The 95,782-nt window shown below is 62.7% G+C and carries 113 protein-coding genes and 2 pseudogenes (1 of these 115 running past the window's edge); 56 read left to right on the top strand and 59 right to left on the bottom strand.

Translation table 11 applies throughout. The features are described 5' to 3' along the window. Positions 1 to 684: 684 nt before the first annotated feature. The 3 genes and pseudogenes from NKI39_RS05460 to NKI39_RS05450 all read right to left on the bottom strand — a co-directional run bounded on the left by NKI39_RS05460 (position 685) and on the right by NKI39_RS05450 (position 3,829). Positions 685 to 1,230: a dihydrofolate reductase family protein gene (locus tag NKI39_RS05460; protein WP_352502134.1), complete on the bottom strand. Its 546-nt coding sequence runs from the start codon at positions 1,228 to 1,230 to the stop codon at positions 685 to 687. 281 nt (positions 1,231 to 1,511) lie between these two features. After that, positions 1,512 to 1,595: pseudogene (locus tag NKI39_RS05455) on the bottom strand (dihydrofolate reductase family protein); the annotation flags it as partial. A gap of 167 nt (positions 1,596 to 1,762) precedes the next feature. Then, positions 1,763 to 3,829, bottom strand: a complete 2,067-nt coding sequence (locus NKI39_RS05450; protein ID WP_352830915.1) for a N,N-dimethylformamidase beta subunit family domain-containing protein — start codon at positions 3,827 to 3,829, stop codon at positions 1,763 to 1,765. Between the two features lie 199 nt (positions 3,830 to 4,028). Here NKI39_RS05450 and NKI39_RS05445 point away from each other — a divergent pair, with 199 nt between their 5' ends. The 9 genes from NKI39_RS05445 to NKI39_RS05405 all read left to right on the top strand — a co-directional run bounded on the left by NKI39_RS05445 (position 4,029) and on the right by NKI39_RS05405 (position 12,869). Continuing rightward, positions 4,029 to 4,802 carry an SDR family NAD(P)-dependent oxidoreductase gene (locus NKI39_RS05445; protein ID WP_352473450.1) on the top strand — a complete coding sequence of 258 codons (774 nt, stop codon included), beginning with the start codon at positions 4,029 to 4,031 and terminating at the stop codon, positions 4,800 to 4,802. 80 nt (positions 4,803 to 4,882) lie between these two features. Then, positions 4,883 to 6,205 (top strand): histidinol dehydrogenase, encoded by a 1,323-nt coding sequence (gene hisD / locus NKI39_RS05440; protein WP_352502137.1) that lies wholly within the window; start codon positions 4,883 to 4,885, stop codon positions 6,203 to 6,205. A gap of 15 nt (positions 6,206 to 6,220) precedes the next feature. After that, positions 6,221 to 7,243 (top strand): zinc-dependent alcohol dehydrogenase, encoded by a 1,023-nt coding sequence (locus NKI39_RS05435; protein WP_352502217.1) that lies wholly within the window; start codon positions 6,221 to 6,223, stop codon positions 7,241 to 7,243. Between the two features lie 31 nt (positions 7,244 to 7,274). Further along, complete coding sequence (gene hutC, locus NKI39_RS05430; protein WP_352502138.1) at positions 7,275 to 8,006, top strand: histidine utilization transcriptional repressor HutC; 732 nt, start codon at positions 7,275 to 7,277, stop codon at positions 8,004 to 8,006. A 224-nt stretch (positions 8,007 to 8,230) separates the two neighbouring features. Next, entirely contained in the window at positions 8,231 to 9,232 is a 1,002-nt protein-coding gene (locus tag NKI39_RS05425; RefSeq protein WP_502893732.1) for an ABC transporter substrate-binding protein, read from the top strand. 97 nt (positions 9,233 to 9,329) lie between these two features. After that, positions 9,330 to 10,127, top strand: a complete 798-nt coding sequence (locus tag NKI39_RS05420) for an ABC transporter permease (RefSeq protein ID WP_352569437.1) — start codon at positions 9,330 to 9,332, stop codon at positions 10,125 to 10,127. A gap of 10 nt (positions 10,128 to 10,137) precedes the next feature. Next, entirely contained in the window at positions 10,138 to 10,920 is a 783-nt protein-coding gene (locus tag NKI39_RS05415) for an ABC transporter ATP-binding protein (protein WP_352451005.1), read from the top strand. Between the two features lie 204 nt (positions 10,921 to 11,124). Continuing rightward, the gene (locus NKI39_RS05410; protein WP_051406115.1) at positions 11,125 to 11,526 is read left to right on the top strand and encodes a YciI family protein; all 402 of its coding nucleotides are present in this window, start codon (positions 11,125 to 11,127) and stop codon (positions 11,524 to 11,526) included. 86 nt (positions 11,527 to 11,612) lie between these two features. After that, a complete protein-coding gene (locus NKI39_RS05405; RefSeq protein WP_352830913.1) occupies positions 11,613 to 12,869 on the top strand; it encodes an RNA polymerase sigma factor in 1,257 nt (418 codons plus the stop codon). An 87-nt stretch (positions 12,870 to 12,956) separates the two neighbouring features. Here the strand turns inward: NKI39_RS05405 and NKI39_RS05400 are convergent, their stop codons facing one another. The 4 genes from NKI39_RS05400 to NKI39_RS05385 form a co-directional block, all read right to left on the bottom strand. Next, the gene (locus tag NKI39_RS05400; protein WP_352502141.1) at positions 12,957 to 13,364 is read right to left on the bottom strand and encodes a PIN domain-containing protein; all 408 of its coding nucleotides are present in this window, start codon (positions 13,362 to 13,364) and stop codon (positions 12,957 to 12,959) included. Next, entirely contained in the window at positions 13,354 to 13,584 is a 231-nt protein-coding gene (locus tag NKI39_RS05395) for an AbrB/MazE/SpoVT family DNA-binding domain-containing protein (RefSeq protein WP_023676182.1), read from the bottom strand. Before NKI39_RS05395 ends, NKI39_RS05400 begins: the two co-directional genes overlap by 11 nt. Positions 13,585 to 13,691: 107 nt before the next feature. Continuing rightward, positions 13,692 to 14,120: a type II toxin-antitoxin system VapC family toxin gene (locus NKI39_RS05390; RefSeq protein ID WP_352830911.1), complete on the bottom strand. Its 429-nt coding sequence runs from the start codon at positions 14,118 to 14,120 to the stop codon at positions 13,692 to 13,694. Continuing rightward, positions 14,117 to 14,359 (bottom strand): type II toxin-antitoxin system Phd/YefM family antitoxin, encoded by a 243-nt coding sequence (locus tag NKI39_RS05385; protein ID WP_352502143.1) that lies wholly within the window; start codon positions 14,357 to 14,359, stop codon positions 14,117 to 14,119. Before NKI39_RS05385 ends, NKI39_RS05390 begins: the two co-directional genes overlap by 4 nt. Positions 14,360 to 14,553: 194 nt before the next feature. On the opposite strand from NKI39_RS05385, the gene NKI39_RS05380 reads away from it, so the two are divergent. From NKI39_RS05380 to NKI39_RS05355, 6 genes are all read left to right on the top strand, one after another. Further along, entirely contained in the window at positions 14,554 to 14,877 is a 324-nt protein-coding gene (locus NKI39_RS05380; RefSeq protein WP_023716560.1) for an ArsR/SmtB family transcription factor, read from the top strand. Next, a complete protein-coding gene (locus tag NKI39_RS05375; protein ID WP_352502144.1) occupies positions 14,874 to 15,284 on the top strand; it encodes an SRPBCC family protein in 411 nt (136 codons plus the stop codon). Before NKI39_RS05380 ends, NKI39_RS05375 begins: the two co-directional genes overlap by 4 nt. A 71-nt stretch (positions 15,285 to 15,355) precedes the next feature. Further along, positions 15,356 to 15,748 carry a VOC family protein gene (locus tag NKI39_RS05370; RefSeq protein WP_352502145.1) on the top strand — a complete coding sequence of 131 codons (393 nt, stop codon included), beginning with the start codon at positions 15,356 to 15,358 and terminating at the stop codon, positions 15,746 to 15,748. A gap of 87 nt (positions 15,749 to 15,835) precedes the next feature. Continuing rightward, complete coding sequence (locus NKI39_RS05365) at positions 15,836 to 16,066, top strand: hypothetical protein (RefSeq protein WP_352473441.1); 231 nt, start codon at positions 15,836 to 15,838, stop codon at positions 16,064 to 16,066. Positions 16,067 to 16,070: 4 nt separating this feature from the next. Continuing rightward, positions 16,071 to 16,541 carry a DUF1801 domain-containing protein gene (locus tag NKI39_RS05360; protein ID WP_352473439.1) on the top strand — a complete coding sequence of 157 codons (471 nt, stop codon included), beginning with the start codon at positions 16,071 to 16,073 and terminating at the stop codon, positions 16,539 to 16,541. Positions 16,542 to 16,632: 91 nt separating this feature from the next. After that, positions 16,633 to 17,031, top strand: coding sequence for a DUF1801 domain-containing protein (locus NKI39_RS05355; RefSeq protein ID WP_352502219.1), 399 nt, complete (start codon positions 16,633 to 16,635; stop codon positions 17,029 to 17,031). On the opposite strand, the gene NKI39_RS05350 is transcribed toward NKI39_RS05355, so the two are convergent. Beyond that, the gene (locus tag NKI39_RS05350) at positions 17,032 to 17,940 is read right to left on the bottom strand and encodes a dihydrodipicolinate synthase family protein (RefSeq protein WP_352473438.1); all 909 of its coding nucleotides are present in this window, start codon (positions 17,938 to 17,940) and stop codon (positions 17,032 to 17,034) included. It abuts the gene before it with no gap. A 265-nt stretch (positions 17,941 to 18,205) separates the two neighbouring features. On the opposite strand from NKI39_RS05350, the gene NKI39_RS05345 reads away from it, so the two are divergent. The 6 genes from NKI39_RS05345 to NKI39_RS05320 all read left to right on the top strand — a co-directional run bounded on the left by NKI39_RS05345 (position 18,206) and on the right by NKI39_RS05320 (position 23,938). Beyond that, positions 18,206 to 19,303, top strand: a complete 1,098-nt coding sequence (locus NKI39_RS05345; protein ID WP_352768230.1) for a Gfo/Idh/MocA family protein — start codon at positions 18,206 to 18,208, stop codon at positions 19,301 to 19,303. Between the two features lie 11 nt (positions 19,304 to 19,314). Beyond that, positions 19,315 to 19,974 (top strand): ThuA domain-containing protein, encoded by a 660-nt coding sequence (locus NKI39_RS05340; protein WP_352612058.1) that lies wholly within the window; start codon positions 19,315 to 19,317, stop codon positions 19,972 to 19,974. Between the two features lie 139 nt (positions 19,975 to 20,113). Continuing rightward, positions 20,114 to 21,313: a mannonate dehydratase gene (uxuA, locus tag NKI39_RS05335; RefSeq protein WP_352830908.1), complete on the top strand. Its 1,200-nt coding sequence runs from the start codon at positions 20,114 to 20,116 to the stop codon at positions 21,311 to 21,313. Further along, positions 21,310 to 22,224 (top strand): PfkB family carbohydrate kinase, encoded by a 915-nt coding sequence (locus tag NKI39_RS05330; RefSeq protein WP_352502151.1) that lies wholly within the window; start codon positions 21,310 to 21,312, stop codon positions 22,222 to 22,224. Before uxuA ends, NKI39_RS05330 begins: the two co-directional genes overlap by 4 nt. A gap of 99 nt (positions 22,225 to 22,323) precedes the next feature. Further along, a complete protein-coding gene (locus tag NKI39_RS05325; protein WP_352451506.1) occupies positions 22,324 to 23,106 on the top strand; it encodes an SDR family NAD(P)-dependent oxidoreductase in 783 nt (260 codons plus the stop codon). A 70-nt stretch (positions 23,107 to 23,176) separates the two neighbouring features. Beyond that, the gene (locus tag NKI39_RS05320) at positions 23,177 to 23,938 is read left to right on the top strand and encodes a GntR family transcriptional regulator (protein ID WP_352830906.1); all 762 of its coding nucleotides are present in this window, start codon (positions 23,177 to 23,179) and stop codon (positions 23,936 to 23,938) included. Here the strand turns inward: NKI39_RS05320 and NKI39_RS05315 are convergent. The 3 genes from NKI39_RS05315 to NKI39_RS05305 are packed head-to-tail and all read right to left on the bottom strand — an operon-like array spanning position 23,924 to position 24,470. Continuing rightward, complete coding sequence (locus NKI39_RS05315; protein ID WP_352502153.1) at positions 23,924 to 24,112, bottom strand: hypothetical protein; 189 nt, start codon at positions 24,110 to 24,112, stop codon at positions 23,924 to 23,926. The genes NKI39_RS05320 and NKI39_RS05315 overlap by 15 nt on opposite strands. Positions 24,113 to 24,120: 8 nt before the next feature. After that, a complete protein-coding gene (locus NKI39_RS05310) occupies positions 24,121 to 24,249 on the bottom strand; it encodes a hypothetical protein (RefSeq protein ID WP_280952094.1) in 129 nt (42 codons plus the stop codon). A 5-nt stretch (positions 24,250 to 24,254) separates the two neighbouring features. After that, on the bottom strand, positions 24,255 to 24,470 hold the full coding sequence (locus NKI39_RS05305) for a DUF2934 domain-containing protein (protein ID WP_352502154.1): 216 nt from the start codon (positions 24,468 to 24,470) through the stop codon (positions 24,255 to 24,257). Between NKI39_RS05305 and NKI39_RS05300 the strand changes: the two genes are divergently transcribed. The 9 genes from NKI39_RS05300 to NKI39_RS05260 all read left to right on the top strand — a co-directional run bounded on the left by NKI39_RS05300 (position 24,469) and on the right by NKI39_RS05260 (position 31,116). Continuing rightward, positions 24,469 to 25,089, top strand: a complete 621-nt coding sequence (locus tag NKI39_RS05300; protein ID WP_352502155.1) for a hypothetical protein — start codon at positions 24,469 to 24,471, stop codon at positions 25,087 to 25,089. The two genes, NKI39_RS05305 and NKI39_RS05300, sit on opposite strands and share 2 nt — an antisense overlap. Then, entirely contained in the window at positions 25,086 to 26,306 is a 1,221-nt protein-coding gene (locus NKI39_RS05295) for an NRAMP family divalent metal transporter (protein ID WP_352502156.1), read from the top strand. Before NKI39_RS05300 ends, NKI39_RS05295 begins: the two co-directional genes overlap by 4 nt. Next, complete coding sequence (locus NKI39_RS05290; protein WP_352502157.1) at positions 26,306 to 26,668, top strand: hypothetical protein; 363 nt, start codon at positions 26,306 to 26,308, stop codon at positions 26,666 to 26,668. Before NKI39_RS05295 ends, NKI39_RS05290 begins: the two co-directional genes overlap by 1 nt. Beyond that, the gene (locus NKI39_RS05285) at positions 26,668 to 27,006 is read left to right on the top strand and encodes a hypothetical protein (protein ID WP_352830903.1); all 339 of its coding nucleotides are present in this window, start codon (positions 26,668 to 26,670) and stop codon (positions 27,004 to 27,006) included. The genes NKI39_RS05290 and NKI39_RS05285 overlap by 1 nt, the downstream gene beginning before the upstream one ends. Positions 27,007 to 27,040: 34 nt before the next feature. Beyond that, positions 27,041 to 28,327: an SDR family oxidoreductase gene (locus NKI39_RS05280; RefSeq protein WP_352502159.1), complete on the top strand. Its 1,287-nt coding sequence runs from the start codon at positions 27,041 to 27,043 to the stop codon at positions 28,325 to 28,327. Next, on the top strand, positions 28,327 to 28,800 hold the full coding sequence (locus NKI39_RS05275) for a DUF2269 family protein (RefSeq protein ID WP_352473424.1): 474 nt from the start codon (positions 28,327 to 28,329) through the stop codon (positions 28,798 to 28,800). Before NKI39_RS05280 ends, NKI39_RS05275 begins: the two co-directional genes overlap by 1 nt. 269 nt (positions 28,801 to 29,069) lie before the next feature. After that, positions 29,070 to 29,798 carry a hypothetical protein gene (locus NKI39_RS05270; RefSeq protein WP_352830901.1) on the top strand — a complete coding sequence of 243 codons (729 nt, stop codon included), beginning with the start codon at positions 29,070 to 29,072 and terminating at the stop codon, positions 29,796 to 29,798. Further along, positions 29,795 to 30,190, top strand: coding sequence for a phage holin family protein (locus NKI39_RS05265; RefSeq protein WP_352502161.1), 396 nt, complete (start codon positions 29,795 to 29,797; stop codon positions 30,188 to 30,190). Before NKI39_RS05270 ends, NKI39_RS05265 begins: the two co-directional genes overlap by 4 nt. Then, positions 30,187 to 31,116 carry a hypothetical protein gene (locus NKI39_RS05260; protein ID WP_352502162.1) on the top strand — a complete coding sequence of 310 codons (930 nt, stop codon included), beginning with the start codon at positions 30,187 to 30,189 and terminating at the stop codon, positions 31,114 to 31,116. Before NKI39_RS05265 ends, NKI39_RS05260 begins: the two co-directional genes overlap by 4 nt. Positions 31,117 to 31,413: 297 nt before the next feature. Here NKI39_RS05260 and NKI39_RS05255 read toward each other — a convergent pair whose 3' ends face one another. From NKI39_RS05255 to NKI39_RS05205, 11 genes are all read right to left on the bottom strand, one after another. Next, complete coding sequence (locus tag NKI39_RS05255) at positions 31,414 to 31,935, bottom strand: ferritin-like domain-containing protein (RefSeq protein WP_352472854.1); 522 nt, start codon at positions 31,933 to 31,935, stop codon at positions 31,414 to 31,416. Positions 31,936 to 32,461: 526 nt separating this feature from the next. Next, positions 32,462 to 32,875 carry a c-type cytochrome gene (locus tag NKI39_RS05250; protein WP_352472855.1) on the bottom strand — a complete coding sequence of 138 codons (414 nt, stop codon included), beginning with the start codon at positions 32,873 to 32,875 and terminating at the stop codon, positions 32,462 to 32,464. Continuing rightward, positions 32,856 to 33,740, bottom strand: a complete 885-nt coding sequence (locus NKI39_RS05245) for a cytochrome c oxidase assembly protein (protein ID WP_352830899.1) — start codon at positions 33,738 to 33,740, stop codon at positions 32,856 to 32,858. The genes NKI39_RS05250 and NKI39_RS05245 overlap by 20 nt, the downstream gene beginning before the upstream one ends. Beyond that, positions 33,737 to 34,078, bottom strand: coding sequence for a hypothetical protein (locus NKI39_RS05240; RefSeq protein ID WP_352472927.1), 342 nt, complete (start codon positions 34,076 to 34,078; stop codon positions 33,737 to 33,739). The genes NKI39_RS05245 and NKI39_RS05240 overlap by 4 nt, the downstream gene beginning before the upstream one ends. A gap of 1 nt (position 34,079) precedes the next feature. Further along, positions 34,080 to 34,685, bottom strand: a complete 606-nt coding sequence (locus NKI39_RS05235) for a cytochrome c oxidase subunit 3 (RefSeq protein ID WP_352472857.1) — start codon at positions 34,683 to 34,685, stop codon at positions 34,080 to 34,082. Then, entirely contained in the window at positions 34,682 to 36,658 is a 1,977-nt protein-coding gene (gene ctaD, locus NKI39_RS05230) for a cytochrome c oxidase subunit I (RefSeq protein WP_352830897.1), read from the bottom strand. Before ctaD ends, NKI39_RS05235 begins: the two co-directional genes overlap by 4 nt. Then, positions 36,655 to 37,629, bottom strand: coding sequence for a cytochrome c oxidase subunit II (gene coxB, locus NKI39_RS05225; RefSeq protein WP_352830895.1), 975 nt, complete (start codon positions 37,627 to 37,629; stop codon positions 36,655 to 36,657). The genes ctaD and coxB overlap by 4 nt, the downstream gene beginning before the upstream one ends. A gap of 38 nt (positions 37,630 to 37,667) precedes the next feature. Beyond that, on the bottom strand, positions 37,668 to 38,201 hold the full coding sequence (locus NKI39_RS05220) for a c-type cytochrome (protein WP_352830893.1): 534 nt from the start codon (positions 38,199 to 38,201) through the stop codon (positions 37,668 to 37,670). A 1-nt stretch (position 38,202) separates the two neighbouring features. Continuing rightward, positions 38,203 to 39,066 carry a substrate-binding domain-containing protein gene (locus tag NKI39_RS05215; RefSeq protein WP_352502167.1) on the bottom strand — a complete coding sequence of 288 codons (864 nt, stop codon included), beginning with the start codon at positions 39,064 to 39,066 and terminating at the stop codon, positions 38,203 to 38,205. Continuing rightward, entirely contained in the window at positions 39,047 to 40,849 is a 1,803-nt protein-coding gene (locus NKI39_RS05210) for a methanol/ethanol family PQQ-dependent dehydrogenase (protein ID WP_352502168.1), read from the bottom strand. The genes NKI39_RS05215 and NKI39_RS05210 overlap by 20 nt, the downstream gene beginning before the upstream one ends. A gap of 59 nt (positions 40,850 to 40,908) precedes the next feature. Next, positions 40,909 to 41,574, bottom strand: a complete 666-nt coding sequence (locus tag NKI39_RS05205; RefSeq protein WP_352502169.1) for a GlcG/HbpS family heme-binding protein — start codon at positions 41,572 to 41,574, stop codon at positions 40,909 to 40,911. A 310-nt stretch (positions 41,575 to 41,884) separates the two neighbouring features. Here NKI39_RS05205 and NKI39_RS05200 point away from each other — a divergent pair, with 310 nt between their 5' ends. The 4 genes from NKI39_RS05200 to NKI39_RS05185 all read left to right on the top strand — a co-directional run bounded on the left by NKI39_RS05200 (position 41,885) and on the right by NKI39_RS05185 (position 44,211). Next, positions 41,885 to 42,715 carry an SIR2 family NAD-dependent protein deacylase gene (locus NKI39_RS05200; RefSeq protein ID WP_352472864.1) on the top strand — a complete coding sequence of 277 codons (831 nt, stop codon included), beginning with the start codon at positions 41,885 to 41,887 and terminating at the stop codon, positions 42,713 to 42,715. Between the two features lie 118 nt (positions 42,716 to 42,833). Further along, on the top strand, positions 42,834 to 42,992 hold the full coding sequence (locus NKI39_RS05195) for a hypothetical protein (RefSeq protein ID WP_352472865.1): 159 nt from the start codon (positions 42,834 to 42,836) through the stop codon (positions 42,990 to 42,992). Positions 42,993 to 42,996: 4 nt separating this feature from the next. Continuing rightward, positions 42,997 to 43,629: a LysE family translocator gene (locus NKI39_RS05190; protein WP_352830890.1), complete on the top strand. Its 633-nt coding sequence runs from the start codon at positions 42,997 to 42,999 to the stop codon at positions 43,627 to 43,629. A gap of 84 nt (positions 43,630 to 43,713) precedes the next feature. Continuing rightward, positions 43,714 to 44,211, top strand: a complete 498-nt coding sequence (locus NKI39_RS05185) for a hypothetical protein (RefSeq protein ID WP_352472867.1) — start codon at positions 43,714 to 43,716, stop codon at positions 44,209 to 44,211. A 41-nt stretch (positions 44,212 to 44,252) separates the two neighbouring features. On the opposite strand, the gene NKI39_RS05180 is transcribed toward NKI39_RS05185, so the two are convergent. The 3 genes from NKI39_RS05180 to NKI39_RS05170 all read right to left on the bottom strand — a co-directional run bounded on the left by NKI39_RS05180 (position 44,253) and on the right by NKI39_RS05170 (position 45,291). Beyond that, on the bottom strand, positions 44,253 to 44,552 hold the full coding sequence (locus NKI39_RS05180; protein WP_352502171.1) for a DUF982 domain-containing protein: 300 nt from the start codon (positions 44,550 to 44,552) through the stop codon (positions 44,253 to 44,255). Positions 44,553 to 44,621: 69 nt separating this feature from the next. Further along, a complete protein-coding gene (locus tag NKI39_RS05175) occupies positions 44,622 to 44,969 on the bottom strand; it encodes a DUF982 domain-containing protein (RefSeq protein ID WP_352502172.1) in 348 nt (115 codons plus the stop codon). 118 nt (positions 44,970 to 45,087) lie between these two features. Continuing rightward, positions 45,088 to 45,291: a hypothetical protein gene (locus NKI39_RS05170; RefSeq protein WP_292657608.1), complete on the bottom strand. Its 204-nt coding sequence runs from the start codon at positions 45,289 to 45,291 to the stop codon at positions 45,088 to 45,090. Positions 45,292 to 45,607: 316 nt separating this feature from the next. Here NKI39_RS05170 and NKI39_RS05165 point away from each other — a divergent pair, with 316 nt between their 5' ends. Both NKI39_RS05165 and NKI39_RS05160 read left to right on the top strand, forming a co-directional pair. After that, positions 45,608 to 46,171 carry a sigma-70 family RNA polymerase sigma factor gene (locus tag NKI39_RS05165; protein ID WP_352488584.1) on the top strand — a complete coding sequence of 188 codons (564 nt, stop codon included), beginning with the start codon at positions 45,608 to 45,610 and terminating at the stop codon, positions 46,169 to 46,171. A gap of 50 nt (positions 46,172 to 46,221) precedes the next feature. Continuing rightward, positions 46,222 to 46,350: a hypothetical protein gene (locus NKI39_RS05160; RefSeq protein ID WP_352502174.1), complete on the top strand. Its 129-nt coding sequence runs from the start codon at positions 46,222 to 46,224 to the stop codon at positions 46,348 to 46,350. A 188-nt stretch (positions 46,351 to 46,538) separates the two neighbouring features. Here NKI39_RS05160 and NKI39_RS05155 read toward each other — a convergent pair whose 3' ends face one another. The 10 genes and pseudogenes from NKI39_RS05155 to NKI39_RS05110 form a co-directional block, all read right to left on the bottom strand. Next, entirely contained in the window at positions 46,539 to 46,757 is a 219-nt protein-coding gene (locus NKI39_RS05155) for a hypothetical protein (RefSeq protein WP_352502220.1), read from the bottom strand. Positions 46,758 to 46,949: 192 nt separating this feature from the next. Beyond that, positions 46,950 to 47,684 (bottom strand): annotated as a pseudogene (locus tag NKI39_RS05150) (class I SAM-dependent methyltransferase); the annotation flags it as partial. A gap of 59 nt (positions 47,685 to 47,743) precedes the next feature. Then, positions 47,744 to 48,733 carry a GNAT family N-acetyltransferase gene (locus NKI39_RS05145; protein WP_352502175.1) on the bottom strand — a complete coding sequence of 330 codons (990 nt, stop codon included), beginning with the start codon at positions 48,731 to 48,733 and terminating at the stop codon, positions 47,744 to 47,746. Between the two features lie 7 nt (positions 48,734 to 48,740). Next, entirely contained in the window at positions 48,741 to 49,805 is a 1,065-nt protein-coding gene (locus NKI39_RS05140; RefSeq protein WP_352830888.1) for a glycosyltransferase, read from the bottom strand. Positions 49,806 to 49,825: 20 nt separating this feature from the next. After that, positions 49,826 to 50,758: a glycoside hydrolase 5 family protein gene (locus tag NKI39_RS05135; RefSeq protein WP_352502177.1), complete on the bottom strand. Its 933-nt coding sequence runs from the start codon at positions 50,756 to 50,758 to the stop codon at positions 49,826 to 49,828. Beyond that, positions 50,751 to 51,512, bottom strand: a complete 762-nt coding sequence (locus NKI39_RS05130) for a TIGR04290 family methyltransferase (protein WP_352502178.1) — start codon at positions 51,510 to 51,512, stop codon at positions 50,751 to 50,753. The genes NKI39_RS05135 and NKI39_RS05130 overlap by 8 nt, the downstream gene beginning before the upstream one ends. Before the next feature lie 2 nt (positions 51,513 to 51,514). Continuing rightward, complete coding sequence (locus tag NKI39_RS05125) at positions 51,515 to 52,315, bottom strand: nucleotidyltransferase family protein (RefSeq protein WP_352502179.1); 801 nt, start codon at positions 52,313 to 52,315, stop codon at positions 51,515 to 51,517. Further along, on the bottom strand, positions 52,315 to 53,418 hold the full coding sequence (locus tag NKI39_RS05120; RefSeq protein WP_352502180.1) for a CgeB family protein: 1,104 nt from the start codon (positions 53,416 to 53,418) through the stop codon (positions 52,315 to 52,317). The genes NKI39_RS05125 and NKI39_RS05120 overlap by 1 nt, the downstream gene beginning before the upstream one ends. A gap of 14 nt (positions 53,419 to 53,432) precedes the next feature. Beyond that, positions 53,433 to 54,029 carry a histidine phosphatase family protein gene (locus tag NKI39_RS05115; RefSeq protein WP_352472876.1) on the bottom strand — a complete coding sequence of 199 codons (597 nt, stop codon included), beginning with the start codon at positions 54,027 to 54,029 and terminating at the stop codon, positions 53,433 to 53,435. Beyond that, complete coding sequence (locus tag NKI39_RS05110; RefSeq protein WP_352488477.1) at positions 54,026 to 55,129, bottom strand: inositol-3-phosphate synthase; 1,104 nt, start codon at positions 55,127 to 55,129, stop codon at positions 54,026 to 54,028. Before NKI39_RS05110 ends, NKI39_RS05115 begins: the two co-directional genes overlap by 4 nt. Positions 55,130 to 55,368: 239 nt before the next feature. Between NKI39_RS05110 and NKI39_RS05105 the strand changes: the two genes are divergently transcribed. Then, the gene (locus tag NKI39_RS05105) at positions 55,369 to 57,114 is read left to right on the top strand and encodes a hypothetical protein (protein ID WP_352502181.1); all 1,746 of its coding nucleotides are present in this window, start codon (positions 55,369 to 55,371) and stop codon (positions 57,112 to 57,114) included. Here NKI39_RS05105 and NKI39_RS05100 read toward each other — a convergent pair. The 9 genes from NKI39_RS05100 to NKI39_RS05060 form a co-directional block, all read right to left on the bottom strand. After that, entirely contained in the window at positions 57,051 to 57,248 is a 198-nt protein-coding gene (locus NKI39_RS05100; protein WP_023676132.1) for a hypothetical protein, read from the bottom strand. The genes NKI39_RS05105 and NKI39_RS05100 overlap by 64 nt on opposite strands. Before the next feature lie 108 nt (positions 57,249 to 57,356). Further along, the gene (locus NKI39_RS05095) at positions 57,357 to 58,403 is read right to left on the bottom strand and encodes a UDP-glucuronic acid decarboxylase family protein (RefSeq protein ID WP_352472879.1); all 1,047 of its coding nucleotides are present in this window, start codon (positions 58,401 to 58,403) and stop codon (positions 57,357 to 57,359) included. 23 nt (positions 58,404 to 58,426) lie between these two features. Further along, positions 58,427 to 59,536: a CgeB family protein gene (locus NKI39_RS05090; protein WP_352502182.1), complete on the bottom strand. Its 1,110-nt coding sequence runs from the start codon at positions 59,534 to 59,536 to the stop codon at positions 58,427 to 58,429. Further along, a complete protein-coding gene (locus NKI39_RS05085; protein ID WP_352502183.1) occupies positions 59,533 to 60,627 on the bottom strand; it encodes a CgeB family protein in 1,095 nt (364 codons plus the stop codon). Before NKI39_RS05085 ends, NKI39_RS05090 begins: the two co-directional genes overlap by 4 nt. Then, on the bottom strand, positions 60,624 to 61,754 hold the full coding sequence (locus NKI39_RS05080) for a CgeB family protein (protein WP_352830885.1): 1,131 nt from the start codon (positions 61,752 to 61,754) through the stop codon (positions 60,624 to 60,626). The genes NKI39_RS05085 and NKI39_RS05080 overlap by 4 nt, the downstream gene beginning before the upstream one ends. Positions 61,755 to 61,756: 2 nt before the next feature. Further along, entirely contained in the window at positions 61,757 to 62,857 is a 1,101-nt protein-coding gene (locus NKI39_RS05075; protein ID WP_352502185.1) for a glycosyltransferase family 4 protein, read from the bottom strand. Beyond that, positions 62,842 to 64,134, bottom strand: coding sequence for a TIGR04295 family B12-binding domain-containing radical SAM protein (locus NKI39_RS05070; protein ID WP_352502186.1), 1,293 nt, complete (start codon positions 64,132 to 64,134; stop codon positions 62,842 to 62,844). Before NKI39_RS05070 ends, NKI39_RS05075 begins: the two co-directional genes overlap by 16 nt. Further along, entirely contained in the window at positions 64,131 to 65,210 is a 1,080-nt protein-coding gene (locus NKI39_RS05065) for an NAD-dependent epimerase/dehydratase family protein (RefSeq protein WP_352830882.1), read from the bottom strand. The genes NKI39_RS05070 and NKI39_RS05065 overlap by 4 nt, the downstream gene beginning before the upstream one ends. Continuing rightward, positions 65,207 to 66,313 (bottom strand): NAD-dependent epimerase/dehydratase family protein, encoded by a 1,107-nt coding sequence (locus tag NKI39_RS05060; protein ID WP_352502188.1) that lies wholly within the window; start codon positions 66,311 to 66,313, stop codon positions 65,207 to 65,209. Before NKI39_RS05060 ends, NKI39_RS05065 begins: the two co-directional genes overlap by 4 nt. A 272-nt stretch (positions 66,314 to 66,585) precedes the next feature. On the opposite strand from NKI39_RS05060, the gene NKI39_RS05055 reads away from it, so the two are divergent. Then, positions 66,586 to 66,855 (top strand): hypothetical protein, encoded by a 270-nt coding sequence (locus NKI39_RS05055; protein ID WP_352472886.1) that lies wholly within the window; start codon positions 66,586 to 66,588, stop codon positions 66,853 to 66,855. 24 nt (positions 66,856 to 66,879) lie between these two features. Here the strand turns inward: NKI39_RS05055 and NKI39_RS05050 are convergent, their stop codons facing one another. Together NKI39_RS05050 and NKI39_RS05045 are read right to left on the bottom strand one after the other, a co-directional pair. Then, complete coding sequence (locus tag NKI39_RS05050; RefSeq protein WP_352502189.1) at positions 66,880 to 67,476, bottom strand: response regulator; 597 nt, start codon at positions 67,474 to 67,476, stop codon at positions 66,880 to 66,882. A 1-nt stretch (position 67,477) separates the two neighbouring features. Continuing rightward, positions 67,478 to 67,675, bottom strand: a complete 198-nt coding sequence (locus tag NKI39_RS05045) for a hypothetical protein (RefSeq protein WP_352502190.1) — start codon at positions 67,673 to 67,675, stop codon at positions 67,478 to 67,480. Positions 67,676 to 67,832: 157 nt separating this feature from the next. Between NKI39_RS05045 and NKI39_RS05040 the strand changes: the two genes are divergently transcribed. Further along, complete coding sequence (locus tag NKI39_RS05040) at positions 67,833 to 70,937, top strand: CheR family methyltransferase (protein WP_352502191.1); 3,105 nt, start codon at positions 67,833 to 67,835, stop codon at positions 70,935 to 70,937. Between the two features lie 8 nt (positions 70,938 to 70,945). Next, on the top strand, positions 70,946 to 71,293 hold the full coding sequence (locus tag NKI39_RS05035) for a response regulator (RefSeq protein ID WP_352502221.1): 348 nt from the start codon (positions 70,946 to 70,948) through the stop codon (positions 71,291 to 71,293). Between the two features lie 66 nt (positions 71,294 to 71,359). Here the strand turns inward: NKI39_RS05035 and NKI39_RS05030 are convergent, their stop codons facing one another. Continuing rightward, positions 71,360 to 73,660 carry an FdhF/YdeP family oxidoreductase gene (locus NKI39_RS05030; RefSeq protein WP_352830880.1) on the bottom strand — a complete coding sequence of 767 codons (2,301 nt, stop codon included), beginning with the start codon at positions 73,658 to 73,660 and terminating at the stop codon, positions 71,360 to 71,362. Between the two features lie 42 nt (positions 73,661 to 73,702). Here NKI39_RS05030 and NKI39_RS05025 point away from each other — a divergent pair, with 42 nt between their 5' ends. The 5 genes from NKI39_RS05025 to NKI39_RS05005 all read left to right on the top strand — a co-directional run bounded on the left by NKI39_RS05025 (position 73,703) and on the right by NKI39_RS05005 (position 75,324). Further along, the gene (locus NKI39_RS05025; protein ID WP_352830878.1) at positions 73,703 to 74,026 is read left to right on the top strand and encodes a hypothetical protein; all 324 of its coding nucleotides are present in this window, start codon (positions 73,703 to 73,705) and stop codon (positions 74,024 to 74,026) included. Positions 74,027 to 74,052: 26 nt separating this feature from the next. Next, a complete protein-coding gene (locus tag NKI39_RS05020) occupies positions 74,053 to 74,490 on the top strand; it encodes a GFA family protein (protein ID WP_352830876.1) in 438 nt (145 codons plus the stop codon). A 148-nt stretch (positions 74,491 to 74,638) separates the two neighbouring features. Next, a complete protein-coding gene (locus NKI39_RS05015; protein WP_023716639.1) occupies positions 74,639 to 74,797 on the top strand; it encodes a hypothetical protein in 159 nt (52 codons plus the stop codon). A 125-nt stretch (positions 74,798 to 74,922) separates the two neighbouring features. Further along, the gene (locus NKI39_RS05010; RefSeq protein ID WP_352502193.1) at positions 74,923 to 75,102 is read left to right on the top strand and encodes a hypothetical protein; all 180 of its coding nucleotides are present in this window, start codon (positions 74,923 to 74,925) and stop codon (positions 75,100 to 75,102) included. Positions 75,103 to 75,105: 3 nt separating this feature from the next. Beyond that, on the top strand, positions 75,106 to 75,324 hold the full coding sequence (locus NKI39_RS05005; RefSeq protein WP_352502194.1) for a hypothetical protein: 219 nt from the start codon (positions 75,106 to 75,108) through the stop codon (positions 75,322 to 75,324). Between the two features lie 43 nt (positions 75,325 to 75,367). Here the strand turns inward: NKI39_RS05005 and NKI39_RS05000 are convergent, their stop codons facing one another. Next, positions 75,368 to 75,628 carry a hypothetical protein gene (locus NKI39_RS05000; protein ID WP_352502195.1) on the bottom strand — a complete coding sequence of 87 codons (261 nt, stop codon included), beginning with the start codon at positions 75,626 to 75,628 and terminating at the stop codon, positions 75,368 to 75,370. Positions 75,629 to 76,076: 448 nt separating this feature from the next. Between NKI39_RS05000 and NKI39_RS04995 the strand changes: the two genes are divergently transcribed. The 9 genes from NKI39_RS04995 to NKI39_RS04955 all read left to right on the top strand — a co-directional run bounded on the left by NKI39_RS04995 (position 76,077) and on the right by NKI39_RS04955 (position 83,905). Beyond that, positions 76,077 to 76,793, top strand: coding sequence for a GntR family transcriptional regulator (locus NKI39_RS04995; protein WP_352502196.1), 717 nt, complete (start codon positions 76,077 to 76,079; stop codon positions 76,791 to 76,793). Beyond that, positions 76,793 to 77,887 carry an LLM class flavin-dependent oxidoreductase gene (locus NKI39_RS04990; RefSeq protein WP_352502222.1) on the top strand — a complete coding sequence of 365 codons (1,095 nt, stop codon included), beginning with the start codon at positions 76,793 to 76,795 and terminating at the stop codon, positions 77,885 to 77,887. The genes NKI39_RS04995 and NKI39_RS04990 overlap by 1 nt, the downstream gene beginning before the upstream one ends. Beyond that, the gene (locus NKI39_RS04985; protein ID WP_352830873.1) at positions 77,887 to 78,432 is read left to right on the top strand and encodes a flavin reductase family protein; all 546 of its coding nucleotides are present in this window, start codon (positions 77,887 to 77,889) and stop codon (positions 78,430 to 78,432) included. The genes NKI39_RS04990 and NKI39_RS04985 overlap by 1 nt, the downstream gene beginning before the upstream one ends. A gap of 80 nt (positions 78,433 to 78,512) precedes the next feature. Further along, positions 78,513 to 79,490: a TRAP transporter substrate-binding protein DctP gene (gene dctP / locus NKI39_RS04980; protein ID WP_352472899.1), complete on the top strand. Its 978-nt coding sequence runs from the start codon at positions 78,513 to 78,515 to the stop codon at positions 79,488 to 79,490. 78 nt (positions 79,491 to 79,568) lie between these two features. After that, positions 79,569 to 80,081 carry a TRAP transporter small permease gene (locus NKI39_RS04975; protein ID WP_352502198.1) on the top strand — a complete coding sequence of 171 codons (513 nt, stop codon included), beginning with the start codon at positions 79,569 to 79,571 and terminating at the stop codon, positions 80,079 to 80,081. Between the two features lie 3 nt (positions 80,082 to 80,084). Continuing rightward, positions 80,085 to 81,395 carry a TRAP transporter large permease gene (locus NKI39_RS04970; protein ID WP_352502199.1) on the top strand — a complete coding sequence of 437 codons (1,311 nt, stop codon included), beginning with the start codon at positions 80,085 to 80,087 and terminating at the stop codon, positions 81,393 to 81,395. A 26-nt stretch (positions 81,396 to 81,421) separates the two neighbouring features. Further along, positions 81,422 to 82,135 (top strand): hypothetical protein, encoded by a 714-nt coding sequence (locus NKI39_RS04965; RefSeq protein WP_352502200.1) that lies wholly within the window; start codon positions 81,422 to 81,424, stop codon positions 82,133 to 82,135. A gap of 42 nt (positions 82,136 to 82,177) precedes the next feature. Next, positions 82,178 to 82,936, top strand: a complete 759-nt coding sequence (locus NKI39_RS04960; protein WP_352502201.1) for an HpcH/HpaI aldolase family protein — start codon at positions 82,178 to 82,180, stop codon at positions 82,934 to 82,936. 12 nt (positions 82,937 to 82,948) lie between these two features. Next, entirely contained in the window at positions 82,949 to 83,905 is a 957-nt protein-coding gene (locus tag NKI39_RS04955) for a C-terminal binding protein (RefSeq protein WP_352502202.1), read from the top strand. Between the two features lie 212 nt (positions 83,906 to 84,117). On the opposite strand, the gene NKI39_RS04950 is transcribed toward NKI39_RS04955, so the two are convergent. From NKI39_RS04950 to NKI39_RS04915, 8 genes are all read right to left on the bottom strand, one after another. Then, entirely contained in the window at positions 84,118 to 84,597 is a 480-nt protein-coding gene (locus tag NKI39_RS04950) for a MaoC/PaaZ C-terminal domain-containing protein (protein WP_352502203.1), read from the bottom strand. Between the two features lies 1 nt (position 84,598). After that, positions 84,599 to 85,675, bottom strand: a complete 1,077-nt coding sequence (locus NKI39_RS04945) for a Gfo/Idh/MocA family protein (protein ID WP_352830870.1) — start codon at positions 85,673 to 85,675, stop codon at positions 84,599 to 84,601. After that, complete coding sequence (locus NKI39_RS04940; RefSeq protein WP_352502205.1) at positions 85,668 to 85,997, bottom strand: L-rhamnose mutarotase; 330 nt, start codon at positions 85,995 to 85,997, stop codon at positions 85,668 to 85,670. The genes NKI39_RS04945 and NKI39_RS04940 overlap by 8 nt, the downstream gene beginning before the upstream one ends. 9 nt (positions 85,998 to 86,006) lie before the next feature. Beyond that, complete coding sequence (locus NKI39_RS04935; protein ID WP_352830868.1) at positions 86,007 to 87,119, bottom strand: mandelate racemase/muconate lactonizing enzyme family protein; 1,113 nt, start codon at positions 87,117 to 87,119, stop codon at positions 86,007 to 86,009. A gap of 4 nt (positions 87,120 to 87,123) precedes the next feature. Beyond that, positions 87,124 to 88,221, bottom strand: coding sequence for an ABC transporter ATP-binding protein (locus NKI39_RS04930; protein ID WP_352502207.1), 1,098 nt, complete (start codon positions 88,219 to 88,221; stop codon positions 87,124 to 87,126). 1 nt (position 88,222) lies between these two features. Beyond that, positions 88,223 to 89,089 (bottom strand): carbohydrate ABC transporter permease, encoded by an 867-nt coding sequence (locus NKI39_RS04925; RefSeq protein WP_352502208.1) that lies wholly within the window; start codon positions 89,087 to 89,089, stop codon positions 88,223 to 88,225. Positions 89,090 to 89,091: 2 nt separating this feature from the next. Next, complete coding sequence (locus NKI39_RS04920) at positions 89,092 to 89,988, bottom strand: carbohydrate ABC transporter permease (protein WP_352451568.1); 897 nt, start codon at positions 89,986 to 89,988, stop codon at positions 89,092 to 89,094. Between the two features lie 142 nt (positions 89,989 to 90,130). Next, positions 90,131 to 91,447, bottom strand: a complete 1,317-nt coding sequence (locus NKI39_RS04915) for a type 2 periplasmic-binding domain-containing protein (RefSeq protein WP_352502209.1) — start codon at positions 91,445 to 91,447, stop codon at positions 90,131 to 90,133. Between the two features lie 159 nt (positions 91,448 to 91,606). Between NKI39_RS04915 and NKI39_RS04910 the strand changes: the two genes are divergently transcribed. Together NKI39_RS04910 and NKI39_RS04905 are read left to right on the top strand one after the other, a co-directional pair. Further along, positions 91,607 to 92,395 carry an IclR family transcriptional regulator gene (locus NKI39_RS04910; RefSeq protein WP_352502210.1) on the top strand — a complete coding sequence of 263 codons (789 nt, stop codon included), beginning with the start codon at positions 91,607 to 91,609 and terminating at the stop codon, positions 92,393 to 92,395. A 67-nt stretch (positions 92,396 to 92,462) separates the two neighbouring features. Continuing rightward, positions 92,463 to 93,299, top strand: a complete 837-nt coding sequence (locus NKI39_RS04905) for an amidohydrolase family protein (protein ID WP_352502211.1) — start codon at positions 92,463 to 92,465, stop codon at positions 93,297 to 93,299. A 62-nt stretch (positions 93,300 to 93,361) separates the two neighbouring features. Here the strand turns inward: NKI39_RS04905 and NKI39_RS04900 are convergent, their stop codons facing one another. The 3 genes in view from NKI39_RS04900 to NKI39_RS04890 are tightly spaced (at most 5 nt apart) and all read right to left on the bottom strand, a layout consistent with a single transcriptional unit that may run on beyond the window. After that, positions 93,362 to 94,327 carry an ABC transporter permease gene (locus NKI39_RS04900; RefSeq protein ID WP_352830865.1) on the bottom strand — a complete coding sequence of 322 codons (966 nt, stop codon included), beginning with the start codon at positions 94,325 to 94,327 and terminating at the stop codon, positions 93,362 to 93,364. Positions 94,328 to 94,332: 5 nt separating this feature from the next. Then, positions 94,333 to 95,283, bottom strand: coding sequence for an ABC transporter permease (locus tag NKI39_RS04895; RefSeq protein ID WP_352502961.1), 951 nt, complete (start codon positions 95,281 to 95,283; stop codon positions 94,333 to 94,335). Then, positions 95,280 to 95,782: the 3' portion of an ATP-binding cassette domain-containing protein gene (locus NKI39_RS04890; RefSeq protein WP_352502962.1), read on the bottom strand. It continues 241 nt past the right edge of the window; the window shows 503 of its 744 coding nt (coding positions 242-744); its start codon lies beyond the right edge, outside the window; the stop codon is at positions 95,280 to 95,282. Before NKI39_RS04890 ends, NKI39_RS04895 begins: the two co-directional genes overlap by 4 nt.

The following is a 95,782-nucleotide window of genomic DNA, read 5'->3' as shown; positions in this document are numbered from 1 at the left end:
CCTGAGGGCCTTGGCCGCCTGAGCACCGTCATGTGTCCGCCGCTCCGCTAAACACGGGGGCTGCGCGGCGGACACGCCGACGTCAACGCAATGCCACGCCATTTTGCAGAACTTGACGCACACAACTCCCAAAAAGACCCACAGGCTTTCCACAGGTTATTCAACCTCCCCCGGCCCCCTCCGGGAAGAAGTTCAGCAAGTGGAGGGCGCGACATTGCACCTTGAACCGTGCTGTCGCGTCCTCGGAGCGGGTGGGTCTTGAGGTGTCCAGTTTATGCTGCCGGGAGTGTCCAGTTTGCACTGCCAGCGGTGTCCAGTTCACCTACAAACGGAGAGGGATGGCGCTTGGATGACGCTGCCGCGGCGGGTCGCGTTGTGGCGCGCTGTGCTATGAAAGTTAGTGACGGTACTTTCTTGGTTCGCTGTGAAACCCACCTGAGTTGCCCAAAGTGGGTCGGGAAAAGGCGATCGACTTCGATAGATGCCGAAACCGCACAAAAAATTTTCGTGCTATTTTCCATTTGAAATCAAGACTGTAACGTTTTGACGGCCCATGGGTCGGCTTCTTGCGCGGCAACGAATAAAAAACCTAGCTATATCAATGGCCAACTAGATTTGGAACAATCGAGTAGGAATGAGCTCAAATTCGGTCCGACGGACGTTAGGGTGTCGGGTGGGTTGTGATCAGGCGGGAACGTACGTCACTCTGATCGCGTCCTCGCCAACCCGGTCGCTGGCCACGAGACGCAGCGGCGGCCGCGGGCCGGCGAAGAATGGCTTGCCGCGACCAAGCACGATGGGACGGAAGTAGAGCCGGTACTCATCGACAAGGCCAAGCTCGGTCAGACTACCCGCAAGCTCCGGTCCGGCGACTTCGATCTCGCCCTCGTGTTCGGCTTTAAGCGCCCTAACGAACCCTTTGAGATCGTCGTCCACCAGCGTCGCGTTCGGCCCGACCGACTTCAGGGTGCGAGAGACGACCCATTTCGGCTGCGCCCGCCAGGCCGCCGCAAAGTCGCGCCCGACCTGGTCCTGTCCTGGCTGACCCTCGTCCCAATAGCGCATTACCTCGTACATGCGCCGGCCGTAGAGGCTGCCGGCGATCCCGCGCACATGGGCGTTGAAGTGGCGATGGAGCGCCTCGCCCGGCATCGGCAGCCCGGGCCCGCCCTCGGCGCCAGCGACATAGCCGTCGAGCGACTGCATCATTCCGAACACAAGCTTCGCCATGCACAGGCTCCTATCGATCGACGACGATCCGAAGGGATCGCATTCATTTATACCTCGCCCTTACTTCGTCGGTTCGTTGGCTGCACACATTCTCTGACCTGTTCACGTTGGCCGGTAAATCTGCGCCACCGCGGCCCCCGGAAAGGCTTTCGAGCTCACCAGCTTGAGAGACATCGGCGCGGCGAGTTCGGAGAACAGCGGCAGGCCTTTGCCCAGCGCCACGGGGCCACCATCAGGGCGAGCTGGTCGACCAGTCCTTGGGCGACGAGACTGCGGGCGAAGCTCACTCCGCCGTGGGCGATGATCGGCTTGCCCTCTTGGGCTTTCAACTTCGCGACTTCCTCCGCCAAGTCACCGCTCGCCACATAGGCCTCCGCCCAACTTTCACCACCGGGCTGCAATTTCGCCGGCTGGTTGCGGCTGAGGCAACTGCCGTCCGCCAGGTGGCGCGAGGCATGTGAGACGAAGCCGGTGCACGCCGACTGATTTGATTTCCCAAGACCGGATACGGGTCTTTCCGTAACGGCGCCAATCAGCTTATCGATTTTTCTCGGCCTGGTTCTCCTTTCGTCGCACCGAGGCGGGTAAGCAGATTGAGCGTGATCCTGCCGACATCGTTCATGGCGCCTGCGGCTGGCAGCGCGCCGCACCAGGCAACCGAGCTTGCGGAAAAGATCAAGCCGCCTGCTGCGAGCTTTCGCAGGGTCATTTCGGCGCAGCGGCGGGCGATGCGTTGCTTATCCCCGCCCTCATACCAGCGCGTCGGATCCTGGAAGAAGCTGTCGGGAAATCCCGTCGCCCGCGCGATCACGACGGTGTCAGCGGAAGTGCCGAGGGCTGGATACGTCGCATCCACTTCGTAGCCCGCGGCACCGCCCAGCACCATGCCGTCGGTGCCGAAGGTCGCATTTTCAACGCCTTCGAACAGCCATGCGCATCCTGCTTCATGGCTTTCCTCAGTGCGCGTGAAGGGGCGTGCGCCATCGAAACCCATCAATGAGATTGCACCGCCGATCAGCGAGAATTCGCCTCGGCCGCGGCAGCGGAGATAGCCGCCTGGTTCGTTGGTGATCGACAGCGCCTGTTCGGCGACAGGGCCGTCCCAGGTGCGGCCGGCCTCCAGCGGCGAGCGCCGCAACTCCATCAGGTCGTCCTTGAAAGCCACAGTGGCAGCAAAGCCGTTTCCGCCGAGATAGGCGATGCTGCCGCCTTCGGCTACAAACTGCCGCAGCGCCTGCTCCATCTCGATCGACATATATTCGGGATGACTGCCGGTGACGACGGCTTGATGTCGACGCAAACCGTCTATGCCGCATTCGTGCAAATCGTGATCGGTCATGACGTCAAACACGATTCCATTGTCGTGGCAGAATCGGAGGAAATGCAGATCGACCGGCAAATTGTGTGGGCAGCCGCAGAGCGGATAATCGTAATCGTCCCTGAGCGTCACTTTCGGCTTTTTGTAGGAGCAGATGGAAACACCGCTAAGGTCGGAATGGTAGTCGTAAAGGGATTTCAGATTGTTGGCGATCGCGAAGCGATGTCCCCGGTCGTCGCCTTTCCATTCATAAAGATGATCCGGGAGATATTCGTCCGCATAAGCGAGATAGGTGGCCGTCGGCACGACATACAACAGCGGCGACGAAACCTGTGAAGAGGTGACGAAGAACACCACGCGTTCGTAGCCACCCTCCCATTCGGCCTGGAACGCGTAGACGCCTGGGTGTGCGTTTTCGGGGATCGTCACGCGGTGCGAGACCGGCCACTCAAGCGGGCCGATGTCGTCGTCGTGGCAATGGATAGCGTCGTAGTGCGACGGCACCAAGCGAGGCTCGAAGCTCGATCCGTCCCAGCGTGCCGAAGTCACGCAGAAGGCTGGCTGATTGATCACGTCGAGGAGCAACGGATCTGCTCCGCCCGACGTCAGGATCGCCTGCGTTGGTAACAGCGTCGGGAAATCCCAGGCAACAGTCCCCTGTGGGGTGTCGAGCCGGATCGCAGCAAATTTCGCGTTGAGGGTAGGTTCGTGGTTGGTGGCGCTTGCGCCGAAATGGATGCCTTGCGCCTGGAGGTTCCGCGCCGGGCCGGCAAAACCTTCATGGAGTTCGTAAGGCGCGAGACGGTCATGGGACTTGATGCGCAGACGCGATTGATCCTGCCGCAGATCCAACTCGACGGTGAGCCACACACCAGTTGGCGCCTTCTTCTCGACAAGGGTTTCGCCGCCGATTTCCACGACAAATGCGCCGTCGCGGAGGCGCAGCCCGAGGGCGCCTGCTTCCAGGATCGTGCGCGCACCTTCGTTGCGCGTGAGGAACAGCTCGAAACGAATGCCGTGGACGGCTTGTACTTTGGCCAGTTCGCCGGCTCGCACGAACAGGAACGACCCCTGGTCGAAATGCCGATGCCGTGCTTCACCTATCGTTTCGATGGGCCAGGCGAGAAATTCCGGAGCCGGCTTGTCGAGCCGGCAAATTCGTGTGGCCTTTATCGGCCGATCGCATGACAGGCTGAGGTTGATCCGCTGGCCTGCTTTGGCACTCCAGGGGGTGGTATAGCCGACCACGCTCATCGCGTCGTGGTCTACTGCGCGCTTCATCTATCCCCTCCCGATGAACTCCAGATGGGCTGGGGCGAACCGCGTAGACCGGTCCGATGTCGGTCAATGCGCTGCCGCTCTGACAAGCAAAGTTCCGCATGGCGCACTACAGCCATGATGTACATGCTTGTATAGATAAGCTGCATTCGGATAGTCTCGACGCGATCGGTCCAAGCGCGACATTACCAAGGAGGATGACATGCGCAACGCATCTCTCTTCGATCTGTCAGGCAGGAAGGCGCTTGTAACCGGCGCAAGCCGTGGCATCGGGCGCAGCATCGCCGAGGCGCTCAGCGCGGCCGGCGCCGACGTCGCGGTCGCGGCGCGCAGCGTGGCCTCGCTCGAGAAGACGATGGCCGCCATCCGCACCGCCGGCGGGGTCGCGCACGCCGTCGCCCTGGATGTCACCGATGTCGACCGCTGCCGGGCGGCGACAGCCGAGGCCGGCAGCCTGCTCGGAGGTCTCGATATTCTCGTCAACAATGCGGGGGTGGAAGAGGTCCGGCCTTCACTCGATGTCGACGAGGCCTTGTGGGACCGGATTGTCGATACGAATCTCAAAGGCGCCTTCTTCTGCGCCCAAGCCGCCGCGCGGCAGATGAGAGACGCCGGACGGCCCGGCGTCATTATCAATCTCTGCTCGCTGACCTCCGAGGTTGGGGTTCCCACGGCGGTGCCGTACGGCTCGTCGAAATCAGGCCTCCTCGGCATGACGCGGGCGCTTGCTGCAGAGTGGGCCGATCTCGGGATCCGGGTCAACGCCATTGCGCCTGGCTATTTCAGAACAGCGATGACAGACGTGTTCTACAGCAACGAGGCATGGCAGCAATCGATGCTCGCCAAGATTCCGCAGCGCCGTTTTGGTGATCTCTCGGACCTGCACGGAATCGCGGTGTTCCTCGCTTCGGATGCGGCAGCCTACATAACCGGCCAGTCCATTCCCGTGGATGGAGGCTTTCTCGCATCGATTTGAAGGCTTCAGGGGCCGGAGACGTGTCCCAGAAGTGATCGACAAGCGCTAATCGTAATTGCGTTCTAACAAAAGGAGCCGCCATGTCTGACGTCAGCTTCCACCGCCTGTCATCCCTCAGCGTCGATCAGCGGGCCAGTTTACTGAAACGCGCCGAAGGAGATCTGTCTTCCTTCATCGAAAAGGTCCGTCCAATCATTCAGGCCGTCAAGGATGAAGGTGACGCGGCACTGCTCCGGTTTGCACGCGAACTCGACAAAGCCGATGTTGCCGACGGTGGACTGAAAGTTTCGGAAGCGGAGTTCGACGCGGCATTCGACAAGGTCGAAAAGGATGTCGTGGAGAGTATCCGGTTCGGCATTGAGAACATCCGGCATTTCCACGAGGAGCAGCGCCCGGAAACGATGTGGCTCAAGGAAGTTCGGCCGGGCGCCTATGCGGGTGACCGATACACACCGATTGCTTCCGTTGCGCTTTATGTGCCGCGCGGCAAAGGCGCCTTTCCCTCGGTGACGATGATGACCTCGGTTCCGGCGGTGATTGCCGGGGTTCCCCAGATCGCGATTGTGACCCCTGCGACTTCGGATGGTTCCGTCGACGCCGCGACGCTGGTTGCTGCCCGCATCGCCGGCGTGGAGACCGTGTACAAGTGCGGCGGCGCCCATGCGGTCGCCGCCGTCGCCTATGGGACCGAGACCGTGAAGCCTGCCGTCAAGATCGTCGGGCCGGGGAGCCCCTGGGTGGTGGCGGCAAAGAGCGTGTTGTCCCCGATCATCAACACAGGTCTCCCCGCCGGTCCTTCCGAAGCGATCATTTTTGCCGATCACAGCGTCGACGGCGGCTTGGCCGCTCTTGACCTGTTGATCGAGGCCGAGCACGGGCCGGATTCCTCGGCCTACCTGGTGACGCACAGCCGCAAGGTCGCCGAAGCCGCGTTGATTGCGATACCGGAACACTGGTCCAGGATGAGCGAACAGCGTGTGGAGTTCTCACGCGCGGTGCTGACTGGGAAGCGCGGCGGCATCGTGCTGACCGAGTCGCTGGAGGACAGCTACCGGTTCATCAACGACTATGCGCCGGAGCACCTCGAGATTCTGTCAGCGGAGCCATTTGCGCATCTCGGACGTATCACGGAAGCTGCCGAGATCCTCATGGGTCCGCATACGCCGGTGACCCTCGCCAACTTCGTCCTGGGACCCAATGCGGTGCTGCCGACCAGCCGGTGGGCGCGAACCTTTGGACCGCTTTCCGTGACGGATTTCGTCAAGAGATCGTCGGTCGGCTATGTGACCTCGGCGGCCTATCCGGAACTCGCCCTGCATGCCCGCAGGCTCGCCCGCTACGAAGGATTCAGCTCGCATGAGAACGCGGTTTCGGAGATCCGCGATCGCTATCTCGCCGGCTGAGCGGAAACGATGACGATGAGGGCGGCGCGGCTCCATGGACCCGGCGACCTGCGCGTCGAGGATATCGCCGCGCCAGGCGCTCCCGAGCCAGGCTGGGTGAAGCTGAGGGTCGATGCCGCAGGCATTTGCGGTTCCGATCTCCACAACTTCCGCACGGGCCAATGGATAAGCCGATCGCCTTCCACGGCCGGCCATGAGCTGACAGGCACGGTGATTGCCATCGGCGAGGGCGTGGATACCGTCGGTGTTGGCGACCGAGTGGTCGCCGATTCCCGTTTCTGGTGCGGAGAATGCGCGCAATGCCATGCAGGCAAGCGGCATCTTTGCACGTCGCTGGGCTTTGTCGGCGAGATATGCGACGGCGGATTTGCCGAACAGGCGGTCCTGCCCGCACGCCTCCTGCACATCGTCGATGCCGTGCTTGACGAACGGGTCGCGGCGATGGCCGAGCCGCTGGCTGTAGCGTTGCACGCAGTGCGGCGTCTGCCGAAAACGGCCGGTTCCGTTCTTGTCGTCGGCTGCGGGACCATTGGCGGGCTTGCCGCACTGCTGCTTTCCCGGACATTCGCAGGTACCGTGCTCGTCGCCGACCGCAATCAGGGCCGCTGCGCCCGCGTGGCGCGGGTCACCGGCGCCAGCATCGTCGATTTGAACCGGAACGCCATCGCCGCCGCCACCGCGGATGCCCCCTTGCTCGCTGCCGTCGAAGCGACCGGCAGCATCGCAGCACTCGGCCAGTTGCTCGGCGTTCTCGACGCCGGCGGCACCGTTGCGATGGTCGGCATATTCCACGGCCGCCTCGATATCGATCCCAACATCCTGGTTGAACGCGAAATCGCATTGCTGGGATGCCACGCCTTTGCCGATGAGCTTCCCGACGCCATCCGGATGCTCGGCGAATTGACCGAGCCCATGGTCGAACTGATCGACCGGGAGATCGGCCTGGATGATGTTCCCGCAGCCTATAAGCGGTTGTTGGCGGGACAGGGCGATGGCTTGAAAACAATCATCCGGATGCGGTCTGCCGGGCGCGTGTGATTTCCGAACCTTGCCGGAAAGGATTTTTGTAATGATCACTTTGCCCGACACCGCCAGCCCTCTTTACGAGAAGGTCAAGGACTACATCCTGACGAATATCGGAACGGGGCGATGGAGCAAGGACCGCAAGCTGCCGTCCGAAAATGAATTCGTGGCGACACTCGGCGTGTCTCGGATGACGGTCCATCGTGCCTTGCGAGAGTTGACCTCTGCGGGTTTTCTGATCCGGCTCCAGGGCGTCGGCACATTCATCGCGCCGCCTCGACCGCAATCCGCACTGATCGAGATCAACAACATCGCGGCGGAAATTGTCGCGCGGGGAAACAGGCATCGCTCCGAGGTTATCGTCCTCGAAAAGATCACGCCGACAAAGGAGCTCGCGCTTTCGTTTGAGTTTGCAAAGCGCGTGTCGGTCTATCATTCCATCGTCGTCAACTTCGAGAACGACCTGCCTGTGCAACTGGAAGAGCGCTTCGTCAACCCGGGCCTGATACCCGACTATGACAAGCAGGATTTTTCCAAGACAGCGACCTACGACTACCTCATGCAGAAAACCCCCGTGACGGAGGTCGAGCACATCATCTCGGCGACCCCTGCCGATGCCGAGACGGCGCGGTATCTGGGCATCGACGTCGGCAGCTGCTGCCTGTTTCTGCATCGCCGGACATGGACGGGCGCCGTCGTTGCCACGATCAGCAAGCTGACTTACGTTGGCAGCCGCTACTCGCTTGGCAGTCGATATTCTCCATCCAAAAAAACCTGATCGCAGTGAAGCGAATCAGAGTCGGAAGGAGGGGCTAACTTGTATATGCATGTATGTATTTAGCCTTGACATCCGCTGTTGCTGACGTTGAAGTGTCGTCGCACTTTCGTTGAACGGACAGCTAAGATGCCGAGGCACGGTGCCGCAAGAGCAGAAGCCCGCATTCTCACCAGGCCGGATGTTTGGTTCAAAAAAGCGGCCTGATCATCAAGGGGAACAAGATGATGCGTAACCTAGCAGGACAATTTCGGGCACTCGTTATGGCTGCTGCCGTCGGGTTTGCCCCGGCGGTCTACGCGGCCGACACGACAATTCCGGCGACGCCTGAGGCAGGAACATTCAAGATAGGCATCGAGCCATGGCTTGGCTACGGCCAGTGGCACGTCGCCGAAGCCAAGGGTCTGTTCAAGGCAAACGGGCTGTCCGACGTGCAGATCGTGAACTTCGCCGAGGACAAGGACATCAACGCCGCCCTGGCGAGCGGCCAGCTCGATGCCGCCAACATCGCGACCCACACGGCTATGGGCATGGTTGCGGCCGGCCTGCCGGTGAAGATCGTGCTTCTGCTCGACGTCAGCATGACGGCGGACGCCATGATCGCCGGCAAGGACATCGCCTCCGTCGCCGACCTCAAGGGCAAACAGGTGGCTTTCGAGGAAGGCACGACGAGCGACATCCTGCTCAAATACGCGCTCGCCAAGAACGGCATGTCCATCGCCGATGTCCAGCCGGTTCCAATGCCGGCGGCGGATGCCGGCAGTGCGTTGATCGCCGGCCAGGTCCCGGTCGCGGTTACCTATGAGCCCTATCTCACCGCGGCCAGGGCACAGAACAAGGACGTCAAGCTGCTCTTCACCGCAGGCGAAGATCCCGGCCTGATCAGTGACGTGTTGGTGGTGCGCGATGAGGTGATCAAGTCGCGTCCCGGCCAGGTGCTTGCCATGATCAAAACCTGGGATGCGGCCCTGAAGGCTTACAATGCCGACACGCCCGACGGCCGGGCGATCATCTCCAAGGCGGTTGGTTCGAGCGTCGAAGACCTGAACACCGCCTTTGATGGCGTGCGTTACTATACTCTCGCCGAAAACAAGGATGCGCTGACGGGCGAATTTTCCACCAAGACATTCGCCGATGTCGAGGCAGCCGCCAAGAACGCCGGGCTGCTTCAGGCGGACGTGACGCCGGAGCAGATGATCGACCCGTCATTCGTCAAGGCCGCGAAATGACGAGGGCCGGCTCGCGGTGGTGACGCAAATGTCCGAGCAGCGTGCGACCAAGCCAAGCCCGTCTCTCGCAGCGCCGGGGCAGGTGATCAAACAGCCGATGCGCCGTCGCCGATCCTCCGGGATCGGCGCGCCCATCGCACGCTCGCGCTTCCTGATGATAGCAGTGGCGGTTTTTGCCGGCCTCGGCCTCGCCTGGTGGGCGGCAACGGGGTTGGGGCTGGTAAAGCCGATTTTCCTGCCCTCGCCGGGGAGCGTGGTGACCCAGCTCGGCAAGCTCTCGGGTGACGGCACGCTGTGGCTGGATCTCAGGACCTCAATATACCGTATTTCTGTTGGCTTCCTCATCGCCTCGGCATTGGCGATTCCGATTGGCGTGCTGATCGGCAGCTTCAGGACTTGGGAAGCGGCGATCGAGCCGCTTGTGGATTTCATCCGCTACATGCCGGTGGTCGCTTTCGTGCCCCTCTCCATCCTGTGGTCGGGGACCGGCGATGCCCAGAAGTTCCTGATCATCTTCATCGGCACCTTCTTCCAGCAGGTGCTGATGATCATGGACAATGTGAAGCGGGTTCCCGCTGATTTCATCGGCCTTGGCAGGACGCTCGGCCTGCCGGATCGCAGGATCCTGACGCGCATCGTGGTTCCCAGCGCCTTGCCAGGCATCTGGGATACGTTGCGCATCAGTCTCGGCTGGGCATGGACCTGGCTGGTGTTGGCGGAACTTGTCGCGGCGACATCAGGGCTCGGCTACCGCATCACCGTGTCCCAGCGTTATTTCCAGACAAACACCATCATCGGCTACATCTTGCTGCTGGGCGTGCTTGGCCTCATCACCGACCAGGTCATGAAGGCACTGGGAAAAGTGCTGTTCCGGCAGGAGGGCCACGTGCAATGAGGCCGGGCCGATGAGTTTGCCCAAATTGCGGATCGAGGGTCTCCACAAGAGCTTCGGCACGGGCGCGCGGCGCACGGAAGTGCTGCGCGATATCAATCTCGATCTTGCCGACAACGAGTTCGTCTCGCTGGTGGGCACGTCGGGTTGCGGCAAGAGCACGCTGCTGTCGATCGTTGCCGGACTGCAGGATTTCGACGCGGGAGATCTTGCCATCGATGGCGCGCCGATCCTGCAGCCGGGCCTCGACCGCGGCGTCGTCTTCCAGTCCTACACCCTGCTTCCCTGGCTGACGGCGCAGCAGAACATCGAGTTCGCCCTCAAGGCCGCGGGTCATGATCGCGCGACCTGCCGCAGGATAGCACGCGAGCATCTCGATCTGGTCAAGCTCCCTCACAGCGCCAATCGTTATCCGTCTGAGCTTTCGGGCGGCATGAAGCAACGGGTGGCCATAGCGCGTGCTCTTTCCTATCGACCCAAAATGCTTCTGATGGACGAGCCCTTTGGCGCGCTCGATGCCTTGACCAGGCATCAGATGCAGGAACTCCTGACGCAGATCTGGGAGGAGCACAGGCTCACCGTGCTCTTCGTCACCCATGATGTGGAAGAAGCCGTCTACCTGTCGGACCGCATCGTCGTGATGGGGATCGGCCCAGGACGCATCATGCAGACCTTCAATGTCGACATCGAGCGCCCGCGCCGGGAAGAGGTCATGGAAACCCCGGCCTTCATGGATTTGCAGCGCAGCGTGCACAAGGCGATCCGCGAGGCCTCAAAACGTCCCGAAATGGTTTAGGCGGGCCACTCAATTACTTACAATCGGCGACCAGCGTTGCGCCCAATCTCGATATCGCGCCATCGCGATTCCTGACCAGGGGAGCCGCGATCGGCGGCTTCTCCTCAACCTCGAAAAAAATTTGCAGGACAATGTCGATTTCCTAAACTCCGTTCGTCGTTTCGATGCCGGGCCGGTGAGTCCGGCTCAACAAGGAGACAGACGATGCGTGTGATGGTGCTCGTGAAGGCTACCGAGGACAGCGAAAAGGGCTTTGTCCCCACGCCCGAGGCGAAGGAGGCGATGGAGGCGATGGGCAGGTTTAACGACGAGCTGCGCAATGCCGGCATCTTGCTCGACGCCGATGGCCTCAAGCCCTCCTCGCAGGGCAAGCGCGTTGCCTTCGATGGCCCCCGCCGGACGGTCATCGACGGGCCTTTCGCCGAGACCCGCGAACTGGTCGCCGGCTTTTGGCTCTGGGAAGTCAAGGACATGGACGAGGCGGTCGCCTGGGTGAAGCGCTGCCCCAATCCCATGCCGGGACCGAGCGAGATTGAAATCCGGCCGCTGTACGAGATGGCTGATTGGCAATGGGAATCTGACGCCGGAGGTCACGGAAATCCATGACCGGACGCGCGAGAAGCTCAGCGGCAACTGAACCTGTCGGCCGCAACCTGCTTTGCCTTCGTTATGGCTTTGGCCGATAAGGCAGCATGACGGCAGGCGAGACGCAGCAGGCGATCGAGGCGATTTTTCGCATTGAACGGGCCCGGCTCATCGCGGGCCTGGCCCGCCTCGTGCGCAATGTCGATCTTGCAGAGGAACTGGTGCAGGACGCCCTCGTCATAGCCCTATCCGAATGGTCCATGACCGGCGTTCCGGCCAATCCTGGCGCTTGGCTGATGACAGTCGCCAAACACCGCGCCATCGATGCGATCCGTCGCGACAAGATGCGCGAGCGCAAGCATGAGGAGATCGCGCGGGAGCTGGACGGCGAGTGCGACGATACGGCCGAGGGAAACGAAATGGCCATGAACAACGATCTTGGCGACGAACTGCTGGGCCTCATCTTCACAGCCTGCCACCCCATACTTTCGGCCGACGCCCGCGCGGCCCTCACGCTGCGTGTCATCGGCGGCCTGACGACGGACGAGATCGCCCGTGCTTTCCTGTCGAGCGAGGTGACGATCGCCCAGCGCATCGTCCGCGCAAAGCGGACGATCGGAAAGGCCAGGCTCAGCTTCGAGGTGCCGCGCGGCGCCGAGCGTGCGGCGCGTCTGTCCTCGGTGCTGGAGGTCATCTATCTCATCTTCAATGAAGGCTATGCCGCCACGGCAGGCGACGACCTTGTCCGGCCGAGCCTGTGCCTGGAGGCACAACGGCTCGGCCGCATGCTGGCGGGGTTGATGGCCGAGGATGCCGAGGTGTTCGGCCTGCTGGCTCTGATGGAAATCCAGGCATCGCGCCTGCCGGCACGCATCGGGCCGGACGGCGCCCTCTTGACCCTGACCGAGCAAAACCGCGCGCGCTGGGACCAGCTGCTGATCCGCCGAGGCCTTGACGCGCTGGCCCGTGCCGAAGCCCTTGGGGGCGATGGCCCCTATGTGTTGCAGGCCGCGCTTGCAGCCTGTCACGCGCGGGCGCGCAGTCCGGCCGACACCGACTGGCCCCGCATCGCAGCGCTCTACGACCGGCTGCGTGCAGTGATGCCCTCGCCGGTGGTCGATCTCAATCGAGCGGTCGCCCACAGCATGGCCTTCGGGCCCGAAGCGGGCCTGCGGCTGGTAGACGAGATTGCCGACGCCGCCGCCTTGCGCAATTATGCGCCATTGCCGGCGGCGAGAGGCGATTTTCTGTTTCGGGCCGGCCGGCTGGCCGAGGCCCGCGCCGAATTCGAGGCTGCGGCCAAGCTCACCCGCAACGTGCGCGAAGCGGCCTTTCTCCTCGCCCGCGCAGACGCTTGTGGTTGACAGCATCGCTCTCCGTGCCCGACGCGCCGCTCGGCAACATCGAAAGCCGCCAGTTCGCTCCCGGCCAGCCCCCTTCAATGAGCGTGATCAGCTCGCAACGCGAAAGGGATTAACGATGCGCAAGCCTTCGTCGAGCGCCATTCCGTGCTGCATGTCCTCTGACCAGAGTGTATCGCAGCCAGCGTGAACCGCCGCGGAGGCGATCATCGCTTCATAGGTGGAAAGGCCGTACCGCTCGGCGAGCCTCAATCCTGTTTCGTGGGTCTCGTGCGTGAGCGGATGAACCGTCAACAGGCCGCGCAGCGTGGTCAGCAGCGCATGCGTGTCGTCCCATGACATTTGCATCTTCCGACGCGCGACATTGGTGAGTTCATTGAGAACCTGCACGCTGATCGCCCCGCCATCGGCGATGACCGCCTCGGCCCGATCCGCCTTCGCCGTGTCGTCTGACGCGATATAAAGAAGGACATTGGTATCGAAAAAACTAGCGGGCATTTGCCTCGTCCCGATCGAATTTGAAGTCAGCGGGAAGCCGACCGCGGAAGGCGCGGAGACGCTTCAGCAACTCCTCACGCCCGGGCTTCCGCGCGACGCCAAGCTGGCGGGCGTCAGCGACATGGATTTCGATCTCATCGCCTTCCCTGAGTTCAAGCGCTTCGACCACAGCGGCGGGAAGGCGGACCGCAAGACTGTTTCCCCATTTGGCGACCTGCATGCCACTTCCTCGCTTAGATATACGCTGGAAGCAATGTATATCCACAAGTCGTGAAGGTCAAGAATTGCAGCCAATAGGTGTGTTCATTTTGGAGGAGAGGGCCTCGATCATGCCATCAACTGCGTCGGCACGCCGACAATCGGTCCTGCCTCGGCGAGCCGCTGGTCGAGGGTCCACACCGTGGCGCCATGCTCCGATGCCGTCGCGAGGTGCAGGGCGTCGCCAGCACGAAGCCCGAGGATATGCTGATCGGCGAATTTCGCGGCGACCCGAAAATGCCCGCCCGTCACCGGCAGCACGGTGAAGCTCTCAGCGATAAGCTTATTGAACATCGCGAGCGCTGCCGCGCGTTGATCCAGGTCGATCTGTCCGGTCCGAAGCTTGACCGCCATGGCGGAGGACATCTCGGTGATGGTCCAGTCGCTGATCACAAGTTGCGCAGGGTCCTGCTCCGCCAGCCAGCCCTGAACGCGCGCGGTCACGGCTTCGTTGGATAGCGCCGCGATGATCAGCGAAGTATCGAGATAGGACGTCAATAGCGATCGCCATCTCGCATCGATCGCACCAGATCGGTGGCAGCCTGAGCCTGCAGAGACATGGTTGCGGTCAGGGATTGGAGCAGGACGGCGTCGATCCGTTTGCGAGGGCGGGCCACGGCCGTGAGCCTGGCGACCGGCTTGCCACGCCGGGTTATGTCGATCGAGTCTCCAGCTTCAACCCGGTCGACGAGCTCACTCAGATGTGCCTTGGCGTCCGCCAGATTGACTGCATCCATGTCACGCTCCTGACCATGTAGATGGTCATGTAGCGCATAACGCGTGACAATTCCAGTGCAGAGCACGGCGAATAAGCAACTGGCTGCGTGAGCGAAGCAGGTGACCTGCAACGAGAATTATGCCGCTTCCCGCTTGACTCACACATATCCCGGCGGTTATACATCGATCAATAGCCGAAGAGTTATCGATCCCAATGCCAAACGCTCACGATGTACTCTTCAGAACGCTTGCCGATCCGACTCGGCGCGCTATTTTTGAGCGGCTGTGTCGCGAAGGAGAGCAGACGGTCGGGGCTCTGACGGCTCAGGCCGGAATTTCGCAACCGGCCGTGTCAAAACATCTCGGCGTTTTGAGGCAGGCCGGGCTCGTGCGCGACCGCCATGCAGGGCGACAGACCCATTATAGCGCGCAGCTTGCTGCGCTTGCCCCCCTGATCGACTGGACAAGCCAGATGACCGGGTTCTGGCAGAGCCGGTTCGACGACCTCGAAGACCTGCTCAAAAGGATGGACCAGTGAACCGAACGTCGACCGAAACGCTCTCCGTCGTTGTCGAACGGGAAATCGCTTATCCGCCCGAGAAGATCTGGCGCGCGCTCACGCAACCACACTTGATCGAGGAGTGGCTCATGAAAAATGACTTCAAACCTGTCGCGGACCACCGTTTCAATCTTCACGCAGACTGGGGCGTTGTCGAATGTCAGGTGCAGACGGTCGAGCCGAACAGAACACTGACTTACACGTGGGATACCAAGGATCTCAAGAGTGTCGTCTCCTGGACCCTCACCCCCACGAGCACCGGAGCCCGCTTGCGCATGGAACAGTCGGGCTTCCGGCCGGATCAGCAGCCTTACTTCCGGGGTGCCAAAATCGGCTGGCCGAGGTTCTTTGACGATCTGGAGCAGGTTCTGGCGCGGACGGACTGAGATCCGCTGGGCTATCCAGGCAAGGGCTCTGTTACAGAGCGACATCACGAGGCGATAATGGAGGCAAGCCAATGAAGATCAAGTTGGCCAAAGTATACGTGGACGACCAGGAAAAGGCACTGGGCTTTTACACCGAAACGCTCGGCTTTACCAAGAAGGCCGATTTCAGCAATGGGCCGTTTCGCTGGCTGACCGTCGCATCACCCGACGAGCCGGACAGTGCCGAGCTGCAACTCGCGCTCAATGACAACCCCGCTGCAAAGACCTACCAGCAAGCCATTTTCCAGCAGGGCCAGCCCGCGGTCATGTTCTTCACCGATAACGTCAAGGGCGACTACGAGCGCATCAAAGCGCGCGGCGCCGAGTTCACGATGCCGCCGACCGAAGTGACCGGCTCGACCATCGCCCAGCTGAACGACAACTGCGGCAATCTCGTTCAAATCACCCAACTGGCGCGCTGGTAAAGCATGCGTTCAGTGGCGTGGCTGCCCGGCGGGAGTCGCCAAACGGGCTGCCCGATCCGCTTCGGTTCGTCTTCAGAGGAGGTCTCAATGGATTGGAACAAATGGGTTCGGCAGATCCACCGCTGGCTATCGATTATCTTTGCGACGGTCGTCGCCGCCATCTTCATCAGCCTGGGAGTAGGCAAGGAACCCGCCTACTGGGTATACCTCTTGCCGCTGTTTCCACTCGGCTTGCTCCTGCTTACCGGGCTGTACATGTTCGTGCTGCCTTACGCTCCCAAGTGGCGCAACGCAGGGGGCACCGGCGCATTGGAGTGAACGCATGGCCGACAAGACGTCCATCAAGTCAGCGGCGGTCGCGAAGAAGCCCGCCGCCAAGCCTGCAGCCGCCAAGCCGGTCCTCCTCGCAGGCGGCAACCCGCAGATCCCGAAGGGTGATGGTGACGCTCCCGTGCAGGCCTACATCGCGGCCATGCCGGGCTGGAAACGCGACGTCGGCCGCCGCCTCGACGCACTCATCGAGCGCAACGTTCCCAACCTGCGCAAGGCCGTCAAATGGAACTCGCCCTTCTATGGCGTAGAGGGTCAAGGCTGGTTCCTCAACTTCCATTGCTTCACAAAGTACATCAAGCTGGCTTTCTTCCGCGGCACGTCGCTGCATCCTGTCCCTCCAGGCGAGTCCAAGCACAAGGACGTGCGCTACCTCGACATCCGCGAGGACGACCAGCTCGACGAAGCTCAACTCACCGGCTGGGTAAAGCAAGCCAGCCAGTTGCCTGGCGAGCGAATGTGAGTGGAATGCGAGTCATTCCCGCAAACCCGGTGCCGACTAGCGGTATTCATGTGACGGGCGAGCGGCAACAACCCTAGGGAAAGCGACAATGATGATGAAGAGTGGCTCTATGGAAGGAAATGCAGAGAGCTCTCCCTCTCAGCTGATAGATGCGAGGATCAGTGAGCTGGGCGATTGGCGAGGCAAGACGCTTTCCCATGTCCGCGCTCTCGTCAAGCAGGCTGACCCGGAAGTCGTCGAGGAGTGGAAGTGGCGAGGCGTTCCGGTGTGGTCGCACGCCGGAATAATCTGCACCGGCGAGACCTACAAGAACGTCGTGAAGGTGACCTTCGCAAAGGGCGCCGCCCTGCAGGATCCTTCAGGCCTGTTCAACTCCAGCCTCGAAGGCAACACCAGGCGCGCCATCGATATCCGTGAGGGCGAAGACATAGATGAGAATGCGTTCAAGGCGCTGATACGCGCCGCTGCCGCCCTGAACACGGCCCGATAGTCAGCTCCGGCCGATATGGTCGGCTAGCGGGCCGAGAGCGGCGAGCAAAGCTTCGCCGGTGGCTTGCGTCGCGTTCTCATGGGGCGCGCGCAGGTTCAGCCAGCGTCTGTCGCCGGACCGTACCGCCAGCACTGCCTTCATCGCGGAGATGAGGCCGGCGTCCTGGATGATTTTGCGGAACGCCTTGATGGCGGCATCCGCGTCAGTAATGTCCTCTCCCGCCAGCGCTGCGTCGTAGAGGGCCCGGATCGCTGCGGCATTCAGATTGACCGTCGCCGAGATGCACCCCGCAGCACCGTTGGCGAGGCCTTTCGTCAGCTGTGCTTCCGAGCTCGGGAACACCGCGACCCCTGGAGCTGCCGCAATGACCGCCACGGTGTTGTTCCAATCGCCGGCGCTGTCCTTGTAAGCCACCACGACATCCGGAAACGCTTGGCTCAAGCGGGCGGTCAGCGCCGGGCTCACCGGTACGCCGGAATTCTGCGGGATGTGGTAGAGGATCATCCTCATCGCCGGGTTCGCCACCCGTTCGATCAGCTCGCCATAGTAGCGGGCCTGTCCGTTGTCGCCGGCGGCCGTATAGAAGAACGACGGCAGCACCATCACCCCGGCACAGCCGAGCCCGACGGCATGCGCCGTCAGCTCGACGGTCTCGGCAAGTGCCGTGACACCGGTGCCGGGCATCAGATGGCTTGGCGAAATGCCGGCCTCGACCAGCCACTCCAGCGCTTGCATGCGCTCGCGCAACGAGACGGACAACGCCTCGCCCGTGGTGCCGAACGGCGACAGGAAATGCGCTCCCTGATCCAGCACCCACTTGGCGTGTGATATCCAGAGGTCGCGGGCAATGCGGCCGTCGTTTTCGAACGGCGTCAGGATCGGTGCGATGGTTCCTTGTGGGCGGATCATGTGCGTCCTTCTACGGGTGAAAATCTGTTCTGTGCTCAAAGCCGGCATCAGAAATGTCGAGCAAGCTACATGAAGCAGTGTTGCTGAGTACCGGCCGTTCGACCTCGAAATCAAGCGGCTCGCGCATAGGCGCGCGATTGTGATCGGGCGGCGGTTCTGAGGCTCTCGAGGTATATCCTTGTCACGGGACAACCTCGTCCGGCCGAAAGGGGGGTGACAAACGAGTTCTGCTGTTTCATCAATGCCGCCTTTTGAGGAGAAGCCCATGCGCAGCATCGGCGTCGGCATTATCGGCTGCGGCAACATTTCGGATGCCTATCTGAAGGCATCGCCACAATTCCCGGTGCTCGACATTGTCGGCGTCGCCGACGTCAACCGGACGGCGGCCGAGGCCAAGGCAGCGACCTACGGCCTGGCTGCCATGCCGGTCGACGCGCTGTTGGCCGATCCGCGCGTCGAGATCGTGCTCAACCTGACGACGCCGCAGCATCATGTGCCGGTCGGCCTGCAGGCTGTCGGGCAACGCAAGCACGTCTATTCCGAGAAGCCGCTGGCAACGACGCTCAGCGACGCCGAGCGGCTGGTCGCGGCCGCGCGCGAAAAGGGCGTGCGCGTCGGCTGTGCACCCGACACCTTTCTTGGCGGCTCCCACCAAACGGCGCGGCGGCTGGTCGATAAGGATACGGTCGGGACCATTGTCGCCGGCTCTGCCTTCATGCAGGTGCCCGGCCACGAGCTCTGGCATCCCAATCCGGATTTCTACTATCAGCCCGGCGGCGGGCCGATGCTCGACATGGGACCGTACTACCTGACCTGCCTGGTCAATCTCCTGGGTCCGGTAAAATCCGTGACCGGGCAGGCGAAGTCATCCTACGCCACCCGCACCATCGGTTCTGGACCGCGCCAGGGCGAGACCATCCGGGTCGAGGTGCCGACCCATATTTCCGGCCTGCTCGCATTCGAGAATGGCGCCGCGGTCTCGATCACCACCAGCTTCGACGTCTGGAAGCATGAACACAATCACATCGAACTTTACGGAACGACGGGCTCGATGATCGTCTCCGATCCCAACCAGTTCCAGGGCGACATCAGGACCAGCCAGCGCAAGGGCGACTGGACGGTGGCCGATCAGATCCATTCCTATGGCGACGGCAATTACCGGGGCCTCGGCCTTGCCGACATGGCGCAGGCGATCGTCTCGGGCAGGCAACACCGCGCCAGTCTCGACCTTTCCCTCCATGTCCTGGAAATCATGGAATCGATCATCTCTTCAGCAGACGTAGGGCAGCGTATCGATCTCAGATATGGCTGCGCCCGGCCGGCGCCGATGCGCGCCGATCTGCCTTTCGGAATTCTGGAATAGGGAACAATGCGATGAGCAAGACGGCACTGATTTTCTGGGGCGGCTGGGAAGGTCACACCCCGGCTCGAAGCGCCGAAATCGTCAAGGAGATGCTGGCCGGCAACGGCTTCGACGTGCAGCTGGAGCAGGGGACTTCGGCGCTTGCCGATCCGCAGCTGAGCAAGCTCGATCTCATCGTCCCGGTGATCACGATGTCGACGATCGAAAAGCCGGAGCTGCAAAACCTGACCAGCGCCGTCGGGGCCGGCACCGGCCTTGCGGGCTTTCACGGCACGATGTGCGACAGCTTCCGAAATGAGCCGGAATACCAGTTCATGACCGGCGGCCAGTGGGTCGCCCATCCCGGCAACATCATCGACTATCACGTCGATATCACCAGGCCAGACGATCCGGTCATGCAGGGCATCGACGGCTTCGCCTACCGTTCAGAGCAGTATTACATGCATGTCGATCCGACCAACGAGGTGCTGGCGACGACTACTTTCACCGGCGAGCATCTCGATTTCATCGCCGGCGTCGTCATGCCGGTCGTCTGGAAGCGCCGCTACGGCAAGGGCCGCGTCTTCTACAGCGCGCTCGGCCACACCGCCGACGAGTTCGCCGTGCCGCAAATGCGCACGATGTTCGAACGCGGCGCGATTTGGGCCAGCCGAAACTCGGACCTTGCATAGCCGTTCAATCTGAACGCCACCTATCGTTGTAATCTTTTAAAGGCGGCCGCCCGAACGCTGACACAGGCACAATTGACTACCATGGTAGTATCCAATACACCAGCGGTCCTCATCGAGAAATTCCGCAGCCGGAGGTCGAATGGAGCAGACGTGGCGATGGTTTGGCCCGAGCGACGTGGCAACGCTTGCCCACGCAAGGCAGGCCGGCGCAACCGGCATCGTGACGGCACTGCACGACATCCCTTACGGCGAAGTCTGGCCGATCGACGCCATCAGGCAGCGCCAGGCGCTTATCGAAGCGGATCCGGCGATGGGCCTGAAATGGAGCGTCGTCGAGAGTGTGCCCGTGCACGAGGACATCAAGCTCGGCCGCGGCGATCTCGACCGGCTCTACGACAATTTCAGGCAGACCTTACGCAATCTCGGCGCCTGCGGTGTGCGCACGGTCTGCTACAACTTCATGCTGATCCTCGACTGGACCCGGACCGACCTGGCTGCGCCGCTGCCGGGCGGCGGACGGGCGCTCCGCATGAACATGCACGAGCTTGCCGCGTTCGATTGCTACATGCTGCAGCGCAAGGGATCGGAGCGCGACTATGCGTCCGATGTTCTCCAGCGGGCGAGCGAATGGTTCGAGACGACGCCGGATACGTCAAAAGAGCGTCTGCTCGCCAACATCATGGCCGGCCTGCCGGGCGCCTTCAAGCGCTACGACATAGCAGAATTGCGCGAAGTGGTGGCCGAGCAGTCGGGCCTGTCGCACGACCGGCTGCGCGAGAACCTCGTCCGTTTTCTCGAAAACGTGCTGCCGGCGGCCGAAGAGGCGGGCGTCACGTTGGCGATCCACCCGGACGATCCGCCGCGCGATCTCGTCGGCCTGTGCCGGATCGTCAAGAACGCCGACGACATCGCCCTTATCCTGGACGCCGTGCCATCGGCCCATAGCGGCCTCACCTTGTGCACCGGGTCGCTGGGCGCCAACCCGGCCAATGACGTGCCCGCCATCGCCAGGCGCTTTGCGCACAAGATAAACTTCGTGCATCTGCGCAACGTCAGCAAGGACCCGGACGGTTCGTTCATGGAATCCGAGCATCTGCGCGGCGATCTCGACATGGTGTCGGTGGTTTCGATCTTGCTCGACGAGCAGCAACGCCGCCGCGACGCCGGCGAACCGGCGGCGCTGCTGCCGTTTCGCCCGGATCATGGCCACGAGCTGATCGATGACGCTGCGCGGCACACCCATCCCGGCTACCCCGTAATCGGCCGTCTTCGCGGCCTTGCCGAATTGAGAGGCGTGATGACCGCGATTGCCCATCAGCGCGGCTACCGGCTGCAATGACAGCGCCCCGCCTGCTCTGCGTGGGCGCGCTCACCTACGACACGATCTTGCGCCTCGATGTACTGCCCTCCGGCGCCGGCAAGTTCCTGCCAAGCGAGGCCGTGCAGATCGCGGCCGGTATGGCGGCAACCGCCGCCGCGTCAGCCAGCCGCCAGGGCGGGCAGGTCTGGCTATGGGCAAGCGTCGGCGACGATGCTGTCGGCCGCGATGTCATCGGCCAGATGGAGGCGGAGCGGGTCGACTGTTCGTTGGTGCGCAGGGTTGAAGGTGGCCGCTCGGCCATTGCCACGATCCTGGTCGATGCCGCCGGCGAGCGTATGATTGTGCCCTTCTACGATGCCGTCACGCAAGCCGATCCTGACCTTCTTCCGCCCGCGGATTTTTCCCGCTTCGACGCCGTGCTGGTTGATGTCCGCTGGCCCGGAGCCGCGGCCCTGGCGCTGGCGAAGGCTCGCGAGTGCGGCATCCCGGCGATCCTTGACGCCGATGTCGCGTCGCGACCGGTGCTCGACCGGCTACTGCCGCTCGCCTCGCATGTCGTTGCTTCGCTGCCGGCGGCACGCATCCTTTGCGGTCCAGAGGTTTCCGCCGGTTCCGCCGTCGCCATTCTCGGCGAACGGACCGGCGCCTTCGTGGCGGTCACCGATGGCGCGAACGGCACCGTGTTCCGCTACTCGGGCAGCAATGACGTCCGTCATCTGCCGTCGCCGCGGGTCGAAGCCGTCGACACCCTGGCGGCGGGCGACGTGTTTCACGGCACCTTCGCTCTCGGCCTGGCCGAAGGTTGGGACGAAGAGCGGGCGATAGCAGTGGCCAGCGCCGCCGCCGCGCTAAAGTGCCTGCGCTTTGGCGGACGGCTCGGCGCACCGACGCGCGCGGAAACGCTGGCTTTCATGCAAGGATCGACATGACGCCGAACACGCTTGGGCCGGTTCGGCAAAGAAAGGCACGTCAAGTGGCGCCGATCGACTACCATGGTAGTCACTGCGCAACTGTTCGAGGGAGAATAAATGGCTGAGTTCAAAAAACGCGCACTGGTCACGGGAGCGGCCATGGGCATCGGCCGTGCTGTCGCCGAAAGACTGGCCGGGCAAGGCGTCGACCTGATTCTGTTCGACCGGGCGGGCGATCAGCTGGATGACGTCGCGGCGCAGCTTTCGGCGCGCGGCGTGACCGTGCACACCGTGCTTGGCTCGACCGCCGACACTGAAGCCTGTGGCCGCGCCGTCGAGCTTGCCCGGTCCGCGTTCGGCGGGCTCGACATGCTTTCCCACAATGCCGGCATTCAGCGTTACGGAACGGTGGAGACCACGGACGAGGCGCTTTGGGACGAGGTGATGAACGTCAACCTCAAGGCTGCCTACCTGCTCTCCCGCGCGGCGATGCCGCTGCTGCGGCAAAGCCGCGGCGCCATCGTCCATATGAGCTCGGTGCAGGGTCTGGCCAGCCAGGAAGGGGTTCTGGCCTACAGCACGGCCAAGCACGGCCTGATCGGCCTGGTCAAATCGATGGCGGTCGACTATGCGCCGCTCGGCGTGCGCGTCAATGCCGTGGCTCCGGGCGCGGTCGACACGCCGATGCTGCGGGATGCGGTTAAGCTCAACGATAAGCCCGACGAGATCCTGCGCATCCTCGACAACATGCATCCGCTCGGCCGTACCGCCCAGCCGCAAGAGATTGCCGCAGTCGTCGCCTTCCTGCTGTCCGACGATGCCTCCTTCGTCACCGGCGAGGTCGTACGCGTCGATGGCGGCCTGCTGGCGCGCATCGGCGGTTCTCCGCGCAAGGAATAACGTCGGCGCTGCTGCTTGCGCAGGCATTTCATGAACGGCTTGAAGCTGCAGAGCCTATAAGGGGTCGCCGATGGCACGGCTTTTGGGAACGCGGACCATCACCGAGGGGCGGCTCGACGAAACCGCCCCCGGCGCTTCAGTCGCGGCTAGGGCGTTCGAGGTTTTGCTCGACCAGATCCTGACCTTCCGTCTGAAGCCGCACGAGCTGATTTCTGAAAAGGCGATGTCGGAAGCCCTCGGCGTGAGCCGCACGCCGGTCAGGGAGGCCCTCGCCCGGTTGGCCGGTCTTGGCTTGATCGACATTTATCCGCAGCGCGGCAGCATGGTGGCGCCGCTCCGGATTGCCGATCTCGAGAAATCGCAGTTTCTGCGCGAAGCGCTCGAAGTCGGCCTGATCAAGCGCGCGGTCGAGAGCCCGCGCCGTGCCGACCTGCTTGCCGTGCTCAAAGGCGAACTGGCCGTCCAGGAGACGTTCGCCTCCATCGCGGACGACAGGCGCTTCTTCAAGTCGGACGAGCTGTTCCACCAGCACATCGCGAGTCATGCCGGGTTTCCCGGAATCTGGGCCGACATCAGCGCGGCGAAGCTGCACATGGACCGCTTCCGCTTCCTGTCTTTTCCGCGCCTCGACAGCGTGTCGGTAGTCCTCGGCCAGCATCGGCGGATTGTCGATGCGCTTGAGCAGGCCGACGCGTTTGCGGCGGAAGAGGCGATGCGAACGCATCTTCGCCGCATCTTCGAGGTGCTCGAAATCGTCCAGGAGCGCTATCCCTATTATTTCGAGGCAAACGGCAGTGTGAGCCCGCTTTCGGCCGGCTCAATCCAAGCCTGAGCCTTTCTTGCGCGCTTCCGAAGGTGTCTTGGTCTTGCTGCCGGATTTGTCGCAAGCTGGCTCGGCTTTGCGATTTTGACCCTCACCGCCTTGCTCCTTGCGGAGCTGCTTTTCCACTATCGATCGCGATCCTTCCGCCGGGTCTTGTTCAGGATGAGTATCGGTTCCCGTCATGTCGGTTCCTATCCATTTTGATCAATTGCGTGCGGCGTGGGCTGACCTCCGCCGCCGGTTCTGTCGCGCCCGATCATCAGCCAGGCGGCGAACAGCACGACCAGTACGACCACGATCCAGGCGACGAAACGAGGCATCGGCCTCATGTCCCTCGCCGCCGCTTGCTGCCGCGTGCCTCCGGATCGGAGCCGGCCTCGACCGTTGGATCGGGCACGACCGGGCCGCGTTCGGCCTCGGAACCCTCAGCTTCGATCTCCTGCACGGCCTGAGCCCAATGCTCGCGCTCGCGTCCTTGCGGACGGCCTTCGCGCTCCCAGATCTCATGGGCTCGCTGCCTGATACGCTCTTCCCTGTCCATGGCCTTTGCCTCCTCATCCCCTAATCCGGCGATCGCTGGTTTGTTCCGCGGTGCCAGCGCCGTTCATCGCGGTTCAGTTGACCTGATCACCCAGCGCTCTAGATCAAACTTCGCGCCGAAGTCGCCTGGTGCCGGGGAGAACAATCGTGTGGCAGCAACGCTACAAGCACGTATTGTAAATGCCGTTACAGCCGTCGGTTCTCGACCAGACCGCCTGCGCTTGCTGCTGATAATATTTGTAGTGACGGCATGCTCGCCTTCCGGCCAGGTCGAGCAGCAGTCGAAAACCGCGGCTTCCGCCACACAGACCGCATCGCTGGTCCTGGAGAGCTGGATCGCTGGGGAAGCCCCGTCGGAATACACGTCGCGCACTTTGCAATCGGCCGGCAAGGCGCTCGCCGATGCCGGTGCGCAAATCCAGTCCGGCAAGTCGCCTGAGTCCAGCGGCCAAGCCGGTCTGAAGATGGCGGTTGGACGGCTTTCGGCAGCGGTAATTCGCGCGGCGACGGCCGTGCAGAACGGCAACCGCTCGGAAGTGGAACACGCGCAGCAGGATCTGCGGGCCGCCGCCGCCGACCTGAGCACGTCCTACGCGAAATATTTCGCGCCGAAATCATGAAGAAGCTGCTCGAAATATCGCTCGGCGTCGTCACCAGCGTTGGCGGCTTTCTTGAGGTCGGATCAATGGCGACCGCCGCCCAGGCCGGCGCGGCGTTCAGGTTTCAGCTGATATGGGCCGTCGTCCTGGGCACGATCTGCATCATCTTCCTGGTCGAAATGGCCGGACGCTTCGCCGCAGTTAGTCATCACACCATCGCCGACGGGATCCGGGAACGGTTTGGCTTCAACGCCTTTCTGTGGCCGTTGCTCGCCACTTTGCTGGTTAACTTCCTGGTCATGGCAGCCGAAATCGGCGGTGTTGCCATTGCGCTCGAGCTCGCCACCGGCATCGGCTTTCAGTGGTGGGCGCTGCCGGTCGCTTTTCTGGCATGGCTGTTCCTTTGGAAAGGCACGTTCGGACTCATCGAAAAAGGCGTCGCGATCCTCGGGCTGGTCACGCTGTGCTTCGTGGTTGGCGCCGTCATGCTGAAGCCCGATTGGGGGCAGGTCGCGGCCGGGGCCGTGCCAACACTGCCGGATCACGACGCGGCCAACTACTGGTTCATGGCGGTCAGCATTCTTGGTGCGTCGATCTCGCCCTATCTGTTCATGTTCTATTCGTCGGGAGCGATCGAGGACGAGTGGGACAAGAGCTATCTCGGAGCCAATCGGGCGATTGCCGGCCTGGGCATGAGTTTTGGCGGCACAATCGCTATGGGTGTGCTGATTGTGGCGGCGCTCGTTCTGGCAGCACACGGCATAGTGCAGGTCGACGACTACCACCAACTGCCGCTGATGCTGATCCAGATCTTCGGTTTCTGGGGATTTGTCCTGTTCGTTGCGTCACTAGGCATTGCCTGTTTCGGCGCCGCGCTCGAAATCGGCCTGCAGCAAGCCTACCTTGTGGCGCAGGGTTTCGGCTGGACCTGGGGCGAGAACCTGAAACCGCGCGACGACCCGGGCTTCAGCGCCGTGTATACGGTCTCGCTGTTTCTCGCCGCCATTCCGATCGCACTGGGTCTCGATCCGCTGAAGCTCACCATCTTCTCCATGGCGCTGACGGCCGCCAGCCTGCCGCTAACCGTGGTGCCGTTCCTCTTCCTGCTGAACGACGAGCGTTATGTCGGCGAGCACCGCAATGGCATGATAGCGAATGCCGCGGTCATCTTCATCATCGCGCTCGGTTTCGTGCTCGCGATCGTGACCATTCCTTTGCAGATATTCGGAGGCACGTGATGGATTTGCTGCGCGACATCCTGGACAAGCAAGTGGTCGACCGCGAGCAGGTCAAGATCGGCAAGGTTGACGGGCTGGTGGCCGAACTCAGGCCAGGCAAGCCGGCAAAAATCATTGCGGTCGAGCTCGGCTCGATCACGCTGGCGCGCCGGCTTGGCCAGCGGCCCGGGCGCTGGATGGCGCGGCTTGCGGCAAGGCTCGGCGGCAAGCGCCATGCCGAGCCGCACCGCATCGCCTGGAACAAGCTGCGCGACATCGGCGTCGACATCGAGTTCGATATCGACGTCCGCGAAACGGCGATTTTCGACTGGCAGGACTGGCTGCGCGACCGTGTCATTGGGCGTATCCCGGGAGCTGGATGATGGCTACTATCAATCTCGAGCAATTGGCTGGCAGGAATGTGCTTTCGCAGCGCGGCAAAAGCATCGGTCATATCGAGGAGATACGCGCAGAATCGGATGGCGACGACCTGGTGATTGCCGAGTACCATGTCGGCATCTACGCGGCCTTCGAGCGTCTGTCCGCTTCGGCCATCGGCATTGCGGTCCTCAATGTCTTTCGACTGCGCAGTCGCGAAAGCATGTACCGCATCGCTTGGGACAAGCTCGACATCTCCGATCCGGCGCGGCCGCGGTTGTTATGCACGACGGAAGAACTTTCCGGTATGAAGGGGAGTATCGAGGGCGATAAACCGGAATGAACGATACTTTCCCGCCGTCGGAGAATGGGGTCCAGTGAAAGTCCTGGTTACCGGCGCCACCGGCCTAATCGGTGCCTCCGTCGTGGCACGCCTTCTTTCCGAAGGACATGAGGTGATCGGATTGGTCCGCAGCCCCGGCGCAAACCGGACCGGCAATTATCAATTGCTGGTGCTGGACATGGCGGTGGCGCTGCAGCCCGAAGACTGGCTACCGCATCTCAGGGGCATAGACGCCGTCGTCAATTGTGCCGGCGTTCTGCAGGATAGCCCTCGTGAAAAGACGCGCGAAGTCCATCGCGAGGCGGCGGCAGCACTCTTCCTCGCCTGTGCGCGGGCAGGGGTTGCCCGGGTGATCCACTTCTCGGCAATCGGCGTCGATCGGGCGCAGCCTTCGGCATTCTCGGCGACGAAGCTGGCTGGCGACCAAGCGCTTATGGCGCTTGATCTGGATTGGGTGATCCTGCGCCCGTCCGTGGTGCTCGGCCGGCCGGTGTTTGGGGCCAGCGCATTGTTTAGGGGTCTCGCCTCGCTGCCGGTGCTGCCGTCCATGCCCGGCACCGGCCGGCTCCAAGTGGTGCAGCTCGACGACGTGGTCTCAACCGTCGTCTTCCTTCTCGATCCCGCCAGTCCGTCTCGCATCGTGCTGGAACTTGTCGGTCCCGAACAGCTGAGCACGGACGAGGTCGTCGGCAGCTATCGCCGATGGCTCGGCTGGGCTCCTGCAGCCAGGTTTGTCTTGCCGGCGGCTGTTGCAAGGCTTCTCTACCGCCTCGGCGACCTTGCCGCGATGTTCGGCTGGCGTCCACCGATGCGCACCAACGCGGCCAGAGAGATTGCCCGAGGAGCGGTTGGAGATCCCTCGGACTGGACCGCCACGACCGGCATACGCCCGCAAACCCTGGCGGGCTTCCTCGCGCTCAATCCGGCAACGGTGCAGGAAAAATGGTTTGCCCGGCTGTATTTCATCAAGCCTGCGATCTTCGTCGTCCTGCCCTTCTTGTGGATCGTGACGGGAATTGTGTCGCTGACCACCGGCTACGGCAGCGGCGTCGATCTGATGCAAGGCACTGGGGCGGGCATCTTGTCGGCGCCGATCGTGATAGCCGGTGCTCTTGCCGACATCGCCGTCGGCGCGCTCCTAGCCTGGCGGCCGGCGGCGCGAAAAGGCCTCTATGGCGGCATCGCGCTCTCGCTCTTCTACCTGGTCGTCGGAAGCTTTCTGAGCCCCGAGCTGTGGAACGACCCGCTTGGGCCGTTCCTCAAGGTGTTGCCGATCCTGGTGCTGCACTTTGTGGCCTTGGCAGTGCTGGAGGAGCGTTGATGCTCTATTTCCTGCTGAAATTTCTGCATGTCATCGGCGCATCCGTGCTGCTTGGTACCGGCGCCGGTATCGCTTTCTTCATGTTGCTCGCCCACAGGACCGGCAATGCCGCGACGGTTGCGGCGGTGGCGCGTGTCGTCGTCGTCGCCGACTTCCTTTTCACCGCGACGGCCGTGGTCGCGCAACCTTTGACCGGAGCCGCGCTCGCCTGGCAGGCCGGCTACTCGCTGTCGGAGGGCTGGATCGTACTTTCGATCGCGCTCTATATCTTCACCGGAATGTTCTGGCTCCCGGTCGTCTGGATGCAAATGGAGATGCGCAAGCTGGCATCGCAAGCCGCCGCTGCAGGCGCGCCGTTGCCGCCGCGCTATCATCGGCTCTTCTGGCTGTGGTTCGCCTTCGGCTTCCCCGCCTTCGCTGCCGTACTCGGGATTTTCTGGCTGATGATCGCGCGGCCTGCGATCGAGTGGTAGGTCGCAGGCAGGTCCCACTGCGATAATGCCCAGTCAAAGCACTACGGAAAGATTCCGGCCCATGCAGCGCCATGTGCCGGAGCGGACCTGCGCCTCGACCTGTAAGTCGCACCGGAGTCCGGTCTCGTATCATTTCCAACCGCGCGCTCACCGCCATCGGCACAGGACAACATCCCGTCTTGAGGCTGGTTAGGCTTCGCTTACCAAAAAAGATGACGCCTGAGGGGAACACGGGAAGCACAGGCAAGTTCGGTGCGCAGTGGAGGAGATTGCGCCATGAACAGCGTTATTTATCTCATCGGCCTCGTCGTCGTCGTGCTTGCGATCCTCTCCTTCCTCGGATTCCACTAGGAGACACCATGCAGGACCAGGACGATCAGGGCCGTCAGACGGCCGATTTCGAGACAGCCAGAAGCGAGCTTTCGGAAAGACTACAGCGAGAAAAGCAGACCGCGACGGAAGCGCTCCACCATGCGCGTGACGAGATCACCAGGAAAGCCGGAGACTCCGCATCGGAAGCAAAGCAAGCATTGTTCAACAAGGCGGAGGGAACGCAGCGCGACGTGAGCGCCAATCTGAAGGCCTTCAGCGGCGCATTGCGCGCGGCAAGCGAGCATCTTGCCAATAGTGATCAACGGACCGCTTCGAAATTCGCCCTTGACGCCGCAGGCGGGCTCGAGCGGCTTTCCTCGTCCCTGAAGGATAAACCGTTCGACGAGGTGCTTGGCGAAATTCAGTCGTTCGGCCGCGAAAACTCGGGGGCGCTGATCGCCGGTTCGGTATTGGCAGGCCTGGCGCTGGGGCGGTTCATCAAGAGCTCGCCGCCCTCTGCCCAAGCCGGAGCACCGCGCCGGTCGGGAGCAGGCCGGGCGCCCGAGACCGGTCCTAGCTCGAATGAGTTCGGAGGGCGATCGGCAGAGGCAGTGGAGCCGGCCCCGCTAGTATCCGATCAGTCCGGCGATGACTGGGCCAATGCAAGCCTGGAGCAAAACCCATGACTGACAATCAGGACACTCGCAGCCTGACAACCCTTGTCAGCGATCTGGCACAGCAGGTCACAACACTGCTTCAAACCGAAAGCAGGCTGTTGCGGGCTGAAATGTCGGAAAAGGTAAGCAAGGCCGGCGCCGGCGCCGTGGAGGTAATGGGAGGCGCCATTTGCCTGCTCGCCGCCCTGATAGTGCTTTTGCAGGCGCTGGTGATTGCCTTGGCGAGCGCCGGGCTGGGAGCCGGATGGTCCTCGCTGCTCGTCGGCGTCGTGGTGGCAGTACTGGGCGTCATACTCTTGCGCTCCGGCAAGGCAAGCATGGCTCCCTCAGAGTTGACCCCCGACCGGACACAAGACCAACTTAAACGCGACGCACGCGTGATCAAGGAACAGATAAGATGACCGACAAATCCGCAGCCGAGTTGGAACGCGATGCTGATATTGCTCGCGCCAGAGTGGCAGATACCGCAGACTCGATCCGCAGCAAGATGACACCGGGCCAACTGATCGACGAATTCACCGGGATGTTCAGCGGCGAGGGATCCGCCATGCTCAGCAATCTTAAGACTCAGGTCAGGGACAATCCGTTGCCGCTTACATTGGTCGGCGCGGGCCTGGCCTGGCTGATGCTTGGCAAGGGCACGTCGGTAGACAGTTCAGCACTTGGTGCCTATTCGACCAGCAGGGAACCTGACGGCAGCCGAACCTTCTCTGACCAGCGGAGCTTGGGCGGGGCCTGGCAGGACTCAAGCGGCGATGAGTACGGTGCCGAGAGCGAAGATTCCGCCGGCTCCATGCTCTCCGATGCCGCTCGTTCGGTTGCTTCCGTGGCAGGCGGTGGGACTGAGGCTGTCGCAGACGTTGCGAGCGGCGCCAAAGAAAGATTAAGAAGCACGGCCGGGCAGTTCGGCTCGAGCGCCAACGATATGGCGGGGCGGGTGCGGCAGTCGACGCGGGACCTGTTCCAGCGCGAACCTCTGGCAATGGCCGCGGTGGGCCTTGCCGTGGGCACCGCCATCGGCGTGATGCTGCCTCACACCGCCGCGGAAGACGAACAACTCGGCCCCTACCGCGACAAGCTTCGTGACAGTGCCGAGGAGCTCTTTGAAGAAGGCGTGGAACAAGCCAAGCAGGTCGCCGCCGAAGCATATGAGACTGTAAAGGAAGAGGCTGACCGACAGGGTTCCAGCAGCGACGCCGAGACCTTGGTCGACCGCGTCAAGAAAGTCGTGAAAAAGACGGCAAGCAAAACTGAGGAAGCGATTCGCGATCGTTTGCCGGAGACCGACGAGGTTCCTAGTTCGAACGATTCTCCCGAAACAACGTGATAGCGCTGCGGTCGTTCGTGGCGATTCCGACCACGGGCCGCCTCGCGGTTGGCACATCGAAGTCGGCTAGGAGTCCGCAACCTTCCGCAGACAAATATGATCGCGGCGCTCAAGTCATTAGCCGAGGCGCTCCGGTCCGTTCCGATTCTTCGCTCTGAATCCGTTCGGTTCGTCGGGCTGCATGAAGCGTGTCTGGCCAACGGGCCTCAGCAGCACTGTCCATTCTGAAAAAAAACAACCACCCCGTCAATTCGACAGGGGTGGTTGCTAGGAATTCCTCTCGGCCCGCCGGGCGGCCTAACTCTTGGCGGTCTCTCCCGCCTCACGCAGCCTGGCGTATTGCAAGGTGACACCGCGCAGGTTCTGCCTCAACCAGTCGGCCATTTTCTCTTCTTCGCTGAGATTCTGCTGAAGGGAATTGGTTGCCTGACTAAACCCTCCGGCCTCGGCGAGTACGAGCAACGAGTTGTAAGCGGCGATCTCGTAATTTTCGAATGCAAAGTTGGCGAAGCTGTTCTTGAGGATTTCGTCGCCGGCTACGGAATGTCCCATCGCGGCCATGCTGCCGACCATCGACATGGCCGTGTCCTTCAATGTGGAATGGTCCTCACCGAGGCCATCCAGAATGGATTCCAGGCGGGCCATCTGCCCTTCGGTCTCCGTGATATGCTGCTGCAGGCGGTCGGCGACCTGCGGATAGTTCTCGATCCGCTTGACCTGAGGTTTCATGATCGACAGTGCCTGGTTCTCCATGGCGTGGGCGTTGCGCAGCCCGACAATGAAGATCGAGCGGGTTTCGGAATTGACATCAGTATCCATAGGATTTCCTCGCGGTTTGACGTGTAGAACCAAACCGTGGCTATGCCGATTTGTTCCTGGCGAGGTGTTGACTGTCGAGCTTTTACACCTAACCCTGCTCTTCAAGAAGTGCAGCATAAACAGCTCTCACAACCTGCGACAGTACGTCGAAAGCATAGCCGATGTGCAAACGGTCGCACGGCGTATGGTAGTCTCGTTCCCCACCATATTGAGGGTAGGAATGTTGCCCACATCGGCGTGTTGCGGACGACGACGTCGGACCGGACTCGGCCCCCTCGCCAAAGAAGCTCATATCCGAGATGCCCGCGAAACAATCCGCACCAGCAGATTGCCCGGGCCATAGCGGGCGCTCGCGTCGGCCGCGATGTGCGACGCGACCGCGGGCAGCCTCGCCGATGCGGGCCGGTTCCGAAAGGTTCGTCGGCAAGCAAGGCATCGAGCCGAAGGCGGTGACGATTGCCGGTCCGGCAAACCGGCATCGGTAGACTGCCGGCAGTGTTTGATCTCGACTAGGCGAGCAACGATGTCATTTCAGCGAATAGAGGTAGGCAGCGACGTCCCGCGCCTCCTGATCGGAAATTCTGGTCGAAGGCATTGCCGTATGCGGATTGATCTCCCTTGCCGCACGGATCCAGCGGATCAGGTTCTCCGGCCTATTGCGCAAGACGCCGCCGACATAGACCCGGGTGGCCAGGCTTGCGTCGAGGCGTGGACCGACTAACCCTTGCGCGCCGGGAACACCGGTGATGGTGTGGCAACCGGCGCAGCCATTGGCCATCATGATCGGAATGGCGCGGGCGCCGACGCCGCCGGTCGCATTGTCGGCCTTCTGCTCGACCCGACGGCTTTGCTCGAAGTACAACAAAATCCCGGCCAGGGCTGCAACGAGCACGACAATAACCGCAGCGCCGATTACGGCTTTAGACAGCGTGAAGCGCATGCGACGCCTCCCGGTCCTTTCGGCTGCTCGAGCGGATCCACAGGCCGGCCAGCAGCAACGCCGCGCCGCCATAGATCAGGCCGGCCGGAACCCACATGACCAGACCGGCGAGTTGCTGGTCCTCGAGCGGGCTAAGATTCCATAGGTCTGCGCCTGCGCCATTTTCCGGATACCACAGCCTTGGCGAGACCAGGAGCAGCACTCCGAGCAGGCCAGTGTGCAGCGACGTGAAGAAGAGGTGCATGACTGCGCTGCCACAGGCTTGTTCGCGGCCTGAACGCGGCAGCATCACCCACCAGAACAGCAGGCCGGAACCGAAGAAGCTGGCATGTTGCGCGTAATGAAGGACACCCTGTGCAAGCGCCGCCTCGAACAGCGCCGGAATATGCCATGCCCATATGGCGACGCCGTGCAGGACGGTGGCCGTTACAGGGCGGCTGATGGTGGCCCAAACCGCCTGCAGCATCTTCGCGTGCCCGGCTGGGCCAAATGCCAGCCGCAGCTTGATCGGCAATGCCCACATCATCGCCGCCGCCGGCCGGGAGGCGACCAGCAGGGGTGCCGCCACCGCCATCAACAGTTCGTGCTCGATCATGTGGGCGGTGAAGACCCGCTCACCGAATGCGTGGAGCGGGCTGACCAGTGCTGCCGCCAAAATGGCCCAGCCGGTTGCAAACAGCAGGGCTTGCCGCAACCGCAACGGGCGGCTGCGGGCACTCCGCCGCCACAGCCGAAAGGCGCCTGCCGCGTAAAGCAGTGCGACCAAGGTTAGCGGCAGCGTGATCGGCAACGCCAGCGTCCAGCCGGCCTGCGCGGCGCCGGCACCGTAGCAGATCGTGGTAGAGAAGAGCGCGTCGAAGCTCATCGCAGGCAGCCGTCAAGAATGAGCGAGGCGGCGCCTTGCATGACAATTACCAGCGCAAACAGCACCGCGCTGAGAATGCCGATATTGGCGACGAAATCCTCGGTGCCGCGCGTACGATCCGGTTTAAAGGCGGCGCCACCTTGCTGGCGCGCCCGCCACGAAAGCACGCCGCCGAGCAAGGCCAGCACTGTCAGCACCAGCGCAATGACCAGTATGAGGGGAACGCCGTGGGCGCACTGCCACTCCACGAACGCATAGTTCAGCTGCGTCGACACCGCCCAGGCCAAAGGCCCGGACAACAGCCCGCCCCATGATGTGCCCAAGCGAAGCGCACGCATCTCAGTCAAGCCTCGGCATCCAGTAGATCAACAGATAGATCGGGATCCAAGTCGCGACCACGAAATCCCAGTAGAAGACGTTGTCGCCAACGTCCCCGAAACGCCGGCCGTTATAGCCATGGCGCGTGAACATCAGGACCGTCAGCACCAGCGTATCGCCGACGTCGGTAATCAGATGCGTTGTGTGGAGGCCGAGCAGGACCCACAGCATTGAGCCGTACGCATTGGTATCCCAATAGATGTTGAGGGCCGGAAACTCGAACCACCGCACGACAAGCGGTGCGATACCGAGCAGCGACATGACGATCAGGCCGATGCGCACGGGCACCATGGCACAGGCTTCGGCATAGCGGTTCAGTATGTGGTTGGGCACCACGCTGGCGAGCAGCAACAGCGTGACGATGGTGCCTGGCCAATGGTTGGGCGGCGGCACGCCCAGCGGCCATTCGGGCGACAGATAGGCAAGATAAAGATAGGCGCCTGCGGCGAGCGCGAACCCAGTGCCCTCCAGCGCCATGAAGGCGAGAGTGCCCCACCAGGTCGGGCTGCGTGGTCCGAGCCCGAAGGTCGGGAGTTGGGAAAGATCGGCGGTAGGGCGCTGTTTCATTCCTCATCCTCCGGGTCGCCTTTCGGCCAGAACCAGCCGATCAGAGTGATGGCAATCGGCCCGGCTCCCCAGACCACCGCCCACGGGCTGAAGATCGAATAGAGAAAGGTGGCGCCGACGGCGAGCGCGGCGAACAATGGCCAGATCGACGGTGTCGCCGACTTCTCGCGCACATCTGGATGCGCCTCTGCCACGGTCGATATGACAAGTTCGCGCGCGTCGACGCGAAGCCCGGTCGCGACAGGCAGCGTGTCACGTTCGGCCCAGAGCGGCTCGGCGTGGGTAACCACCGGGATCCGAGCGAAATTATAGCTCGGCGGTGGAGAGCTCGTCGCCCATTCCAGCGTGCCAGCATTCCAGGGATTGTCCCCCGCCGGGGCGCCCCTCGAGGCGCTGTACACCAGGTTTATAGTGAACAGAACGAAGCTTAGGAACAGGATGACCGCGCCGGCTGTGATGAACAGGTTGATGTTGCCCCAGCCGAGTTCCACCGGATAGGTGTAGACCCGCCGCGGCATACCCCACAGGCCGACAATGTGCATCGGAAAGAACGCCGCATTGAAGCCTAGGAAGGCAAGCCAGAAGTGCCAGCGTCCGAGACGTTCGCTCATCATCCGGCCGGTGATCTTGGGGAACCAGAAATAGGTCGCGCCGAGCAGCGGGAACACCGACCCGCCGATCAGCACGTAATGGAAATGCGCGACCACGAAATAGGTGTCGTGCACTTGCAGGTCCAATGGCACCGACGCCAGCATCACCCCAGTCAGGCCGCCCGCGACGAACGTGAAGAAGAAGCCGAACACAAACAGCAGCGGCGTCCGGATTACAGGGCGTCCGTCCCACAATGTCGCCAGCCAGCAGAAGATCTGCAGCCCGTTCGGGATGGCGATCAGCATGCTCGAGGCGGTGAAGAAGCTCGCGCCGAGCTTGGGCAGACCGGTTGCGAACATGTGGTGAACCCACAGGCCGAACGACAGAAAGCCGACCGCGATCAAGGCCAGTACCATGCCCAGATAGCCGAATACCGGACGCCGGGCGAAAGCGGCGATGATCGAGGACACCACGCCGGTAGCCGGCAGGAATATGATGTAGACTTCGGGGTGGCCGAAGAACCAGAACAGGTGCTGGAACAGCAAAACGTCGCCGCCCTCGGCGGGATTGAAGATATGGGTGCCGACCAGCCGGTCGAGGATCAGGAACGTCGACGTGATCATGACCGCCGGCATGGCGAACACGATTACGAAAGAGGTGACCAGCATCGCCCAGACGTAGAGCGGAATCTTATCGAGCGACATGCCCGGCGCACGCTGCTTCAGCACGGTTACGATGGTGGCGACCGCGACCGCCAGCGATGACACTTCGGTGTAAGTGATCATCTGCGCCCACACGTCGGAACGCTTGCCTGGCCCAAATTCAGGACCGGACAGCGGCACGTAGGAGAACCAGCCGACGTCGGGCGCCATGTCGAGTGCAAACGACACCCAAGCGAAGAGGCCACCGGAGAGATAAATCCAGAAGCTGAATGCATTGAGGCGCGGAAAGGCGATGTTGCGGGTGCCGACCATCAGTGGCACGAGGTAGATGCCGGTCGCCTGAACGATCGGCACTGCAAACAGGAACATCATGGTCACGCCATGCATGGTGAACAGCTGGTTGTAGCGGTCGGGCCCGATCAGCCCACGCTCCGGCCCCGACAGTTGGATGCGCATGGCAACGGCGCTGAGGCCACCGAGGCACAGGAAGACGAAAGCGGTGATCAGGTAGCGCCGCGCGACAATTTTGTGGTCGACGCTCGAGAGCGCACCGATGATGCCTGGCGCCGTCTGCCATGTCCGCGCCAACCAGCCGTCAAGGCTGGAGTCGTCGAGGCCGGTGTCGCGAGGACCGTCGCGCTCGGGAGCTAGGTCACCCTTTTGTGCTGCGGCGCGTTGCTGGGCGAGGTCACGCCCATGGGCCAGGTCGGCGCTACTCATTTCAAGCCCTCGAGATAGGCTACGATTGCATTCAGCTCGTCCCCGTTCAGTCCCACCACGGGCATGTGGGCACCTAGCTTGATCCCTTGCGGATCGGCTATCCAGGCAGCGAGATTGCCCCGGCTCATCGCCAGCGTTCCGGCAGCGAGCGTCCGCCGGCTTGCGATATGTGTAAGGTCGGGAGCGACCGTACCGCCGGCGATGGTGCCGCCGATCTTGTGGCACATCACGCAGGGCCGTTTGAGGAACAGGTCGTGGCCGGTTTTGGCCTCGGCCGACACGGGGGCGGCCGCCGGCCGCAGCTGATCGTTCAGCCAGGCATCGAAGACGGGCCGAGGTTCGGCGATGATGAAGGTGCTCATATTGGCATGCTGCGCGCCGCAGAACTCGGCGCACTGGCCGCGATAGACGCCGGGCTTGTCAGCCTTCAGATCGAGAACGTTCTCGTGGCCTGGAATGAGGTCCAGCTTGCCCGAGAGGTTCGGCACCCAGAAGGAATGGATGACGTCGGTCGAGGTCACTACAAGCCGCACCGGCTCGCCCGCCGGGATGTGGATTTCATTGGCGGTCGTCAGGATGCGGTTCGGCTGATCATTTTCGTAGCGCACCTCCCACCACCATTGATGCCCGGTCACCCGGATCGTCAGCGCCGCATCCGAGCCGATAGCAGCGAGCGTCCGGTTGGCGAAGTAGCTCAGCAGGGTCAGGCCTACCAGGATCAGGGCGGTAGCGGCGAGTGCGGCGACGACAATTCGCATCTTGCTGCGCTCGGCGGCAGCGTCGAGTACAAGTGGATCGCCGAGCGGCGCCGCGCGCCGGGCCAATGGCATGATCAGCACAGCCAGCACTAGAAGCCAGACCACCGTGCACAGCGCGGTGAAGAACCAGATCAGCCACGCAAGCTCACCCGCGGCCGGGCCTTTTGGGTCGAGCGCCGATTGCCAGCCGCTGCATCCTGCAAGGAGCAGCATGAAGGCTGCGCCGCAGCACACCCTGCAAACAAGGCGGTTCACGGCGACTTCCCCAGAGTCGCGGCATCCGGCAGGCGATTTTCGGATGGATGGGGCATCATGTCGTCGTCGCGGCTCGGCGCAGCGGATTTTGGCGCGTTGCCGCTCAACGCGCGGACGAAGGCGGCAAGCTCCCAGATCTGGTCGTCCGGGATCTTGTCGCGGAAGCTCGGCATGCCGTTTGGCCGACCGTCCCTGATCGTGGCGTGGATGCTTTCGATCGAGCTGCCATAGAGCCACTTCTTGTCCATAAGGGCCGGGCCCATGCCGCCACCGCCATTGGCATGGCAACCGGAACAGTTGAACCAGTTGAACAGACGCTTGCCCTCGCTGAGGTGGAAGGCGTTGGCCTCGAACACGCCGGCCTTGGTATCGGACGAGGCCGGCCGTTGGCCGCCCGGCTCGAGGGCCGTCACGGCTGACGGTTGGTCGCCCGAGCCGAGCGCCGACTGTGGACGCGTGTCGCGTTCCTCACGCTGGCACCCGGAAACCGCGAGGATCGCGAACACCAGCAAGGGAAGACCGCGCTTCATTTCAAGGCGCTCCGACAGGATCGAGGCGGGGCACCTGGTAGGCCGCCAGGATCGCGTCGATCTCGTCGCGGTGTCTGGTCAGGGCGGCGTTCACCTCGTCGCGCAGCGTATCGTCGCCACGGCGCACGCCCATCGAGATGTCGTAGATCATCGGCAGTTGCGGGCCGTCCACGCGCGGCGAAACCGGCGTGATCCGCAGCGCCACCTTCTGCTTGGATGCGAAGTAGCCGGCCAACGGTCCCCAGACGACGGCCATGTCGATGTCGCCATTCGCGACCGCCTCAATAATGCGCGCTGGCGGGTTCGGCGCCGAATAGTCGCCATAGACGGGGAAACCGATGAGATGGCCGACGATGCCGCGGCGGCCAAGCGCCTGGACGGGCGGCGAGTTGGCGCCGTCGTCGCCGATCAGTTGGACGCCAATGTGCAGATCGCGCAGGCGAGGATCGTTGAAGGACGTGATTTCTGGCACATCCTTGCGTGTCACGAACACATAGGAAGACCGGTAGTAGGGCGCGGTCATGCGCAGCATCTCGAGATTGACGGGCGCGCCGGGCACCAGATCGCACAAGCCGGCTTTCAGCGTGTTGCGGACGAAGCCGCGCCGCTGTGCCCACCACGTGTAGGACACCGTCGCACCAAGCTCCCCGGCGACGAGTTCGGCAATCTTGTTTTCAAAGCCTTCCCTGGCGGCATTGGAGAACGGCATGTTGTTGGGATCGGCGCAGATCCTCAGCTCGCGCGCATCGGCAAGGGTGGCGACAAGCGAGAGCGCCAGTGCGCCAACCGCGACGGCTAACCGCCGCGAACGCGTTCTCCGTGGCCGCGCAACTCGGCCGATCGTCTCAAGGCAGCCGGAACACATACAGCGTACCTCCCGGCGTGGTTACATCCTTCAGATCTTTCATGACGTTGACGAAGCCGAGCGCGGCGGTGGCGTCGCGCGGGTCGAGATCGCCGGATACGATCGCGCCGGCCCAGCCACCGACGCCCGAAAGAATCGCGACATATTGGTGCCCGTCCGGGCCGCGATAGGTGATCGGCTGGCCGATGATGCCGGACGACGTCTTGAACTGCCAAAGCAGTTCGCCGGTCCTGGCACTGATCGCCTTGAACCAGCCTTCCATAGTGCCGTAGAACACGACGTTGCCGGCGGTGGCCACGGCGCCGCTCCACACCGGAAAGTTCTCCTTCAGGCTCCACGCCGGCTTGGCGGCGGCGACATCCCAGGCCGTGAATGCACCACGATTGCCGCCCGGACCGGGAATCATGCGCACGTTCATGCCGACATAGGGCGTGCCAGCGATGTAATTTACCTCGACGCCTTCTTCGTCCATGCACATGTTGTTGTGCGGAATGTAGAGCAGGCCGGTCTTCGGCGAGAAAGCCGAAGGCTGCCAGTCCTTGAGGCCGGACGCGGTCGGGCAGATGTCGCGCACGACCTTGCCGGTGCCGGTTTTTTTGTCCGGATTTACAATCAGCCGGCCGGTCTTGAGGTCGACGCCCTTGCTGGAATTGACCGGCCCGAACGGCACTGCCGACAGGACCTCGCCCGTGGTGCGATCCAACAGATAGACGTAGCCGTTGCGTTCCGGCCGCACCAGCACCTTGCGGGGCTTGCCCTGCCAGGTCATGTCGAGCAGCACCTGTTCGTTGATGCCGTCGTAGTCGTGCAGATCGTGCGGGGTCCATTGATAGAACCATTTGGCTGCGCCGGTGTCGGGATCGCGGGCAAAGATGCCGGCGGTCCATTTGTTGTCGCCAGGCCGCAGATCCGGATTCCACGGACCGGGATTTCCGGTGCCATGGAAGATCAGGTTGAGGTCCGGGTCATAGGAGATCCAGCCCCACACATTGCCGCCGCCGATCTTCCAGGCGTCGGGCGGCCACGACGTCACGCCGAGATCCTTGCCCTTGTCCATGTCGTAATGCGGCTTGAAATCCGGGCCGATCAGCACCTCGGTGTCCGGGCCGGTGTTGTAGGCCGTCCAGACGACGTGGCCGTCGCCGGCGTCGAGCGCCTTGATCCAGCCGCGTACGCCCATTTCGCCGCCGGAATTGCCGACCAGCACCTTCCCCTTTACCACCAGCGGCGCCATCGTGATGGTCTCGCCGACATTGATGTTGCCGATATGGGTGTTCCAGACCGGTTTGCCGGTGGCCGCATCCACGGCGATGGTGTGGCCGTCGAGCGTGTTGAAATAGATGCGCCCGTTGAAGAAGGCCGCACCGCGGTTCACCACGTCGCAACAGGCAACGCCCTGGGCGGCAGGCTCGGGATTGGGCTCGAACTTCCACTTCATCGGCGCGCCGGGCTTGGTAAGGTCAAGCGCATAGAGGATGTTGGGAAACGGCGTCACTATGTACATCGTGTTGCCGACCACCAGGGGCGCAGCCTCCTGGCCCTTGTTGACGCCGGTCGAGAAGGTGAAGGCCACCTGCAGGGTCTTGACGTTGTCTTCGGTGATTTCCGCGAGATCGCTGTAGCGGGTCGAGGCGTAGTTCTTTGCCGGCATCGCCCACTGGCCGTCGTCGGGCGGAGCGGCTGCGGCCGGCGGATTTATCGCAGGGCTTGACGTTGACTGAGCAACCGCCGCGGTAATCAGCGCGAAGCCCGCCAGCAGCGTCCATCCCAGCATCGCAGTCATAGACCTTTTTCCCCCGTTGGCTGACACACTGGTTTGCACGGCCACCTGTCGCACTTTCTTCATTTGTGTATTGACCCGCCCACGCCGGCGCCGAGCTCCGCCGCCACGTCCGCCTCACTTCCGGCACACAATGGATGCCCCCAGCCGGAGGCGCTCTTGCCGCCGGGATCGAGGTCGTAAATGATGGCGTCCTTGCGGTCTGGGTTGATGCCGGCCGGCACCTTGTCCAGCCCCAGCGCGGCGCGCACGCGCCAGGCGACATTGTGGTCGGCACAAGAGGAATCGCCGCTTATGCCAAGCGCCCCGACCATCCCCTTGGCGTCGTAAAGAGCCAGGCCGCCGCCAAATGCGACGACACCGCCGATGGGCTTTCCCAGCAACGGATCGCTGGAGCTTCCAAATGTCGAAGGATCGCCGGCATAGGCTACCGCTGGATTGACCGGATTGGTGGCCTGCAGGCCGTATAGAGGACCGCCGGGCTGCACCGGCGCATAGAGGTTCGCGGTGGACAACGCCATCTGGGCGAGGCTGAGCCCGTTGGCGGTATTGGCTTTTTCGGCGGCGATCAGCCGGCTGCCGGGCCACTGGGCGTCGGCGGTAGGCCCGCTGAACGCGACGGCGCAGACCGTTCCGTCGCGAGCCACGACTGCGGCCCATTCATGAGTATCGAAGCCGCCATTGCCCGGGCCGCCGCTTGCTTTGACGTTGGCCTTGAGAGCGGCCAACAATTTGTCGTGGTCGGCCGGGCAAGGTGCTTGAGCCCAAGCTTTTTGCTGGACGGCGCAGATCGTAAGCAGGAACAGACATAATGCTACTGAGTCAATCCGATTGCGATCCATCAGCTGCGCCGTGTTTGTTGAACACTCCCAACGCGTGACAGGCGCAGAAGTGCCAAATGGAATGAAATAAATATCGGATGGGGTGAGCTAAACTCGGCGGCGGGCGCTCGGGAGGCATTCAATCCGAAATCGGAGTTATTCTCCCGGTGGTCCGGGCTCGGCTGGAACGGAGCGGTATCTATTGCAGTTGTGTCGAATGCTGTCTGCAGTCGAGCAACTGGCCCAATCGGTGAAAGAGCGACGAGCGATCCTGTTCGTTGGAGCCGGGGTGTCGATGAGCGTCGGCTTGCCGTCTTGGCAAAAGCTCATCGAGCACATGCAAAACGAGCTCGGCCTTCACGAGGACATGATAGGCGCACCAGAGGCCAGCTATCAGGCCATTGCAGAATATTACCGGCTGAAGCAGGGGAGCCTCAGCCATTTGCGCAGTTGGATGGATCGCGAATGGAGCGTCTCGCGGGAAGAAGTGCAGCGATCGGCAATCCACAAGCTGATCGTATCGCTCGATTTTCCGATCATCTACACCACCAATTATGATCGCAACCTCGAGGTGGCCTTCGAGATCCATAGCCGCCCCTTTGTCAAAGTCGCCAATGCGAAGGACTTGCCAAAGGCCACCGGCGAGGTGACGCAGATCATCAAGTTCCACGGCGATTTCGACGACGATAAATCGTTGGTCCTGGCGGAGACCGACTATTTTGAACGGCTGTCGTTCGATTCGCCGCTCGATGTGAAATTTCGAGCCGACGCGCTAGGGCGCACCATCCTGTTCATCGGCTACAGCATGTCCGACATGAACATCCGTCTGCTGCTGCATCGGCTTTGGCAGACCTGGCGCAGGTCCGGTTACGAGAAGAACCGTCCGAAATCCTTCATCTTCATGTCGCAGCCGAGCATCGTCCAGGAGGCTGTTCTCGGCCGCTGGGGCATCGATATGCTGACCGAAGAGGCCGACGATCCTGAAGACGCGCTGCTCGCATTCCTGAACGAACTCAAGGACAGGGTCGGCCGGCCGGACGGCGCGTGAGAAAACCTGCGGAAACGAATTGGTCAGGCAGTGGGAACCGGCTGATCCGATGTGAGTTCGGGAGGACTAACATAGCCGGGACCGAGCCTTGGTGGGCGCACGCAAACACAAGCGAAGAATGTATGCCAAACACGACCTGTCGGCCGAGTTGGCCTATGAGATCGATTTTTTTGCCCGCAAGTGCGGCCTGACGAGGGACGAAGCGCTCAAGATGATGCGAGATGCCGGCCAGTTGAAGGACGGCGCAAAGGCATCTTGCGAAACCGGGGCGAAGTAGCGACGTGGATCCCGCTTCGTGGACGGCTTTTGTCGGAACGGTCATCCTGATGCAGATGCCGCCGGGGCCCGACAGTCTGCTGGTGATTGCGCGCGGCATCGGGCAGGGCCGTGATGTTGCCCTGTTCACCGTCCTGGGAATGACCCTCGGCGCCGGTATGGTCCAGCTGCCGCTGCTTGCCCTCGGCATATCGTCGCTGCTCCAGGCATCGCCGTTTGCCTTTGCCATGCTTCGATGGATGGGCGCAGCCTATCTGGTTTGGCTTGGATCGCGTCTGGTGCTGCTGCCGTCGGCCGGCGTCGCCGTCGAGGAGCCCCGCAGTGTCGGGGCGCTTGTGGCCGCACGCGAAGGAATGATCGCCAATCTGATAAATCCCTGGCCGATAACCTTCATGCTAGCTTTCCTTCCACAGTTGGTCGATCCCTCCCACGGATCGGTCACGCTGCAATTGCTGCTGCTCGGTGGCACCCAGAAAATGACCGGTGTGTTGGTGCTGGGCACATATGCACTCGCATCCGGCACGCTCGGGACCTGGGTCATGAAACGCCCGAAGGTAAGGCTCTGGCAGCAGCGCGTGGCAGGCTGCTTCGTCGTCTGTCTCGGTATCCGCATGGCAGTCGGTGGCGCGCACCGCTGAGGACCAAGCGATGCACCGGCCACCGCCGATGGAACATCCGCCGACAATTTTCGTTGACCTGCTCCACAAGGCGAGAGGTCGAACATGTCGAAGTTCCAAGCCGCTACCCCGGAGCGTTTGCAGCAGCTCAGGCTTGAGGCGACGGCGCACTTTGCGCCACTCATACTGCGCGAGGCGCTGGTGCGTCTCTGCCGGGCCTGCGGAAACGATAATCTCGACCGGTTCGAGAAGACGATGGTCGACCAAATCGAGGCATCGCGTGACGAAAAAGCCGATTTCGACACGATGAAGGAATTTGCCATCGAACAGCTCTACGGCTGGATTCGAGAGGTAAAGTCTTCACCGGACATGAAGCAGCCACTGGAGAACGTAGATACCCGAAGGACCCCCGGCCGGTCTGAAGAGCCGCAAACGCTGGAAGACCAGTTGCAGGCGGGTCTGGAGGATTCTTTCCCGGCAAGCGACCCACCGGCTGTTGTGTCCACCGCGATTCCCGGCGGATCGAAGAAGCTGGTCGGAACCGACGAGGTCCTCAGGCAGCAGCGCGAGAAAAAGGCCGAGAACGCCAATCATTCGCGATAAACCAAGCTTTGGACGGAACTGCGGGAAAACAGCGTGCCGGTTCACCCGCTGTCCGACATGAAGGCTGTCAGGCCACGCGCGTCATGCGGCTCGCCTTCGACAAGAATGTTCGCCTCCCAAGCGGCGTCGACAAATGCTTGCCGCGCTTTGCCGGACGTAATTTCACCGGTCCGGGCGCGATTCAATACATCAGCGGCCGCCAGCGCCAGCGGAGCATTGCGCGCCGGCCATTTCTCGCTTTTCAGGCAATGTACTGCTTCGAAAACGGAACTGACCAATCGCGATCGCCCAGGCTTGCCGAAATAGATGCAAACAGGGGTATCGAACTCTGTTCTCAGCACCGTATTCCTCCCGGTTCAAGCAAGGTGGCCGCTTCAAGCAAGGTGGCCGCTTCAAGCAAGGTGGCCGCTTCAAGCAAGCTGGGCGTCTTCAGGGTCTACACGGCCGTCCGATGGGCGTTTCGGCCAGACGTCGTGGGCCTTCGCAGCTGTTGTGGGGCGTGCTGGTATTTCGGCTGCGATATCGTAGGCCAGAATGCCCGCCTTGCGGGCGAACGTATCGAACGCCGCGCGCACCGTCTCGACGTCGACCTCGTCAGCCAGCCCGGCGCGACAGGCATCGAACGCCGCCTTGTGCGCCGGACCGCGGCTCGGCCATTCGTTTAAGACGTCATAGGCCTGCCAGATATTCTCGACATGGCGAGGGAAACCAAGGCCGACGAGAATTGGAACGGGACGGCCAAACGATTTTTTTGTCATCTGTGTCTCCGCGAAAGAGCCTGTCGCATCAACGTCCGGGGCGCACACGAGGCTCATGCTCTTTAACGCGGGATTGCTGCACGGGTTGCAGCAGGTTTGTTCGATCGTGCGCAGCCGGTCACTTGTTGGTCCGCATCTTTTGCCGGGGATTGATACCGCCTTGCGGCGTGGTGTCGTTCTCGACATCGCCTTCGAACGTATTGTTGCCCTGATCGAGCCGGTCGCCCTCCTTGATCGTGCCCCTGGAACTGCCGATGCCGGGATCGTTGGCAAGATCGCTATCGGCCGGCGTTTTGCCTTTGGCGTGCTTGTTTCCTGTCATGGACTCCTCCTGTTTCTTGAGGTTGCGGGCCGCCCTTGAGGTCGCAGCCAAGGCTCGCTGCGAGATCGCATTTCGACGCGCCAAATGTCGGCGCGCGAATTTGTCGGACGACCTTGATTTTGAACTCCGCGATCCCGATGGTTGTTCCGTCAAAAATATCGCCGTCGCCGGGATTGCTCAGCCAAGTCCTCTCCGGTGTCTGGAGCCGGGTGCTTTCGCCAACCGGAACGATCTTTCGCCCAATGCATTTAACTGGTCTGCGCTCACGAACTCATTCTGGACGGGAGCTGGACCATTGCCACCTACAGCCTACGCCTTGGCGACTCGCGAAACCGAAGAAGTTTCCATCGTCGACCTCATACCCGCTTTGAGGGCTTTCGCCCGCACCTTCTGCCGCACCCCCGATGATGCCGACGACCTGGTCCAGGAGACGCTGACCAAGGGCTTGGCTAACATTGACAAGTTCGAAGCTGGAACGCGCATGAAGTCATGGCTCTTCACGATCATGCGCAACACCTACTACACGCGTGTCAGGGCCGCGGTGAGGGAAGCGCCCGGCCTGCTCGACTGCGCTTCGCTGCGGCCGATCTCGGAAGCGACGCAGGAATGGTCCGTACAGGGCAAGGAGGTCCACCAGGCCATCCAGAGCCTTCCTGAGCATCAGCGCGAGGTTCTGATGTTGATAGGCGTTCTGGGCGTCAGCTATGAGGAAACGGCCGAAATATGCGGTTGCGCGGTGGGAACCGTGAAGAGCCGGCTCAACAGGGCACGCGCCGGCGTGCTGGAATACCTTGGCGAAAGTTCCTCGCAAACCCTGATGGAAAGGCGCAGCTATCTGTCCGAAGGACAACTGGACTTCGAAGCCGAGAGGCGCCGCTAATACACGTGACGTTAGTTGCTGGTCTCGCGCAAGCGCCTTTCGACAAGCGCATGCTGCAACTCGATCGCAAGTTTGGTCAGCCGGTCAGGAACCCTTTCCTGTTCGATGGCCGCAAGCAAGGAAGCGATTTCCCGGTCTATCGTCAGATCGGCACGCGTGCTGACAGAATCTTCCCTTGAGCGAGACATCGCGTTCTCTTGGCAAATGTTGGTCCCTTCACCTCACTCTGGTGGCAACAGTGCGAGTTTGCAAGAATTTGCAGGCCATCCATGCGACCGGCTTCGGTCCTTGCACAGCTTCGTCAGCGGTTGGCCTCTCGCTGCGTTTCAATTGCTCGCCGGCTGCAAGCCATATGCCGCCGCAACGATCAGTCTTCAGGCCGCCGATCCGCCGAATGATCCTGGTACTGCTCGGACTTGACCCGATTGCCGTCGAGCCCACGCTCCTTGGTGTGCTGCTTCTTGTCTCTGTTGGACAGAACGGCGTTCTCTCCGATCTTGTCCTTGGAAAGATCGGTCATCGCGCCAGCGCCAGCGCCTTTGCCGTGACTGCCGCGACCGATGTGCTTCTTGCTGCCGGACGCCATCTTGTCCTCCTTCATACCGTCGAATAGCGGCTTTTCCCGTTCGGCATCCGAACCAGCGTTGGGCCGCAATGTTCCGCCGGAAATCGTAAGCAGGAAGGCATCGCCGTCCCAGTGCCGGAACGGCTTTTCGCCGTCGACAAGGACTTGCATGCCATTTGCGTTGGCGAAGTTTTGGACATCGGCGCGATCCAGCGCCGGCGATCCGCGATATGAATAATTCAAAAGCGCGGCCATGCCCGGCCTCTTCAGCACGCGCGCGATTTCCACGAAATGTCGCTCCGCAAGGCCGGCCAGCACCAGATAGGGAAAGCTGTCGACGGCCAGCACGCGGTCGAAGCTGGCATCGCAAAAATCGGCAAGATCGAAACCGCGCGCAGGGCGGAATTCCACATTGCCGAGCCCGGCGCATCGCCGGCGGGCGATCGAGATCATCGCTGGGGATATATCGACGCCGACGAGCCGGTGCGACAGAGCGGAGAGCGCGCGTTCGAAGCGACCGATACCACAGCCGATGTCCAGTATGTCGCGGCCGGTGCCGGTAAAGCCTCGCCTCTCCAGCCATGCGACGATCTCAGCCGTAGCGGCAGAGAGGTTTTCCTCATCGCCCAACGACGACAGCTGGACGCTCGCCGCCGGGGAGATCGCCGCCGCCGCGTCAAACCCGGCCGCCAGCCGCTTGACGACCGCATCGTCGGTCTCGTCCTCGCCACGCTCGTGCCGAACGGCACCACCTGTTTTGCGCAGCGTGGCGAAGATCTCGGGCCTGCGCCGAAGCAGGTCGGCAATCCGTTGCAGTTTTGCCGTGTTTCGCGGGTCAGCCGAGTGCGTGTTTTGCGCAATCTTCGCCAATTCTGCAGCATCGATTCCTGTCTCGAAACGGAGAGCCAGCCTGGCGATGACGGCTTCGACGCCGGCACCGTCTGCCATGCAATCCTCCAGCACCCGCCTTGCTGATATCGACCGCCGAGATTCTGGCTGGGTCGCGCTCATCGCCCTTTGCTCCGCGTCCAGATCTTGCGCATCGTCCACCGGTCGACGGCGCCCCAGCTGTACTTGTAGGCCTCTTGTCCGCGCAGAAAATCGAACTCTTCCGCGCCTTCGCAGATCGCCTGCCTTATCGCCTGGCCGATGAGCAGCGCGCCGGGACTTTCCTCGGCATAGGCCGGATCGAAGCCACCGAAATAAGCGCAAGCGCGGCCACGATGATGGAACCCGTAATAGGCGCCCACGATCGCGTTACCGATCGTGATGAGCCAGCATCGGGCAAGCACCTGTGCGACCAGCTGCGGCAGCGCCTGACGGTGGAATGCTTCAACGCGGGAATCGGACAGAACGCCGTCGCCGTGTCCGGCCCAGCGCGCGCGATGAAGGCGGATCAGGTGGTCGAGGAATGTCTGCGGATCGGACAAAGCGGGTTCGATGGAGACACTGCCGCGTCTCGACGCGGCCCTGTGGGCGCGCCGCAATTGGCGCCTCCGCCGTGCCGGAACGCAGCCTTGAAGCGTCTGGTCGCCGGCGAGGGCGAGCACCGGGCAAGCGGCATGACCGACGGCTTGGCACGATTCGAGCGCGGCATGCCTGATGGCAAGGCCGGCGCCGCCGGGAGGCAGGTCCTGCAAGATCCACTGTGACCAGCCGACGGAAAGAACGGCGCCACCGATGACTGCGCCGACCGGTTCGGCCATCTCGGGAAGACAAAGGACATCCAGATAGTCGCTCAACGAAATGCCGAGCGGAAGCAATCGCGCGGCGGCGTCGTGGCGTTCCAGATAGAGTGGCGCCAGGCCGACCAGATCGTCGCCACGCCAGACGGCGACCGTCGCTAGCTCGCCGGGAGCAAATGTCCGCCACCATGGCAGCAACCATGCGGGAGACTGGAACGGCGTCGCCGAGGGACTGCGCGACCAGAGTTCCCACCAGTGCGGCTCGAGGGCTTCGAGGTCCGCCGGATCGTCGATGATCTGACTGCGGAGCATGTCCTGCTCACCTCGCCGTCGCGAGCTGCCCGCTGTCTGTGCCGAGCCGTGCCAGCGCCCGATAGGCGTCCATGTAGGAGGAAACCATGCGGTCGAGTGAAAAGCGCCGCCGCGCCTCGGCTCGGCAGGTCTCGGGGTCCAGGCTGCGTGCAGCAGCGATGGCTTCGGCCATCTCGTCGACATCCCCGACCAGATACCCGGTCTTGCCGTGCTCGACCACATCCGGCAGTGCGCCATTCGGGAAGGCCACCACAGGGGTGCCGCAGGCGAGCGCCTCCATTGCGACGAGCGAACTGGTCTCCGCGGCAAGGCTCGGGATGACTAGGCAGCGGGCTGTATTCAGCAGGCGCCGCTTGGCGACAAAGCCGAGCGGACCAAGGAAGCGGCGCCGGTCGTCCAGCCGGCGTTCGACCTCGTCGCGAAAATACGTTGTGTGCGTTTCATAGGGGTAGACCTTGCCACCGATGACCAGCGGCACGCTGGCCTTCTTGGCTGCGTCGAGCGCCAGATGGATGCCCTTTTCCGGGCAGACGCGGCTGAGCACGAGCGCAAAGTCGTGTTTGGCCTGCGGCTCGCTCAGCGCGTCGACGTCCACTCCGTTGGGAATCGGCCCAATCAGCCTGGCTCCCGGCGGCGCGGTTCTTTGCTGAGCCGCCGATACCGCATGCAGCCACAGATCCTCCCGCGCCGGATTGAGGGCGTCGGCCGGATACCAGTCGAGCGGCAAATGCAGGGTCACCAATGTCGGCCCGTCGCCCGGCAGATAGGCATCGAAATCGATACCGTGCAAATGGACCACGTCGATTCGCCAGCGAGCCCGTGCGGTAGCAATTGCGGCGCAATGAGCACGCTGCGCCCGGCGCTTGGCCGCTTCATCGAGCACGCCCGGTTCGGCCGGCGTCTCGATGAGGACACCCGCAGCGCTCGAGCCCTGGCAGCCGATCACGATCGAGCGGTGTCCGGCCTGTACGAGCGCCTGGTCGAGCATCGACAGCACCTGCTCGGCACCACCGACCGCATCCGGCCCGACCGGGGCGAGGGGATAGGCGACGTTGAGGACGGTGAGCGTCATGGCTGGAGAGCCGAAGCTCCTCACGCTGCGGAGGCGCGCAGCCTGCCGAACGAAGGGGCAGCGATGCTGCCGGCATATCGGCGCGTCATTGCCGCGCAGAAGTCGGCGAATTCCTCCGGCACCAGCGGCGGACTGCTGTGGTGCGGCATCATTCCGCGGTGTTCCGGCGTGAAGCAGAAAGTAACCGTCACGTCGAAGTCGGCCAAAGCTTCCATCTGCCGGTCGAACCAGTCAAGTGCGTTCGGCCTGAAGCTGTCGGCCCAGGAAAGCCCGGTGCGCAGATTGGTGACGCCGAGGCGTTTCATCCAGGCAACGGCATCGTCCAGCCGGTGATCTTCGAAATGGAACCACTGCACCAGTCCCATTGCCGGCGTGTGGTGCAGGAACTCCTCAAGCGCGGGCTTTGGCGTGCCGTCCTGGCGGAGCAAGCCCATGTAGAAATGGCGGTAGTAAGACGAGCCTTCCGCCTCGCGATGGCGCGTCGTCGCTTCCCACTCGCGCGGCAGGTCGTAGAGGCTGTACCATTGGATGCGCGGTGCGTTGCCGATCAGCAATTCCGCGGTCCGGCGCAGGCCCCAGACCTGTACCTCCTCGGCGCCGAAGGTCGACACGCCGACCTCGCTGACCCATACCGGAAGATCGGTGACAGCCGAAATCTCGCCGATCTTCTGCGGCCATTCGTGGATCTGCCAGAGGTTCCAGTCGAGCGGAAAGCCGTGCACGGCGACTGCGTCGACATGATCGAGCACGCCGAATTCCTTCATCCGTGTCATGAAGCCGGCATCGATCGGCGAGATGCCGCCAAGGACCTTGGTCAAGGCCGGATTCTCCAACGCGATCGCGTCAGCGGCCAGGATTGCCGTAGCGGCGAAGCGACTCCAGTCGGGGTCGAGCTCGGGATCCCAGTGGGATTTGTTGTTGGGCTCGTTCCAGATCATGGCGGCTTCAATCATTTATCTGTCCTTTCGACGGGTAGACGGCGCCGCCGCCGGCCGGCACGTCGCCGGTGCGGCAGAAATAGACCTCCTGCTCCGGTTGCAGCACGATCTCGAAGCCGGCGCTGCGCAGCATGGCTTCGGTGCAGGCGCGATTGGGAATCCACCAGTTGGTCGGGTCGTCGGCATAGCGATGCTCGATGAAATGCAGCTTTGGGAACTCCGGCCGGTCGAACAGGTCGTGGGTCCAGAAATGATAATTCTGCTCGAGCGCCGGCACGTTGGTGCTGCCGCGCTGCATCGACTGGAAGATCATCAGGTCCCGGGCGACGTGCTCCCGGATCAGATCGAGTGCGAGCAAGGGATGGCGCAAATGGTAGAGCACGCCCATGAACAGCACGATGTCGAACCGCTCATGCAGGGCGCCAACGTCGTAGACCGAGAGCTGCCGGAATTCGATGTCGCAGTCTGCTACCTCGGCGGCAAAGCGCGCCTGCGCCAGGTAAGCCTCATCGAAATCGATGCCAAGCACGCGGCCGGCGCCGCGGCGTTTCATCTCGATCGAATAGAAACCCGCATTGCAGCCTATGTCGAGCACCGCCTTGCCGGAAAGATCGGCGGGAATGGCGTCGGCGAATTTGCGCCATTTGATCAGCGGATAGTTGCCAAGGAAATGGTCGGGAGCGGTTTCGATGCCGGCCAGTTCCATATTGTGGAACCATGGGCCGAGCGCATCGATACGGCGGCGGATTTCGGCATCGGAATGCAGCATGGCTAGCCTCCTTCGCCTGCGAGGACAGGGACGTGCTGGTGGCCGGGCAGCGTAATGGCGGCTTGGTCGTCCTTGGTACCGGCGGCGCTTTCAAGCAGGCGAAGTGCGGTGCGGTAGCCGTTGAAGGTGCCGACGTCGACATAGGCGGTGCCAGCCTTGATGCCGCAGGCATCGCCTCCGGCGGCGAGATAGGCATTGACCAGCGTGCCGATATATTCGTCGCACCGGTCCCGTTCCCGCCACAGCGCGGCGAGCTGGTGAAGGGTGCGGCCGGGCATCTTGAACGCACCCCAGATCCAGTTCGACGCGGCATTCTGCTGTTTGACCTGGATTTGCTTCACCCGGCTGTCCTGGTCGACAACGACGGCGTCGAAGAACTCCGGCTGGTCCACCGGAAACAGCAGGAAGGACAGGCCGTCGTCCGGGAGGGCCAGGAAGCCGTCTTCGGGAAACCAGATCGTATCGGGCAACCCGACCAGAACGGTCTCATCGGCTGTGACGAGCGGTGCGGCACGGAAGATGGCGTCGCAAAGGCCGACCGGAGAGGGCTGCACCACAAACAGCGCAGTCGCGTCGGCATAGCCGGCAGAATAATATTCGAGGATATCCGACTTACCCGAGCCGATGACGAAGCAGATCTTGTCGGCCCCCGCGCGCACCATGCGGCGCACCAGGTATTCGCTGACCGCGCAAGGCCGCTCGGTGTTGCCGTCGATGCGGCTGCCGACCGGCAGAAGCTCCTTCGAAAAGCCGAGCGGCTGGATGCGGCTTCCCCGTCCGGCTGCGGGCACGATGCCCAACATCAAACTGCCTCCTTCAACGGCTCGCCATGCGTGGAGCCGTGCAGTGCATCGGACAGGATGCGGTCGAATTCCTTCGCGCGCCGTGCCGAGGTGTGTTCCTCCAGCACCCGCTCGCGCGCTCGGCGGCGGATGGCGTCAAGCTCGGCGTCGGACAGGTCGAGCGCGGCGACCACGTCGTCGGTGCTGTTCGCCACGACGATCTCTTCGCCGGGCCGGAAAAAGGCCTCCAGTCCCGGCCATGTGTCGCTCACCATCGCGGCACCGCAAGCGGCGGCTTCGAACAGCCGGCCGGATGGGCACCAGCCCCTTTCTGCCATCGCCTCGCGGGTCACATTCAGAGTCAGCCGTGATGATGAAAAGAAGGCGGGGTGGTCGGCGGGCGGCAGGTGACGGACGAAGAAAATATTGTCGCTCCACGGGAATTCCTGCGGATATTGTGCGCCGCCAATGATGAAGCGGCGCTCCGGCAGGCGCGCAGCCGGACTGACCAGCAGCCTCTCGACCCCGGCCTGGCGGTCTGCCGCATAGGTCCCGAGATAGGAAAGGTCGCCGGCAAACTCCGGCCTGGGCAGAGCCGGCCGGTGTCGCTCTGGATCGACATGGCCGTAGAGCGGCATGACGTGGCGCGCACCCAGCATCGACCTCAATGCGTCGATCGCGGTTCCTCCCGTGTAGCTCAGCACGAGATCGAAATCGCGAAGCCCTTCCGGCCCGAAATAGGCCGGAGGCTCACCTTGTTCGATCCGCGCCAGCGTCACCGGCGTGTCCAGATCGTAGAACACCTTCAGTCCGCGGCAGGCCTGGTGGGCAAGGCGCGACGCGCTCACGGCATCGGGGCAATAGGAGGTGACGATGACGACATCGGCCTCACTCATCGCCTGCTCGGCAACGCTCTGGATGTCCTGCCAGTCCGGATAAAGGACAATGCTGCCGCCATCCAACTGATCGAGGTCGCGCGTCCCGGCATAATAGGGAGTGTTGCGTTCGAAGAAGGTGATGGACCAGCCCAGCCCGGCCATCGCCCGGATCAATCCGCGCCACAGTGTGGCGTGCCCATTGCCCCACGACGATGTCACGGTAAGACCGAAAATAGCCATGCGCATCCGGCAATTCCTCGTCAGGCAGCTTCGTTGAGTCTGATCAGCTTCGACCCCCAGTCCCCCCAAACAACCGTGGTGATCGAGGCTGGGTCGATATCGAAGCGAAAGCAGTTCCCCAGCGATAGGCCGAGCACCTTGCACACGGCGGCCTTGATGACGTCGGCATGGCTGACCAGTGCGACGCCCTGGTTCTGGTACGTGCCGCGGACCTGCTCGATCAATGAGACGACGCGTTGCTGCACGTCCAGCATGGTCTCGCCGCTCGGTGTTCTCGCCTGCTGACGCTGGTCGTTCCACACCCGCCAGTCGGCATCCTGGTTCAGCTCCTCGAAGGTCTTCCCCGACCAGGTGCCGAAGTCGATCTCATCGATCTCCTCGCGGATCGCGATTTCACCGGCATTGCAGGCGAGCGCGATCGGATTGGCAGTCTCCTGCGTGCGTTCGCGCGGGCTGCAGAAGATTGCCGCTATCGCCTCACGTGCCATGCGGTCTGCCAGATGCGAGGCCTGTGCCTTGCCGGCTTCGCCGAGGCAAACGCCGGCCATCCTTCCGGCAAGATAACAGCCGACATTGTCGTGCGCGGCGTGGCGCACCAGAAAGAACGTCGTCGTCATTCCGCGGCATCGAGCATCGGCTCGTCCTTGCCGGCGATAAAAGAGAGCGTGCGCTGGCGCGCTTCCGCGTCGGTGAACTGCTCGGGCGGCGATTTCATGAAATAGCTGCAGGGACCGGTCAGCGCGCCCGCGATACCGCGGTCGAGCGCCAGCTTGGCGCAACGCACCGCATCGATGACGACGCCGGCCGAATTGGGCGAATCCCACACTTCCAGCTTGAGCTCGGCATTGAGCGGTACGCCGCCAAAGGTCGTGCCTTCGACCCGGATATAGGCCCACTTGCGATCGGTCAGCCACGGGACATGGTCGCTCGGCCCGACGTGAATGTTGCCGGGCTCCAGGGGAACGTCGATCTGGCTGGTGACGGATTGCGTCTTTGAGATCTTCTTCGATTCCAGCCGCTCGCGCTCCAGCATGTTGAGGAAGTCGGTGTTGCCGCCGAAATTGAGCTGGTAGGTGCGATCGATGCGCACGCCGCGCTCGCGGAACAGGTTGGCGAGCAGCCGGTGGACGATCGTCGCACCGACCTGGCTCTTGATGTCGTCGCCGATCAGCGGCAGGCCGTGCTGCTCGAAGCGCCGGCGCCACTCCGGCCGCGAGGCGATGAAGACGGGTATGCAGTTGACGAAGGCACAGCCCGCCTCGAGCGCGCACTCGGCATAAAAGCGCGTTGCCTCCTCCGAACCGACAGGCAGATATGACACCAGGATTTCGGCGCCGCTTTCGGCGAGGATCTTGCTGATGTTGGCGACGGGTTCGTCGGCCTCCACGATCTCGTCACGCAGATATTTGCCGATGCCATCCAGCGTCGGTCCGCGTTCGACGCGGGCGCCGGTAGGCGCTACATTGGCAAAGCGGAAAGTATTGTTCGGCGCGCTGTAGATCGCGTCGGCCACATCGCGTCCGACCTTGCCCTTGGCGACGTCGAAAGCGCAGACCACCTCGATGTCCTTGACATGGTAGCCGCCAAGATCGGCATGCATCAGCCCGGGTATGGGCTCATTGCTTCTTGCGTCGCGGTAATAGGTGATGCCCTGAACAAGGGAGGAGGCGCAGTTGCCGACGCCGACTATTCCGATCCGAACTTTCTTCGATCCCACGAAACCGCTGCCTATGCTGTTGAAGGTAAGTTCTTCGTGCCAAACCGCCTGCCTCGCTGATTGTTCCTTGCCGGCTGCAAAAATCGTGCAACCGATGGTGGATCAAAGTAGCGCTCGCCGAGTTGTGCAGTGAGGCCAACCGGGACGGGACAATGATCGTCTATGGCGACCACAAGCGAATTGAGAGCGCGCGACATGTTCGCAGCTCGGCCTGCGAAGCGGCCGGGCACATTGCGGACATGCCCAGCGGGATCGAACGCCACGCAGCCCTGGTCGGCCTGTTCATCAAGACCTCGGAATTGGTCCAGGGCCTTGCCGATGCTGAATTCGAGGCCAACGGCATGGACAGGAATTCCCGACAGCGGATCGCGGGCGCAAATCTCCTGGTCGGCTTGGCCCGGGACGTGGGCAGATCGTGGAGGGCCGGATTCGCCGTCGACGGCCCGATCGATGCCGACGTGCCGCGAATGCTGGCCGAACTCGATTGCGACGGCGAAATCCTCATCGGCACGGCCGAGGGCTACGCGCATTACGCGCTCTATCCGGAAAGCTATTTGGTCGCCGCGCGGCAGTCGGGTCTCGATGCGAACACATGCGTAATCGGCATCCGCAGCATCGGCCTGGGGCTTGCAGCGATGGTGGCTGCAGCCATCGGCGCACCGGCACCCGTCAGCGTCCGTCCGACCGGTCATCCGTTTCGCAGGCGGCTTGCCGCCGATCCGGAGTTGATCGGTAGCTGGATGGCGAAGCCGTCGGCCCGCTTTGCCATCGTCGATGAGGGCCCGGGCCTGTCCGGCAGCTCGTTTCACGCCGTCGTCGCATGGCTGCAAGCGCTGGATATCGATGCCGGGCGCATCCATCTGTTCCCCAGCCATTCGGGTGGGCCGGGGGCCGAGGCATCGGCGGACATCCGTGAGGCATGGACGGTTTGCCAACAACACACAGCGGATTTCGAACGGACTTTCCCCGCGGGATCCGCTCTGCCGGCGCTGCGGGATTGGGTGGCCAGGACGATCGGCCGCGCAGCGGTCAGCCTGATGGAAATATCCGCCGGAGAGTGGCGTCGCTTGCATTATGGCTCGCAGGATCATTGGCCACCCGTCCACCGCGGCTTCGAGCGGCGAAAGTTTCTTGCTTCTGCGGGCCGGGAAAAATGGTCGGTCAAATTCGTCGGCCTCGGTGAAATCGGAATGCACAAGGCCGAGACTGCCAGGAGGCTGCATGACGCAGGCTTTGGCCCGGAAATTGCCGGGCTGTGCCATGGCTTTCTCGTCGAACGCTGGAGCGACGGTGCAACGCTGGAGCGGGCAAGGCATTCGAAACAAAAAATGGTCGCTCATCTCGCGCGCTATCTGTCCTGGCGCGCAGCCAATCTGCCCGCCTCCGAACCGGGCGCCTCGCTGAAGGCGCTTGCCGACATGGCCGTGCGGAATACAAGCGAGGCTTTGGGCGAAAGCCGCGCGGCGGAGCTGCGGAACTGGTTCTCGAAACAGGCTCCACCAAAGACCATGCAGCGGGTCGAAATCGACGGGCGGCTTCATCCGTGGGAGTTCATCCTTTCGCGCGGCGGAACGCTGATCAAGACGGACGCCCTCGACCATTGCCGATCGCACGATCTGATCGGCTGCCAGGACATCGCCTGGGACATTGCCGGCGCCCGTGTCGAGTACAGCCTCTCCGACGCGGCGACTGCGGCACTGTGCAAAGCTGTCGAGGCGACTACGTCTCGTCCCGTCGATGCCAAACTGGTCCACTACTACGAGCCCTGCTATCTCGCCTTCCAGCTTGGCTTGTGGAGCATGGCTGAGCGATCGGGCGATGATCGGGAACAGATCCGGCTGGCGGCCGCGGCAAGACGTTACGCTGCCGCGCTGCTTCGTTTCCTGGAAAGCCAAGGCGACCTGCCGCCGCTCGAGCGGGATCAGTCCAGCCGGCGCAGCATATCCGCTTCCTTTTCGAGGATGGCGGCTACCTCCTCGCGCTGAAGATGCGTCATCATCAGGCTCACACAACATTCCAGATAGGTAATAGAGGCGCGCCGCAGGAAGGCAGCCGTCTCCTTTGCGGCCATTTGTTCGATGTCTTTGGCGGATCGCTTCGGATGCACAATCGTCTCCATGCCGGTACCTTGGCAGAACCAGAAGCTGGACGGGTTGTTCCCGCGACGAGAAAAAGTGACCAATCCGAAACGACCGCGCGATCATGCAGCGGCCAGACACTCCTCGCCTCAGGCCGGCAGGTTTTGCAGCCGGCCTGATGCAGAACGCACGGTGGCGGCAATTCGACGTCTTCTGTCGATCATCTGCGCCGTCTCAAGCTCGGCAAAATAGCCGATCGTGTGCATCAAACCCTGCCTGAGCGGCACTTTTGGCGACCAGCCGAGAAGCTTTCTTGCGCGGGAAATGTCGGGTTGCCGACGACGAGGATCGTCTTGCGGCAGCGGCAGGAATTTCAGGCCCGATTTGGTTGCGGTCATGCCTCTCACCAGGCTCGCCAGTTGCAGGATGGTGAACTCCCCCGGATTGCCCAGATTAACCGGCTGGCGTGGATTGGGATCGACCTCCATCAACCGGATCAAGCCGTCGACCAGATCGGAAACGTAGCAGAACGACCTGGTCTGCAGCCCGTCGCCGAATATCGTCAGCGGCCGTCTCTCGAGTGCCTGCATGATCAGATTGGAAACGATCCGTCCGTCCGCAGGGTCCATCCTGGGACCATAGGTGTTGAAGATGCGCGCGACACGGATATCGGCCTTTCCCATTCTCAAATAATCGAAGCATAAGGTTTCGGCGGTGCGCTTGCCTTCGTCATAGCAGGCGCGGGGGCCGATGCAGTTCACGTGGCCGACATAGTCTTCCTTCTGCGGATGCTGTTCGGGATCGCCATAAATTTCGCTGGTGGACGCCTGCAGGAACCGGGCGCCATTGCGGGCGGCGAGCTCCAGCAGATTGAGCGTTCCGATGACGCAAGTCCGCGTCGTATGGACCGGGTCGGCCTGGTAACGCGGCGGCGAGGCCGCGCACGCCATGTTGAAGATGCGGTCAACCGGTTCGCCAAGCTCCAACGGTCGGCAAATGTCTTGCTTGATCAGCCGAAAATCCGGACGATCGGCGATCGATGCTATGTTCTCCATGCGGCCGGTAAGGAAATTGTCGACGCAGATCACGCGCCAGCCGGCCTGGAACATTGTCTCGCAAAGATGCGAACCGAGGAAACCTGCGCCGCCGGCGACAAGCACGGTCTTGGTCCGTTGCGCCTTTCTTGATAGCTGCATCTCTATCTTCTCCCGTCTGCGGGTCATGCTGCGCTCTCGACGTCCAGATCGAGAACAGAACGTGGCGATTTGGCCTGCGCCAGCAGCGAAACGAATTCGCGGGCTCTTGCGATGCTTGTGTGAGCTGCGAGGATGAGCACGCGCGCCTGCCTGGCCATGGCAAGCCGGGCGCCGTCGGATTCCCCGGACAGGATACCGACTACGTCCTCGGTCCTGCGAGCCGTGTGGATCGTCCGCTCTGGAAACAGGCTGTCCAGTCCGGCCCAGCTATCGCTGATGATCGCCGTACCGCAGGCGGCTGCCTCGAAGAGGCGCACGCTGGGCGACCATCCGGCCGCGATCATGGAACTGCGCGTGACGTTCAACGTGTAGCGTTGGCGGCTGTAAAAGGCGGCGTGATCTGCCGGCGGCAGGTGTTCGATGCGATCCACATTGTCCGGCCAGGCGATTTCGCGCGGATATTGCGAGCCTGCCACGACGAAGCGGCGCTCCGGCATGCGACGCGCCGGTTCGAACAGCAGCGCCTCCAGCGTCGCCTGGCGGTCGGGGCTGTAGGTGCCGAGATAGCCGAGATCCCATCGAGTTGGATCACCGGTTCCGTGATGCCGTTCCGGGTCGACGGAGCAGTAGAGCGGCTCGGCCCGCCTCGCGCCGAATTCCGCCGTCAGACGGGCAAGCGTCGGCCCGCCGGTGAAGGAGAAATAGACGTCGAAATACGGGACCTGCCGCCGGCCAATGTACTCGCAATCATCGCTCGAAAGCTTTGCCAGCGTGATCGGCGTGTCGATGTCGTAGAAGCAGAACTGACCCGTGCACAGCGATGCCACGACGTCGATGATTTCAGGGCCTTCGGGAACGAAGGAGCCGACGACCACGATATCGGCATCGCGCAGGCAGCGCGCAAAATTGCGGCGAAGATCATCGATCGTTTCATAGTAGCGCAAGGCGCAGAAATCGGGATCGCGCAGATCCCGGTGACTTGCGTACCACGGCACGTCGCGTTCGAGAAAAGTGACGCGGTGGCCGAGTTCGTGGAGACCTTTAAGCAGCCCCCGAAAGGTGGTGGCGTGGCCGTTTCCCCAGGATGAGGAGAGCGACAGGCCAAGAAAGACGATGTCGAGCGGCTTTGTCATTCGGCCGCCTCCACGGTCGGACGCTCGAAATGGCGCCTGAAGATGGCGTCGGCCAAAATGGCACGTGTCGTATAGGTATGTTCGCCAAGCACGCGCCGAAGCGCCGATGTCCCGATCGCCTTAGCCCGTTCGGCACTAAGGCTTTGCATGATCTCGGCGACGTCCTCGCCATCGCGCGCGACCAGGATTTCCTCTCCGGGTTTCAGGAACAGGTCCACGCCGAGCCAGGCGTCGGTGATGAGGCATGCGCCGGCGCCCGCCGCCTCGAAAACGCGCGTCGCAGGTGAAAAGCCATTGGCCGCCATGCTGTCGCGGCTGATGTTCAGCACCGCCTTGGCCGTGACGTTCAATGCATTGTGGTCACGCGTGCCGACATGGCCGAGCCATCGGACATTGGCGGGCATCTGCTTGTCGCCCCAGCCCGATCCGCCGAGCAGGAAGCGCTGATCGGCGGAGCGGCCGGCCGGGTCGAGGAAGAAGGCCTCGACGCGCGCCTCGCGGTCCGGCAGCCGGTTGCCGAGAAAGGCGAGATCGCAGGCAAAGCGCATATCCTTGCCGACCGGATGATGCGTTTCCGGATCGAGCGCGTTGTAGATCGGCACGCATTCGGCCGCCCCCATTGCCCGATAGGCCCAGACCACCGGGTCGCCGCCGCCATAGGTCAGCACGAGGTCGATTTCCTGCAGCGCGCGATGCAGCGGATGGTCGGGCTCGTCGCGCAACTGGCCAAGCGTCGCCGGCGCATCGACATCCCAGAATACGGTGAGCGCATCGGCACGGGCGTGATCGAGCACCGCCCGCAGGAGCGCGTCGTCGGCGAAACCGACGCCGCTCGCCTTGACGACGATATCTGCCTCCGCCGCTCGCGCCGCCACCTGCATCATGGCATGCGGAGTGGCCTCGTAGACGACGACGGCACACCAGTCCGGCGCCTCGATATCGCGGTTCTTCTGGCGATCGTAGACGTCCGGCTCGTAGAAGGTGATGTCGTAGCCGAGCCTTGCCAGGGCCTTGAGCAGTCCGCGGTAATAGGTGGCCGCGCCGTTCCAATAGGACGACAGCAGGCTCGACCCGTAAAATGCGATCTTCATTCGGCGGCCTCCTTTGCAAGGATCGTGTCGGCGGCTTGGCGGTGCCCGCATTCGGCGAGCACGCCGAACAGCTCATCCGCCCGGTGCCGGCATGTGTGCCGCAAGCGAATGGTCTCGAGGCCCGACGTCGCCAGAGAAGCGGCGAGATCCGCGTCGTGCAGCACGGCGCGAAGATGACGCCGCATCTCGGAACCGTTGTTTGCAAACAGAAAATCTACGCCTGGCCTGAACAGGCATTCGACATCGGACCACGGCGCCGAAACCAGCGGGATGCCGCAGGCGAGCGCCTCGAACATGCGGATGGTCGGGATGCCGGGCAGGCTTTCGCGGTATGGACGCCGCGGGATGTGAATCGTGATGCGGTTCGCCGCGAATGCCTTCGGCACGTCGGCATTGGCGATCCAGCCTTCGCAGCGCAGGCCGGCGGCCGCAAGGTCGGCGAGCGCCTCCCGCGGATAGCGAACGCCGTGGACGGTTCCGCTCAGGCCGAGTTCACGCACCGGGCCGACCAGGAACTCCCTGATTTCGGCACTGCGCTCGTCGTCGCCCCAATTGCCGATCCAGATAAGGTCGGAACCACGCTCGATTTCAGGATGCGGCTGGAACAGGTGGTCATCGGCTGCTTCATGCCAGGTGAAGACCCGCTTGCCCCATCCGGCGCGAAGATAGCTTTCCCGCAGCGCCTCGCCGAAGGCGAGCACGCCGTCGTAATGTTCAAGCCGCAAGGCGGAAATCGCTTGCGTAGCCGAGATAGCGCGATGGTGCGTGTCGTGGAACAGCAGCGTGAAACGGCCGCCAGTTGCTTTCGCCCTGCCCAGCCGCGCAACAAGGTCCGGCTCGGTCCACTCATGCACGATCACCACATCGGCGTCGGAGATCCAGGCTTCGTGGTCGAAAGCGGCATCGTAGGTCACCGGCATCAACTCGGGAAAGTCCTTCCGGAATCGCTCGATCGCGAAGGACCCTTTCTCGGCCAGCAGGTTCGACCGGCTCCAGCCGTCGGCGGGCTCCAGCGCGATAGCCTGGTGCCCGCGCGCGACCAGCTCGCGCATGATGCCGCGCAGGAAATGTGCGTTGCCGTGGTTCCAGTCGGAAACGATCGAGTGGGTGTAGAACAAAAACCGCATGATCAACTATCCGCCATGGTGGCCAGGGCCGCCTTGTCGTAAACGCCGCGCATGGCGGTCGCCTGCCTTGCCAATGAAAATCTGCGGCTTCGGCGAGCCGCTGCTTCACCGAGCTCTCGCCGGCGCTGCGCGTCGCTGCAAAGGCTGTTGACGCATCTGGCGAGATCGCCCGAATCGCGCGCGTCGAAGAACATGGCCGCCCCGTCCCACAATTCGCGATAGGTCGAGATATCGGCGAGCACCAAAGGCGTCTTCGACATCGCGGCTTCCAGCGTGGCCAGGCCGAACGGTTCGTAGAGCGACGGCGATACGAAAATGCCTGCCCGGGCCATCAGCGAGCGCACTTCCTCATGTGGCACCGGTCCGACCGGAACGGCGTGACTGAAGCCAACATGCTGGCCGTCCGGGCCCTGCAAGGAGCCGGCGACGAAGACCGGCCATTGCGTCAGGGAGGCGGCCTGGTCCAGCACCGCCGCATTCTTTCCTTCGTCCCACCAGCGCGCGGCGGCGAAAACCACCGATTCCCGTCTTTCGCTCTTCGCGCCGGGCCGCGCCCCGTTGCCGACGACGCTCAGGTGGGCGATCGGCCCGTAGCAGGTTTCGAGCATGTCGGCATGGCTGCGGCTGGGTGCAACGATAATGCCTGCTTTGTCGAAACCGCGCCGGTTGCGGTCCTTCTGCCAAGCCCATTCGCCGTCCGCCGCCTTTCCCTTGACGGCGTGGAACCATGTCACCACGCAGGAATGCGACACCGTCACGACCGGGCAGGGCACATCGAGCCCCGCGGCCTGCGTCGGCGCGTTGAGATGGACGATTTCGACGGCGTAGTCACGTATGAGCGGGTGCAGCTCCTGCTGTAATGTGTCGAGGTCGTGCTCGTTGCGGGTCATCCAGTCGGGCGGCGTGTTGAGCCAGGTCAGCGCCGCGAATGACTGGGCCTCCTCCGCCTGCTGCCTGGACGGTTCCGGACCAAGCCCGGCAAGCACGACGCTGTCGCCGCCGGCGACCAGTTGCCTGGCCAGATCGAGCGCATAGCGCCAGACGCCACCGACGGCATCGACGGTCATCAGTATGCGACGCGGCGGGCTCAGCGTCCGCAACATGTGGCCTCCAATTCGGCCAGCGGACGCGGACGCTTCTCCTGGATGTCGCTGAACGTTCGGAAGGATGCGAGGTAATGTTCATGCGCGCGCTCCCAGGCGAGATCGTCCGGCTCGCCCCAAAGTTCGCGGTAGCTCGGCGAACTCGGATAAGGATAGAGCGGCACCGGTTCGTTGGCCCAAACGCCGTTGTCGATCAGGTGCTTCCGCCAATAATCGACGAGCGCGGGATCGTCCTCGACCACGCCGATCAGATTGGCCTGCACGAACGGCACGTGGCGCCTTGCGTCGACCAGCAACGCGGCCAGCTCCTCGGTGCCCAAACGGCAGCGTTTTGCCAGCATGGCGCGGCCTTCCACAGTCAGGCTTTCCAGGCCCGCCTCGATCGAGACGCAGCCGGCGGCACCGAGCAGCTTCAGCAATTCCGGCTTCCAGAGGTCAATACGGGTCTGCACGCCGAACTTCACATCGCGATCGACCAGCGCCTCCAGCAATGCCTTTTGCGGCAGGAAGATCTCGTCGATGAAGTAGATGTAGCCGACACCCTGTGCGATCAGCCGGTCGATCTCGGCGATCACTGCTTCGTGGTTCCGGCGGCGATAGGCATCGCGGAAATCGATCTTGGCGCAGAAGCTGCAATTATACGGGCAGCCGCGTGACGCCTCGACCTCCGCGCCAAAACCGACCTGGTTGTCGTCGAAGCGATGATGGTGGTGCGAATGGGCGGCAATCCAGTCCGATGGCCATTCGAGCGGCGGGTGATCGATGAACGAGCTCGCATGCACGCCGCCGTTCGAGACCAGTTCTCCATCCTCGAAATGGGCCGTGGACGGCACCGCAGTCCAGTCGTCGCGTCGGGCAAGTTCCGCGACCACTTCCTCGCATTCGCCGCGCACGACGATGTCGACGCCAAGCTTGCGCAAAGTCGGCGTCGGCGTCGCCGAGCCATGCGGCCCGACGGCGACGGTGCGACCGCCGCGCCCGGCAAGATGGTTGAGGAAATCGGCCGCCACGCGCAACTCGGGCGGTGCGCAGCGCCAGAACAGGTAGGTCGGCGCGGTGCTGACGACGGTCATGCCAGGCTCGAATGCGGCGACGCGATCGGCGAGCGCGGCGTTGTCGAGCTTCTGGATCTGCCCGTCCAGCATCAGCACCTCGTGGCCGGCGGCTTCGAGCAGCGCTTTCGAATAGCCGAGTTCGAGCGGCAGATGCGGTTGGCGGCAGCCGAAATAGATGCTGTCCTGGTACGTCCAGGACGGATTGACCAGGGCGACCTTCATGCCACGTACCTCGCCGGTTCGGGATGCGGGTCGAGGCGATGACGCTGCAGCCAGTCGGCGAGGTCGCGGATGCCGTTTTGCCACGGGACGTGCGCTTTCCATCCCAGCGCCGCCTCGATCGCGCGTGTGTCGGCGACGAAGAACGGTTGGTCGCCGGTGCGTTCGCGGTCGTAACGGATCGGAACGTCACGTTTCGTTATGTCGCGAATCTCCTTCAGCAGCATGCGCAGGCTGACGGCGTTTTGTGGTCCGCCGCCGAGATTGAATGCCTGGCCGCTGATTTCCTCGATCCGGTCGAGCACGGCGCGATAGGCCGCGACCGCATCGGCAACGTGGAGGATGTCGCGCACCTGCTTGCCGTCGCCATAGATGGTGATCGGCCGGTCGGAGAAGGCGCTAAGCAGGAAGTGGGCGACCCAGCCCTGATCCTCCGTCCCGAACTGGCGCGGTCCATAGATGCAGCTCATGCGCAGCACCGCCGTCGGCAGGTCGTATGACTTGGCGTAGTCGAGGACATACTGGTCCGCCGCGCCCTTGGAGCAGCCATAGGGCGTGCAGAAATCGAGGCCGCGCGTCTCGTCGATGCCGTGCGCATGGATGGCCGCGTCGCGAGGCGCGTATCTGCCGTCCTCTTCGCGCATGGCGAGGTCGGCGAGGCGGCCATAGACCTTGTTGGTGCTGGCGAAAACGACGGGGACGCGCTTGCCGCCGCGGCGAGCGGCTTCCAGGACGTTGAACGTTCCGCGCAGGTTAACGTCGAAATCCTCGTCCGGCCGAACCAGGCTCGTGGTGACGGCGGTCTGCGCGGCAAAGTGGAAAACCGCCTTCGAACGCGCCACCAGCGGCGCGAGCGCCTCTGCGTCGCGGATATCGGCGATTTCGATGGTCAGGCGGCTGCCGTGCTTTTGCGTCAGCCATTCCAGGTTCTGCTCGACGCCGGGACGGCTCAGGTTGTCGATGACCAGCACCAGTTCGCCATCCGACAACAGGCTGTCGGCGAGGTTGGAGCCGATGAAGCCGCTGCCGCCGATAATGGCGATGGGCATTTCGCGAAAATCGGGTGACTCCGGTCTCATGATACCAGCCCTCGCGCTTCGAGTTCCCGCTTCATCTCGGCGCTGCGATCGATGGCGACCGTGTTGCGCACCCAGGCGACGAAATCGCCGAGCGAATGCTCCAGCCGGTACTGCGGCTGGAAGCCGAGCAGTTCGCGCGCCTTGGAGATGTCGGCAAAGCAATTGCGGATATCGCCGGAGCGTGCCTTGCCGAGGATTTCCGGCTGGCGGCCAGGCACGCCCATCGCTTCGGCGAGCAGCCGGGCGACATCGCTGACCGCGTAGGCTCGCCCGCTGCCGATGTTGATGACGTGGCCGCGTGCCTGCGGCTGTTCCAGCGCCAGCCGGAAGGCGCGGGCGACGTCGCGTACATGCACGAAATCGCGCTGCTGTTCGCCGTCCTCGAAGATCAGCGGCCGCTGGCCGTTGGCGATGCGCGAGGCGAAGTTCGCGAGGACGCCGGTATACGGGTTCGAGAGCGCCTGTCCGGCGCCGAAGACATTGAACAGGCGCAGCGCCACCGCATCGACCCCATAGGCTTCGCCGAAGATCAGTACGGCGCGTTCCTGGGCGTATTTCGTCAGCGCGTAAATTGAGGCGAGATCGACCGGTTTCTGTTCGTCGGTCGGCAGCGGCGACAGGACTTCACCTTCCGGGGACAGGGGATTCCATTGGGCGCTGCGGATATCGTCCGGCTGCCGTCTTGCATTGTCGATGCGCCGGCCGTCCGGCGTCGCATAGAGACCCTCGCCATAGACGCTCATCGACGAAGCAACGACGATCCGTTCGATCGGGCGTTTGATCAGCGCTTCCAGCAACGTGGCGGTGCCGAGGTCGTTGGCGCCGACATAGCGGGCGATCTCGTACATGGACTGGCCGACGCCCACTTCAGCCGCCAGGTGAATGATCGCGTCGACATCGTCGACCGCCTCTGAGATGCCGTCGCGATCGCGAACGTCGCCTTTGATCAGCTTGGCGCCTGGCGGCAGGCTGATTGCCTCGCCACCATGCACCTGGTCCAGCAGCGCATCGAGAATTGAAACCCCATAGCCATGTTCAACGAGTTCCTGGGCGACGTGGCGGCCGATAAAACCGCAGCCTCCCGTGACCAGTATACGTTTCACGACAACTCCTCATACGAATGGCTTTGCCGCCCCAAACTTCCGGGCGAAAGGTTTGTTCCCTTGCTTCAACAAAGTTCCCGGAACGCTGCGCTCCGAAAGCGACCCCGCCTCGGGCTGGGCACGGGAACATCGAAGCGCGCTTGGTGTTAGGAGCCATAATCAACCAACCGCGCGCACATGCCGGGCAGCAATGCATCTGCTGGTTGTGTGAGGGCAGACCGGAGCAACGCGTGAGATCTCGCGGCCTGCGGTGGAATCGAAGGGAGATTGCGATGTCTGAATCCAGGACGACCACCGATCACGACGAAATCCGCCGTTGGGCCGAGGACCGCGACGGGCGACCGGCGGTGGTGCGCACCAAGGGCGAGGGAGGCATACTGCGCATCGACTTCGGCGAGCCTGAAGAGACGTTCGAGCCTGTCGAATGGGACGAGTTCTTCAGGATCTTCGATGAGAACGAACTGGCCTTCCTCTACCAGGATGAGACCAGCGGCGGAAAGACCAGCCGCTTCAACAAATTCGTCGAACGCAGCCGGAAGTAGGATCGCGGCAAACAGCGGCCACGGTCAGTGCAGCAGGTTTGGCCCGCGTGCCCTGACGATGTTTCGCATGATGCCGTTGAGCCAGTCCTCCGTGGAGGAGCCGGATCGTCTCTTGTCGATTTCGCCGATGGCCTGTTCGAGCGTTCGCTCGACCAGCCGGTCGGAGGCCTCCACATCTCCCAGCAGCAGGCGCGCCGCGAGCCTGAGCTTGGGCAGCAGCGAAAATACGTCGTCCGAGGGCTCCGACGCTCGGCCTCCTTTCGATGCCGACGTCTCGGCTGGGAAGAGAGCATCGAAGACAGCCTGGCCGTTCGAGGATTTTCGGAGGCTGCTGGCATAGCGAAGGCGCTCAGGAATAACGATGTCTTCATCGCCGCTGAAAAACACGAACGGCACGCCACGGCGCATCAACTCGTCGGCGATCGGGAATACCCGTCGTCCGTTGAGATTGACGTCCAGGATCGCGGCCTCCGCCTCGTCCGTATGTTTCGATGCCTGTTCGACCGTCGCCACCGGGCCAAGCACCACGGCGCCCATCTTGCTGAAGTAACGTGCAAGATCGCCCGCCAGCATCCATTCGTCCTCGACGATCAGGATATGCAAGCCTTGCAGGTCGCGCACCTCATTGTTCCTTCTTCCTGCGGAATTTACGGCTGTCGGCGCGGACTTCCGCAAAATGGCGGGCCAGGACCTCTTGCAACCGTTCCGCGAGCGCGAGCAGGCGAGGCGGGATGTTTTCAGATACCGGGAACTTGGTCAGATCCGGCGAGGGCAACAGGATTCGCTTGGCCGGCTTTATTTCAGGTGGTCGTCTTGCCATTGGAACCGCCTCCGAAGTCAAATGTTAATGCCCAGCCGCGGTGCTTTGTTCCGTTACTGGACTATTTACTGGCCTCAGGCTCGGCCCGGTCTTAGTCTGAGGCGTGATTAGGGTCGTTTGACGGCTTTGTGTTCGCGGCTGTTACCAGGGGCTTGGCGTGGCATCCCAGAATGGCAGATTTCCCATAGTCGGCGTCGGTGCATCGGCCGGCGGCATTCCGGCGATGGAGGGCTTGTTCAAGGGAATGACCGGCGGCACCGGCATGGCGTTCGTCGTCGTCACGCACCTCAGCCCGGAGCGGGAAAGCCTGCTGCACGAGGTCATCCGACGTTACACCGAAATGCCGGTCTTGGTGGCCGAGGAGGGGGCAGCGGTCCAACCCGACCAGGTCTATGTGATGCCGCAAAACGTCGTTCTCACCATCCGTAAGGGCGCGCTTTCGCTGCGCCGGCCGAACACGTTCAGCCGCGAGCGCAAGCCGATCGATATCTTCTTCAGCGCATTGGCCGAGGACCAGGGCGAGTATGCCGTCGGCATTATCTTGTCGGGTGGCGATTCGGACGGCACGCTCGGCGCCAGGGCAATCAAGGAGCATGGCGGGCTGACCATTGCCCAGGCCTCCAACGGTTCCGGCCCGCGCAATCCAGCCATGCCGCAGAGCGCGATTTCGAGCGGCCTGATCGACATAGCGGCGCCCGCCGAGCAGATCGGTGCAAAGCTTCAGGCGTTTGTCCGCGGTTTCGACGTGCTGAACGGCCTGACCGAAGCAGACGACGAACACAAGGCCGAGATGGATCGAGCCCGCGATGAAATCTACACCATTTTGCGCAGCCATTCCGGTCACGACTTTTCCGGCTACAAGGCCAAGACGTTCCTGCGTCGCGTAAAGCGGCGCATGCAGATAACGCAGCTGCAGTCGATCACCACCTACACAGAACGGCTGAAAAGGGATCCGGACGAGGTGGCGAAGCTGTTTCGCGACCTCCTCATCAACGTCACCAGCTTTTTTCGCGACGCCGAAGCGTTCAAATTGCTGGAGGACAAGATCATACCGCAGATTTTCGAAGGCAAGAACGCCTCCGATGCGGTGCGTGTGTGGGTGCCCGGCTGCGCCACCGGCGAGGAGGTGTTCTCGATCGGCATGCTGATGCGCGAGCGCATGGAGAAGCTTTCGGCGCCACCGCGCGTCCAGATATTCGCGACCGACATCGATGAGCCGGCGCTCGCGGTGGCGCGTGCGGCACGTTATCCAGAAGCGCTGCTGCACGGGCTTTCGCCCGAGCGCAGGCAACGCTTTTTCCACAGTGACGGCGAGAGCTATGTGCTCGGCAAGGAGGTGCGCGAACTGTGCATCTTTTCGCCGCACAGCATTATCCGCGACCCTCCCTTCTCGCGCATCGACATGATTTCGTGTCGCAACCTGCTGATCTATTTCGGCCCGCAGATCCAGAACCGGGTCATCCCGATCTTCCACTATGCGCTGCGCCCGGGCGGCTATCTGTTCCTCGGGACCTCGGAAACCATCGGTCAGCACGGTGACCTGTTCGCCACGGTCGACAAGAAGCAGCGGATATTCCAGGCGCGGGAACATGCCACGCCGCGGCCGCCGGTCCTGATCGGCAATGGCCGCACGGGTGCCCTTCCGGTCGGACGCGGCGGCTCGAAGAAGGATGCGGCCAGCCATTCACTGCGCCAGGCGATCGAGGCTCAGGTGCTGGAGCGGTTCGCCCCGCCTCACGTTCTGGTCAATGGCGATGGCGACATCGTCTACTATTCGGCGCGGACGGGCAAATATCTGGAAGCGCCGCAAGGCGCCCCGAGCCGGCAGTTGCTGACCCAGGCCCGCCACGGGCTGAGACTGGAACTGCGCGCCGCGTTGCGGGAAGCAGCCACGACGCGCCGCACGGTCGTGCGGGAGAACATAGCGGTCGAGGAAGACGACGGACAGCTTCAGGTCATTACATTGACGGTCGAGCCATACACGGAACGGGGTAATGGCGAGCCCCTCTACCTCGTCCTGTTCAATCCGGTGGGACAGTCCCAGATCCGCTCCGAGCCGGCACACGAAAGCCGCGGCACCGACGACGCGGCCGATCTCGAGCGGGAGTTGCGCGACACACGCGAGCGGCTGCAATCGACCATCGAGGAATACGAAACCGCGCTGGAGGAAGTAAAATCTTCGAACGAGGAACTCGTCTCCGTCAATGAAGAGGCGCAGTCGACCAATGAGGAGCTTGAGGCCTCGAAGGAGGAGATGCAGTCGCTCAATGAAGAGCTAAACACCATCAACGCGGAGCTGACCGGCAAGATAGAGGAACTCGATCGCGCCAACAGCGATCTCAGAAACTTGTTCGAAAGCACGGAAATCGCCACCATCTTCCTCGACCGCAACCTTGTGGTGCGGACCTTCACTCCCGCCGCGTCATCGTTCTTCAACTTGCGTCCGTCCGATGTCGGCCGCCCGCTGACCGATCTTTCGAGCCGACTCGATTACCCCGAGTTGAAGCGGCACATCCAGGCGGTGTTCGAGACGGGAGAGACCCTGAACCATCACCTTGCGCGCGATGACAACGGCCGGTTTCACCTGGTTCGCATCAACCCTTATCGGGACAAGAGCGGCGGCGTCCAAGGCGTGGTCGTGACCATGATCGACGTGACGACGCTGGCGCAGGCGGAAGAGCGTCAGCAGGTGCTCATCTCGGAGCTGAACCATCGCGTCAAGAACATGCTGGCGGTCGTCGCCAGCATCACCAACCGGACCCGTGAAAACTCGGCGTCGAAAGACGAGTTCGCCGACGCCTTGATCGGCCGCCTGCAGGCGATGTCACGAGCATACAGTCTGCTCTCGCGAGAAAGCTGGACCGAAGCTTCCGTCGAGGAACTGCTGCGCCAGGAACTCGATCCCTTCGGCGCCGAACGGTTCGAACTCCATGGCAAACGGGTGAGCCTCAAGCCGGTACAAGGGCTTTCCTTCGGCATGGCAATCCATGAACTGGCGACGAATGCCGCGAAATATGGCGCACTTTCGAAACCTGCCGGGCGGATAGTCGTGAAATGGTCGGTGGCGGACGGAACCTTCAGGCTCACTTGGCGCGAGAAGGGCGGCCCCCGCATCAAGGAGCCAACCGACAGCGGCTTCGGCCTTACTCTTCTGCGCGGAGAAATCGGCTACCGGCTGGGCGGAAAGGTTGAAACAACTTTCCACTCAAATGGTTTGGAGGCGGAAATCGCATTCCCTCTGACCCGTGAGGGCTCGTCGTGACCGGAAAGATGCGTGTGCTGATCGTCGAGGACGAATGGCTGATCGCCGACGACGCGGCGGCTTACCTGCGCAAAGCCGGCCATCAGGTGGTTGGACCTGTTTCGTCGGTAACGGCGGCACTCCGGCTCGTTGGCGAAGGCGGGATTGACGCCGCGTTGCTGGATATCCAGCTGAACGACGAGACCAGCTATCCGATCGCGGAAGCGTTACGGACGCGCGGTGTTCCGTTCGCCTTCCTCTCAGGCTTTGGCGAACGCGAAATTCCAGCCGGGTTCCGCGCTTGCAGGATGGTGCAGAAGCCGGCGAGCCAGAGTGCGATCCTGAATGCCGTGGATGAACTCGCGCGAGCCGGCTGAGGTCGCGATTGAAAGTGGCGCCAGGTCACATCGGCGTGGTGCGTGCCTGCCGCGAACGACGAACGCCTATGGCAATATCCGCACCGGTACCGATTTGACCGCCGGAACATGAGCCCTCTCGGCTCTGTGCCACAAAGGAACCAGCGGGTTGAGCTCGGGGTAGTAACCGGCGCAATTTCCCTCCGGCACCGAGTAAGGCGTGATGCGCAGTCCGTGCACGCGGCGCTCCACACCGTCCCGCGCGTTGGCTTCGAGATCGACCTCCTGTCCCGCGCTCAAACCGAGGCGCTGGATATCCTTTTCATTCATCAACAGCACCATGCGTGTGCCGCTGATGCCGCGCAGCCGGTCGTTGTAGCCGTAGACGGTCGTGTTGAACTGGTCGTTGGAGCGCACCGTGATCAGTGTCAGCACATCATCGCCGGCGACATCGATGTCAGGATCGGTTTCAAGGCCACTTGGCAGCTTGAAATTGGCCTTCTTGTTCGGCGTCTCCCACACCCGCTTGCTCGCCTTGATGTCGCGATGGAAGCCGCCGGGCGTCAGGAAACGCTCGTTGAAGTCGCGGAAATGTTGGGGGTAGCAGCGCTCGATTTCGTCGCGGATGCGGGAATAATCCCCAACCCACTCATCCCATGGGATCGAACTCCTGCCCGGCACCGTGGCCTTGGCGAGTTCGGCGACGATCCTGGGCTCTGAAAGCAGATGCGGCGAAGCCGGAGGTTGCGATCCGAACGAGCCGTGGATACAGGCGGTGGAATCCTCTACCGACACCCTTTGGTCGCCGCTTGCCTGATGGTCTCTTTCCAGGCGTGACAGGCAAGGCAGCAAATAGGTTGTCCGGCCGGCGATCAGGTGACTGCGGTTGAGCTTGGTCGCGATCTCGACATGCAGGTCGAGCCCACGCCAGGCTTTCTCGACCAGGCCGGTTTCCGGCACGGCCCGCACGAAATTGCCGCCGAGCCCGACAAAGCCCTTGACCGATCCGTCGATGACGCCTTCGCAGGTCTCGACCGTATCGAGACCTTTCTCGCGCGGCGGTTCAAAGGCGTAGAACTCGGCGAACCTGTCGAGCGGGACGAGCTCGGGCTTTTCCGATATGCCGACGGTGCGCTGTCCCTGGACATTGGAATGGCCGCGCAGCGGCGAAATGCCGGCGCCGGGTTTTCCGATATTGCCGCGCAGCATCAAAAGGTTGCACAGCATCTGGACGTTCTCGGTGCCGTGCCGATGCTGGGTCAGGCCCATGCCGTAATTGCCGATCACCGCGTTGGCATGGCTGTAGACCTCGGCGACATGCTCCAGGTCGGTCAGCGCAATGCCGGATCGCGCAACGATATCGCTCCACTGGGTTTTGCGCAGGAAGGCTTCGAATTCGGCGAAGCCATGCGTGTGTTCGGCGATGAAAGCCGTGTCGAGGACACGCGTCCTGCCGCTTTCGCGGGCGTCGTCGTCGAGCGCCAGCAACGCCTTGGCGATACCCGTCATCGCGGCGATATCGCCGCCCGAACGAACCTGGAAGTAGTCGCTGGACATTTTGGTACCCGGTCCGGGCGACAGCATGTCGAGGGGGTTTTGCGGATTCTTGAAGCGCTTCAGTCCCCGCTCGGGCAAGGGATTGAAAGTGAAGACGGGCACGTTGCGTTGACGTGCCTCCTGCAGCGGATGCAGCAGGCGCGGCGCCGTCACCCCGGTGTTGTGCCCGAAGAAGAACATCATGTCGCATTTCGCAAAGTCTTCGAGCTGCACGGTCCCCACCGGCGAGCCGATCGATTCCGGCAAGCCGACGGAGGTCGATTCATGACACATGTTGGACGAATCGGGCAGGTTCGAAGACCCATAGATCCGCGCAAAAAGCTGGTACATGAACGAGGCCTCGAGCGAGGCCCGGCCGGACGTGTAGAACACCACCGATTTGGGATCGAGCCGCCGCAGTTCGGCAGCTATGTCGCGGAATGCATCGTCCCAGGAAACCGGCTCGTAACGGTCGGTGGCGGCATTGTAGCGCATGGGCTCGGTAAGCCTGCCCTGCTTCTCAAGATCGTGGTCCGGCCAATCGAGCAGTTCCGTCACCGAATGCTCGGCGAAGAAAGCCGGTTCGCAGCGCAGCTTGGTCTGGTCCCACATCGTCGCCTTGGCGCCGTTTTCACAGAATTCGAAAGGCCTCGGCTGGGCTGGCTTTGCCCATGAGCAAGACACGCACATATAGCCGTCGGCCTTGTTCTGCTTGAGCAGCGTGCTCCATATCCCGGACAACAGCAGGCCTTCGCCTCGCGCCTTGCGGACCAGTGATTTGAGCGATCCCCAGCCGCCTGTCGGGTGGTCGTATTTCTTGGTTTCGATGCGATCGGTTACGGCGGGTCTCATGCAAGCCACTCCCTGTAAGAAGAGCACTCATACGAACCCGCCGTGAGGCTGAATGTTCCCGGCCGGCTCCGTCCCGTCACGCCGTTCCGTCTCGCCGGAACCATTTCCGCCATCGTTTGTTCGGCTCGAAGAAAGGAGCCGCGCGAAATGGAGCGACGTAACGCGTTAATTGCGATGGTGATTTCGGCCATCATCATCGTCGGCTTTCTCATCGGCTTTTTGTACGGCGATATGGGCTGGCGAACTTCGCCGCTCAAAAGAGCCCCTGAACAGAACCAGGGTGGCAATGCTCCGGCCGATACCTCGCCTGCCGCGGGCATCAAGAAGAACCCCAAGGAAAATACCGAAATGCCAGGCCAGCAATGAGTGAGACTCAGCAATGAAGGCAGGCAATGCCACGAACTGAAACGGGGTCCTGTTTTTGCGGCGCCATAACGGCGGAGATGCGCGGCGAGCCGTTCTGGATTTGCTCCGATCACGATGACGACTGCCGCAAGGCGATAGGAAGCCCGCTAACGGTGTGGGTCGGCTATCGGCCTTCCGAATTCACATTGCTCACCGGCACGCCCAAGACCTTTTCGAAAACCCCCGGCGTGCTCCGGTCCTTCTGTGCGGATTGCGGAACATCGATCGGCTATGTCGACCAGGGCCTGCCCGACGAACTCTATCTGTCGATCGGCTTTCTCGACCACCCCGAACGGCTTCCGCCGCAGGCCCACGCATATTGGGACATGAGGCTTCCCTGGGTCGACTTTCCAGACGAGCTGCCGCGGGTGGGAAGGTATTCGAGGCGGCGCGATCCGGCGTTCGGAAATCCGGCGGACCGCTAGCCTGCTGCCCGCCTGCAGGTGGAAAACGTACCGTTCGCAGTTTCGTACGAATACGACAATTGGCGCGCGGCCGAAAACGCGCAATTATAGGCCAATGGGCCGCCGTTTGGATGACAAGCTCGATTGCAAGGCGTGTGGGACGATCCTGATGGAAATTCCCGACAACCCGAAGGATTCGACGCCGATCTATTGCAGCAATTGCGGCGCCTATCTTGGCGAATGGGGCGATCTGCAGGAGGATTTCTTCAGGCAGGCGTTCGGCGCCCAGGCCTTCGATCTGAACAACGGAAACATCATCAAGAAATAATCCTGGATCCCGCCGGCCAAGCCACGGCCTGCGGGCCCGGCTATTCGCGGCAATTGCCGTTCGGACCGGCCCATCGGGAACCTTTCTCCCGAGCCGCTTGTTTGGGTGGCGGAAGGAGACACGCCATGAGCACAAAACCTCCCCCTGTGCCGCCGAAGAACCTGAGCCCAAAGGGCGCCGGTGACAAAAAATCGGTAGCAGCCGAACAGGCACCGCAATCAGCCGTTCCGGATCCCGACAAGCAGGGCCAGCAAGGCAATACGAAGGTCAACACCACCCATCAAGGCAACGTCCAGGATCGCTAGGTCATGTCCACGTCGAAGAAGACTCCTGCCAGCATCCGCCAGGGCGGTCCCGGCGCCGCGCACGAAAACGCCAAGAAGCCGCTGAGCGTCGAAAAGCCGCCGGCCGACTCCGACCGTCGCAGCCACAGCAGGGTCTCCGGCGGCGGTGGCGAACGCGACAGCCACCATACCCACGACCCCGAAAAGAAAGGCGACACCCGGCCCGCGCATCAGGACACGTGACGTCGGCCGGCGACGCGACGATCGGTGAGGTTCGAGCGAAGTGTCAGCGGGGACGGCGCGCCGAGGCAATCGGCACGACGTTGTCGACCACCGGCAAGTCGAACAGCATCGGAAGCCCCCGCGTCGCGGCCATTTCCACGATCAGTTCTTCGATGGAGTGATCGGTCAGACGCGTCTCGACGCCCAGCCGGATCATCGCCGCCAGCTTGTGCACCGGCACTGGCACGGACTTCGCCCGGTCGTCGAGCAGCTTGCTGATTTCGATCACGACGTCGGCGTCGATATTCCTGGGCAAGTCTCGCATAAGCGCCTCCCCGCCAAACGAAACGAAAAGCCCGCCGCACCTTTCGATACGGCGGGCGATCCAGTAATGCGTACCGGCGAGGGGATCGGGGTGGGCGTGCCGGCGCGCGCAGATCGCAAGTAATTTTAGTTAAATCCGTCAACTTCGATGTGTCACGGAAAAACGTCTGTACGCTTTTTACCGAACCGCGCGGAATCGCTGGCTGTCCCCGCCGTCGCGCGGCGCGGCAGCACAGATGGCGTGACCCATTGCCCTCCGGACAGCGAACTCAAACAGTATACATTATAAACTTAAAACATCTTGCCAGGTGATCCAGCCTATGCTCCACTTGAGCCGGGAACATGGCTGATAGGTCGATTTCTGCCGACACGTGGCTGCATTTCAAACGGCACGACTGCGAGAACACAGCCTCAAACGATATACGAAATCTTCGCATGGGAAGGCGTGGATGACGGAAACGATAGAGCTCAAACGGGTTGGCGATGGCAATCTGCGTGCCCAGGTCTATCAACAAATCCGGCTGACGATACAGCATGGCGAATTGGCGCCTGGCCAGAAGCTCGTCGATGTCGATATTGCCGCCCAGCTCGGTATTTCCAGAATGCCTGTTCGCGACGCCTTGATGCAGTTGGTGCATGAGGGCTATCTCGTCGGCACCACACGCGGCTTCACCCTGCCCACGCTTACCGCGACGGATGTCGCCGACATCTTCGAGGTCCGCCGCCTGCTTGAGCCACGGGCCGCCGCGCACGCCGCACGGACACTTGACGCCGCTGGCCTCAAGACGCTGGCAGCCGCGCTTCGGGAGGCCGAGGCTGCGGCCGCCGCCGGCGATGCCGACCGCTTTTTCCAGGCCAATTCGGCATTCAGGAATTGTTGGCTCGGCGCCGTCGAGAACGAGCGCCTTTCCCAAACGATTGCAAGGTTCGCCGACCATGTGCTCGTCGTCCGCTTAAGGACGCTGTCGCACCAGCCGACGCAGGCCGTCATCGTTGCCGGCATGCGCGCAATCTATGAGGCATTCGTCAAGCGCGACGCCGTCGCCGCTTACGACCGCATGACCCACTTCATTCAGAACGCCGAGGAGCGTTTCACGAAGCTTAGCCCACCGTTTCAAAACTCCAACGGTGAAGGTGAGGGCATGTCGCGGCAGGGGAAAGCATGATCAGGAAGCAGCACCCGCTGAAAGGGCCGAACAGGTTCAAACTCGGCGTCTTTTCAATGAATGCCGATGGCGGCCTGGCAATGACCACCGTTCCCGAGCGCTGGCGTGCCCGCTGGGAAGACAACCTAAACTCCGCCTGCATCGCCGATCGCGCCGGCCTCGAGTTTCTGCTGCCGATCGCCCGCTGGCGCGGCTTCGGCGGTTTGACGCATGTGCGGGAATGGTCGTTCGAGACGTTCACCTGGGCGGCGGGCCTTGCTGTCGCCACGGAAAACATCGGCCTGTTCATGACGGTGCATGTACCGCTGGTTCATCCGCTGCAGGCTGCCAAAGCGCTGGCGACGGTCGACCACATCTCCAACGGGCGTGCCGGCTTGAACATCGTCTGCGGCTGGAACCCGGATGAGTTCGCCATGTTCGGGCAGACGGTCGGCGAGCGGACCTACGATCAGGCCGAGGAATGGATCAACATCATCGCGCGTGCCTATCAATCGAGGGAGCCGTTCGACTTCGGCGGCGAGTTCTATGATCTGAAGGGCGTCGTCAGCCGGCCGCCAAGCCTGCAGGCGCCGCGACCGGTGACCATGAACGCCGCCTTCGGCGCGCCGGGGCGCAACTACGCAGCGCGCCACTGCGATTATCTGTTTTCGACCTTTTCCGAAATTGCGGACGGCCGTGCGCATGTGGTCGACATCACCAACCGCGCGGCCGAAGTCGGGCGCGAAGTCGGCGTCTATACGGTTTGTCACGTCGTCTGCCGGGAGACCCAGCAGGAAGCCGAGGATTACTACCGGCACTACGCGTTGGAATGCGCGGACGAGGGTGCGGTCGACGAGCACATGCGCAAGAAGAAGGAATTCGCGAACTCGCACGATGCGAAGGCTTTCACCGAATATCGGCAAAGGTTCGCCGGTGGTGCCGGGACGTTCCCGCTCATCGGCACGCCGGAAAAGATCGTCGACGACCTCACCGAGATCATGGAACAGGGTTATTCCGGCGCCGCCCTCACATTCGTCAACTACACCTACGAATTGCCCTTCTTCTGCGACCGCGTGCTGCCGCTGATGCGCCAGGCCGGGCTTCGAGTAAATTGATGCCGGCGGCCGCCATTCCGACGCCGTGGGTGGATGGGCACGACGCCATCAATCCGCGCGCGTTCAAGCAGGCTATGCGGGCCGTGGCGGGCTCGGTCGCCATCCTCGCGTCGGAACATGACGAGATCGGTTTTTGCGGCATCACGGCGACGGCTCTCTGCTCGTTCAGCGCCGAGCCGCCGTCGCTGCTGGCTTGTGTCAACCGCGTCAGCACCTTTGCCTCGGTCATTCACGAAGGTTTGCCGTTTTCGGTCAATCTTCCCGCCGGCGACCAGGAGAACGTTGTACGTGCCTTTGGCGGCATGACCAAAGCCAAGGGCGCCGCGCGGTTCTCGTCCGGATCATGGGTGCGTGGCGAAACCGGCGCGCCCTTGCTTGTCGGCGCACGGGCAATATTCGAATGCCGGGTGGCCGAAATCATCGTGCGGGCATCGCACATGATCGTCATCGGCATCGTGTCGGGCGTTGCGCTGGACCGCGCTCATCGATCGCCGGTCTTCTACGCGCATGGGCGGTTCCTGACAGTAGGAGATGATGCCAACTAACCGCCGTTCACGCGGCGGCGCGGCGATTGCAATTTTAGATCGAACCCGATCATGGACGAACTATCAAAGGGAGTATGGCAATGCGCATTTGGAAATCCCTCGTTCTGGCTGCACTCATGTCGGGTGTGGCGGGTAGCGCCGCGGCCGAAGAGGTCGTCCTCAACGCCGTGCATTTTACGCCGACGCAGAACGGCTACGCGCAGAGCTTCCTGAAGTTCGTTCAGAAGGTGAACGAAAAGGGCAAGGGCGTGGTCCAGATCAACGTCCGTGGCGGGCCGGAGGTCATTCCGCCGATCCAGCAGGGCGCGGCGCTCAGGAGCGGCCTGATCGATGTGATCGACACACCGGCAGGGCAGTTCCTCGAACTCGTGCCCGAAGGCGAGGTTTTCTCCGCATCGACGAAGACGCCGTGGGAGGTCCGCGACAATGGCGGCTGGGATTTCATCAGCGGAATTTTCGAGAAGAAGGCCAATGCCCACCTGCTGGCGCATGTCGACGCGGGCTCGGGCTTCAACGTCTTCACCGTCGACGAACCCAAGCTCAACAGCGAAGGCAGCATCGACTGGGGCAGCCTGAAAATCCGCTCGTCGCCGCTCTACCGCGATTTCCTTGAATCCTTGGGCGCAACGGTGATCGTGCAGGCGCCGGGGGATGTCTATACCTCGCTCGAGCGCGGCGTCGTCAATGCCAACGCGTATACCGTGTTTGGCTATGCGTCGTTCGGCTGGGACAAATTCACCAAATACCGTGTCGACCCGCAGTTCTTCAAAACCGACGTGCTGATCTCGATCAACAAGGCCAAATGGGACACGCTGTCGCCCGAAGCGCAGAAGCTGCTTGCCGACACGGCCGTCGAATACGAGCGCGCGAGCTATGACGCCAACCTTGCCCAGTCCGAAAAACAGGCACAGGCGATGATTGACGGCGGGCAGAAGGTGATCAGCTTGACCGGCGCCGGCCGCGACAAATTCCTGGCGGCTGCCACGCAGGCGAGCTGGGCGAGAATGGCCAAACGCGATCCCACCAACATCGATCAGTTGAAGAAATTCTTCCAGTAGCCCGAGCCGAGGGTGCCTTGCGTGCCCTCCATCAAAGCTGGGCCAAGAGGACGAAGGTGGACATGGGGGTCGTCGGGCATGGACAGATTGTTTGCAGCGATTGGGAAGCTGAGCCTTGCGTTGGCGGCGGCGGCAAAAGTGGTGCTTGGCCTCATCATCGTCGCGGTGGTTGCTGATGTGTGCGTCCGCAATCTGGGCCTGAGGCCGCTTGCCTGGGCGGTGTCGGCGACGGAATACGGCCTGCTTTACGCGGCATTTCTGCCGATGCCATGGCTGGTCCACAGCAAGGGCCATGTCTTCGTCGAGTTCCTGCGCCAGGCGCTGCCGGTGCGGGCACGGGCGGTGCTTGAAAAGCTGGTCTATCTCGCCTGCATCGGCGTCAGCCTCTACCTCGGCAGCGTCGCTCTGTCTTCGCTGACAAGTGCCGTTGCGGGCGGCGAATATGAAACGCGCAGCTTCGATATGCCGAAATGGCTGGTCTTTCTGCCCATCATGCTCGCCTTCTATCTCTCGGCGCTGGAATGGCTCAGATATCTGCTCGGCCGTGACACGCTGTACACGCTCGATCCGCTGGAAATGGAAGGCCTCTGACCGGTGGCCTGGCTGTTTCCATTCGCCGTGCTCGTTGGCACCATCCTGGTGTTGATGGGGCTTGGGCTGCCGGTCGCCTTCGCGTTCTTCGTCACCAATGTGATCGGGCTGTATCTGTTCTTCGGCGGCTCGATCGGCGTGACGCAGATGGTCGCCAACTTCTCCGACGCTGTCTCGACCTACGCGCTTGCCCCGCTGCCGATGTTTCTCGTCATGGGCAGCCTGTTCTTCCGCTCCGGCCTCGGCGAGAAGGTCATCTACGCGCTCGACCTGTGCATCGGCAATCTGCGCGGACGCCTCGCCTATGTCGTCCTCGCCGCCGGCACGATCTTTTCCGCGCTGTCGGGCTCGAGCCTCGCCAATACCGGCATGATGGGCTCGCTGATGGTGCCCGAGATGCTGAAGCGGGGCTACAAGCCGCATATGGCCTACGGGCCGGTGCTTGGCGCCGGAAGCCTTGCCGTCATCATCCCGCCATCCTCGCTGGCCGTCTTGCTCGGCTCGCTGGCCCAGATCGACGTCGGCGCGCTGCTCATAGCGGGGGCTTTGCCCGGACTGCTGCTCGTTGTCATGTACGCGGCGCTGATCTTCGCGCAGACAGAGATCGATCCGGACGCCGCTCCGCACTATCCGGTACCCGCCGTTCCCGCGGCCGAGAAGGTGAGGGCGGTCGCCGTCAACATCATTCCGATGAGCGTCATCGTGTTCATGGTGGTCGGCACGATCATCCTTGGGATAGCGACGCCGACGGAATCGGCCGGACTCGGCTGTGCCGCCGTCTTCGCCTTGTTGTTTGTCTACCGACGGTTCAGCTGGTCGGTTGTCTGGAAGTCGCTGGACGATGCGATGAAGGTCACCGGCATGACCTTCCTGATCATCTCGGCTTCGACGACGTTCTCGCAGATATTCGCCTTCTCCGGCGCCTCCAACGGCTTTATCCAGTTCATCGTCGGCTACGATCTTGGACCGTATCCCATGCTGCTCATGATGGTGCTCGTCATCCTGCTGCTCGGCATGTTCATGGATCAGGTCTCGATGATGCTGATCACGCTGCCGATCTTCCTGCCGATCGCCCAGCAATTCGGCTACGAGCCGGTATGGTTCGGGCTGATCCTGCTGCTCGCCTACGAGGTCGGCTTCACCACGCCGCCGTTTGGTCTGCTGCTGTTCATCATGATCGGCGTTGCGCCGAAAGGCACATCGCTCAAGACCGTTGCCATGGCTGCGGCGCCTTACATCGCGCTGACGCTTCTGCTGATCCTGCTGATTGTCCTCTTTCCGCAGATCGCTCTCTTTCTTCCGAATTTGATCTAGTCGAACTCGATCCAGCAGGTGTCCACATGCGCTTTGCCTATCTTGCTTTCTTCCATGATGACCGCGAGGCAAATTTGGCCATCGCCGGCGAAGATGTTGACGCTGTGCGGCGTGTGATTGCATCGACGCCGGGCCTTGCGCTTGCCAACATCTATTTGCCCGAAGTGGCGACGGACATGTTCAACAACGATGGTCCACCGCCGGTCTTTGGCTTCCAGCTCTATTTCGACGAACTGGCGGACATGGAGGCGGCGCTGGCGCCGTCCGGCCATCTGCAGGCGCTTGCCGCACCTGGTATGCTGTCGAGCATCGCCGGTTCGAGGCCGACGCAACAGGCAATGTGCGTGCGTCCGTTTCCCGTCGACGACGCTGGCGTCAAGACGTCCGGGCTCCCCTGCAGCTATCTTGTCCACTATCCCGGGCCGGCCGAAGACATGAATGCCTGGCTCTACCACTATGTGACGCATCATCCGCAATTGATGCGGGGCTTCCCCGGCATTCGCCACATCGAGGTTCTGTCGCGACTGGATTGGTGCGGTTCGCTGCCCTGGCCGCGGATCGACCATATGCAGCGCAATCGCGTCATGTTCGACAGTCCCGCTGCATTGACGCACGCGCTGCAATCGCCGGCGCGGCTGGAGATGCGCGCCGACTACAAGACCTTCCCGCCGTTTTCAGGCGGCAGCGGGCATTTTCCGATGTCGACGGAAGCCGTGCATCCTTCGTCAAGGGCCACATAGGCAAACAGGTTTTTGCCGACGCCGAAAATTTCTGGAGATTTCATGTACGACTTTCGCAAGAAATGTATCTCTCTCGATCGCCTCATCGGCACCTTCTGCGCCATCCCGCACCCTGTGGCGGTCGAAGTGGCCGCCGCCAGCGGGGTCGATTTCCTGTGCATCGACTGGGAGCATTCGCAGATCGGCCGCGAACGGCTCGAGGATCTGATCCGCGCCGCCGATGTCCACAAGGTTCCCGCGATGGTGCGCGTTCCCGGCCACACGCCGGAGTGGATGGCCGCCGCGCTCGACGCCGGCGCCTCGGGTGTCCTGGTACCCCGCGTCTCCACGGCCGAGCAAGCGCGCGTGGCGGTCATGGCCTGCCGGTACCCGCCGGTCGGCGCCCGCGGTGTCGGCCCGGGCCGCGCCGCCGGTTATGGCTACAGCATTCCGGACTACCTCAACTCGGCCAACGATGTCCTGACGGTCGCCATCCAGGTCGAGACGGCCGAAGGGCTCGCCAACATCGACGACATCGTCGAGGTCGACGGCGTCGACGTGATCTTCATCGGTCCCGGCGACCTGTCGGTTTCGATCGACGCCATGGGGCCGGCCGGCCAGGACAAGCTCAATGCAGCGATTATGAGGATCGCGGCCGCGGCGCGCACGGCCCGCAAGGCCGTCGGCATCTTTCGCCCTTCGGCGGATGATGTCGGCAAATGGTCGCGGCACGGCATCAGCTTCTACATGCTGGCCAGCGACACGATGTTTCTCGGGGCCGGCCTTGCCGCCGGCGTCGCCTCGGCGCGCAGCGCCTCATAGCAAGAGTTTGCCATGAAGATCATCAAGACCGACGGTGTGCTGTCAGTCGAGGAGGAGCAGCTGCGCTACCTCGACGGCTTGAACGTCGAATTTGTCGAAAAGACGCTGCTCACGGAAGATGCCCTGATCGAACACTGCCGCGACGCCGACGCATTGATGGTATTGCGGGAGCCGATCACGGCTCGCGTTTTGGCGGAACTGAAGAGGCTCAAGGTCATCGGGCGGTTCGGCGTAGGGCTCGATTCGATCGACGTCGAGGCTGCCAGCCGTGCCGGTGTTCAGGTAACCTACGTGCCGGACGCCAATCTGGTTGAAGTCAGCACCCACGCCATGGCCCTGATCCTGGCCTTGACGCGCAGGCTGAAGCAGTTCGACAGCGCGGTGCGCGCCGGCCGCTGGGTTGCAATGACCGATGGCGCCGGCATCACACGGCCCGACAGGCAGATCCTCGGCCTGATCGGCTTCGGCCAGATCGGGCGGCTGACTGCCGAGCGGGCGCGGGTCTTCGGCTACCACATCATCGCCTACGATCCGCATATGCCGGCCGAGCGCATCGCGGCCGGTGATGCCGAACCGGTCGGCTTCGACGAGTTGCTGGCCAGGGCCGACATCGTCTCGCTGCACGTTCCAGCGACACCGGAGACCAGAAACATCATGTCGGCGCAAGCCCTGTCGCGGATGAAGAAAGGGGCGATACTCATCAACGTGGCCCGCGGCGGCCTGGTCGACGAGGTTGCATTGGCGGACGCGATCCGGCGCGGCCATCTGGCAGGCGCCGGCATCGACACGTTCGAGCGGGAGCCGCCTTCGCCCGACAATCCGCTGCTGGCGCTGGACACCGTCCTGGTCAGTCCACACGCGGCGCACTACTCGACCCAGTCTTACGCGGAGGTTCGCAACAAGGTGTTTGCCGATGTCGCATCAGTCCTGCGCGGCGGCAAGCCTGTATATCCGGTCAACCGGATATGACCAATTCCCGATGTCGGCACCACCTCTATCCGCCTGCTCCGCGGAACCCAAGTCCTGCAAGTCGGGGTTCGCAGGGCGATAAGGGGCAGCGCAACCTGTCGCGATTTATCCGGTTTGCCACATTTTGTTCTTGCTTTGTGCCGGCAGCTATGCTACTAATTTGCGTATGGTGACGATTCACCGAGGACCCGCCGCAAGGCGGTTTTTTGTCTTTAGGTTTCAGCGTCATCTGTCGAGGCTCTGCTCGGCTTGTCGCGACGCTCGACGATGTAGATGTGATCAGCGACCAGCACCACGTCGCCATGCTGGTTGATCACCTCGCAGCGCTCGACGACCCGGCCTGAATCGGGTCGCTTCGGGTCGTCTTCCCTAGCCGAGATGGTGGTGCGGGTCCTGATCGTATCGCCGATGAACACCGGCTTGATGAAGCGCAGCCGGTCGTAGCCATAGGAGAAGGCAACCGGGTTGACGACGCTGGCCGTCAGCCCGACGCCGACCGAAAACACCAGCGTGCCGTGGGCGATGCGCTGCCCGAACGGCGTCGTCTTCATGAACTCGGCGTCCATGTGGTGGGGAAAGAAATCACCGGTATGGCCGGCATGGACGACGAAGTCGGTCTCGGTGATGGTGCGCCCGCTGGTCATGCGCGACGAGCCGATCCGGTAGTCCTCGAAATAGACTGTCTGCTCCATGTCAGGGCCTCGCCGCTATCGGTGTTGCCGGCGCCGCGCTCGATCGGTAGGCGGCTTCGACCAGCGCCATGGTGTTCCAGCCGTCCTCGACGGAACTGACAAGCTCGGCGTCCTCGCCCGACGCGTAGCGCTGGACATTGGCCATGCGGCCGGCAAAGGCGTCCGGAAACCATGCGCCGACGAGTGGAACCGCAATCCATTCCGTGCCGCCTTTGGGGTAGATTTCGAGAATGTCCGGCTCGCCGCGCGGATAGTCGAGGTTGACGCCCAGTTTGAGGTAAGCGGCGCCTTCGGTGCCGCAGATGCGGAATTCGCAGGCCTGGTGTTTTCGACCGAATTTGTGATCGTGGTTGATCGACAGTGCACAGCGCACCGTGTCGCCATAGTCGAGGATCGCGCTGGTGCGCGTTTGCGCAACCTTGTGGCCGGGATGGCCGAGTGTCTTGGCGTGAACCCCCTTGGGGTCGCCGAGCAATTGCCGGATCAGGTCGAGATAATGGATCGAATGCATGGCGATCTCGACGCGCGGCGCCCGCAACAGGAATTCCCAGAGCTGCCAGGGTGTCGCCAGCGCAAGCCATGCGTCGAAATCGACCACTTCGCCCAGCCAGCCCTTGGCGATCGCATCCCTGAGCGCCAGCATCATCGGCGCGAAGCGCAGCTGGAAATTCACCGCCGCTTTCAGATCTTTGGCGCGGCAGATTTCGAGGATCTCGGTCGCCTCGGTGAGATTGCTGCCCATCGGCTTCTGGATCAGCGCCACCGCACCATCGGGCAACGCCCTGAGCACGCCGGCATGATGAGCCGGGGGCGTCGCCAGATCGAAGACGGCGTCCTTGATTGACGCAGCTTCCTCGACCGACCGGTAAGCGGCGACGCCCCATTTCTGCGCCAGTTTTTCCGCCTTGGCCAGGTCGGGGTCGAACAGCCCGGCAACCGGAAAACCGGCTTTCCCATAGGCCGGGAAATGCGCATCGCCGACGATCGAGCCGGCGCCGAAAATCACGATCGGCCTGGGCTTTGACGGCTGTGCCCAGGCCTGGGAAAGCGAGGCAGGATCGAAAATGTCATCAGTCATAATGGAAGACTTCGTCCATCGACGCCCACCACTCGCCGTCCTTGCGGGTCGGCAGCGGCTCCTGGCATGGCATGCAGAGCGCCCACCATTCCTGCGTCGTGGGATCGGCGGCCATCTTCGCCATGTCGGCGGCATAGTCGGTGCCGTGGTACTCGAAGGTGCTGAACAAAAGGTGCTCCGGCTCCCTCAGATAAATCGAATAATTCTTGATGTTGCAGGCGGAAATCATCTTGAGGACGTCCGGCCACACGGCAGCGTGAAGCCGCACATACTCGGCGACTTTCTCCGGCTTGAGGCCGAGCACCATTCCCATTCGCTGCATGTCCGCCTCCTACTTCACTATCGCCATGGTGAATTCCGCGATGCTCTTCGCCTTGATCGCATCCCAGTCCCAGTCGATGCCGATGCCGGGCTCGTCCGGCGCCAATGCGTGCCCGTCCTCGATACGCATTTTCTTGCCGGTCAGCTCGTCGAGCTGGGGAATATACTCGACATATCTGCCGTTCTGAACGGCGCATGTCAGGCTGACATGCAGTTCCATCAGGAAATGCGGGCAGACCGGTATGTCGAACGCCTCGGCTGCATGCGCCACCTTCAGCCACGGCGTGATGCCGCCGATGCGGCCGACATCGACCTGCACGATCGAGCACGCGCCCTTCTGCATATATTCGCGGAAATGCCGGATCGAGTAGAGCGACTCGCCGACGGCGATCGGCGTCGACGTCGCATTCGACAGGCGGATATGGCCGTCTATGTCGTCGGCCGGCAACGGTTCCTCGATCCAGGCGAGATCGAGTTCACGCAAGCGCTCGGCCCGGCGGATCGCCTCGTCGACCGAAAAGCCCTGGTTGCAGTCGGTCATGATCTCGTAGGAGTCTCCAACCGCCCGGCGCACCGCCGTCAGCCGGGCAAGATCCTCGGAGCCGTGCGGCTTGCCGATCTTGACCTTCGAGCCGCGAAACCCCTTGGCCTTGGCGGCCAGCGCATCCGCGACCAGCGCCTCGGTTTCGATATGCAGCCAACCGCCTTCGGTCGTGTAGAGCGGGCAGCGGTCCTTGGCGCCGCCGGCCAGCTGCCACAGCGGCAGCCTCTGTTTCCTGGCCCGCAGGTCCCAAAGGGCAGTGTCGATGGCCGCGAGCGCGATTGCCGTGATCGCGCCGATCGTCGTGGCATGGGTGGCGAACTCCAGCTCGTGCCAGATCGCCTCGATCCTCTCGGCGTCGCGGCCGATCAGCCGCGGCGCAAGGTGGTCGGCCAGCAGCCGCATCACCGAGGAGCCGCCGGTGCCGATCGTATAGCTGTAGCCGGTGCCGACCGCGCCGTCCGCGTCGGTGATGGTGACGATCGGTGTTTCCTGGCTGACAAAACTCTGGATGGCATCGGTGCGCTTGACCTTCGGCATCAGGTCGACCATCCGCAGTTCGATTTTCTCGATCTTTGCCATGGTTTTAACCTCGCAATGTCCTGCCCGTTTCGGCGGAAAACAGATGGGCCTGCGACAGGTCCAGGCTCATCTTGACCCGGTCGCCGGCTTTCAGCGGCTTTGGATTGAGCATCCGCGATACCCAGTCGCTGCCGTTGAATTCGGCAAACACCAGCGTCTCGTTGCCGAGCGGCTCGGTGACGGTCACCGGCAACTCCACCTGGTGGACGTCGACGTCTTCGCCGGAGCTGATGCCATGCCCGGTCGGATAGATGTCGTCGGGCCTGAGGCCGAACACGACTTTGTCGCCGGCCTCGATATTGGCCTTGAACTGGCTGGGCAAAGGCAGCCTCTCGCCGCTGGCGAACAGCAACTGTCCGTCGTCGACAACCGCCTCATGCAGATTCATCGGCGGCGAGCCGATGAAGCCCGCGACGAAGCGTGTCTGCGGCCGGCGGAAGACCTCGTCGGGTGTGCCGACCTGCTCGATGAAACCGTCACGCATGATGACGATACGGTCCGCCAATGTCATCGCTTCGACCTGGTCGTGGGTGACGTAGATCACTGTCGACTTGACCTTGGCGTGCAGCTTCTTGATCTCGGTGCGCATCTGCGTCCGAAGCTTGGCGTCGAGATTGGAAAGCGGCTCGTCGAACAGGAAGACGTCGGGATCGCGCACGATGGCGCGGCCCATGGCGACGCGCTGGCGCTGTCCGCCGGACAGCTGCGACGGCCGGCGCTCGAGCAATTGGTCGAGGCCGAGAATGCCGGACGCTTCGGCGACGCGACGGTCCATTTCTTCTTTCGCGGCGCCGGCTATCTTGAGCGAGAAGCCGAGGTTTTCGCGCACGGTCATATGCGGGTAGAGCGCATAGGACTGGAACACCATCGAGATGTTGCGCGAGCGCGGCGGCAGGTCGTTGACCATGCGGCCGCCGATCTCGATGATCCCGTCGCTGATCGCCTCGAGGCCGGCGATCATGCGCAGGGTTGTCGACTTGCCGCAACCGGACGGCCCGACCAGCGCGATGAATTCGCGGTCGGCGACCTCGAGATCGATGCCGTGCACCACCGCCACCGGACCGTAGCTCTTGGTGAGTTTCTTGAGCGATACTGTTGCCATGTCAGCCTTTCACCGCGCCGGAAGTGAGGCCGCCGACGAGGTGTTTCTGGACGATGAAGGTAAGCGTGAGCGCCGGTATGACCATGACCACGGCGAGCGCGCACATGCCGCGCCAGTCGATGGTGAATTCGGCCGTATAGTCGAGCAGGCCGACCGGCAGGGTCTTGGAGTTGATCGAGCGCGTCAGCTGCGAGGCGAGCGCGAACTCGTTCCAGGAGGTGAGGAAGGCAAAGATGCCGGCCGAGGCGATGCCGGGCCCGGCGAGTGGAAACTCGACCTGCCAGAAGGCCTGCCAGCGCGTGCAGCCGTCGATTTGCGCGGCTTCGGCGAGGTCTTTCGGCACCTGGCGGAAAAAGCCGTCGATCAGCCAGACGGTGAACGGCACGTTGAGCGCGACATAGACCAGGATCAGTCCGAAATGCGTGTCGATGATGCCGAGCCGCGCAAAGACGAAGAACAGCGGCAGCGACAGGGCGATGCCGGGCACCGTGCGCGTCAGCATCAGGCCGAGGAACATCGCCGACTTGGCGCGAAAGCGGTAGCGCGCAAAGGCATAGCCGCCGGCCATGCCGATGACGATGGCGATCACCGTCGAGGTCACCGAGATGATCAGCGAATTGCGGAAGTAGTCGAGCACCGGAATGCCGCCCTGGCCGACGCCGCTGAACATGGCGATGTAGGCGTCGAGCGAGAGTTGCTGCGGGATCCACACCGGCGGCTTGGCCATGATTTCGACGGTCGGCCGCAGCGACGACAGCACGATCCAGATGCCGGGCAGGCAGATGACCAGCATGGCCAGGAACAGTCCCATGCCGTGAACGATGCCGAGCGCTTTGTTGCCGACTCGATGCAGGCTGTTCTGGTCCATCCTCACCACTCCGCCGCGATCTGCGTCCGCGCCGCGGCGAGCTTGCGGTAGAAATAGACTGTGAACAGGATCGACAGCAGGATCGAGAAATAGGCCATGGCATTGGCCATTCCCATCCTGGCATCGCCATAGGCGGTGCGGGCGACCAGCGTCCAGACCAGTTCAGTGCGGCCGGCGGGGCCGCCGTCGGTCATGATCTTGACGATGTCATAGGCGCGCGCGACGTCGAGTGAGCGGATGGTCATGGCGATAAAGGCAAACGGCATGATGAACGGCCAGGTGACATAGCGGAATGTCTGCCACGGCGTGCAGCCGTCGACGCGGGCCGCCTCGACCGGTTCGCGCGGCATCGCCAGCAGCCCGGCCAGGATCAGGATCGCGAACACCGAGGTCGACGACCAGATCTCGGCGATCAGGATGGCGATGAAGGCGAGATTTCCGTCGATCAGCCACGGGATGGCGCGATCTGTCAGGCCGAGCCCCTGCAGGGCGTTGTTCACCAGGCCGATATTGTCGTTGAACATGAATTTGAACTGGAAGCCGACGAGGATCGGCGAAAACATCATCGGAAACATCATGATGGTGCGCAGGATCCGCTGGCCGCGCGACGCTTTCTCCACCAGCAGGGCCAGCCCGAGCCCGATCAGCATTTCCAGGTTGAGCGCCACCGTCAGCAGCACCACGGTGCGGGCAAAGGCGACCCAGAAAGCGCGGCTGGTCAGGATGGCGACGTAGTTGCGCGCGCCGATGAAGACCCAGAACGTCTCCGGCCTGGTCAGCCGGAACGGCGTGAAGCTGGAATAGAGCGAAAGCAGCAGCGGCACCACCACCACCGCCGCCAGAACGATCACCGCCGGCAGCAGGAGCAGCAATGGCGGCGAAGGTCTCCAGCCTTTCATGGCGATCCGGTTCTGTTTGGTGCCCGGACGCCGAAGGCCGCCATCGGCGAGCTGGGATCAAGACAAAGCGTGTTGCGCATGGTTCGTAAAAAGTTCGGGGACGCCGCTCTTCGATGAGCGCGGCGCCCCCTTGGGAGAATGGTCAAAGCTTGCCGGCGTCCTCGAGGATTTGCGTGGCCTTGGCGGCAGCGTCGTCCAGCGCCTGCTTGGAGGTCTTGTCGCCAAGGATGGCGGCCTGCAATTCGGGATAGACGGCGTTGGAGATTTCGATCCATTCAGGTGTCTGCGGCACGGCAAAAGCGTGCTTTGCCTCTTCCTGGAAAGCCGCCAACACTTCCTTCTTGTAAGGATCATTGGCCGCCTGCTGGATGTCCCAGTCCCACACTGCCGTGCGGGTCGGCAGTGGGCCGCTTGCCGCCTCGAGCTTCTGGCTGTCCTCATTGGTCAGGAACCAGACCAGCGATGCCGCGGCTTCCTTGCTGGCGCAGTTTTCGGTGACCGAAAATCCGTGGTGCCCCGACCAGCCGGTGCGAATGCCGGCCGATCCCTTCGGCGCCACCTTCACGCCGACATTGCCGGCGACCTTCGACGACTTCGGATCGTTGAAGAAGCCTGCCCAGCCCGGCCAGTCGAGGTTGATGGCGACGGTGCCCGAGGCAAAGCCCTGGCCGAGATCGTCCCACAGATAGTTGGTGGTGCCGGCCGGCACCGCCTTGGCCTTGTAGAGATTGACGAACCAGTCGAGCGCGTGCACGCCGGCTTCCGAGTTGAAGGCCGGCTTGCCATCCTTGTCGAGGTATTCGCCGCCGTCGGCGATGAGCATCTCGTAAAAGCGGCCGTTGATCGCCTCTTCCTTGCCGGCGAACTGGGTACCGTAGAAATCGGGCGGGCTGGCGAAGAATTCCGCCTGCTGAGCGACCTCGTCCCAGGTGTCGGGCGGTGTCAGTTCCTTGCCGTACTTGGCCTTGTAGGCGGCCTTCTTGGCTTCGTCCTGGTAGAGGCTCTTCTGGTAGTAGAGCGCCGAGACGTCGAACTGCGCGCGCGGCAGCATCACCAGCTTGTCGTCGAGCGTCGAGGCCTTGATCGTCGACGGCACGAAGGCGTCGATCTCCTCCTTCGGCAGCAGCTTGTTGAGATCGGTGTAGATATCAGGATATTGCGGCGCGAAGGACGAGTGGTTCGACCCAACGCACCAGTTGATGCTGCCGGAGGCGATGTCCGACTTGATTTCCTTGTCGAGCTCGAAGTGGTTTTTCTTCGAGATCACGTTGACCTTGGCGCCGGTCAGTTTTTCCCATTCGCCGATGCGCGCGTACAGCCCTTCATATTGCTGGCCGCCGATCAGCTTGGCGTCGATGGTGACGCCGTCGAATTTGCCGGGCAGGTCGGCAGCAAGGGCACTCGCACCCAGTGCGAGCAGCGTTACGCCGGCCGACAGGCCGCAAAACAGTTTCGTCATCGGTATCCTCCCAAGAGTCCGCGTCGATCCATAGTGAGGGCGGATCGGCAGCTTCATTCATATACAAACAAAACATTTACAGGATCGTCAAGCCGAAAGTTCTTTCGGAAACAATACCGTTATGCGTATATGAAAAGTGCAATTCACTGGAGAAGCGGAATGGCAGAGGACGAGGAAGACGACCGCTATCGAGCCCCGGCGCTGGACAAGGGGCTCGACATCCTCGAGTTGCTGGCCGGTGTCGATGGCGGCCTGACGCAGGCGGAAATCGCCAAGAAGCTCGACCGCAGTCCGAACGAGTTCTACCGCATGCTGGACCGGCTGGTGCGGCGCGGCTACGTCACGCGGCCGGATGGCGACCGTTATTCGCTGACGCTCAAGCTGTTTGGCCTGGCGCAGCTGCACGCGCCGGTGCGCCGGCTGGTTTCCTATGCGACGCCGCTGATGCGCGAACTGGCCGAAACCACACAGCAGGCAAATCAGCTCGTCGTCTTCGACCGCGGTTCCGCGGTGGTGATCGCACAGCAGGAGGCGCCGGATTACTGGGGCATCTCCATCCGCGTCGGCTCGCATATCAGCCTGTTCGATACCGGCTCCGGCCATGTGTTGCTGGCGTTCCGCCCGCCGGAAGAGCGGCAGATGATGATCTCAGAACATCTGCGCAGCACCGACAAGCCACCGCAATCGCCGGAATTCTTCGCCCGCCTCGACCAGATCCGGGAACGCGGCTACGAGATGATGGCGTCGATGCAGACGGCAGGCGTGTTCAACCTATCGACACCCGTTCTCGGCTCGGACGGCAAGGCGATCGCCGCACTGTCGATCCCCTACATAACCCTGGTCAACGCACCCAAGGCGCCCGACATTACGAGGACGATTGAGCTGCTGCTGGCAGCGACCGAAAAGCTGTCGCAACTGGCGGGATCGACCGTCAAGCAATCGCGATGAATTCTTATTTGAATGAAGATTTTCTCCGTGAGATGATCTCGAAGTCGCCAAGGAGGAGCGCGCCACCATGATCTTCGACACCCATCTGCACCTGATCGACCAGTCCGCGCTGCGCTATCCCTGGCTGGCCGGCGTGCCGGCACTCAACCGCGATTTCTCCTACGACGAATATGCAGTCCAGGCCCGCCGCGCCGGCATCGAGGGCGCATTGCATATGGAGGTCGATGTCGATCCTGCCGACATCGAGGCCGAAACCGGCCGTGTCAAAGCGCTGTCGCGGGAAAAGGCCAGCTTGCTGCGGGGGGCAATTGCCTCCTGCCGTCCGGAAGAGCCGGGCTTTGCCGCCTATCTCGAGCGCCAGCGCGCCGATCCTTTCGTCAAGGGCTTTCGCCGCGTGCTGCACGTCGTGCCGGATGAACTTTCGGAAGGCGCGCTGTTTCGCGAAAACATCAAGCGGCTAGCCGGCAGCGGCCTGACCTTCGACCTCGTCGTTCTGCCGCACCAGATCCCCAAGGCGATCGCACTCGCCGACCTCGCGCCAGATGTGCAGTTCGTGCTCGACCATTGTGGCGTGCCCGACATCAAGGGTGGTGCCGAGCACCCCTGGCGCGAGCACATGGCGGAGATCGCGCGGCGTCCGAACGTCGTCGGCAAAATTTCCGGTGTGGTCGCCTATGCGGATGCCGGATCCTGGACTGTCGAAACGCTGCGTTCCTATGTCGAGCACACCATCAAATGCTTCGGCTGGGATCGCGTCGTCTGGGGCAGCGACTGGCCGGTCTGCACACTCGGCGGCGGGCTTGCGACCTGGATTGCGGCAACGCATGCGCTGCTTGCCGGCACCAGCACCGATGAACGGCAGCAACTGCTGTCCGGCAACGCCAAGCGGCTGTGGAGTTTGTAGAGCATTTTGCAGCCAAGTGGAATCGGGCGTCGCACAAATGCGGCTAAAACGAATAGGTGGCCTCAGATCGTCGCCGACACGTGCCGCTCGCGACCGTAGAGCGAAACCAGGAGCACGATGACCAGGCCAAGTGCCGCCTGCACCGTCGAGGGCCGGAAGCCGAGGCCGATCAGCAGCGTGTTGATCTCCGTCAGCACCAGCACGCCGGCAATGGTGCCGAAATAGCTGCCACGGCCGCCGACAAGGGCGGCGCCGCCGACCACCACGGCCGCGATCGTCTGGAACAGATAGGGCTGGCCGACATCGCCATAGGCAGAGCCGGTGAAGCCGAGCAGTAGCACGCCGGCTGCGGCGGCGAAGAAGGCACTTGCCGCATAGGTCACGGTCCACATGCGGACCGGATCGATCAGCGCCAGCGGGGCAGCACCTGGATTGCTGCCAAGGGCGTAGAGACGGCGGCCGTATGGCGTGCGCGCCAGCACCAGCGCCACCAGCAAGGTCAGCACCAGTACGCATGGCACCAGCCCCGGCACCGGCAGCGGTCCGACCGAACCGCCGATCGAAACGAAGGCGGAAACTGCTTGCGGCGCCGATCCGGATGGAAAACCACCGGTCCACAACAGGACGGCGCCTTGCACAATCATGCCGATGCCGAGCGTGACGATCAGCGGGTGGATGTCGAGCCCGCGCGAGATCAGGCCGTGCAGCGCCCCGATCAGTAAGGCGAGCGCGCTGACGACCGCGCAGACAAGAGCAAAATTCCAGCCGACGCCGTAGAGCTGTGCGGCAACGACATTGGCAAAGCCGATGATGAAGGGGATCGACAGATCGATACCGCCCAAGATTACGACGAGGGTCTGGCCGATCGATGCCACCGCCAGCAGCGAGGCGATCACCAGCAGCGCCCGGATGGCGAACGGCTGGGAGTAGCCCGGGATGAGCAAGGTGCCAAGGAGATGCAAGGCGACAGCGACGGCAAAGGCACCGGCGACGCGGGCATTGGTGGACTGGAACCAGTTCCGGCTCATGCTTCTCAGCCTTTCCGTCCCGAGAGCCGCTCCTGCAGCGCCGTCATGATGACGGCCACAACCAGGATCGCGCCATAGGCGATCTGCAGCACATAGGTGGAGACGTTGAAGGCGGTCAGCACGCTCTGCAGCAGGAAGATGTCGACAGCGCCGATGGCGGCGCCGGCGAGCCCGCCGCGCCCGCCGGCAAGGCTGACGCCGCCGAGCGCCACCGCGGCAATCGCGATCAGCGTGTAGGTTGGCCCGATATTAGGGTCGGCCGAACCGATCAGGGCGGTCAGCATGAGGCCGGCACAGGCGGCAAGTATGCCGGTCATGACATAGGCGATGAAACGTACTTTCGTCACCGGAATGCCGGCCGTGTAGGCGGCGCGGTCGTCGCTGCCCACCGCCATCAGCTGGTCGTAATAAGGCGTCTGCCGCACCAGCCACCAGAACAGGAAGATCAGCGCCAGCGGCAGCGCCGACCAGGGTCCGGCCATTGCCTTCAGCCAGCCCGGCGCCGGGCCAATCGGCGCCGGCAGGATGGTCAGCGTCATGCCGGTGAGGATCAGATAGGTGCCGAGCGTTGCGACGATCGGCTGGATGCGGACGATGGTCGCCAGAAAGCCGTTGGCGGCGCCGACGATCGCGCCGATCAACAGCGCTGCCGGCACGATGACCAGCGGCGATGACATGCCAAGCCTGAGAAACAGCAGCTGGATCACCATCGCATTGACGAAGCCCATCAATGGTCCGACGGAAATGTCGATGCCGCCGCGCCCGGCGAGGATCACCGGAGCCGAGGCGAGCGCTGCGCCGATCAGCGGCGCGGCGAGCCCGATCAGCGCGCCCCAGGCGGCAGGATGGAAGCGCGCCGGATTGAGCAGCAGGTTGACCGCGATCAGGATGGCCAGCAGCACTGCCGCAAAGCCAGCGCCGCGCCATCGCGCCGCCATGCGCCGCAACCCGCTCATGCTGCGCGCCCGAACATGGCGGCGATCACAGTATCGCTTTTCATCGCGTCTCCGGTGATTTCAGCCGCCACCTGCTGTTCGCGGAACACCAGCACGCGATGGCAAAGCAGCAGGATCTCCTCGATCTCGCTCGACAGGATGACCAGAGCCATGCCGTCCGCCGCAAGCCTGCGGAACACATCGTAGAGGATATGGCGCGTCGCCACGTCGACACCGCGCGTCGGATCGTTGAGGAGCAGGATTGCCGGTTCCAGCGCCAATGCGCGGGCCAGCAGCACCTTCTGCTGATTGCCGCCGGAAAGCGTGGTGATCGGGGCGTCCGGCCGTGGCGCGATGATCGACAGTCTGTCCCGATAGCGTTCATAGCGCTGCCGCCGCGCGGCGAAGCTGAGCAGGCCGTACCGCGTGTCGCGCGACAGCGTCGAGACGGCAAAATTGTCGAGCACCGATTGGGTCGGAAAAATGCCGGTGGTGCGCCGGTCGCGCGGCAAATAGGCGA

The sequence above is a fragment of the Mesorhizobium sp. M0664 genome, assembly GCF_040320565.1.
In the GTDB taxonomy this organism is placed as follows: Bacteria; Pseudomonadota; Alphaproteobacteria; order Rhizobiales; family Rhizobiaceae; genus Mesorhizobium.
The sequence above is the reverse complement of the archived record's forward strand: the minus strand, read 5'-3'. Positions and strand labels throughout refer to the sequence as shown.

Coding starts and splice junctions, on each gene's coding strand:
- NKI39_RS05460 (WP_352502134.1), bottom strand. CDS start 1,230: ATGGCGAAGCTTGTGTTCGGAATGATGCAGTCGCTCGACGGCTATGTC.
- NKI39_RS05450 (WP_352830915.1), bottom strand. CDS start 3,829: ATGAAGCGCGCAGTAGACCACGACGCGATGAGCGTGGTCGGCTATACC.
- NKI39_RS05445 (WP_352473450.1), top strand. CDS start 4,029: ATGCGCAACGCATCTCTCTTCGATCTGTCAGGCAGGAAGGCGCTTGTA.
- hisD (WP_352502137.1), top strand. CDS start 4,883: ATGTCTGACGTCAGCTTCCACCGCCTGTCATCCCTCAGCGTCGATCAG.
- NKI39_RS05435 (WP_352502217.1), top strand. CDS start 6,221: ATGAGGGCGGCGCGGCTCCATGGACCCGGCGACCTGCGCGTCGAGGAT.
- hutC (WP_352502138.1), top strand. CDS start 7,275: ATGATCACTTTGCCCGACACCGCCAGCCCTCTTTACGAGAAGGTCAAG.
- NKI39_RS05425 (WP_502893732.1), top strand. CDS start 8,231: ATGCGTAACCTAGCAGGACAATTTCGGGCACTCGTTATGGCTGCTGCC.
- NKI39_RS05420 (WP_352569437.1), top strand. CDS start 9,330: ATGCGCCGTCGCCGATCCTCCGGGATCGGCGCGCCCATCGCACGCTCG.
- NKI39_RS05415 (WP_352451005.1), top strand. CDS start 10,138: ATGAGTTTGCCCAAATTGCGGATCGAGGGTCTCCACAAGAGCTTCGGC.
- NKI39_RS05410 (WP_051406115.1), top strand. CDS start 11,125: ATGCGTGTGATGGTGCTCGTGAAGGCTACCGAGGACAGCGAAAAGGGC.
- NKI39_RS05405 (WP_352830913.1), top strand. CDS start 11,613: ATGACGGCAGGCGAGACGCAGCAGGCGATCGAGGCGATTTTTCGCATT.
- NKI39_RS05400 (WP_352502141.1), bottom strand. CDS start 13,364: ATGCCCGCTAGTTTTTTCGATACCAATGTCCTTCTTTATATCGCGTCA.
- NKI39_RS05395 (WP_023676182.1), bottom strand. CDS start 13,584: ATGCAGGTCGCCAAATGGGGAAACAGTCTTGCGGTCCGCCTTCCCGCC.
- NKI39_RS05385 (WP_352502143.1), bottom strand. CDS start 14,359: ATGGATGCAGTCAATCTGGCGGACGCCAAGGCACATCTGAGTGAGCTC.
- NKI39_RS05380 (WP_023716560.1), top strand. CDS start 14,554: ATGCCAAACGCTCACGATGTACTCTTCAGAACGCTTGCCGATCCGACT.
- NKI39_RS05370 (WP_352502145.1), top strand. CDS start 15,356: ATGAAGATCAAGTTGGCCAAAGTATACGTGGACGACCAGGAAAAGGCA.
- NKI39_RS05365 (WP_352473441.1), top strand. CDS start 15,836: ATGGATTGGAACAAATGGGTTCGGCAGATCCACCGCTGGCTATCGATT.
- NKI39_RS05360 (WP_352473439.1), top strand. CDS start 16,071: ATGGCCGACAAGACGTCCATCAAGTCAGCGGCGGTCGCGAAGAAGCCC.
- NKI39_RS05355 (WP_352502219.1), top strand. CDS start 16,633: ATGATGAAGAGTGGCTCTATGGAAGGAAATGCAGAGAGCTCTCCCTCT.
- NKI39_RS05350 (WP_352473438.1), bottom strand. CDS start 17,940: ATGATCCGCCCACAAGGAACCATCGCACCGATCCTGACGCCGTTCGAA.
- NKI39_RS05345 (WP_352768230.1), top strand. CDS start 18,206: ATGCGCAGCATCGGCGTCGGCATTATCGGCTGCGGCAACATTTCGGAT.
- NKI39_RS05340 (WP_352612058.1), top strand. CDS start 19,315: ATGAGCAAGACGGCACTGATTTTCTGGGGCGGCTGGGAAGGTCACACC.
- uxuA (WP_352830908.1), top strand. CDS start 20,114: ATGGAGCAGACGTGGCGATGGTTTGGCCCGAGCGACGTGGCAACGCTT.
- NKI39_RS05330 (WP_352502151.1), top strand. CDS start 21,310: ATGACAGCGCCCCGCCTGCTCTGCGTGGGCGCGCTCACCTACGACACG.
- NKI39_RS05325 (WP_352451506.1), top strand. CDS start 22,324: ATGGCTGAGTTCAAAAAACGCGCACTGGTCACGGGAGCGGCCATGGGC.
- NKI39_RS05320 (WP_352830906.1), top strand. CDS start 23,177: ATGGCACGGCTTTTGGGAACGCGGACCATCACCGAGGGGCGGCTCGAC.
- NKI39_RS05315 (WP_352502153.1), bottom strand. CDS start 24,112: ATGACGGGAACCGATACTCATCCTGAACAAGACCCGGCGGAAGGATCG.
- NKI39_RS05310 (WP_280952094.1), bottom strand. CDS start 24,249: ATGCCTCGTTTCGTCGCCTGGATCGTGGTCGTACTGGTCGTGCTGTTC.
- NKI39_RS05300 (WP_352502155.1), top strand. CDS start 24,469: ATGGCCTTTGCCTCCTCATCCCCTAATCCGGCGATCGCTGGTTTGTTC.
- NKI39_RS05305 (WP_352502154.1), bottom strand. CDS start 24,470: ATGGACAGGGAAGAGCGTATCAGGCAGCGAGCCCATGAGATCTGGGAG.
- NKI39_RS05295 (WP_352502156.1), top strand. CDS start 25,086: ATGAAGAAGCTGCTCGAAATATCGCTCGGCGTCGTCACCAGCGTTGGC.
- NKI39_RS05290 (WP_352502157.1), top strand. CDS start 26,306: ATGGATTTGCTGCGCGACATCCTGGACAAGCAAGTGGTCGACCGCGAG.
- NKI39_RS05285 (WP_352830903.1), top strand. CDS start 26,668: ATGGCTACTATCAATCTCGAGCAATTGGCTGGCAGGAATGTGCTTTCG.
- NKI39_RS05275 (WP_352473424.1), top strand. CDS start 28,327: ATGCTCTATTTCCTGCTGAAATTTCTGCATGTCATCGGCGCATCCGTG.
- NKI39_RS05265 (WP_352502161.1), top strand. CDS start 29,795: ATGACTGACAATCAGGACACTCGCAGCCTGACAACCCTTGTCAGCGAT.
- NKI39_RS05260 (WP_352502162.1), top strand. CDS start 30,187: ATGACCGACAAATCCGCAGCCGAGTTGGAACGCGATGCTGATATTGCT.
- NKI39_RS05255 (WP_352472854.1), bottom strand. CDS start 31,935: ATGGATACTGATGTCAATTCCGAAACCCGCTCGATCTTCATTGTCGGG.
- NKI39_RS05250 (WP_352472855.1), bottom strand. CDS start 32,875: ATGCGCTTCACGCTGTCTAAAGCCGTAATCGGCGCTGCGGTTATTGTC.
- NKI39_RS05245 (WP_352830899.1), bottom strand. CDS start 33,740: ATGAGCTTCGACGCGCTCTTCTCTACCACGATCTGCTACGGTGCCGGC.
- NKI39_RS05240 (WP_352472927.1), bottom strand. CDS start 34,078: ATGCGTGCGCTTCGCTTGGGCACATCATGGGGCGGGCTGTTGTCCGGG.
- NKI39_RS05235 (WP_352472857.1), bottom strand. CDS start 34,685: ATGAAACAGCGCCCTACCGCCGATCTTTCCCAACTCCCGACCTTCGGG.
- ctaD (WP_352830897.1), bottom strand. CDS start 36,658: ATGAGTAGCGCCGACCTGGCCCATGGGCGTGACCTCGCCCAGCAACGC.
- coxB (WP_352830895.1), bottom strand. CDS start 37,629: ATGCTGCTCCTTGCAGGATGCAGCGGCTGGCAATCGGCGCTCGACCCA.
- NKI39_RS05220 (WP_352830893.1), bottom strand. CDS start 38,201: ATGAAGCGCGGTCTTCCCTTGCTGGTGTTCGCGATCCTCGCGGTTTCC.
- NKI39_RS05215 (WP_352502167.1), bottom strand. CDS start 39,066: ATGTGTTCCGGCTGCCTTGAGACGATCGGCCGAGTTGCGCGGCCACGG.
- NKI39_RS05210 (WP_352502168.1), bottom strand. CDS start 40,849: ATGACTGCGATGCTGGGATGGACGCTGCTGGCGGGCTTCGCGCTGATT.
- NKI39_RS05200 (WP_352472864.1), top strand. CDS start 41,885: ATGCTGTCTGCAGTCGAGCAACTGGCCCAATCGGTGAAAGAGCGACGA.
- NKI39_RS05195 (WP_352472865.1), top strand. CDS start 42,834: ATGTATGCCAAACACGACCTGTCGGCCGAGTTGGCCTATGAGATCGAT.
- NKI39_RS05185 (WP_352472867.1), top strand. CDS start 43,714: ATGTCGAAGTTCCAAGCCGCTACCCCGGAGCGTTTGCAGCAGCTCAGG.
- NKI39_RS05175 (WP_352502172.1), bottom strand. CDS start 44,969: ATGACAAAAAAATCGTTTGGCCGTCCCGTTCCAATTCTCGTCGGCCTT.
- NKI39_RS05170 (WP_292657608.1), bottom strand. CDS start 45,291: ATGACAGGAAACAAGCACGCCAAAGGCAAAACGCCGGCCGATAGCGAT.
- NKI39_RS05160 (WP_352502174.1), top strand. CDS start 46,222: ATGCTGCAACTCGATCGCAAGTTTGGTCAGCCGGTCAGGAACCCTTTC.
- NKI39_RS05155 (WP_352502220.1), bottom strand. CDS start 46,757: ATGGCGTCCGGCAGCAAGAAGCACATCGGTCGCGGCAGTCACGGCAAA.
- NKI39_RS05145 (WP_352502175.1), bottom strand. CDS start 48,733: ATGCTCCGCAGTCAGATCATCGACGATCCGGCGGACCTCGAAGCCCTC.
- NKI39_RS05140 (WP_352830888.1), bottom strand. CDS start 49,805: ATGACGCTCACCGTCCTCAACGTCGCCTATCCCCTCGCCCCGGTCGGG.
- NKI39_RS05135 (WP_352502177.1), bottom strand. CDS start 50,758: ATGATTGAAGCCGCCATGATCTGGAACGAGCCCAACAACAAATCCCAC.
- NKI39_RS05130 (WP_352502178.1), bottom strand. CDS start 51,512: ATGCTGCATTCCGATGCCGAAATCCGCCGCCGTATCGATGCGCTCGGC.
- NKI39_RS05125 (WP_352502179.1), bottom strand. CDS start 52,315: ATGTTGGGCATCGTGCCCGCAGCCGGACGGGGAAGCCGCATCCAGCCG.
- NKI39_RS05120 (WP_352502180.1), bottom strand. CDS start 53,418: ATGCGCATGGCTATTTTCGGTCTTACCGTGACATCGTCGTGGGGCAAT.
- NKI39_RS05115 (WP_352472876.1), bottom strand. CDS start 54,029: ATGACGACGACGTTCTTTCTGGTGCGCCACGCCGCGCACGACAATGTC.
- NKI39_RS05105 (WP_352502181.1), top strand. CDS start 55,369: ATGCCCAGCGGGATCGAACGCCACGCAGCCCTGGTCGGCCTGTTCATC.
- NKI39_RS05100 (WP_023676132.1), bottom strand. CDS start 57,248: ATGGAGACGATTGTGCATCCGAAGCGATCCGCCAAAGACATCGAACAA.
- NKI39_RS05095 (WP_352472879.1), bottom strand. CDS start 58,403: ATGCAGCTATCAAGAAAGGCGCAACGGACCAAGACCGTGCTTGTCGCC.
- NKI39_RS05090 (WP_352502182.1), bottom strand. CDS start 59,536: ATGACAAAGCCGCTCGACATCGTCTTTCTTGGCCTGTCGCTCTCCTCA.
- NKI39_RS05085 (WP_352502183.1), bottom strand. CDS start 60,627: ATGAAGATCGCATTTTACGGGTCGAGCCTGCTGTCGTCCTATTGGAAC.
- NKI39_RS05080 (WP_352830885.1), bottom strand. CDS start 61,754: ATGCGGTTTTTGTTCTACACCCACTCGATCGTTTCCGACTGGAACCAC.
- NKI39_RS05075 (WP_352502185.1), bottom strand. CDS start 62,857: ATGTTGCGGACGCTGAGCCCGCCGCGTCGCATACTGATGACCGTCGAT.
- NKI39_RS05070 (WP_352502186.1), bottom strand. CDS start 64,134: ATGAAGGTCGCCCTGGTCAATCCGTCCTGGACGTACCAGGACAGCATC.
- NKI39_RS05065 (WP_352830882.1), bottom strand. CDS start 65,210: ATGAGACCGGAGTCACCCGATTTTCGCGAAATGCCCATCGCCATTATC.
- NKI39_RS05055 (WP_352472886.1), top strand. CDS start 66,586: ATGTCTGAATCCAGGACGACCACCGATCACGACGAAATCCGCCGTTGG.
- NKI39_RS05045 (WP_352502190.1), bottom strand. CDS start 67,675: ATGGCAAGACGACCACCTGAAATAAAGCCGGCCAAGCGAATCCTGTTG.
- NKI39_RS05035 (WP_352502221.1), top strand. CDS start 70,946: ATGCGTGTGCTGATCGTCGAGGACGAATGGCTGATCGCCGACGACGCG.
- NKI39_RS05030 (WP_352830880.1), bottom strand. CDS start 73,660: ATGAGACCCGCCGTAACCGATCGCATCGAAACCAAGAAATACGACCAC.
- NKI39_RS05020 (WP_352830876.1), top strand. CDS start 74,053: ATGCCACGAACTGAAACGGGGTCCTGTTTTTGCGGCGCCATAACGGCG.
- NKI39_RS05015 (WP_023716639.1), top strand. CDS start 74,639: ATGGAAATTCCCGACAACCCGAAGGATTCGACGCCGATCTATTGCAGC.
- NKI39_RS05010 (WP_352502193.1), top strand. CDS start 74,923: ATGAGCACAAAACCTCCCCCTGTGCCGCCGAAGAACCTGAGCCCAAAG.
- NKI39_RS05005 (WP_352502194.1), top strand. CDS start 75,106: ATGTCCACGTCGAAGAAGACTCCTGCCAGCATCCGCCAGGGCGGTCCC.
- NKI39_RS05000 (WP_352502195.1), bottom strand. CDS start 75,628: ATGCGAGACTTGCCCAGGAATATCGACGCCGACGTCGTGATCGAAATC.
- NKI39_RS04995 (WP_352502196.1), top strand. CDS start 76,077: ATGACGGAAACGATAGAGCTCAAACGGGTTGGCGATGGCAATCTGCGT.
- NKI39_RS04985 (WP_352830873.1), top strand. CDS start 77,887: ATGCCGGCGGCCGCCATTCCGACGCCGTGGGTGGATGGGCACGACGCC.
- dctP (WP_352472899.1), top strand. CDS start 78,513: ATGCGCATTTGGAAATCCCTCGTTCTGGCTGCACTCATGTCGGGTGTG.
- NKI39_RS04975 (WP_352502198.1), top strand. CDS start 79,569: ATGGACAGATTGTTTGCAGCGATTGGGAAGCTGAGCCTTGCGTTGGCG.
- NKI39_RS04965 (WP_352502200.1), top strand. CDS start 81,422: ATGCGCTTTGCCTATCTTGCTTTCTTCCATGATGACCGCGAGGCAAAT.
- NKI39_RS04960 (WP_352502201.1), top strand. CDS start 82,178: ATGTACGACTTTCGCAAGAAATGTATCTCTCTCGATCGCCTCATCGGC.
- NKI39_RS04955 (WP_352502202.1), top strand. CDS start 82,949: ATGAAGATCATCAAGACCGACGGTGTGCTGTCAGTCGAGGAGGAGCAG.
- NKI39_RS04950 (WP_352502203.1), bottom strand. CDS start 84,597: ATGGAGCAGACAGTCTATTTCGAGGACTACCGGATCGGCTCGTCGCGC.
- NKI39_RS04945 (WP_352830870.1), bottom strand. CDS start 85,675: ATGACTGATGACATTTTCGATCCTGCCTCGCTTTCCCAGGCCTGGGCA.
- NKI39_RS04940 (WP_352502205.1), bottom strand. CDS start 85,997: ATGCAGCGAATGGGAATGGTGCTCGGCCTCAAGCCGGAGAAAGTCGCC.
- NKI39_RS04935 (WP_352830868.1), bottom strand. CDS start 87,119: ATGGCAAAGATCGAGAAAATCGAACTGCGGATGGTCGACCTGATGCCG.
- NKI39_RS04930 (WP_352502207.1), bottom strand. CDS start 88,221: ATGGCAACAGTATCGCTCAAGAAACTCACCAAGAGCTACGGTCCGGTG.
- NKI39_RS04925 (WP_352502208.1), bottom strand. CDS start 89,089: ATGGACCAGAACAGCCTGCATCGAGTCGGCAACAAAGCGCTCGGCATC.
- NKI39_RS04920 (WP_352451568.1), bottom strand. CDS start 89,988: ATGAAAGGCTGGAGACCTTCGCCGCCATTGCTGCTCCTGCTGCCGGCG.
- NKI39_RS04915 (WP_352502209.1), bottom strand. CDS start 91,447: ATGACGAAACTGTTTTGCGGCCTGTCGGCCGGCGTAACGCTGCTCGCA.
- NKI39_RS04910 (WP_352502210.1), top strand. CDS start 91,607: ATGGCAGAGGACGAGGAAGACGACCGCTATCGAGCCCCGGCGCTGGAC.
- NKI39_RS04905 (WP_352502211.1), top strand. CDS start 92,463: ATGATCTTCGACACCCATCTGCACCTGATCGACCAGTCCGCGCTGCGC.
- NKI39_RS04900 (WP_352830865.1), bottom strand. CDS start 94,327: ATGAGCCGGAACTGGTTCCAGTCCACCAATGCCCGCGTCGCCGGTGCC.
- NKI39_RS04895 (WP_352502961.1), bottom strand. CDS start 95,283: ATGAGCGGGTTGCGGCGCATGGCGGCGCGATGGCGCGGCGCTGGCTTT.